This window comes from Bordetella tumbae (assembly GCF_965139195.1).
In the GTDB taxonomy this organism is placed as follows: domain Bacteria; phylum Pseudomonadota; class Gammaproteobacteria; order Burkholderiales; family Burkholderiaceae_B; genus Bordetella_A; species Bordetella_A tumbae.
The window spans coordinates 1-113,287 of sequence record NZ_CBCSJH010000011.1 but is presented as its reverse complement, the minus strand read 5'-3'; the positions used below and the strand labels follow the sequence as shown (position 1 = coordinate 113,287).

The 113,287-nt window shown below is 59.8% G+C and carries 109 protein-coding genes (1 of these 109 cut by a window edge); 78 read left to right on the top strand and 31 right to left on the bottom strand.

Going from position 1 to position 113,287, the window contains the following annotated elements; all coding sequences use genetic code 11:
- Positions 1–626, top strand: the 3' portion of a protein-coding gene (locus ACNA0J_RS14275; protein WP_415819544.1) for an LLM class flavin-dependent oxidoreductase. Its footprint begins 757 nt before the window's first position; 626 of the gene's 1,383 nt are visible here — the last part of the coding sequence; the start codon falls outside the window, past its left edge; the stop codon is at positions 624–626.
- Positions 627–659: 33 nt separating this feature from the next.
- Here the strand turns inward: ACNA0J_RS14275 and ACNA0J_RS14270 are convergent, their stop codons facing one another.
- The 5 genes from ACNA0J_RS14270 to ompA form a co-directional block, all read right to left on the bottom strand.
- Positions 660–3,284 (bottom strand): hypothetical protein, encoded by a 2,625-nt coding sequence (locus ACNA0J_RS14270; RefSeq protein ID WP_415819543.1) that lies wholly within the window; start codon positions 3,282–3,284, stop codon positions 660–662.
- Positions 3,285–3,442: 158 nt separating this feature from the next.
- Positions 3,443–4,624 carry an MFS transporter gene (locus ACNA0J_RS14265; RefSeq protein WP_415819541.1) on the bottom strand — a complete coding sequence of 394 codons (1,182 nt, stop codon included), beginning with the start codon at positions 4,622–4,624 and terminating at the stop codon, positions 3,443–3,445.
- A 221-nt stretch (positions 4,625–4,845) separates the two neighbouring features.
- Positions 4,846–5,520, bottom strand: a complete 675-nt coding sequence (locus ACNA0J_RS14260; RefSeq protein WP_415819539.1) for an HAD-IA family hydrolase — start codon at positions 5,518–5,520, stop codon at positions 4,846–4,848.
- Complete coding sequence (gene ubiG / locus ACNA0J_RS14255) at positions 5,517–6,242, bottom strand: bifunctional 2-polyprenyl-6-hydroxyphenol methylase/3-demethylubiquinol 3-O-methyltransferase UbiG (RefSeq protein WP_415819538.1); 726 nt, start codon at positions 6,240–6,242, stop codon at positions 5,517–5,519. The genes ACNA0J_RS14260 and ubiG overlap by 4 nt, the downstream gene beginning before the upstream one ends.
- Positions 6,243–6,333: 91 nt before the next feature.
- Positions 6,334–6,918 carry an outer membrane protein OmpA gene (ompA, locus tag ACNA0J_RS14250; protein ID WP_415819536.1) on the bottom strand — a complete coding sequence of 195 codons (585 nt, stop codon included), beginning with the start codon at positions 6,916–6,918 and terminating at the stop codon, positions 6,334–6,336.
- A gap of 379 nt (positions 6,919–7,297) precedes the next feature.
- On the opposite strand from ompA, the gene gyrA reads away from it, so the two are divergent.
- From gyrA to cysM, 15 genes are all read left to right on the top strand, one after another.
- Positions 7,298–9,955 (top strand): DNA gyrase subunit A, encoded by a 2,658-nt coding sequence (gene gyrA, locus ACNA0J_RS14245; RefSeq protein WP_415819534.1) that lies wholly within the window; start codon positions 7,298–7,300, stop codon positions 9,953–9,955.
- Entirely contained in the window at positions 9,952–11,085 is a 1,134-nt protein-coding gene (gene serC, locus ACNA0J_RS14240; protein WP_415819533.1) for a 3-phosphoserine/phosphohydroxythreonine transaminase, read from the top strand. Before gyrA ends, serC begins: the two co-directional genes overlap by 4 nt.
- Entirely contained in the window at positions 11,078–12,163 is a 1,086-nt protein-coding gene (pheA, locus tag ACNA0J_RS14235; RefSeq protein ID WP_415819532.1) for a prephenate dehydratase, read from the top strand. Before serC ends, pheA begins: the two co-directional genes overlap by 8 nt.
- 120 nt (positions 12,164–12,283) lie before the next feature.
- A complete protein-coding gene (hisC, locus tag ACNA0J_RS14230) occupies positions 12,284–13,405 on the top strand; it encodes a histidinol-phosphate transaminase (RefSeq protein WP_415819531.1) in 1,122 nt (373 codons plus the stop codon).
- On the top strand, positions 13,402–14,307 hold the full coding sequence (locus ACNA0J_RS14225; RefSeq protein WP_415819530.1) for a prephenate dehydrogenase: 906 nt from the start codon (positions 13,402–13,404) through the stop codon (positions 14,305–14,307). The genes hisC and ACNA0J_RS14225 overlap by 4 nt, the downstream gene beginning before the upstream one ends.
- A gap of 3 nt (positions 14,308–14,310) precedes the next feature.
- The gene (gene aroA / locus ACNA0J_RS14220) at positions 14,311–15,645 is read left to right on the top strand and encodes a 3-phosphoshikimate 1-carboxyvinyltransferase (protein ID WP_415819529.1); all 1,335 of its coding nucleotides are present in this window, start codon (positions 14,311–14,313) and stop codon (positions 15,643–15,645) included.
- 1 nt (position 15,646) lies between these two features.
- Complete coding sequence (gene cmk, locus ACNA0J_RS14215; RefSeq protein ID WP_415819528.1) at positions 15,647–16,339, top strand: (d)CMP kinase; 693 nt, start codon at positions 15,647–15,649, stop codon at positions 16,337–16,339.
- Between the two features lie 154 nt (positions 16,340–16,493).
- Positions 16,494–18,206, top strand: coding sequence for a 30S ribosomal protein S1 (rpsA, locus tag ACNA0J_RS14210; protein WP_415806376.1), 1,713 nt, complete (start codon positions 16,494–16,496; stop codon positions 18,204–18,206).
- Positions 18,207–18,208: 2 nt separating this feature from the next.
- Positions 18,209–18,568, top strand: coding sequence for an integration host factor subunit beta (locus ACNA0J_RS14205; RefSeq protein ID WP_094820404.1), 360 nt, complete (start codon positions 18,209–18,211; stop codon positions 18,566–18,568).
- Positions 18,569–18,819: 251 nt separating this feature from the next.
- Positions 18,820–19,134: a LapA family protein gene (locus ACNA0J_RS14200; protein WP_094820405.1), complete on the top strand. Its 315-nt coding sequence runs from the start codon at positions 18,820–18,822 to the stop codon at positions 19,132–19,134.
- Between the two features lie 39 nt (positions 19,135–19,173).
- Positions 19,174–20,403, top strand: coding sequence for a lipopolysaccharide assembly protein LapB (gene lapB / locus ACNA0J_RS14195; RefSeq protein WP_415819527.1), 1,230 nt, complete (start codon positions 19,174–19,176; stop codon positions 20,401–20,403).
- A complete protein-coding gene (gene rfaE1, locus ACNA0J_RS14190) occupies positions 20,400–21,341 on the top strand; it encodes a D-glycero-beta-D-manno-heptose-7-phosphate kinase (RefSeq protein ID WP_415819526.1) in 942 nt (313 codons plus the stop codon). The genes lapB and rfaE1 overlap by 4 nt, the downstream gene beginning before the upstream one ends.
- On the top strand, positions 21,338–22,330 hold the full coding sequence (gene rfaD, locus ACNA0J_RS14185) for an ADP-glyceromanno-heptose 6-epimerase (protein WP_415819525.1): 993 nt from the start codon (positions 21,338–21,340) through the stop codon (positions 22,328–22,330). The genes rfaE1 and rfaD overlap by 4 nt, the downstream gene beginning before the upstream one ends.
- Positions 22,331–22,456: 126 nt before the next feature.
- Entirely contained in the window at positions 22,457–22,942 is a 486-nt protein-coding gene (locus ACNA0J_RS14180; protein WP_415819524.1) for a ComEA family DNA-binding protein, read from the top strand.
- Positions 22,943–23,006: 64 nt separating this feature from the next.
- Complete coding sequence (gene cysM, locus ACNA0J_RS14175; protein WP_415819523.1) at positions 23,007–23,930, top strand: cysteine synthase CysM; 924 nt, start codon at positions 23,007–23,009, stop codon at positions 23,928–23,930.
- Between the two features lie 18 nt (positions 23,931–23,948).
- Here cysM and mltB read toward each other — a convergent pair whose 3' ends face one another.
- Positions 23,949–25,085, bottom strand: a complete 1,137-nt coding sequence (mltB, locus tag ACNA0J_RS14170) for a lytic murein transglycosylase B (RefSeq protein WP_415819522.1) — start codon at positions 25,083–25,085, stop codon at positions 23,949–23,951.
- A gap of 10 nt (positions 25,086–25,095) precedes the next feature.
- Between mltB and ACNA0J_RS14165 the strand changes: the two genes are divergently transcribed.
- The 3 genes from ACNA0J_RS14165 to ACNA0J_RS14155 all read left to right on the top strand — a co-directional run bounded on the left by ACNA0J_RS14165 (position 25,096) and on the right by ACNA0J_RS14155 (position 27,771).
- Entirely contained in the window at positions 25,096–26,019 is a 924-nt protein-coding gene (locus tag ACNA0J_RS14165; RefSeq protein ID WP_415819582.1) for a histone deacetylase family protein, read from the top strand.
- Positions 26,020–26,090: 71 nt separating this feature from the next.
- Positions 26,091–26,840, top strand: coding sequence for an electron transfer flavoprotein subunit beta/FixA family protein (locus tag ACNA0J_RS14160; RefSeq protein WP_415819521.1), 750 nt, complete (start codon positions 26,091–26,093; stop codon positions 26,838–26,840).
- Position 26,841: 1 nt separating this feature from the next.
- Positions 26,842–27,771, top strand: coding sequence for an electron transfer flavoprotein subunit alpha/FixB family protein (locus tag ACNA0J_RS14155; protein ID WP_415819519.1), 930 nt, complete (start codon positions 26,842–26,844; stop codon positions 27,769–27,771).
- Positions 27,772–27,884: 113 nt separating this feature from the next.
- Here ACNA0J_RS14155 and ACNA0J_RS14150 read toward each other — a convergent pair whose 3' ends face one another.
- A complete protein-coding gene (locus tag ACNA0J_RS14150) occupies positions 27,885–28,652 on the bottom strand; it encodes an SDR family NAD(P)-dependent oxidoreductase (RefSeq protein ID WP_415819518.1) in 768 nt (255 codons plus the stop codon).
- Positions 28,653–28,655: 3 nt separating this feature from the next.
- Positions 28,656–29,459 carry an NADPH-dependent F420 reductase gene (locus ACNA0J_RS14145; RefSeq protein WP_415819517.1) on the bottom strand — a complete coding sequence of 268 codons (804 nt, stop codon included), beginning with the start codon at positions 29,457–29,459 and terminating at the stop codon, positions 28,656–28,658.
- A gap of 129 nt (positions 29,460–29,588) precedes the next feature.
- Between ACNA0J_RS14145 and ACNA0J_RS14140 the strand changes: the two genes are divergently transcribed.
- The 12 genes from ACNA0J_RS14140 (at position 29,589) to ACNA0J_RS14085 (ending at position 42,364) form a co-directional block, all read left to right on the top strand.
- Positions 29,589–30,524, top strand: a complete 936-nt coding sequence (locus ACNA0J_RS14140; protein ID WP_415819515.1) for a LysR family transcriptional regulator — start codon at positions 29,589–29,591, stop codon at positions 30,522–30,524.
- Between the two features lie 48 nt (positions 30,525–30,572).
- The gene (locus ACNA0J_RS14135) at positions 30,573–32,399 is read left to right on the top strand and encodes an acyl-CoA dehydrogenase (protein ID WP_415819514.1); all 1,827 of its coding nucleotides are present in this window, start codon (positions 30,573–30,575) and stop codon (positions 32,397–32,399) included.
- A gap of 125 nt (positions 32,400–32,524) precedes the next feature.
- The gene (locus tag ACNA0J_RS14130; RefSeq protein WP_415819513.1) at positions 32,525–33,166 is read left to right on the top strand and encodes a peroxiredoxin; all 642 of its coding nucleotides are present in this window, start codon (positions 32,525–32,527) and stop codon (positions 33,164–33,166) included.
- Positions 33,167–33,381: 215 nt separating this feature from the next.
- Complete coding sequence (locus tag ACNA0J_RS14125) at positions 33,382–34,407, top strand: sulfate ABC transporter substrate-binding protein (RefSeq protein WP_415819512.1); 1,026 nt, start codon at positions 33,382–33,384, stop codon at positions 34,405–34,407.
- A 21-nt stretch (positions 34,408–34,428) separates the two neighbouring features.
- Positions 34,429–35,313, top strand: coding sequence for a sulfate ABC transporter permease subunit CysT (cysT, locus tag ACNA0J_RS14120; protein ID WP_415819511.1), 885 nt, complete (start codon positions 34,429–34,431; stop codon positions 35,311–35,313).
- On the top strand, positions 35,310–36,218 hold the full coding sequence (gene cysW, locus ACNA0J_RS14115) for a sulfate ABC transporter permease subunit CysW (RefSeq protein WP_415819510.1): 909 nt from the start codon (positions 35,310–35,312) through the stop codon (positions 36,216–36,218). Before cysT ends, cysW begins: the two co-directional genes overlap by 4 nt.
- 13 nt (positions 36,219–36,231) lie before the next feature.
- Positions 36,232–37,293 (top strand): sulfate/molybdate ABC transporter ATP-binding protein, encoded by a 1,062-nt coding sequence (locus ACNA0J_RS14110; protein WP_415819509.1) that lies wholly within the window; start codon positions 36,232–36,234, stop codon positions 37,291–37,293.
- Between the two features lie 2 nt (positions 37,294–37,295).
- Entirely contained in the window at positions 37,296–38,048 is a 753-nt protein-coding gene (locus ACNA0J_RS14105) for a phosphoadenylyl-sulfate reductase (protein ID WP_415819508.1), read from the top strand.
- 10 nt (positions 38,049–38,058) lie between these two features.
- Positions 38,059–38,967, top strand: coding sequence for a sulfate adenylyltransferase subunit CysD (gene cysD / locus ACNA0J_RS14100; RefSeq protein WP_094820423.1), 909 nt, complete (start codon positions 38,059–38,061; stop codon positions 38,965–38,967).
- Between the two features lie 20 nt (positions 38,968–38,987).
- Positions 38,988–40,289, top strand: coding sequence for a sulfate adenylyltransferase subunit 1 (locus ACNA0J_RS14095; protein ID WP_415819506.1), 1,302 nt, complete (start codon positions 38,988–38,990; stop codon positions 40,287–40,289).
- 314 nt (positions 40,290–40,603) lie between these two features.
- A complete protein-coding gene (locus ACNA0J_RS14090; protein ID WP_415819505.1) occupies positions 40,604–41,863 on the top strand; it encodes a PA0069 family radical SAM protein in 1,260 nt (419 codons plus the stop codon).
- Positions 41,864–41,875: 12 nt separating this feature from the next.
- The gene (locus ACNA0J_RS14085) at positions 41,876–42,364 is read left to right on the top strand and encodes a hypothetical protein (RefSeq protein ID WP_415819504.1); all 489 of its coding nucleotides are present in this window, start codon (positions 41,876–41,878) and stop codon (positions 42,362–42,364) included.
- A 95-nt stretch (positions 42,365–42,459) separates the two neighbouring features.
- Here ACNA0J_RS14085 and ACNA0J_RS14080 read toward each other — a convergent pair whose 3' ends face one another.
- Positions 42,460–43,332 carry an EamA family transporter gene (locus ACNA0J_RS14080; RefSeq protein WP_415819503.1) on the bottom strand — a complete coding sequence of 291 codons (873 nt, stop codon included), beginning with the start codon at positions 43,330–43,332 and terminating at the stop codon, positions 42,460–42,462.
- Positions 43,333–43,595: 263 nt separating this feature from the next.
- On the opposite strand from ACNA0J_RS14080, the gene rplS reads away from it, so the two are divergent.
- Together rplS and ACNA0J_RS14070 are read left to right on the top strand one after the other, a co-directional pair.
- Positions 43,596–43,976 (top strand): 50S ribosomal protein L19, encoded by a 381-nt coding sequence (gene rplS, locus ACNA0J_RS14075; RefSeq protein WP_415819502.1) that lies wholly within the window; start codon positions 43,596–43,598, stop codon positions 43,974–43,976.
- 106 nt (positions 43,977–44,082) lie between these two features.
- On the top strand, positions 44,083–44,832 hold the full coding sequence (locus ACNA0J_RS14070) for a CoA pyrophosphatase (protein ID WP_415819501.1): 750 nt from the start codon (positions 44,083–44,085) through the stop codon (positions 44,830–44,832).
- A gap of 26 nt (positions 44,833–44,858) precedes the next feature.
- On the opposite strand, the gene rsgA is transcribed toward ACNA0J_RS14070, so the two are convergent.
- Positions 44,859–45,770, bottom strand: a complete 912-nt coding sequence (rsgA, locus tag ACNA0J_RS14065; RefSeq protein WP_415819500.1) for a ribosome small subunit-dependent GTPase A — start codon at positions 45,768–45,770, stop codon at positions 44,859–44,861.
- Positions 45,767–47,026, bottom strand: a complete 1,260-nt coding sequence (locus ACNA0J_RS14060; protein ID WP_415819499.1) for a M48 family metallopeptidase — start codon at positions 47,024–47,026, stop codon at positions 45,767–45,769. The genes rsgA and ACNA0J_RS14060 overlap by 4 nt, the downstream gene beginning before the upstream one ends.
- A 49-nt stretch (positions 47,027–47,075) precedes the next feature.
- Between ACNA0J_RS14060 and orn the strand changes: the two genes are divergently transcribed.
- Entirely contained in the window at positions 47,076–47,621 is a 546-nt protein-coding gene (orn, locus tag ACNA0J_RS14055) for an oligoribonuclease (RefSeq protein WP_415819498.1), read from the top strand.
- A gap of 584 nt (positions 47,622–48,205) precedes the next feature.
- Here orn and paaX read toward each other — a convergent pair.
- Positions 48,206–49,138: a phenylacetic acid degradation operon negative regulatory protein PaaX gene (gene paaX / locus ACNA0J_RS14050; RefSeq protein WP_415819497.1), complete on the bottom strand. Its 933-nt coding sequence runs from the start codon at positions 49,136–49,138 to the stop codon at positions 48,206–48,208.
- A 168-nt stretch (positions 49,139–49,306) separates the two neighbouring features.
- Here paaX and paaA point away from each other — a divergent pair, with 168 nt between their 5' ends.
- The 9 genes from paaA to paaK all read left to right on the top strand — a co-directional run bounded on the left by paaA (position 49,307) and on the right by paaK (position 57,636).
- Entirely contained in the window at positions 49,307–50,296 is a 990-nt protein-coding gene (paaA, locus tag ACNA0J_RS14045) for a 1,2-phenylacetyl-CoA epoxidase subunit PaaA (protein ID WP_415819496.1), read from the top strand.
- Positions 50,297–50,509: 213 nt separating this feature from the next.
- On the top strand, positions 50,510–50,794 hold the full coding sequence (gene paaB / locus ACNA0J_RS14040; protein ID WP_415819494.1) for a 1,2-phenylacetyl-CoA epoxidase subunit PaaB: 285 nt from the start codon (positions 50,510–50,512) through the stop codon (positions 50,792–50,794).
- 11 nt (positions 50,795–50,805) lie between these two features.
- A complete protein-coding gene (paaC, locus tag ACNA0J_RS14035; protein ID WP_415819493.1) occupies positions 50,806–51,570 on the top strand; it encodes a 1,2-phenylacetyl-CoA epoxidase subunit PaaC in 765 nt (254 codons plus the stop codon).
- Between the two features lie 32 nt (positions 51,571–51,602).
- Complete coding sequence (gene paaD / locus ACNA0J_RS14030) at positions 51,603–52,073, top strand: 1,2-phenylacetyl-CoA epoxidase subunit PaaD (protein ID WP_415819492.1); 471 nt, start codon at positions 51,603–51,605, stop codon at positions 52,071–52,073.
- A gap of 18 nt (positions 52,074–52,091) precedes the next feature.
- A complete protein-coding gene (gene paaE / locus ACNA0J_RS14025; protein WP_415819491.1) occupies positions 52,092–53,180 on the top strand; it encodes a 1,2-phenylacetyl-CoA epoxidase subunit PaaE in 1,089 nt (362 codons plus the stop codon).
- A 26-nt stretch (positions 53,181–53,206) separates the two neighbouring features.
- On the top strand, positions 53,207–54,871 hold the full coding sequence (paaN, locus tag ACNA0J_RS14020) for a phenylacetic acid degradation protein PaaN (protein WP_415819490.1): 1,665 nt from the start codon (positions 53,207–53,209) through the stop codon (positions 54,869–54,871).
- A gap of 14 nt (positions 54,872–54,885) precedes the next feature.
- Positions 54,886–55,674: a 2-(1,2-epoxy-1,2-dihydrophenyl)acetyl-CoA isomerase PaaG gene (gene paaG, locus ACNA0J_RS14015; RefSeq protein WP_415819489.1), complete on the top strand. Its 789-nt coding sequence runs from the start codon at positions 54,886–54,888 to the stop codon at positions 55,672–55,674.
- 61 nt (positions 55,675–55,735) lie between these two features.
- Entirely contained in the window at positions 55,736–56,227 is a 492-nt protein-coding gene (paaI, locus tag ACNA0J_RS14010) for a hydroxyphenylacetyl-CoA thioesterase PaaI (RefSeq protein ID WP_415819488.1), read from the top strand.
- Positions 56,228–56,322: 95 nt separating this feature from the next.
- The gene (gene paaK, locus ACNA0J_RS14005) at positions 56,323–57,636 is read left to right on the top strand and encodes a phenylacetate--CoA ligase PaaK (RefSeq protein WP_415819487.1); all 1,314 of its coding nucleotides are present in this window, start codon (positions 56,323–56,325) and stop codon (positions 57,634–57,636) included.
- A gap of 111 nt (positions 57,637–57,747) precedes the next feature.
- Here the strand turns inward: paaK and ACNA0J_RS14000 are convergent, their stop codons facing one another.
- From ACNA0J_RS14000 to ACNA0J_RS13990, 3 genes are read right to left on the bottom strand one after another with little or no spacing between them, the layout of a single operon-like run.
- Positions 57,748–58,785: an ABC transporter substrate-binding protein gene (locus ACNA0J_RS14000; RefSeq protein WP_415819486.1), complete on the bottom strand. Its 1,038-nt coding sequence runs from the start codon at positions 58,783–58,785 to the stop codon at positions 57,748–57,750.
- A 35-nt stretch (positions 58,786–58,820) separates the two neighbouring features.
- Complete coding sequence (locus tag ACNA0J_RS13995) at positions 58,821–59,546, bottom strand: ABC transporter ATP-binding protein (protein WP_415819484.1); 726 nt, start codon at positions 59,544–59,546, stop codon at positions 58,821–58,823.
- A gap of 4 nt (positions 59,547–59,550) precedes the next feature.
- The gene (locus tag ACNA0J_RS13990) at positions 59,551–60,417 is read right to left on the bottom strand and encodes an ABC transporter permease (RefSeq protein ID WP_415819483.1); all 867 of its coding nucleotides are present in this window, start codon (positions 60,415–60,417) and stop codon (positions 59,551–59,553) included.
- A 243-nt stretch (positions 60,418–60,660) separates the two neighbouring features.
- Between ACNA0J_RS13990 and ACNA0J_RS13985 the strand changes: the two genes are divergently transcribed.
- Positions 60,661–61,980, top strand: a complete 1,320-nt coding sequence (locus tag ACNA0J_RS13985; protein ID WP_415819482.1) for an LLM class flavin-dependent oxidoreductase — start codon at positions 60,661–60,663, stop codon at positions 61,978–61,980.
- 28 nt (positions 61,981–62,008) lie between these two features.
- Here ACNA0J_RS13985 and ACNA0J_RS13980 read toward each other — a convergent pair whose 3' ends face one another.
- From ACNA0J_RS13980 to ACNA0J_RS13970, 3 genes are read right to left on the bottom strand one after another with little or no spacing between them, the layout of a single operon-like run.
- On the bottom strand, positions 62,009–63,652 hold the full coding sequence (locus ACNA0J_RS13980; RefSeq protein ID WP_415819481.1) for a rhodanese-like domain-containing protein: 1,644 nt from the start codon (positions 63,650–63,652) through the stop codon (positions 62,009–62,011).
- Between the two features lie 29 nt (positions 63,653–63,681).
- On the bottom strand, positions 63,682–64,878 hold the full coding sequence (locus tag ACNA0J_RS13975; protein WP_415819480.1) for an acyl-CoA dehydrogenase family protein: 1,197 nt from the start codon (positions 64,876–64,878) through the stop codon (positions 63,682–63,684).
- 37 nt (positions 64,879–64,915) lie between these two features.
- A complete protein-coding gene (locus ACNA0J_RS13970; protein WP_415819479.1) occupies positions 64,916–65,200 on the bottom strand; it encodes a hypothetical protein in 285 nt (94 codons plus the stop codon).
- Between the two features lie 280 nt (positions 65,201–65,480).
- On the opposite strand from ACNA0J_RS13970, the gene ACNA0J_RS13965 reads away from it, so the two are divergent.
- The 8 genes from ACNA0J_RS13965 to ACNA0J_RS13930 are packed head-to-tail and all read left to right on the top strand — an operon-like array spanning position 65,481 to position 74,100.
- The gene (locus ACNA0J_RS13965) at positions 65,481–66,230 is read left to right on the top strand and encodes an SDR family NAD(P)-dependent oxidoreductase (RefSeq protein WP_415819478.1); all 750 of its coding nucleotides are present in this window, start codon (positions 65,481–65,483) and stop codon (positions 66,228–66,230) included.
- Positions 66,231–66,242: 12 nt separating this feature from the next.
- Positions 66,243–67,322 carry an ABC transporter ATP-binding protein gene (locus tag ACNA0J_RS13960; protein ID WP_415819476.1) on the top strand — a complete coding sequence of 360 codons (1,080 nt, stop codon included), beginning with the start codon at positions 66,243–66,245 and terminating at the stop codon, positions 67,320–67,322.
- Complete coding sequence (locus tag ACNA0J_RS13955; RefSeq protein WP_415819475.1) at positions 67,319–68,218, top strand: ABC transporter permease; 900 nt, start codon at positions 67,319–67,321, stop codon at positions 68,216–68,218. Before ACNA0J_RS13960 ends, ACNA0J_RS13955 begins: the two co-directional genes overlap by 4 nt.
- On the top strand, positions 68,218–69,039 hold the full coding sequence (locus ACNA0J_RS13950; protein WP_415819474.1) for an ABC transporter permease: 822 nt from the start codon (positions 68,218–68,220) through the stop codon (positions 69,037–69,039). The genes ACNA0J_RS13955 and ACNA0J_RS13950 overlap by 1 nt, the downstream gene beginning before the upstream one ends.
- Positions 69,040–69,076: 37 nt before the next feature.
- Positions 69,077–70,144 (top strand): extracellular solute-binding protein, encoded by a 1,068-nt coding sequence (locus ACNA0J_RS13945; protein WP_415819473.1) that lies wholly within the window; start codon positions 69,077–69,079, stop codon positions 70,142–70,144.
- Positions 70,141–71,508 carry an LLM class flavin-dependent oxidoreductase gene (locus tag ACNA0J_RS13940; protein WP_415819472.1) on the top strand — a complete coding sequence of 456 codons (1,368 nt, stop codon included), beginning with the start codon at positions 70,141–70,143 and terminating at the stop codon, positions 71,506–71,508. Before ACNA0J_RS13945 ends, ACNA0J_RS13940 begins: the two co-directional genes overlap by 4 nt.
- Before the next feature lie 32 nt (positions 71,509–71,540).
- Positions 71,541–72,758 carry an acyl-CoA dehydrogenase family protein gene (locus ACNA0J_RS13935; RefSeq protein ID WP_415819471.1) on the top strand — a complete coding sequence of 406 codons (1,218 nt, stop codon included), beginning with the start codon at positions 71,541–71,543 and terminating at the stop codon, positions 72,756–72,758.
- Positions 72,759–72,774: 16 nt separating this feature from the next.
- Positions 72,775–74,100, top strand: coding sequence for an NtaA/DmoA family FMN-dependent monooxygenase (locus tag ACNA0J_RS13930; RefSeq protein WP_415819470.1), 1,326 nt, complete (start codon positions 72,775–72,777; stop codon positions 74,098–74,100).
- A 20-nt stretch (positions 74,101–74,120) separates the two neighbouring features.
- On the opposite strand, the gene ACNA0J_RS13925 is transcribed toward ACNA0J_RS13930, so the two are convergent.
- A complete protein-coding gene (locus ACNA0J_RS13925) occupies positions 74,121–75,161 on the bottom strand; it encodes a Bug family tripartite tricarboxylate transporter substrate binding protein (RefSeq protein WP_415819469.1) in 1,041 nt (346 codons plus the stop codon).
- 41 nt (positions 75,162–75,202) lie between these two features.
- Positions 75,203–76,432 (bottom strand): CaiB/BaiF CoA transferase family protein, encoded by a 1,230-nt coding sequence (locus ACNA0J_RS13920; RefSeq protein WP_415819468.1) that lies wholly within the window; start codon positions 76,430–76,432, stop codon positions 75,203–75,205.
- A gap of 172 nt (positions 76,433–76,604) precedes the next feature.
- On the opposite strand from ACNA0J_RS13920, the gene ACNA0J_RS13915 reads away from it, so the two are divergent.
- The 15 genes from ACNA0J_RS13915 (at position 76,605) to ACNA0J_RS13845 (ending at position 91,094) form a co-directional block, all read left to right on the top strand.
- Complete coding sequence (locus ACNA0J_RS13915) at positions 76,605–77,816, top strand: ABC transporter substrate-binding protein (RefSeq protein ID WP_415819467.1); 1,212 nt, start codon at positions 76,605–76,607, stop codon at positions 77,814–77,816.
- Positions 77,817–77,826: 10 nt separating this feature from the next.
- Positions 77,827–78,675 carry an HTD2 family dehydratase gene (locus tag ACNA0J_RS13910; protein ID WP_415819465.1) on the top strand — a complete coding sequence of 283 codons (849 nt, stop codon included), beginning with the start codon at positions 77,827–77,829 and terminating at the stop codon, positions 78,673–78,675.
- A gap of 90 nt (positions 78,676–78,765) precedes the next feature.
- Positions 78,766–79,509: an SDR family NAD(P)-dependent oxidoreductase gene (locus ACNA0J_RS13905; RefSeq protein ID WP_415819464.1), complete on the top strand. Its 744-nt coding sequence runs from the start codon at positions 78,766–78,768 to the stop codon at positions 79,507–79,509.
- Positions 79,510–79,525: 16 nt separating this feature from the next.
- Complete coding sequence (locus tag ACNA0J_RS13900; RefSeq protein WP_415819462.1) at positions 79,526–80,524, top strand: NAD(P)-dependent oxidoreductase; 999 nt, start codon at positions 79,526–79,528, stop codon at positions 80,522–80,524.
- Entirely contained in the window at positions 80,517–81,395 is an 879-nt protein-coding gene (locus ACNA0J_RS13895) for a branched-chain amino acid ABC transporter permease (protein WP_415819461.1), read from the top strand. Before ACNA0J_RS13900 ends, ACNA0J_RS13895 begins: the two co-directional genes overlap by 8 nt.
- Positions 81,388–82,383, top strand: a complete 996-nt coding sequence (locus tag ACNA0J_RS13890; RefSeq protein ID WP_415819459.1) for a branched-chain amino acid ABC transporter permease — start codon at positions 81,388–81,390, stop codon at positions 82,381–82,383. Before ACNA0J_RS13895 ends, ACNA0J_RS13890 begins: the two co-directional genes overlap by 8 nt.
- The gene (locus ACNA0J_RS13885; RefSeq protein WP_415819458.1) at positions 82,380–83,165 is read left to right on the top strand and encodes an ABC transporter ATP-binding protein; all 786 of its coding nucleotides are present in this window, start codon (positions 82,380–82,382) and stop codon (positions 83,163–83,165) included. The genes ACNA0J_RS13890 and ACNA0J_RS13885 overlap by 4 nt, the downstream gene beginning before the upstream one ends.
- Positions 83,158–83,946: an ABC transporter ATP-binding protein gene (locus tag ACNA0J_RS13880; protein WP_415819456.1), complete on the top strand. Its 789-nt coding sequence runs from the start codon at positions 83,158–83,160 to the stop codon at positions 83,944–83,946. The genes ACNA0J_RS13885 and ACNA0J_RS13880 overlap by 8 nt, the downstream gene beginning before the upstream one ends.
- A 59-nt stretch (positions 83,947–84,005) precedes the next feature.
- On the top strand, positions 84,006–84,926 hold the full coding sequence (locus tag ACNA0J_RS13875; RefSeq protein WP_415819455.1) for an SMP-30/gluconolactonase/LRE family protein: 921 nt from the start codon (positions 84,006–84,008) through the stop codon (positions 84,924–84,926).
- 48 nt (positions 84,927–84,974) lie between these two features.
- Positions 84,975–85,997, top strand: coding sequence for a Bug family tripartite tricarboxylate transporter substrate binding protein (locus ACNA0J_RS13870; RefSeq protein WP_415819454.1), 1,023 nt, complete (start codon positions 84,975–84,977; stop codon positions 85,995–85,997).
- 97 nt (positions 85,998–86,094) lie between these two features.
- Positions 86,095–87,309: an FAS1-like dehydratase domain-containing protein gene (locus tag ACNA0J_RS13865; RefSeq protein WP_415819453.1), complete on the top strand. Its 1,215-nt coding sequence runs from the start codon at positions 86,095–86,097 to the stop codon at positions 87,307–87,309.
- A gap of 35 nt (positions 87,310–87,344) precedes the next feature.
- Entirely contained in the window at positions 87,345–88,511 is a 1,167-nt protein-coding gene (locus tag ACNA0J_RS13860) for a CoA transferase (RefSeq protein WP_415819451.1), read from the top strand.
- A complete protein-coding gene (locus ACNA0J_RS13855; protein ID WP_415819450.1) occupies positions 88,508–89,707 on the top strand; it encodes a CaiB/BaiF CoA transferase family protein in 1,200 nt (399 codons plus the stop codon). Before ACNA0J_RS13860 ends, ACNA0J_RS13855 begins: the two co-directional genes overlap by 4 nt.
- A gap of 43 nt (positions 89,708–89,750) precedes the next feature.
- Positions 89,751–90,332, top strand: a complete 582-nt coding sequence (locus tag ACNA0J_RS13850) for a cysteine hydrolase family protein (RefSeq protein ID WP_415819449.1) — start codon at positions 89,751–89,753, stop codon at positions 90,330–90,332.
- A gap of 114 nt (positions 90,333–90,446) precedes the next feature.
- Positions 90,447–91,094, top strand: a complete 648-nt coding sequence (locus ACNA0J_RS13845; RefSeq protein ID WP_415819448.1) for a GntR family transcriptional regulator — start codon at positions 90,447–90,449, stop codon at positions 91,092–91,094.
- Between the two features lie 15 nt (positions 91,095–91,109).
- On the opposite strand, the gene ACNA0J_RS13840 is transcribed toward ACNA0J_RS13845, so the two are convergent.
- From ACNA0J_RS13840 to ACNA0J_RS13815, 6 genes are all read right to left on the bottom strand, one after another.
- Positions 91,110–91,511, bottom strand: coding sequence for a type II toxin-antitoxin system VapC family toxin (locus tag ACNA0J_RS13840; RefSeq protein ID WP_415819581.1), 402 nt, complete (start codon positions 91,509–91,511; stop codon positions 91,110–91,112).
- A gap of 8 nt (positions 91,512–91,519) precedes the next feature.
- Positions 91,520–91,750 carry a type II toxin-antitoxin system VapB family antitoxin gene (gene vapB / locus ACNA0J_RS13835; RefSeq protein WP_415819447.1) on the bottom strand — a complete coding sequence of 77 codons (231 nt, stop codon included), beginning with the start codon at positions 91,748–91,750 and terminating at the stop codon, positions 91,520–91,522.
- Between the two features lie 88 nt (positions 91,751–91,838).
- Positions 91,839–92,588, bottom strand: a complete 750-nt coding sequence (locus tag ACNA0J_RS13830; RefSeq protein ID WP_415819446.1) for a GntR family transcriptional regulator — start codon at positions 92,586–92,588, stop codon at positions 91,839–91,841.
- The gene (locus ACNA0J_RS13825; protein WP_415819445.1) at positions 92,581–93,813 is read right to left on the bottom strand and encodes an amidase; all 1,233 of its coding nucleotides are present in this window, start codon (positions 93,811–93,813) and stop codon (positions 92,581–92,583) included. Before ACNA0J_RS13825 ends, ACNA0J_RS13830 begins: the two co-directional genes overlap by 8 nt.
- Positions 93,810–94,763: a polysaccharide deacetylase family protein gene (locus ACNA0J_RS13820; protein ID WP_415819444.1), complete on the bottom strand. Its 954-nt coding sequence runs from the start codon at positions 94,761–94,763 to the stop codon at positions 93,810–93,812. The genes ACNA0J_RS13825 and ACNA0J_RS13820 overlap by 4 nt, the downstream gene beginning before the upstream one ends.
- Before the next feature lie 18 nt (positions 94,764–94,781).
- On the bottom strand, positions 94,782–95,216 hold the full coding sequence (locus ACNA0J_RS13815) for a nuclear transport factor 2-like protein (protein WP_415819443.1): 435 nt from the start codon (positions 95,214–95,216) through the stop codon (positions 94,782–94,784).
- A 278-nt stretch (positions 95,217–95,494) separates the two neighbouring features.
- Between ACNA0J_RS13815 and ACNA0J_RS13810 the strand changes: the two genes are divergently transcribed.
- The 8 genes from ACNA0J_RS13810 (at position 95,495) to ACNA0J_RS13775 (ending at position 105,122) form a co-directional block, all read left to right on the top strand.
- Positions 95,495–96,679 (top strand): ABC transporter substrate-binding protein, encoded by a 1,185-nt coding sequence (locus ACNA0J_RS13810; protein WP_415819442.1) that lies wholly within the window; start codon positions 95,495–95,497, stop codon positions 96,677–96,679.
- A 21-nt stretch (positions 96,680–96,700) separates the two neighbouring features.
- Positions 96,701–97,579, top strand: coding sequence for a branched-chain amino acid ABC transporter permease (locus ACNA0J_RS13805; protein WP_415819441.1), 879 nt, complete (start codon positions 96,701–96,703; stop codon positions 97,577–97,579).
- On the top strand, positions 97,576–100,197 hold the full coding sequence (locus ACNA0J_RS13800) for a branched-chain amino acid ABC transporter ATP-binding protein/permease (RefSeq protein WP_415819440.1): 2,622 nt from the start codon (positions 97,576–97,578) through the stop codon (positions 100,195–100,197). The genes ACNA0J_RS13805 and ACNA0J_RS13800 overlap by 4 nt, the downstream gene beginning before the upstream one ends.
- Before the next feature lie 424 nt (positions 100,198–100,621).
- The gene (locus ACNA0J_RS13795) at positions 100,622–100,924 is read left to right on the top strand and encodes a type II toxin-antitoxin system RelE/ParE family toxin (RefSeq protein ID WP_415819439.1); all 303 of its coding nucleotides are present in this window, start codon (positions 100,622–100,624) and stop codon (positions 100,922–100,924) included.
- Positions 100,925–101,046: 122 nt separating this feature from the next.
- Complete coding sequence (locus ACNA0J_RS13790; RefSeq protein WP_415819438.1) at positions 101,047–102,225, top strand: CaiB/BaiF CoA transferase family protein; 1,179 nt, start codon at positions 101,047–101,049, stop codon at positions 102,223–102,225.
- Between the two features lie 39 nt (positions 102,226–102,264).
- Positions 102,265–103,038 (top strand): FadR/GntR family transcriptional regulator, encoded by a 774-nt coding sequence (locus tag ACNA0J_RS13785; RefSeq protein WP_415819437.1) that lies wholly within the window; start codon positions 102,265–102,267, stop codon positions 103,036–103,038.
- An 81-nt stretch (positions 103,039–103,119) separates the two neighbouring features.
- Complete coding sequence (locus ACNA0J_RS13780; protein WP_415819436.1) at positions 103,120–103,935, top strand: enoyl-CoA hydratase; 816 nt, start codon at positions 103,120–103,122, stop codon at positions 103,933–103,935.
- A 197-nt stretch (positions 103,936–104,132) separates the two neighbouring features.
- Positions 104,133–105,122: a Bug family tripartite tricarboxylate transporter substrate binding protein gene (locus ACNA0J_RS13775; RefSeq protein WP_415819435.1), complete on the top strand. Its 990-nt coding sequence runs from the start codon at positions 104,133–104,135 to the stop codon at positions 105,120–105,122.
- Between the two features lie 106 nt (positions 105,123–105,228).
- Here the strand turns inward: ACNA0J_RS13775 and ACNA0J_RS13770 are convergent, their stop codons facing one another.
- From ACNA0J_RS13770 to ACNA0J_RS13750, 5 genes are all read right to left on the bottom strand, one after another.
- The gene (locus ACNA0J_RS13770; RefSeq protein ID WP_415819434.1) at positions 105,229–105,786 is read right to left on the bottom strand and encodes a phosphatase PAP2 family protein; all 558 of its coding nucleotides are present in this window, start codon (positions 105,784–105,786) and stop codon (positions 105,229–105,231) included.
- A gap of 101 nt (positions 105,787–105,887) precedes the next feature.
- Positions 105,888–106,289, bottom strand: coding sequence for a hypothetical protein (locus tag ACNA0J_RS13765; protein ID WP_415819433.1), 402 nt, complete (start codon positions 106,287–106,289; stop codon positions 105,888–105,890).
- Positions 106,290–106,311: 22 nt separating this feature from the next.
- A complete protein-coding gene (locus ACNA0J_RS13760) occupies positions 106,312–107,589 on the bottom strand; it encodes a TRAP transporter large permease (protein WP_415819432.1) in 1,278 nt (425 codons plus the stop codon).
- A gap of 44 nt (positions 107,590–107,633) precedes the next feature.
- Positions 107,634–108,134 (bottom strand): TRAP transporter small permease, encoded by a 501-nt coding sequence (locus tag ACNA0J_RS13755; protein ID WP_415819431.1) that lies wholly within the window; start codon positions 108,132–108,134, stop codon positions 107,634–107,636.
- 93 nt (positions 108,135–108,227) lie between these two features.
- A complete protein-coding gene (locus tag ACNA0J_RS13750) occupies positions 108,228–109,205 on the bottom strand; it encodes a TRAP transporter substrate-binding protein (RefSeq protein ID WP_415819430.1) in 978 nt (325 codons plus the stop codon).
- A gap of 308 nt (positions 109,206–109,513) precedes the next feature.
- Here ACNA0J_RS13750 and ACNA0J_RS13745 point away from each other — a divergent pair, with 308 nt between their 5' ends.
- From ACNA0J_RS13745 to ACNA0J_RS13735, 3 genes are all read left to right on the top strand, one after another.
- The gene (locus tag ACNA0J_RS13745) at positions 109,514–111,973 is read left to right on the top strand and encodes an ABC transporter permease (protein ID WP_415819580.1); all 2,460 of its coding nucleotides are present in this window, start codon (positions 109,514–109,516) and stop codon (positions 111,971–111,973) included.
- A 106-nt stretch (positions 111,974–112,079) separates the two neighbouring features.
- Positions 112,080–112,505 (top strand): group II truncated hemoglobin, encoded by a 426-nt coding sequence (locus tag ACNA0J_RS13740; protein ID WP_415819429.1) that lies wholly within the window; start codon positions 112,080–112,082, stop codon positions 112,503–112,505.
- 61 nt (positions 112,506–112,566) lie between these two features.
- Positions 112,567–113,229 (top strand): 3-deoxy-D-manno-octulosonic acid kinase, encoded by a 663-nt coding sequence (locus tag ACNA0J_RS13735; protein ID WP_415819579.1) that lies wholly within the window; start codon positions 112,567–112,569, stop codon positions 113,227–113,229.
- Positions 113,230–113,287 lie beyond the last annotated feature (58 nt).

Sequence of the window (113,287 nt, the reverse complement as noted above, 5' to 3'; positions counted from 1 at the left end):
CACCCGAAGCCGCGCGCGAGGCGTCTCGCAAGTTGCGGCAGGCGGCCGTGAATGCCGGGCGCCGCCCCGATGACATCAAGATCTACGCGGGCCTGGCTGTCGTGGCCGGTCATACCGAAACCGAGGCGCAGGACAAATACGCCGAATATCTATCGCACGCGAGTTCCGAGGGAGGCCTGGCGCATTTCGCCGCGAGCACCGGCGTGGATTTTGCCAAATACAGTCTGGACGAGCCCATCCCATATGCCGCGGGTAATGCAATGCAATCCGCTGCCCAGGCCGCGCAGCAACAGGGCTGGACCACGCGACGCAAGCTGCAGGAACAATTCGCGCTGGGCAGCCGTTATCAGACCATTGTCGGCAATGCCACTCAGGTCGCCGACGAAATGGAGCGCTGGATCGATGTGGGCGAGATAGACGGTTTTAACCTGACACGCATTGTCGTGCCGGAAACGTGGGAAGACTTTGCCAATATCGTTGTGCCCGAATTGCAAAACCGGGGGCGTTATCGCACGCGCTACGAGCAGGCTACGCTAAGGCAGCAATTGTTTGGCAGAGGGGATCGTTTGCCCACCAATCATATTGGTGCGAGCGTAAGGCATGCTGTCCGGCTGCCAGAGCCTTGACCCAGGCCCAGGCAGCATGCCTCAAATGTCGGCCTACTGCGCTAAGTCATACTGCCACTGCAAAGGTTCGTCATTTTCATACCAATCCCCTTTGCTCCAATATAGCTTGCTGCCGGTCGGCGATAGACCCATCACGCCCAGATAGCCCGGAATGGCCAACTGATGCCAGGTGCGGCCGCCATCCCGCGTGTAGAAATGTGCATCGGTGTCGATCTCGGCGCGGCTCTTTGAGAAAGGGATGAGCAGCCGGGGCACGATCGTGTCGCCCCATTCGCTCACCACTTGATAGTCGCCGTTATTCCAGAAATACCGCGCTGACGTGCGATTTTCGGCGAGCCATCCCGGCAGCAGCGACGGCGTTCTCTGACGCTCGACCCATTCGCCGGTTTGCGTATCGAGCTTGGCCAGCCATTCTCCGTCTTTGTCCTGCAGGATGGCGTAGGTGCGGCCATCGTGCGAGGTCGACAAATGCTCCACGCGCAATTCCGGGTGGCGTGTGACCTTGGTGATCTGCCATTCACCTGAGGGGGCCGGGCGCGAAAGCTCTGCGTGCGTCATCAGCATGGTGCGGTGCTGGGCATTGCCGACGGAATACCACATGAATTCTGATGCCCACACATAGGCGCGCGTGTCACTGACCTGAACGACAAAGCGCTCTTGATCCATGTCCCGGCGCGAAGAAAAATCGCCATTGGGTTGCCCGGTCATTTCCCGCAGATAGGAGACTGGCGCAATCAAAGGCTCGGGACTATAGACGACGGTCGAGGTTTGTCCCTGATCGGAGGAGTAGAACAAGGCAGTCGGTCTGGTCTCATTGCCGTTGGCATCGCGACGGGTGGGCGCAGGTTCTGGGCGACCCCAGATCCCGGCGGGCTCGTCCTCGCTCGGGGGTTCTTTGCCCCAGGCCCAGACGTGCTGGTCCGAGGAAAAGGTAGGCTTGATACTCCAGGCGAGCCGATCGACCTCGGTCATGAAACCCGATTCCAGCCAGGTCCAGGTGGCGCCATGATCTGTGGATCGGAAAATGGCGGTTTGTTCGCTTTCGGTCAACGAGGGGGATGATGACCTAGGCCGGTCTATACCGGTGAATAGGAACAGCGTGCCGGATTCGGGCGATACCATCAAGCAGGTGACATCAGGCACCGTGGCAACCATTTTGAATGTGCCGTCATCCTGCAGTAGCGACAGCGTGGTCAACATGGAGCGAGAGCTAAACAGGTTGAAACGACGTTGCGAGGCAGCTTCGTCCTTGCCCAGGATGAGTTCGCTCAGATCCGGGACACCCGGAGGGATGTAAGACGGGGAGCCCGAGGACTCTTCGTTTCGTCCAACCAGCCACGTTCCGTGCCGGGTTTCGACGACGCCGGTGCACCATTGCTCCATGGAGCGCCAGCGGGCGTCGCCGAGCTTGCCGGTGACGGCCGTGCCTGGCGTGCCTCCCGCAGCACCCATGTTGGTACTTGCGAGGGTCCACCCTACGTAGAGGGGAATGCTGGCGCAAGCCATCAGGATGACCAACAGGCCTGTCCAGCGCCGTGGCGATTGACGCAACCTGCCGCTGGCCAGGCACAGCAGCAACATCGCCACGAGGTTGAGGACAATGGCGAACGTCAGGCCGGCCTCGGGATTGCGGCTGAGCTGGCGCGGCAATGATTCGATGAGCCCCGGGTTGAGCCACATCCAGATCCACACCAGCGCCAATATCAGGAAACTGGTCAACAGGTATGCGATAACCCCGGACAGCAGCGGCTTGATGACGAGTGCGAAGAGGCTCGGCCGGGTGATGGTCAGACGGCGTACATAGATCGACGCTGCCAACAGGCATATCAGGCTGGCGAATACAATCTGGCTCAGCGATAGCGGCAGGCTCAGTCCGTTGAGCACATCCAGGGGCAACTGCGTATCCGACAGTTGAGCAGCCCATGGCCAGAGTCCGATGTAGGTGAGCAGAACCAGGACAAAATGCAGCCCCAGGCATCCCAGTAAAAAGGATGCAAGGGCGATGCTTTTTTGCAGTGGTACCGCCATGTTGGCCGGATGATTCCCATCCACGATAGCTGGGTCGTGTGTTGTGCCGACGGGCTTTTTGGCAAGCAGGAAATGCAGCCAGACGGGCACCCAGGCCCACAGGGGCATTGTGGCGTAGAGGAGGCTGGTGATAGTCCTGTTCGCTTGCAACAGGATGGGCGGCATCAGCTCGAACCAGTCGCCGCCTTTCGCCTGCAGAGTTTGCAGTTCTTCGACCCAGAGGTGCTGAAAGTGTCCGAGTATTTGCAAACGGACAACATAGGACCAGATCAGCGTGGCCAGGACCAGGATGATCCATCGAGCTTTGTTGCTCGGACGCTCTGCTGTCCATGGGCGCCGACGGATGAGCCAGGCACTGAACAGAAACACCAGCAGGCATTCGATCATCAAGACCGGCACTAAGGCGAGCGCGTGCTGAAACCCGAGAGGAAGGTTCAGTATCTGCAGCGGCACGACCGGATAGAGGTGGCGCAGCCAGGCGCTATGCGTTTGCACCAGCGACTGTATGGTCGCCTCGGGCAGCAGGTAAAAGATAAAGAACAGCAGCTCCGGCAGACCGCGTATCAGCAGATAAATCAGCGTGATTTTCAGCGCATAGCGTTTGAACCGGGGGGAGTTGTCTCCAGACATATTCGGCTTGTTAGGTGTTGTCGACGACGCATTATTACCTACAAGCGCTTGGTGAATAGGGTGGGCTGTTCTTTAATCGAACCGCCGAAGGAATCCTGCCGGGAGCTTTCGCGTGTGATAGAGGCTCATGAGGGAGCCTCTATCACACGGGTCTTTGCTCACGCATTCGCACAGGAAGCCTGCAGCGAGCGCTGCGCGCGTTGCTTGCTCGAGACGGCCAGGGCTGCTCCCAGTCCCATGGCGGCCAGCACAATCACGGCGGCCGTTGCACCCAGCCAGACCAATCCATAGTGGTCGATGATGTAACCTCCCACGATCGCGCCGATGCCGATGCCGGTATTGGCCCCGGAAATGTTCAAGGAAGCGGCAAATGCCGGCGCATCTGGTGCGGACTTCATGACGCGCACATGGCATACCGTAAAGAGCGCTGCCTGGGCGACGCCCCACAAGCCTAACGCGAGAGCGAGCAACCCGGGCGAACGCATGACGGGACCCAGCACGATCAGGCCTGCGGTCATCAAGCCAGCAAACAACAGCGTGGCACCAAGGGCGCTGCGATCGGCCAATCTGCCACCGACCAGGTTGCCGATGAGCCCGATGCCGCCAAATGCCATCATGGTCCAGCCCACCCATTGGCCGTTGAAGCCGGCCAAACGTTCCAACATGTCGGCCAGATAGGTGTAGGCGGTAAACATGCCGGTGAAGATCAGCAGCGACAGCATGACGTGCCCGATGACGTGCGGGTCACGCAGAATGCTTAATTGCGTGCGTAGTTTGACTTGTTGCGTCTGCTGGGGCGGGCGAGGAAAGAAAACCCACAGCATCAGTGCTTTGGCGAATGCCACGACGGCCAGTACGCCAAAGGCGGTGCGCCAGCCAAACCCGTCAGAAATCAGCACGCCGATAGGAATGCCAAACACCGTGGCAGCGACGATGCCGAATCCCACCATCGAGATGGCTCGGCCCGCACGAGCGGGGCCGGCCAACTCAATCGCGGTCGCACTGGCCAGCGACCAAAACACCGGCAAAGCCAAGGCCGGCACGAAACGCGCTAAAGCCATGATGCCGATATTGGGAGCTAACGCGGCGACCGTATTGGATAGGCCAAACAACACCAGCGTTCCGATAAAGAGCCGTTTGCGATTCATGTTGCTCAGCAGCGCGGTGAGAAATGGGCCGGCGGCGGCAATCGTAAAGGCAAACAGGGTGACAAGCAGCCCGGCTTGGGACACGGTGACATTCAGATCGCGCGCGAGCGGGGGGAGCAACCCCACGATCAGAAACTCTGTCGTGAGGATGGTGAACCCCGCAGTGGAAAGCAACAAAATAGGTAGCAGCATGATTTGATGTGTCGCGCTGGTGAGGCGCGGCAGAATAGGGTGTCGGCAGGCCTGGTGGAAAAACAGAACTGCCGCCGTCTACGGCAAGCGCAGGCGGCGGATTTATCCGCAATTCAGGGATAACCCGTACTTTAATAGGGCTGAGTGAAGGGATAAAGACTAAAGACTCGGCATGACTGTTTGTTCAAGATGAACAATCATGCCGAGATCGATCGCTGTTGTCAGCGCAGGCCGCGGGGCAGCAGGGGCTCGATGGCATCCCAGAGGTCGGCGGGGGTGTTGGCGGTGGCTTCGGCCGACCAGCTGATGACGTTTTCGTCCTGTCCTAAATAACCATAGGCCGCGGCGACGGCGGGCATGCCCGCCGCATGGGCTGCTTGGACGTCACGCAAATCATCGCCCACATAGACGCATCGGTCAACCGCGTACCCGGCCTCCCGGGCGGCATGTTGCAGCGGCAGGGGGTGGGGCTTGGAGTGCTCGGTGGTGTCGCCGCATACCAAGACGGCGCTGTCCTGGGTCAGACCGAGAAATTCGACGATGGGCAGCGTCAGGTGGGTGACTTTGTTGGTGACAATGCCCCAGGCGTGCCCGCGTTCGCGAATCCCATGGAGCAATTCGGCGATGCCCGGGAACAGCCGGCTGTGTACCGTAGAGTTGGACGCGTAATCTTCGAGAAACTGTAGCCGTGTGGATTCGTACTCTGGATGGTCCGGCAGCATGCTCAACGCCACGCGCAGCAGTCCGCGCGCGCCTTGCGAGGCGACGGGGCGCAGCGTTTCGTAGGGCAGGGCCTCCAAGCCGCGGCGAGTGCGTTGACGATTGGCGGCAGCGGCCAGATCGGGGGCCGTGTCGGCCAGCGTGCCGTCGAAATCAAACAGAATCAGTGCGCTCATTTGCGGGTGGCCATCAGATAATTCACAGAGGTGTCGCCCGACAGGCGGTATACCTTGGTAATGGGGTTGTATTCCATGCCGCGCATGCTGGTGAGCTCCAGGCCGGCTTGGCGAGCTGAGGCCGCCAATTCACTGGGTTTGATGAACTGGTCGTGGCTATGGGTGCCGCGCGGCAGCAGGTTCAGGACGTACTCTGCCCCGAGGATGGCAAACAGGAAGGATTTCGCGTTGCGGTTCAGTGTGGAAAAAAACACCCAGCCGCCGGGTTTGACCAGAGCGGCGCAGGCGCGGACGACGGAGCCGGGATCCGGCACGTGTTCCAGCATTTCCATGCAGGTGACCACATCATAGTGACCGGGTTGTTCGGTGGCCAAGTCCTCGACTGGGACGGCGCGATATTCCACTTTGATGCCGGACTCCAGGCCATGCAAACGGGCAATTTTGAGAGAGCGTTCGGCGAGATCGATGCCGGTGACCGTGGCGCCCGTGGCGGCCATGCTCTCGGACAGAATGCCACCGCCACACCCGACGTCCAGCACGGTTTTCCCGGCCAGGCTGCCCGCGCACTCTTGAATCCAGTCCAGGCGCAGGGGGTTGATGGCATGCAGCGGCTTGAATTCGCTTTCGGGATCCCACCAGCGCGCGGCCAAGGCGGCGAATTTGTCTAATTCGGTTTGGTCAGCGTTGACGCCGGGGCGAGTCGAGGTAGCGGATTCAGTCATGAGCGGCAGGCAGTGCGGCGTGTGAAGACACGCCGTAATGAAAAAAGGGCCTCGCAAGCGAGGCCCCTCATTGTAGCGGCTAGCGCATCAATTACTGATTGCGGCTACCGACAATTTCAACTTCTACGCGACGGTTCTGGGCACGGCCTTCACGCGTCTTGTTCGAAGCGACGGGCTGCAGTTCGCCCTTGCCTTCGGTGTAGATGCGGTTCGGGTCGATGCCACGGCTAACCAAGTAAGCCTTGACCGAAGCAGCACGGCGCTCGGACAGACCTTGGTTGTACTTCTCGGTACCGATCGAGTCGGTGTGACCGACAGCGATGATGGTCTCGAGATTGATGCCTTGAGCTTGCTGGGCAACTTGATCCAGCAACTGACGGCCTTCCGGCTTCAGGGTGGACTTGTCGAAGTCGAAGAACGTGTCAGCGTTGAACACGACCTTGGTGGCCGCAGGCACGGGTTTGGCGGGCGCCTGAGCGACCGGTACGCCATCGCAGCCCGGGATGCCGGTGGCCGGCGTCCAGAATGCATCGCGCCAGCACAGTTCATTCGTGCCGTTCATCCACACGTCGCCGAACGGATTGCGCCAGTTGTCCACGGTTTGCGCGGAAGCAGCACTGGCAGCCGTAACGGCGGCGAAGGCGAGCGCCAGAGCGAATTTGGAGGGTTTGTTCATGTTTCTCCTCGTTGAGCTTGAAGCTGGATAAGTGACTCGCAGCGAATCCCCGCCGCATATCAGGAAACGGGGTCAGTATAGCAATGCTCGGAAAAGGTTCAAAGAATCGCTACTGAGTCTCCTGCGTGCTGGAAACAATCTTAAGGCATTTGATGATCTTTGGCTCCCCTGGAAGACGGCATTGGCACTCGATATGAGCTTTTATTTCTTGTGGGGAGGTAGGGATGTTGGTTTTTGGCAACAAGGTGGCCTGTAAGGCCGTCGATGGGCGTGGGCCGGAGGCTCCGAATTGGGCTCAGGGGAGTCCAAGGGAATCGGATGATAGAATTTCCTGTTTACCCAGCCCGGGTTTCTCTCACACGATTCAGTCGCTATATATATGGATTCCTTCGCCAAGGAGACGCTTCCGGTTTCGCTGGAAGAAGAGATGCGCCGCAGTTACCTTGATTACGCCATGAGCGTGATCGTAGGGCGTGCGCTCCCAGATGTGCGCGACGGCCTCAAGCCCGTGCACCGACGCGTGCTCTACGCGATGCATGAACTCAACAACGATTGGAACCGCGCCTATAAAAAGTCCGCGCGTATCGTTGGTGACGTTATTGGTAAATATCACCCGCACGGTGACCAGTCGGTCTACGACACCATTGTGCGTATGGCGCAGGATTTTTCCATGCGCTATATGCTGGTTGATGGACAAGGTAACTTTGGTTCGATCGACGGCGACAGCGCCGCGGCCATGCGTTACACCGAGGTCCGTCTGGCCAAGATCGCCCACGAGTTGCTGGCCGATATCGACCAGGAAACCGTGGATTTTGGTCCCAACTACGATGGTAGCGAGCAAGAGCCGCTGCTGTTGCCTTCGCGCTTGCCTAACCTGCTGGTCAACGGCAGCTCGGGGATCGCGGTGGGGATGGCCACCAATATTCCGCCGCACAACCTGCAAGAGGTGGTCGACGGCTGCTTGTATTGCCTGCGCAATCCCACATGTTCGATCGACGAGTTGATCGAAATCATTCCCGCGCCCGACTTCCCGACCGGCGGCATCATCTACGGTATGGCGGGGGTCCGCGAGGGCTATCGCACGGGCCGTGGCCGTGTGGTCATGCGCGCCAAGACGCACTTCGAGGACATGGAAAAGGGTAATCGTCAGGCCATCGTGGTCGACGCCATTCCCTACCAGGTCAACAAAAAGACGTTGCAGGAGCGTATCGCCGAGCTCGTCAACGAGAAAAAGATCGAGGGTATTTCAGATATCCGCGATGAGTCCGATAAAGACGGCATGCGTCTGGTCATCGAACTCAAGCGCGGCGAGGTGCCCGAGGTCATTCTCAATAATCTGTACAAGAACACGCAGTTGCAGGACACCTTTGGGATGAACCTGGTGGCGCTGGTCGACGGCCAGCCGCGCTTGCTCAACCTGAAGCAACTGATCAGTTATTTCCTGCAGCATCGCCGCGAGGTAGTGACACGCCGTACCGTGTTCCAGCTGCGCAAGGCCCGCGAACGCGGCCACGTGCTCGAGGGCTTGGCGGTCGCGCTGGCCAATATTGATGATTTCATTGCCATCATCAAGGCCGCGCCGACGCCGCCGGTCGCGCGTCAGGAGCTGATGTCGCGTTCGTGGGATTCGTCGCTCGTGCGCGAGATGCTGTCGCGTGCCGATCATGATGCGACAGGCGGCCGTGCGGCATTCCGCCCGGACGACCTGCACGAAAGCCTCGGTCTGCAGGGCGACGGTCTGTACCGCCTGAGCGATACGCAGGCTCAGGAAATCCTGAACATGCGTCTGCAACGCTTGACCGGCCTGGAGCAGGACAAGATCGTTGGCGAGTACAAGGACGTCATGGCGACGATCGCCGATTTGCTCGATATTCTGGCCAAGCCTGAGCGCATTACCTCCATCATTAGTGAGGAGCTCCAAGCGATCAAGGCCGAGTTCTCGACTGGCGCCAAGGACACGCGCCGCTCGGATATCGAAATGAATGCGACCGAGCTCGATACCGAGGACCTGATTACACCCACTGATATGGTGGTGACGTTGTCGCATGCCGGCTATATCAAGAGCCAGCCCCTGTCCGAGTACCGTTCGCAAAAACGCGGCGGGCGCGGCAAGCAGGCGACGGCGATGAAGGAAAACGACTGGATCGACCAGCTCTTCATCGCAAATACGCACGATTACCTGCTGTGCTTCTCTGATCGCGGCCGGGTGTACTGGCTCAAGGTCTGGGAGGTTCCGCAGGGCACGCGCAACTCGCGCGGCAAGCCCATCGTCAATATGTTCCCCTTGGTCGACGGCGAAAAGATCACCGTTGTGCTGCCCGTGAAGGAATTCAGCGAAGACCGGTTCGTCTTCATGGCGACTTCGCGCGGTACGGTCAAGAAAACGCCGTTGTCGGATTTCTCCAATCCGCGCAAGGCGGGCATCATCGCCGTGGGATTGGACGACGGCGATTACCTGATCGGCGCTGACCTGACCGACGGCAAGCATGATGTGATGTTGTTCTCGGATGCCGGCAAGGCCGTGCGTTTCGATGAAAACGATGTCCGTCCGATGGGCCGCAACGCCCGCGGTGTGCGAGGAATGACGCTGGAAGACAACCAGACAGTGATTGCGCTGCTGGTTGCCGGCGACGAGTCGCAAAGCGTGCTGACCGCCACCGAAAATGGCTACGGCAAGCGGACCTCGATTACGGAGTACACGCGCCATGGCCGCGGCACCAAGGGCATGATCGCCATCCAGACCTCCTCGCGTAATGGCAAGGTTGTCGGTGCCGTGCTGGTCATGCCGTCTGACGAAATCATGTTGATTACGACTGGCGGTGTGTTGGTGCGTACCCGCGTGGGCGAGATCCGCGAGATGGGCCGTGCGACGCAGGGCGTCACGTTGATCAGCGTCGATGACGGCAGCAGCCTGTCGGGCGTGCGCCGCGTGGTCGAAAGCGATGCGGATGACGTCGATGGCGAAGACTCCGAGGCACTGGACGCCGATGGCGATGCCGATGCTTCATCCGAACCGACTGAACCTACGGAGCAATGATGGCTCGTCCCTGGAACTTTTCGGCGGGCCCGTCGGCCTTGCCTGAAGTGGTGTTGCAGCAGGTCGCTGCCGAGATGCTGGACTGGAACGGCAGCGGCATGTCCGTGATGGAAATGAGCCATCGCGGCAAGCATTTCGTGCAGATCTGCGACACCGCGGAATCCGATTTGCGCGAGTTGTTGGGCGTGCCGGCGGATTATGCCGTGATGTTCATGCAGGGCGGCGGCTTGGGCGAGAACGCTATCGTGCCCATGAACTTGATCGGCCGCCGCGGCTACGCTGCAGCGGATTTTGTGCTGACCGGACATTGGTCTACCCGCTCGCATAAAGAGGCAGGGCGTTACGGTGATGCGCAGGTTGCTGCGACCAGCGGCGTCGCGACGCAGATCGACGGACGTGAACAGGCGCCCTGGACCTGGGTGCCGCCGGTTGAAACATGGAACATTCGCCCCGAGGCTGCCTATCTGCACCTGTGCAGCAACGAAACCATTCATGGCGTCGAGTTCCTGGATTGGCCGGACATGGCTGCGCTAGGTGCGCCGGACGTGCCCTTGGTGGTAGATGCCTCGTCGCATTTCCTGTCGCGTCCGCTGGACGTGACCCGCACGGGCTTGATGTTTGCCGGTGCACAGAAAAATGCCGGCCCCGCCGGGGTCACCATGGTGGTGGCGCGTCGCGATCTGATTGGCAAGTCCTTGCCGATTTGCCCCTCGGCGTTTGATTACGCCAACGTGGCGGCGGAGCATTCGCGCTACAACACGCCGCCGGCCTTTGCGATCTATGTGGCGGGTCTGGTGTTCAAGTGGATAAAGGCTCAGGGCGGGGTAGCCGCCATCGAGGCCGTCAACTGCGCCAAGGCCGAGCTGCTGTACGGCTATCTGGACGGCACGTCGTTTTACCGCAATCCGGTGCACGTACCGGTGCGTTCGCGCATGAATGTGCCGTTCGTATTGCGTGACGAGTCGCTGAATGACGCCTTCTTGCAAGGGGCCGAGGCTGCCGGGCTGACGCAACTCAAGGGTCACAAGAGCGTGGGCGGCATGCGTGCCTCTATTTACAACGCGATGCCGCTAGAGGGTGTGCAGGCGTTGGTGGATTACTTGAAAGAGTTCGAACGCCGTTATGGATGATTCATTGCAGGCCCAGCTCAAGCCACTGCGCGAGCGTATCGATTCGATCGATGCACAGATCCTCGAGCTGCTGTCGCAGCGCGCCCGTGCGGCGCTGGACGTGGGCGAGGTCAAGCACGCGGCATCGGCAGACGGCCCCGTGCTGCGCCCGGAGCGCGAGGCCGAGGTCATTCGCCGTTTGCAGCAGCTCAATCGTGGCCCATTTCCTCGAGACGCCGTGGCATCGGTGTGGACGGAAATCATTTCAGCCTGCCGTGGGTTGGAACGGGGTATGACGGTGGCCTATCTGGGCCCGCGAGGTTCGTTTTCCGAGCAGGCGGCATTCGAGCATTTTGGCCGTTCGGTGCAGCCCCTGCCGTGTCCATCGTTCGACGAGGTGTTCCGTGCCGTCGAGGCTGGACAGGCGGATGTAGGCATGGTGCCGGTAGAAAATTCCACAGAAGGCGCGGTCAATCGCAGCCTGGATTTGCTGTTGAGCACCTCGCTGAAAATCCTCGGTGAGCGTTCGCTGGATATCCGTCACTGCTTGATGACGCAATCGGGCACCATGGAGGGCATCACCGCCGTGGCCGCGCATCCGCAAGCCTTGGCTCAATGCCAAGGATGGTTGAGCCGCAATTATCCGGGTCTGGAGCGCGTGGCTGAATCGAGCAATTCCGAGGCGGCGCGGGTGGCCAGCACCAACCCCACGATTGCGGCGATTGCCGGTGAAACGGCAGCCCCCGCCTGGAATCTGCAGATCGTGGAGGCGGGTATTCAGGATGATCCGAATAACCGTACTCGCTTTCTGGCCGTGGGCGATATGCAGCCGCTGCCCAGCGGAAAGGATAAAACCAGTTTGATCCTGGCGGTGCCCAATCGTGCCGGCGCGGTCTATGACATGCTGGCGCCGATGGCGGCCAATGGTGTGTCGATGACGCGTTTCGAGTCGCGTCCTGCACGGACAGGGCAGTGGGAATATTATTTTTACGTTGACGTGCTGGGCCATCGCGATGATCCGCAGGTGGCGCGCGCGTTGGCAGATTTGCAGTCGCAGGTGGCGTTCCTCAAGGTCTTGGGATCGTATCCGGCGCAGTGATCGTAAAGGCCCGGCGTGTCCGCGCCAGGCCTGTTGCGGTTTTCTGTTGTTACTCATCATTGATTTTGCCGCAGTGCCGCTGCGGTTTCGCAGTCACTTTATTACGTCTCGCGCATACTCATGACTACCGCAATCAAGTCGTTGACCGCTCCTGCTCACGTCAGCGCTATCGCACCCTACCAGGCGGGCAAGCCCATCGAAGAACTCGCTCGCGAGTTTGGTTTGGATCCGGCGAGCATCATCAAGTTGGCATCGAATGAAAACCCGCTGGGCATGCCGGCATCGGCGCGCGAGGCCTTGGTTGCCGCGACCAACTCCTTGGCACGCTATCCGGATCCCAATGGTTTTGATCTGAAGGCGGCTTTGGCCAAGCGCTATGACGTTCCCCCAAGCTGGATCACGCTCGGCAACGGTTCGAACGATATTCTGGAAATTGCCGCACTGGCGCTGCTGGAACCCGGGACGTCAGCGGTGTACGCTCAGCATGCTTTTACGGTGTACCGCTTGGCCACGCAGGCCCGTGGCGCACGGCATATTCAGGTCCCGGCGCGTGATTACGGCCATGATCTGGACGCCATGTTTGCGGCGATCGCTGATGACACCCGTCTGGTGTTCATCGCTAATCCCAACAATCCCACCGGGACGTTTGTGCCAGGCGCGGAAATTGCAGCCTTTCTCGAGCGCGTGCATGCGGCTCACGGCGACCGTGTGACGGTGGTGCTGGATGAGGCTTATAACGAATATCTGGATCCCGAGCTCCGTTTCGATAGCGTGGCGTTGGTCCGTCAATATTCCAATTTGATTGTGTCCCGCACGTTCTCCAAAGCGTATGGTTTGGCGGGATTGCGTGTAGGCTTTGCTGTCGCACAACCGGTATTGACCGATTTGCTGAATCGCGTTCGCCAGCCGTTTAACGTGAACACGCTGGCCCAGGCGGCTGCGATTGCAGCACTGGCCGACAAAGACTATCTAGAGCGTTCCTATGCCTTGAACAAGGCGGGCAAGCAGCAGTTGAGCGAGGCCTTTGATGGTCTGTCGCTACGCTACGTGCCCAGCTACGGCAATTTTGTGTTGGTCCAGGTGGGTGATGCCGCGCGTATCAATCTCGAGTTGCTCAAGCGTGGTGTGATTGTGCGCCCGGTCGCCGGTGACGGTTTGCCTGAATGGCTGCGCGTCACCATTGGCTTGCCTGAAGAAAACCAGCGTTTCATCGCGGCATTGACGGAAATTCTGGCGGCATGACGCGCGAGACTTCTGCGTCCGTTGCACAGGGGGCCGATGGCCCCCTGATTCCTGTATTGGCCGTCATTGGCGTGGGGCTGATCGGCGGTTCTGCGGCGCTGGCGTTGCGTCGTGCTGGGCAGGTGGGCCAGGTGCTGGGAGTGGGGCGCAATGCGCAATCGCTGGCGCAAGCACAAGCGTTAGGGTTGATCGACGCAGTGGCTACGCCGGAACAGGCGGCAGCGCAGGCGGATGTCATTTTGCTATCGACACCGGTAGGCGGCCTCGCGGCGATGTTGGCGCAGTTGCGTCCGCATTTGGGCCCGGATACCTTGCTGACGGATGCCGGCAGCACCAAAGTCGAAGTCGTGCAAGCCGCACGCGTGGCGTTGGGCGATCGTATTGGCCAATTTGTTCCGGGCCATCCGATTGCCGGCGCAGAGCGCAGCGGTCCCTCGGCGGCGGATGCCGGGTTATACCGGGATCGCACCGTGATTTTGACGCCTGAGCCGGAAAACGCGCCGGCGGCGATTGCACACGTGCGTGACCTGTGGCGAGCGTGCGGAGCGCGCGTGCTCGAGATGGACGCCGAATCGCATGATCGTGTGCTGGGATCGGTCAGCCACATGCCGCATTTGTTGGCGGCTGCTTATATGGCGCAGGTTGCCAACGCTGATGACGCTGCGTTGCGCTTGTCCCTGGCGGGGTCGGGTTTTCGTGATTTCACCCGTATTGCCGCGGGTTCGCCTGAGATGTGGCGCGATATTTTTCTCTCCAATCGCGACGCGTTACGTACCGAGTTGACGGCCGTCCGAGGAGTGTTGGACCAGATGGAGCGCGCCATGGCGGACGGCGATGGCGCGGCTCTCGAGGAAATGCTGTTGCAGGCCGCTCAGGCGCGCCGCAATTGGCGCAAGGAGTAGTTCATGGCCGGACAGCCATTTCTTGATTTGCCCCGCGCTCGGCAGGCGCGTGGCCAACTGGCCTTGCCAGGTTCTAAAAGTATTTCCAATCGTGTACTGCTGTTGGCGGCGCTGGCCGCCGGGCGTACGGATATCTCGGGGCTGCTGGACTCGGACGATACGCGCGTGATGTTGAATGCGCTGCGACAGCTCGGTATGGAAGTCACGGATACCGGGTCGGGCAGCGTGACCGTTTCTGGCGCAGGCCGTTTTCCGGTGAAGCAGGCGGATCTGTTCCTGGGCAATGCAGGCACGGCGTTTCGTCCGTTGACCGCTGCGTTGGCCTTGATGGGTGGGCAGTATCGTTTGTCGGGCGTGCCGCGTATGCACGAGCGGCCGATCGGCGATCTGGTCAATGCGTTGCGGCAATGGGGCGCCGAGATCAACTACGCGGGCCAGGAGGGATATCCTCCGTTGGAAATCAGCGCAGGCATGATTCGTGCCGGGGCTCCTGCCCGCGTGCAGGGGGCTGTGTCCAGTCAGTTTCTGACCGCGCTGCTCTTGGCTGCGCCTGTGCTGGCTCAGGAAAGTGATCAGCCAGTCGTCATCGAGGTGATCGGCGACCTGATTTCCAAGCCCTATATTGAAATCACCTTGAATTTGATGGCGCGTTATGGCGTGCAGGTGCGTCGCGACGGCTGGCAGCGATTCACGATCGAGGCTGGTGCGGCCTATCGCAGCCCGGGCGCCATTGCGGTCGAGGGAGACGCCTCGTCGGCATCGTATTTTCTGGCCCTGGGGGCGATCGGTGGCGGCCCGTTGCGGGTGACCGGGGTGGGCGCGAATAGTATCCAGGGGGATGTCGCCTTTGCGCAGACCTTGGCCGAGATGGGCGCGCAGATTGAGTACGGGCCTGATTGGATCGAGTCGCGCGGTATTCGCGTGGACCGGGGCGAGCGGCTGAAAGCCTTCGATGCCGATTTCAATTTGATTCCGGATGCTGCCATGACGGCGGCCGCCTTGGCATTGTTCGCCGACGGACCGTGCCGGTTGCGTAATATTGGCAGTTGGCGGGTCAAGGAAACCGACCGTATTCATGCCATGCACACTGAGCTGACCAAATTGGGTGCGGTGGTGACCTCCGGGCCGGACTGGCTCCAGGTGACGCCTCCTGCCGAGGATGGATGGCGTGATGCGCATATCGGCACCTGGGACGATCACCGCATGGCGATGTGTTTTTCGCTGGCGGCCTTTGGGCCGGCCGCGGTGCGCATCCTGGATCCCGGCTGTGTGAGCAAGACTTTCCCTGATTACTTTGATGTGTATGCCGGACTGGTGTCCGGTGATGGTGCAAATTGATATGACGACAGACTCGGATATGCCAGTGGGGAATCCCGCTGCGCAGGCCCCCGTGATTGCCATCGATGGGCCGACGGCTTCGGGTAAGGGGACCATCGCCCATCGCGTGGCGCGCGCGCTGGGGTGGGCCATCCTGGATAGTGGGGCTTTGTACCGCCTCACTGCGTTGGCAGCCCTGAATCGCGGGCTGCCTGCCGAGGACGAGGCGGGCGTGGCAGAGGTGGCCCGAGGGCTGGATGTCTGCTTTGAGGGCGACCGGATCCTGCTCGAGGGCAGTGATGTGAGCGAGGCTATTCGCCAGGAACAAGTCGGTAATTTCGCCTCGCGTATCGCGGCCTATCCTGCCGTGCGACAGGCTCTGCTCGAGCGTCAGCGCGCGTTTCGCGTGGCCCCAGGCCTGGTGGCCGATGGCCGGGATATGGGGACGGTGGTGTTTCCGGATGCGGCACTGAAGGTATTTCTGGTGGCCGACGTCGAGGCTCGTGCGCAAAGGCGTTGTAAGCAGTTGATCGAAAAGGGAATTTCTGCTAATCTTAACGACCTTCTGCGCGATATGCGCGAACGTGATGCGCGCGATATGCAGCGCAGCGTGGCGCCTCTCGTGCCGGCCGCTGATGCACATGTGCTCGACTCGTCGGCTTTGACGATCGAGCAGACTGTACAGGCAGTGCTCGGTTTTTGGCAGCAGGCTTAACAGTTTTTGGTTTTCCGTCCCTGGTGGCGGCTCGTAGCTGACAGGCATGTGCCTGGGGCATATGGGCTCTGCCGGGTTCATTCACTCCACTGTCGCGGGCAATCCGCTTCGGTGTGTTTTTAATGGCCATTTTGGCCCAATGGATTTCAACTCAATGTCTTCCGTTTCCACTCCCGCCACCGGCAGCGAAAGCTTCGCCGACCTCTTCGCAGAAAGCCTCAAAAGCCAGGACATGAAGTCCGGCGAAGTCATCAGCGCTGAAGTCGTGCGCGTTGATCACAACTTCGTCGTCGTCAATGCCGGCCTGAAGTCCGAAGCGCTGATCCCCCTGGAAGAGTTCCTGAACGACCAGGGCGAGCTCGAAGTGCAACCTGGCGATTTCGTCTCGGTGGCTATCGATTCCCTGGAAAACGGCTACGGCGACACCATCCTGTCGCGTGACCGCGCCAAGCGCCTGTCGGCCTGGCTGCAATTGGAACAAGCCCTCGAAAACGGCGAATTGGTCACCGGCACCATCACCGGCAAGGTCAAGGGCGGCCTGACCGTCATGACCAACGGCATCCGTGCATTCTTGCCCGGCTCGCTGGTTGATCTGCGTCCCGTCAAGGACACCACCCCGTACGAAGGCAAGACCCTCGAATTCAAAGTCATCAAGCTCGATCGCAAGCGTAACAACGTCGTGTTGTCGCGCCGCCAAGTGCTGGAAGCCAGCATGGGCGAAGAGCGCCAGAAACTGCTCGAAACCCTGCACGAAGGTGCAGTGGTCAAGGGCGTGGTCAAGAACATCACCGACTACGGTGCGTTCGTTGACCTGGGCGGCATCGACGGCCTGTTGCACATCACCGACATGGCATGGCGCCGCGTGCGTCACCCCTCCGAGGTCCTGCAAGTGGGCCAGGAAGTCGAAGCCAAGGTCCTCAAGTTCGACCAGGAAAAGAGCCGCGTCTCGCTGGGCGTCAAGCAACTGGGCGAAGACCCGTGGGTGGGCCTGGCCCGTCGTTACCCGCAAGGCACCCGTCTGTTCGGCAAGGTGACCAACCTGACCGACTACGGTGCGTTCGTCGAAGTCGAAGCCGGCATCGAAGGCCTGGTGCACGTCTCCGAAATGGACTGGACCAACAAGAACGTCGATCCGCGCAAGGTCGTGACCCTGGGCGAAGAAGTCGAAGTCATGGTCCTGGAAATCGACGAAGACCGTCGTCGTATCTCCCTGGGCATGAAGCAATGCCGTCAAAACCCGTGGGAAGAGTTCGCCACCAACTTCAAGCGTGGTGACAAGGTCCGCGGCGCCATCAAGTCGATCACCGACTTCGGCGTGTTCGTGGGTCTGCCCGGCGGTATCGATGGCCTGGTTCACCTGTCCGACCTGTCGTGGGCCGAGACCGGCGAAGAAGCCGTTCGCAACTTCAAGAAGGGCGACGAACTCGAAGCCGTCGTTCTGGGTATCGACACCGACAAGGAACGCATCTCGCTGGGTATCAAGCAGTTGGAAGGCGACCCCTTCAACAACTTCGTTGCTACCTACGACAAGGGCGCTGTGGTGCCTGGCGTGGTCAAGTCGGTCGAGCCCAAGGGTGCTGTCGTGACCCTGTCGGTCGACGTCGAAGGCTACCTGCGTGCTTCCGAAATCTCGGTTGGCCGTGTCGAAGACGCGACCACCGTGCTCAAGGAAGGCCAGAACGTCGAAGCCATGATCGTCAACGTCGATCGCAAGACGCGTTCGATCCAATTGTCGATCAAGGCTCGCGACAACGCCGAGACGGCCGATACCCTGCATCGTATGTCCGAAGCCAGCGCTTCCTCGGGTACGACCAACCTGGGCGCGTTGCTCAAGGCCAAGCTGGATCAACAGCGTAACGACGGCTAATAGTGACCAAGTCGGAGCTGATCGCCGCATTGGCGGCCCGCTATCCCCAGCTGGCCGCCCGCGACACCGATTACGCGGTCAAGACCATGCTCGACGCAATGGCTCAGGCGCTCGCCTCGGGCCAACGTATCGAGATCCGTGGATTTGGCAGCTTTTCGTTGTCGCAGCGCTCACCCCGCATCGGACGCAATCCCAAGTCCGGCGAGCAGGTGCTGGTGCCTGGTAAACAGGTACCGCACTTCAAAGCCGGCAAGGAATTGCGCGAGCGGGTTGATCAAGTGACTGACAATGCAGACGCATCATCGTCCGAGGGTATTTCGGACGATCCTATGCCTACATTGCTTGGCATGCACGTCATGTAGTGTGGTCAGGTGCGCAGCCATGTCATGTGCCAGGCTGTCCCGATAGATATACCGAGCCCCTTGAATGTCTTGCGGCATTCAAGGGGCTTTGGCATTCTAGGGGGACTTACTGAACGTTTCAGGGCTGGGCTGGGTCCAGTCTGCCGTCGCGGAGCGAGGAAATTGTGCTGGTCTGGCGTTCACCTGGGTTGTACGGACCGCGCCCGCTTCCGCTTACAATTGAAAGTCTTGAATTTTGTGGAGCATGCGCCATGCGTTACCTTATCTGGGCACTGCGATTGCTCGTCTTTATTGCGGTGCTGATGTTCGCCCTGAAGAACACCGGGCCGGTTGCGGTAAATTTCTATGCCGACTATGTGGTGCAGGATGTACCGCTCATCGTCGTGATGCTGGTGACTTTTGTCGTGGGTACGGTGTTTGGTTTGTTGCTGACCGTGCCGGCGGCGATGCGCCGTCGTCGCGAAGCACTACGCTTGCGTCGCGAGCTTGAGCGTTTACAGGCAGCGGCCAACGGAACAACACCCGAAATCGCGCCCGAGGCGATTGCCCCCATGTCGCCGCTGTAAGCAGCGTCCTTTTCTCTATCCTGCTACAGAGCTCGCCGCGTGGACTTCGAACCTTGGTGGTTAATTTTTGTACCAGTGCTGTTTGCACTGGGGTGGTTGGCAGCGCGTTTCGATTTTCGGCAGATGCTGCGCGAAACGCGGACCTTGCCGGACTCTTATTTCAAGGGTCTGAATTTCCTGCTCAACGAGCAGCCGGATCGAGCCATCGACGCCTTTGTCGAGGTCGCCAAGCTCGATCCCGAAACGACAGAATTGCACTTTGCCCTGGGCAGCCTGTTTCGTCGCCGAGGCGAAATGGAGCGTGCCATTCGGGTGCACCAGAGCCTGTTGAGCCGTTCCGATCTGCCTGAGGCCGAGCGCGAGCACGCGCAGCACGAGTTGGCGCATGATTTCCTCAAGGCCGGCATGCTGGACCGTGCGGAAAGCGCCTTTGAACAACTGAAAGACACGCGTTATGCGTTGCCTGCACTGCGGTCGTTGATTCGCATCTACGAATCCGAGCACGATTGGCCGCGGGCGATCGAGGCAGTCAAGACCTTGCAAGGCCTGGTTGACGAGCCTGTGCCGCAGATCGTGCACTATTACTGCGAGCAGGCCCAAATGGCCCTGGCGGCCAAGCCCTTTGACGCCGATGCTGCGCACACCGCCTTGGATGCGGCGGATCACGCCGCCAAACAAGCCGGGCAGGGCGAATCCGCAACCAAGGCAGCCAAGGTCCGCACGGCGATGCTGCGCGCCCGGTTGGCTCAACTCGAGGGTGACCTCAAGCGCGAGCGCATGTATCTGGAGTCCATCCTGGCCGATGCGCCCGAGTTCGCTGGCCAAGTCGCCGAGCAGCTCTTGGCCAATTACCGCAATGCAGGGCAGGCGGCCGAGGGGCTGGATGTGCTGCAAAAGCAGTATGCCCGTTATGCCTCGCTGGATTTGTTCAACGTGGTCTTTCGCGAGTTGCGAGTGCAGCAGGGTGCGGCACCAGCCTGGGCCTTCGCGCGGGGGGCGCTGCGGCACCATCCCTCGCTACTGGGGCTGGATCGCTTGCTGGAGGCGGAGCTCAGCAGCACCGACGGCAGCCAGCAAGACCAAGAACAAGGGCCTGTGCGGGGTGCAGATCTGAGTCTATTGCGCAGTCTGATTCACAAACATACTCAGCGGCTGGATCGCTACGCCTGCCGTACTTGCGGCTTTCAGGCGCGACGCTATTATTGGCAGTGTCCGGGGTGCAATGGGTGGGAGACCTATGCACCACGGCGTTTGGAAGAACTTGAATGAACGCATTCCCCACCGAAGCGATGACGCGCAGCCGTGTGCTGGTCGTGGGCGACGTCATGCTGGACCGTTATTGGTTTGGCGAAGTCGATCGCATTTCTCCTGAGGCTCCGGTTCCCGTGGTGCGGGTCGCCCGGCGCGAAGACCGTCTAGGTGGTGCAGCCAACGTGGCGCGCAACGTGGTCGCGCTGGGCGGACAGGCAACCTTGGTGGGCATCGTCGGAAACGACGAGGCCGGAGACAGCATCACCCGCCTGTCGACGCAGGCTGGGGTCAATGCGGACCTGGCTGCCGACGCGGAAAATCCGACGACCCTCAAGATGCGGGTTCTGGGACGGCAGCAGCAATTGTTGCGCGTCGATTTCGAACAGCATCCTGCGAATGCGACGCTGGACGATATGGACGCGCGCGTGGCCCGCCATCTCGCGCATCATGATGTGCTGGTACTGTCGGACTACGCCAAAGGCGCTCTCGATCGGGTCGAGGCGCTGATTGCATTGGCGCGTGGGGCTGGTGTTCCTGTGTTGGTGGATCCCAAGGGGGACGATTACACGCGTTATCGTGGGGCGACTCTGGTCACGCCCAATCGAGCCGAAATGCAGCAGGCGGTAGGGCGCTGGACGACCGAGTCGCAACTGACCGAACGCGCGCAGCGATTGCGCGAAGATCTTGATCTGGAAGCCTTGCTGGTGACGCGTTCCGAGCAGGGCATGACACTTTTTACCGCGGCAGGCCGCGAACATGTCGACGCCCAGGCACACGAGGTGTTTGACGTGTCTGGCGCAGGCGATACCGTGCTGGCTACCTTGGCGGCGATGCGCGCGATTGGCCAGCCCTGGGAACAAGCCATGGCGTGGGCTAACCGTGCCGGCGGCATCGTCGTCGGCAAACTGGGGACGTCCGTCGTCACCGCCGCAGAACTCGCAGGAGCATCCTCATGATCGTCGTTACAGGCGCCGCCGGCTTCATCGGCAACAATCTCGTACGTGGCCTGAATCGGCGCGGTATTACGGACATTATCGCGGTCGATGACCTGACCGAAGGCGACAAATTCCTGAATCTGGTGGACCTGCAGATTGCAGACTATCTGGATAAAGACGAGTTTCGCCGTCGTGTACTCGCAGGTTCATTGCCGCCCTTGCAGGCCGTCTTGCACCAGGGGGCGTGCTCGGACACCACCGAGCGCAACGGGCGGTACATGATGGATAACAACTACCGCGTGACGCTGGAGCTGTTTGAATACTGCCAGGCTCAGCGCGTGCCGTTCCTGTATGCGTCTTCGGCGGCGGTTTATGGCGGCTCATCGGTATATGTCGAGGATCCGGCCAACGAACGGCCGTTGAATGTCTACGGTTACTCCAAGCTGTTGTTCGACCAAGTGCTGCGCACGCGCATGCATTCGTTGACTGCGCAGGTCGTGGGCCTGCGTTATTTCAACGTCTACGGTCCGCATGAACAGCACAAAGGCCGCATGGCGTCGGTGGCTTTTCACAATATGAATCAATTCCTGGCCGAGGGGCATGTCCGTTTGTTCGCGGGCTGGGATGGCTACGAAGACGGTGGCCAGAGCCGTGATTTCATCTCGGTCGATGACGTCGTCGCGGTCAATCTGCATTTTCTGGATCATCCTGAAACGTCGGGGATCTTTAATTGCGGGACTGGCCGTGCACAGCCGTTCAATGACGTGGCGGCTGCAGTCGTCAATGCCCTGCGCGCCGAGCGCGCAGAGGCGCCTTTGCCATTGGAAAAACTGGTCGAGCAGGGATTGCTGCACTATATCCCGTTCCCCGAGGATCTCAAGGGCCGCTACCAAAGCTACACGCGAGCGGATGCGACGCAGTTGCGTGCCGCGGGCTTTACGGCACCGATGCGGGATGTGCAGACCGGTGTGGCCGAGTACGTGAAATATTGGCGCGCACGTCAGGCGTAGCCTTTCCTTGTACGTAGTTTCCGAGGGTGATTTTTTCGTTCACTCTCGGACTTTTCAGAGCAGGCGATAGGCATCATGAGTGGGCTGGCGGACGATTCGTCCTGCCGTTTGATACGGAGCCTGACCATGAATCCTTTTTTGCATGAGCCCGTTGCCGTGTGCACGGAGCCCCTTTCTTATTTCGCCGTGCGGCGTCCAGCACGATGGCCGTTCACGGGACGTACTCGTCTTGGCGCTGACGGCATGCGGGTGGCGCAACGCCGCTTGGCACGTGCGGTTGGCCGCGTTGCGATCGCCAGTGGGTTGGCGCTGATGGCGATGCCTGTCCATGCCTTGGACGCGAACTCGGCGACTGTCGAGCAACTCGAAGCGATCAATGGCGTAGGGCCTCGTACCGCCAAAATCATCGTCCAGGAGCGCGACCGTGCCGGTCCTTTCGACTCGTTGGAGGACCTTTCTGATCGCGTACGGGGTATCGGGCGTAAACGATTGGGACGTTTGCGTGCCGCGGGCTTGACGGTCGGTGCAGGCGTGACGGTGTTCGGCCCCAATTCGATTGCGATGCCGCAGTTTGCGCCGTCGCTGCCGCAGGCGACGCCAGGTGCGCCATAGGGTGTCCCTGGCGGCGTCGCGGCTTTAGCCCCGCAGTCAGGAATCCGGCGGTATGATCGATTGCATGGCTACTTTCTCATATCCCACAATCGCACAAACCGTCGGCAATACGCCGTTGGTCCGTTTGCAGCGTATCCCCAGCGCGGCGGCTCAGTCACGGGGCAACGTCGTCCTGGCCAAACTGGAAGGCAACAATCCCGCAGGCTCGGTCAAAGACCGCCCGGCGCTTTCGATGATTTTGCGCGCCGAAGAGCGCGGTGAAATCAAGCCGGGCGATACGCTGATCGAGGCGACCAGCGGCAATACGGGTATTGCGCTGGCGATGACAGCTGCGATGCGTGGTTATCGCATGGTGTTGATCATGCCGGACAATTTGTCGGTGGAGCGTCGCGCGGCCATGGCCGCCTACGGTGCAGAACTGATTTTGACTCCTGCCAGCAAGGGCGGGATGGAATATGCCCGCGACCTGGCCATGTCCATGCAGGACGAGGGCAAAGGCAAGGTCCTCGATCAGTTTGCCAATCCCGATAATCCCCGCGCCCACATCGAGGGTACGGGCCCTGAAATCTGGAGCCAGACCGAAGGGCGTGTGACGCACTTTGTCAGCGCGATGGGCACCACCGGCACCATCATGGGCGTGTCGACCTACCTGAAATCCCAGAATCCCGACGTGCAAGTCGTAGGCGCACAGCCTGCCGAGGGTTCTCAGATTCCGGGTATTCGCAAATGGCCCGAGGCCTACATGCCCGCGATTTTCGATCGCAATCTGGTCGATGCGTATGAGTCCATCGAGCAGTCCGAGGCGGAAACCATGGCGCGCCGGCTAGCCGCCGAAGAAGGCATTTTCGGTGGCATTTCGTCGGCAGGCGCCCTGGTGGCTGCGTTACGCGTGTCTGAGCGTGTCGAGAACGCCACGATTGTGTTCATCGTCTGTGACCGCGGCGACCGGTATCTGTCTACGGGCGTATTTAACGAGAAGTCCGCCTGACCGCGTTGTCGTTGCGTCTCAGCGCCCCATGCGTGTTTCCAGTTCAGCCGCCAGGTCGGCGACGGCCGTGGCATAGAAATAGCTGCGGTTGTACTGGGTCAGCGCAAAAAAGTTAGGCGTTGCTGTCCGGTACTGCACCGTACCGCGGGCTTCTTCGACCAGGTCTACGACGCCGAGGGGGCGATCCTGCCAGCTTTCGGTGCTGGCTCCTGCCGCCACCCGGGCGCCGGCGGCCTGCAGGCTGCGCCAGGTTTGCGTGGGCGTGAGCCCGCCTGTAGCCAGGGCGGATGGGTCCGCCGGTAACAACACGGGGGCAAAAACGGGCAGTCCGCGTAGCCATCCGTGCTCGACCAGGAAATTGCCGACCGACATGACAGCGTCGTTCACGCTGCTGTTCAACCTGATATGACCATCGCCATCGCCGTCAACGGCGTAGCGCATGATGCTGCCAGGCATGAACTGCGGCATACCGATCGCCCCGGCGTATGAGCCTTTGGCATTCATATCGAGCTTGTCCTGTAGAGACAAGGTAATGAAATCGGCCAGCTGCCCGCGGAACATCTCGGCCCGTTCGGGTTTGTTCGGGTCGGGGTAATCAAAGGCCAGCGTGGTGAGCGCATCCAGGACACTGAAGCTGCCCATGTTGCGGCTGTACAGCGTTTCCACGCCGATGATGGATACGATGATCGAGGCTGGTACGCCATAGCGTTGCGCCGCCTGATTCAGCAATGCCTGGTTTTCCTGCCAGAATTCCACGCCCCATTTAATGCGTTTGGGCTCGACAAAACGGGCGCGATAGGTATTCCAGCTGCGCCATATCTTGCGTCCAGGCGGAGACGGGGCGATCAAGCGTGCCACCGTCGCGTTGTAGCGAGCCTCGGTCAAGGCCTGCTCGATAGGCTCAAGGGGCAAGTTACGTTCGGCTGCCAGGCGTTTGGCAAAGGCCTGGACTTCGGGCCGCAGCGTTCCTCTTGGTGTGAGGGCTGCAGGCGGCTCACCCGTCGGCTGGGCGGGGCCTATGCGCGTAGGCGTGACGCCAACGGGTGCCTTAGAGGGAGTTTGGGCCTGGGATGAGCCCGAGGGTGCGGTATTTGCACAACCCGCCAATACCATGAATACCGTGCCGATTTGCACGAACCGCCGACAGATGAACATAATCTTCCTTATGGAGACCATGTATCTTACCCATCCGCTGTGCAAACTGCATGAAATGGGCAGTTGGCACCCCGAATGCCCAGAGAGGCTGGATGCTATTGCCGACCAATTATTGGCCAGCGGATTAGCACCATTTCTGCTGGAGCAGCAAGCCCCTGCGGCGACGCGCGAGGCGATTTTGCACGTGCATTCCAAGGATCATCTGGATGGCTTGCGGGCGCGCTCTCCCGCCGAGGGCTATAGCGCGATCGATCCCGACACGTTGATGAACCCGTACACCTACGAGGCGGCACTGCATGCTGCCGGGGCGGGCATTGCGGCGGTGGATGCGGTGATGCAAGGCCAAGCGGCTAATGCTTTTTGTGCCGTGCGTCCACCGGGACATCATGCACGGCCCGATGCAGCTATGGGCTTTTGCTTTCTGAACAATATCGCGATTGCGGCGCAGCACGCCATGCACACATACGGTGTACAGCGGCTGGCCATCATTGATTTCGACGTGCATCACGGCAATGGCACTGAGGAGATGTTTGCGGGTGACGAACGGGTGTTGATGTGCAGCTTTTTCCAGCACCCGTTTTTTCCCCATAGCGGCGCCGAGAGTCCCGCCGCCAATATGGTCAATGTTCCGGTTCCTGCCTATACTGGGGGCGCGGCCATACGTGAGTTGGTGCAGGACGCCTGGTTGCCTCGCCTGGAGGTACATGCGCCCGAGTTGATTTTGGTCTCCGCGGGGTTTGATGCCCACCGCGAGGACGATATGGGCCAGATGGCGCTGGTCGAAGCCGATTACAGTTGGATGACCGAGCAGATCATGCAGGTGGCTGATCGTCATGCGCACGGCCGCATCGTCAGCATGCTGGAGGGCGGTTACAACTTGTCAGCGCTGGCGCGCAGCGTGGTCGCTCATCTACGGGCTCTCACAAAGTTGTAGAATCAACGAATTGTGCAATGCGGGACCGGCCCAAGGCCGGTCTATTATTCTTAAGCTTAGGAGGCTGCTGGATGAAGGTGCTGGTACCTGTAAAGCGCGTTGTTGACTATAACGTCAAGGTGCGCGTGAAATCGGATCAAACGGGCGTGGATATCGCGAACGTGAAGATGTCCATGAACCCCTTTGACGAAATCGCCGTCGAAGAAGCCACGCGCCTGAAGGAAAAGGGCGGTGCCACCGAGGTGATCGCCGTTTCTTGCGGCGTTGCACAGTGCCAGGAAACCCTGCGCACGGCAATGGCCATCGGCGCCGACCGCGGCATCCTGGTACAGACCGACGCTGAACTCCAGCCGCTGGCCGTGGCCAAGCTGCTCAAGGGCCTGGTCGAAAAAGAACAACCGCAGCTGGTCATCCTGGGCAAGCAAGCCATTGACGACGATGCCAACCAGACTGGCCAGATGCTGGCCGCGTTGCTGGACTGGCCGCAAGCCACTTTCGCCAGCAAGGTCGAAGTCGCGGGCGACAGCGTCACGGTGACCCGCGAAGTCGACGGTGGTCTGGAAACGATCAAACTGTCGCTGCCGGCCATCATCACGACCGACCTGCGCCTGAACGAGCCGCGTTACGTCACGCTGCCCAACATCATGAAGGCCAAGAAAAAACAGCTGGACACCGTCACCCCCGAGGAGCTGGGCGTGGATGCGGCGCCTCGCCTGAAGACCTTGAAAGTCACCGAGCCACCCGCCCGCAAGGCCGGTATCAAGGTGGCCGACGTGGCCGCGTTGGTCGACAAACTCAAGAACGAAGCGAAGGTGCTCTAAGATGACGACGCTGGTTATTGCCGAACACGACAACGCCCAACTAAAGGGCGCCACCCTGAACACCATCGCTGCCGCAGCCAAGCTGGGCGGTGATGTCCACGTGCTGGTCGCCGGCAGCAATGCGAAAGCCGTTGCTGACCAGGCTGCACAGGCTGCCGGTGTGGCTAAAGTCCTGCTGGCCGATGCGCCGCAACTGGCCGAAGGCCTGGCGGAAAACCTGGCTGCGCAAGTCCTGGCCGTGGCGTCGAACTACAGCCACATTTTGTTCCCGGCCACCGCCTCGGGCAAGAACGTCGCTCCGCGCGTGGCTGCAAAGCTCGACGTGGCACAGATCTCCGACATCATCGGTGTCGAGTCTGCCGATACCTTCCAACGCCCGATTTACGCTGGTAACGCCATCGCTACCGTGCAATCGAGCGACGCCGTGAAGGTCATCACCGTCCGTACGACAGGTTTCGACGCGGTTGCCGCCACCGGTGGTTCGGTCGCCGTGGAAACCATCGAAGCCGTTACCGATTCGGGCAAGTCCTCGTTCGTCGGCCGCGAAGTCGCCAAGAGCGACCGTCCTGAGTTGGCCGGCGCACGCGTGGTCGTCTCGGGTGGCCGTGGTCTGGGCAGTGCTGAAAACTTCAAGATCCTCGATCCGCTGGCCGACAAGCTGGGCGCCGCGCTGGGTGCCTCGCGTGCCGCGGTGGACGCAGGCTACGCGCCCAACGATTGGCAGGTCGGCCAGACCGGCAAGATCGTGGCGCCGCAGCTGTACGTGGCCGTCGGTATCTCGGGCGCCATCCAGCATTTGGCTGGCATGAAAGACTCCAAGGTCATCGTGGCCATCAACAAAGACCCCGAGGCGCCGATCTTCGGCGTGGCCGATTACGGCCTGGTGGGTGATTTGTTCACCGTCGTTCCCGAGCTGGCCAGCGCCCTGTAAATAGAATCATCACAGTGCGCTAAACGGGCGTGCAGAGCAGGAATTTCCTGCTCTGCACGCCCGTTTTGTTTTTTATCTTGGCGCGGTGTGAGGCTCTACTCCTCTCGCCGGGGTCAGAGCTTATATCCGCCGCTTGCCTCGATGACCTGAGCAGTCACCCACCGGCCTTCGTCGGAAGCCAGAAACGCCACCACTGCTGCGATGTCCGAGGTCTCTCCGAATCGTTCCAGCGCGGTGTCGGCTTCAATCATTTTCACCATGTCCGCATTCTCGCGGATGGCGGCGTTCATGTCGGTTCTTATCCAGCCCGGCGCGACGGCGTTTACCGTGATCCCGCGCGGCCCTAATTCCATCGCGAGCGTGTGGGTCAGGTTGTTGATGGCCGCCTTGGCCATAGAGTAGATGGGAACCGCCTGTAGTGGCCTCGCCCCGGCCGCGGATGAAATGTTGATGATACGTCCGCCGTCGGCAAGCCGGTTCAGCGCGGCCTGAACGATAAAAAACGGCGCACGGGCATGGACTGCGAACATGGTGTTCCAATTGTCGGGTGTCGCGTCTGCGAGGCCGCCCCATCCCGAATTGCCGGCATTGTTGACCACGATGTCGAGCGCTGTGCTGCCCTTTCTGTTGGCGAGTTCGCTGTCGAGCTGTTCGAATAGCGCCGGGATAGCCTCGGCGTTGACCAGGTCCGCTTGAAGCGCGAATGCGCTGCCGCCAGCTCTCTCGATGGCCATTACCGCATCCTTGGCGCCCGCTCGATTCTGACTGTAGGTCATGGCGACGGTCGCACCATCCGCCGCGAGCCGCTCGGCAATTGCCCGTCCAATGCCTCGTGAACCGCCCGTTACCAGCGCCGTCTTATTGGCTAGTGTTTTCAGCATGGGTTACCTCTGGACGGTATCGGCACTGGCGAGCTCAAGGAACAGGGCGACATGGATCGGCGGGAGCCCCTGCAACGTTCCTCCGATCGGTGACGGACGCTCCGTCTTGTCGATCAGTTGCTGTGCGGCGGTGGGGGAGATGGGCTGGCCCGGGCGCAGATAGGCCTGTTTCGCCTCATTTTCTGTCAACCCCTGCGCAATGTCGGGGACATAGGGCCAGAAATAGATCGGTGTGTTGGGTTCGATGCGCCAACTGTCGGCTAGCGAACCAGTGTCGACGACGTCATAGCCGACTGCCTGAATAAAACGCGTGACGGCTTGCTTGGCAGCAGTATCGTCGCCGGCGATGGGCAGGGTGGTTCGTTCGACGTGGCCTTTTGGCCGGGCGCTGTACTGCATATGGTGCCAGCCGAGGTTGTGAACCCCTTTGACCACTTTGGCGCCCTCCAGATGCTGTTGCACCAGTTCGCTTGACGTCAGATCCCCATTGTCGAGATCGGCCCTGCGGAAGTCTCCCATACCGGGATAGTAGTTGGTCTGGTCGAGGACGACTTTCCCTGCGAGCTTGTTGGCTGGCAGAGTCTCGAACGTCGCCAATGGAATCGCGAGCGAGACGATATCCGCGGCCGCAATGGCTTCTTCAACCGTTCCTGCGCGCGCCAGCGGGCCAAGCGCCTGGACCAGGTCTGAGAGCGATTCAGGACCCCGAGAATTGCTGAGTACGACCTGATATCCCGCCGAGACGGCCAGATGGGCGACGGCTTTGCCTACGAGGCCCGAACCGATGATGCCGAGTGTTTGAGTCATCTATGTGTCCTTTCGTTGAGAGAGCGGCGGAAACCCGCCGCCAGATTCCGTGTGACGTTTTGCATAGACCGCACTGTAAAATCGGCCATGGAATTGATAAATGGGGCTAAAAGCTACACACTGTTGTCCATGAATACATCAATCGATCTCCCCGAGATGAGAGCCTTTGTGGCGGTTGTGACCGATGGCTCCTTTACGACGGCAGCAGAGCGCCTTGGCACCGACAAGGCGCGCGTGAGCCGAATCGTTCGGCGTATGGAAGAAAAACTCGGCGCACGGCTCCTCACCCGTTCGACACGCCGCCTCAGCGTGACTGAAATCGGGCGCGATTATTTCGAGCGCGCCATGTGCATCCTGACCGCTGCGGAGGCGGCGGAGGCTGCGGTGGCACAGCAATCCAGAGAGCCCAAAGGCCTGCTCAGAGTCACAGCGGGCTCTGAGTTCGGTACGATGGTCGTCGATGGATGGATTGCAGCGTTCCTGCGGCTGGCACCGAACGTCACGGTAGAGGCGGAATATACGAACCGCCTGGTCGACATCATTCACGAAGGGATCGATGTCGCGATTCGCGTCGGTGCGCTACCGGATTCAGGGCTCTCCGCGCGCAAGCTCGGTGAAGTGGTCTACGGGCTGTATGCTGCCCCTGATTATCTGAGACGAGGGCCGATGCTGTCCGCAGTCAACGATCTGACACATCACGACCTGATCATGAAGACCTCGCGCGGCCGTCCGAATTGGATGCTGGTAAACGGACCTGATACGGAAACCGTCACAGCAGCGCCCCGCGTCGCGGTAAACAGTACGATCGCTGCAAGAAATCTGGCGCTTGCAGGGCTTGGAATCGCGCAGTTGCCTCGTTTCATGGCCGAGCCCCATGTGGGCAATGGCACGTTATCCTGCGTGCTTCCTGGCTGGGCAGAGGTCCCTGCTCCTGTTCACGCTGTATTTGCATCGAGCCGTTATATGGATCCCAAAGTGCGCAGCTTCGTGGATCTCAGTTTGAGCGCGTTCAACGACAGCGAGGCCATTCACGGCTTGCCGACAAGGCAGGCGTCAAAGGTTTAAGATTGAACAAGTGCCGCACAGCAACTGCCAACTGATTTTGGAGACACAATGCCCTACGTCACCCCATTGCAGGATTTCCGCTTTGCTCTCAAGGACTTGGCTGGCCTGGATGAGATTCTGCGGTTGCCGGGTTTTGAGGAAGTCACCCCCGATCTCGTGGACGCGATCCTGGATGAAAATGCCCGTTTTGCCGAGCAGGCCATTGCGCCATTGAATGTAGCCGGCGATACGCAGCCCCCTCAGTGGAACGACGGGCAGGTGACGACGACGCCGGGCTTTAAACAAGGATTCGCCGATTACGCGGCTAGTGGTTGGCAAGGCTTGCAGCATCCGCCGCAATGGGGCGGGCAGGGGCTGCCGAAATTGGTCGCGGCGGCACCTTGCGAGAATCTCCAGGCGGCCAATCTGGCCTTTTCCTTATGTCCCATGCTGACCGATGGCGTGATCGAGGCATTGCTGACCGTAGGCTCTGAGGCGCAGCGTCAAGCCTACGTGCCTAATCTGATTGCGGGCAAATGGACGGGGACCATGAACCTGACCGAGCCGCAGGCCGGTTCAGACCTGGCTCAGGTGGCGACCCGTGCGGTGCCTCAGGCTGATGGGACGTATCGCCTGAGTGGCCAGAAAATTTTCATTACCTACGGCGATCATGATCTGGCGGAGAACATCATTCATCTGGTGTTGGCCCGAACACCCGATGCACCTGCTGGTGTCAAAGGTATTTCCTTATTCATCGTGCCGAAATTCCTGGTCAATCAGGACGGCAGCCTGGGGGCGCGCAATGATGTGTGGTGCGCATCGCTGGAGCACAAGCTCGGCATTCATGGCAGTCCGACGGCCATTCTGCTCTACGGCTCAGGCAAGGGCGAGGCGGGCGAAGGCGCAGTGGGCTATCTGGTAGGCGAGCTCAATCGTGGCCTGGAATACATGTTCATCATGATGAATGCCGCACGTTTTGGCGTGGGGCAGCAGGGCATTGGGATATCGGAGCGGGCCTATCAACACGCATTGACCTATGCGCGCGAGCGGGTGCAGGGGCGTGCCATCGAAGGCTCCTCCGGGCCGGTGGCGATTGTCCATCACCCCGACGTGCAACGTATGTTGCTGACCATGCGGGGCCTGACCGAGGCCGCCAGGGCAGTGTCCTTTGTGGCGGCTGCGGCGCATGATAAGGGGACGCATCATCCCGATGCTGGGGTGCGAGCAAGAAATCGCGCGTTTTACGAATATCTGGTTCCGGTTGTGAAAGGATTTTCCACCGAGTCCGCCGTCGAGGTGGCATCGTTGGGGGTCCAGGTCCATGGGGGCATGGGTTTCATCGAAGAAACCGGCGCTGCCCAGTATTACCGCGACGCACGTATTCTGCCGATCTACGAAGGCACCACGGCAATTCAGGCCAACGACCTGGTGAGCCGCAAGACCCTGCGCGACGGGGGAGCGACGGCCTATGCGTGCATTGCCGCGATGAAAGACACTTTGCAGACCTTGCATACCGCCGCCGCGCGTGCCGAGCCCGACGACCGGGCCGGGTTGAATTTGCTGCGCGACAATCTGGATCTGGCGATCCAGGGTTATGACGCTGCGGTCACTTTCATCCTGGAGCAGGCGCAATCCAATGTGCGGGCGATCTACGCGGCGAGTGTGCCCTATTTGATGCTGGCCGGCATTGTGCATGGCGGGTGGCAAATGGCGCGCGCGGCGCTCGTGTGTCAGCGCCAGTTGGCCGAGGGGACGACGGACCCGTTTTATCGCAGCAAGCTTTCTACGGCGTTGTTCTATGGCGCACAGATCTTGCCACGTGCGCTGGCGCTGTCGGCATCGGTTCGTGCGGGAGGCGTGGCCAATCGCTGCGGAGCACAGTCCGATATTGCATGAAGTTATTAAACATATGCAACAAACGTATTTCCAGTGATACGGATTTGATGTAAGAATCTTCGGGTATGACTCTCGCAGTCGCTGATCATACTGATCAGCGACGCTAACTGCCACGGAGACCTTCCATGACCCAACTTCGTCTGGGCGACACCGCCCCGGATTTCGAGCAAAACACGTCCACCGGCCCGATCCGTTTTCATGAGTATTTGGGGGATAGCTGGGGCGTACTGTTTTCGCACCCGGCTGACTTCACGCCGGTTTGCACGACCGAACTCGGCTACACGGCCAAGCTGGCCGATGACTTTGCCAAGCGCAACGTGAAAGTGCTGGCCTTGTCGGTTGACGGGGTGGACTCGCACAACCAGTGGATCAACGATATCAACGAGACGCAATCCACGACGGTGAATTTCCCCATCATCGCGGACGACGATCGCAAAGTCGCCGAGCTGTATGACATGATTCACCCCAATGCCAGCGCTACGGCAACCGTGCGTTCGGTGTTCATCATTGATCCGGCCAAGAAGATCCGTTTGACCATTACCTATCCGGCCAGCACGGGGCGTAATTTCAACGAAATTCTGCGCGTGATCGATTCGCTGCAGTTGACCGATAGTCATAGCGTGGCGACGCCGGTCAACTGGCAAGACGGCGATGACGTCATCATCGTGCCGTCCCTGAAGGACGAGGCCGTGATCAAAGAGAAATTCCCGAAAGGCTACAAAGCGGTGCGCCCGTACCTGCGTATTACGCCTCAACCGAATAAGTAAATAACCAGGATGCAGATCGGCGCAACGCGTGCCGATCTGCATCAGGTGCCGCTTGCGCGCGCTCGCCTTCAGGCAGCGCNCGCTTTTTTGTTGTCGCTGCGACGGACATGCATTCTTTATTTCCAATAGCGATGAGCAATCAAAAAATGATTCTTTCCGTTTAGTTCGGCGACGCTGCACACTTGCATCCACTGTCTACAGATTCGGGTGCAAACATGCTGTATAAGAAAAAATTCTGGGCTGCATTGGCGACGGTGGCTGCGGCCTTCGTCGTGGGTTTGCCGGCTCATGCGCAAGAGAAGCAAACGTTGTTGAACGTGTCCTATGATCCTACGCGTGAGTTGTACCGTGCTGTGGATGAGGCATTCGCCAAGCAATATCAAGAAAAAGCCGGTGTGGCCCTGACCATTCGTCAATCGCACGGAGGTTCAGGTAAACAAGCACGCTCGGTCATCGACGGCCTGGACGCTGATGTAGTGACATTGGCGCTGGCGTATGACATCGACGCCATTGCCGACAAGGGCCTGTTGCCCAAAGACTGGCAAGCCCGCTTGCCGTTGAACAGCTCGCCTTACACCTCGACCATCGTTTTCCTCGTCCGCAAGGGCAACCCGAAGCAAATCCATGATTGGAATGATCTGGTCAAGGATGGCATTGAAGTCATCACGCCGAATCCGAAAACCTCGGGCGGCGCGCGCTGGAACTACCTGGCGGCCTGGGCCTATGCGCTAGAGAACAACGGCGGTGACGAAAGCAAGGCCAAGGCCTTTATCAGCGACTTGTTCAAACACGTGCCTGTGTTGGATACCGGCGCTCGCGGTGCGACGACCACGTTTGTCGAACGCGGTGTCGGGGACGTATTGCTGGCGTGGGAAAACGAAGCGTTCTTGGCCCAAGAGGAATTGGGTCCGGACAAGTTCGATATCGTCGTGCCTTCGCTGTCCATCTTGGCTGAACCGCCCGTCGCAGTCGTCGACAAGAACGTCGATCGCAAGGGCACGCGTGCCGCTGCACAAGCCTACCTGGAGTTTTTGTACACGCCAGAGGCCCAGGAAATCATTGCGCGTAATTTCTATCGTCCGACCGACAAGAACGTGGCCGAAAAGTACAGCAAGCAGTTCCCCAAAGTGAAGCTGGTGACGATTGACGATGCCATCTTCGGCGGTTGGAAAAAGGCGCAGTCCACGCACTTTAGCGATGGTGGGGTCTTTGACCAGATTTATCTGCCTAACGGTAAATAAGCCAGAGGGCGGGATGCAATCATGACTTCAGCCATGACCACGGCTGCGGGGGCGAAAGCCCCCGTTGGCCGGCAACGGAAACGACCCGGCGTCCTGCCGGGTTTTGGGCTTTCCATGGGCTTTACCGTGGTGTACCTGAGCCTGCTGGTATTGCTGCCTCTGGTGGTCCTGCCGCTCAAGAGCGCCAGTCTGGGATGGGAGGGGTTTTGGCGCGTGGTCACCACGCCGCAGGCACTGTATTCGTATCAGCTGACATTTGGTGCGGCGCTCATCGCTGCGTTGGTGAATCTGGTGTTCGGCATGGTGGTGGCGTGGGTGTTGGTGCGCTATCAGTTTCCAGGCAAGAAAATCCTGGATGCAATGGTGGATCTGCCGTTTGCGTTGCCCACGGCTGTCGCGGGGATTGCGCTGACGGCGCTCTATACCAAGACAGGTTGGCTGGGCGCGCCGCTGGAAAATTGGTTTGGCTTGAAAGTGGCGTTCTCTCCGATCGGCATTGTGGTGGCATTGGTGTTCATCGGCATTCCATTTGTCGTGCGTACCGTGCAGCCGGTGCTGGAGGACATTGAGCGTGAAATCGAAGAGGCCGCTGCCAGCCTGGGCGCCAACCGGTGGGAAACAGTGCGGCGCGTCTTGCTGCCCACCATTGTGCCTGCGTTGTTGACCGGTTTTGCCTTGGCATTTGCACGGGCAATCGGCGAATACGGCTCCGTCGTGTTCATTGCGGGTAATCGGCCAATGGTGACTGAGATTACTCCCTTGCTGATCATGTCGAAGCTGGAGCAGTTCGATTATGTCGGCGCTGCCGCGATCGCCACAGTGATGCTCGCCATCTCATTCGTCTTGCTGTTGTTCATTAACTTGTTGCAAGGTTGGCAAGCCCGACGTGGCAGGAGGTTTGCATGAGTTCTGCCGTGACGGATCGTCCCAATCACCTCACAGAGCCGCGCTGGGTGCGCGGACTGTTGCTCGGGGTCGCGCTGGCATTTTTGACACTGTTCTTGCTGTTGCCTCTGGTCACGGTGTTCGTCGAGGCCTTCAAGAAAGGCTGGGCGCTTTATCTCGCAGCGATCACCGAGCCCGATGCCTGGAGTGCAATTCAGTTGACGCTGTGGGTGGCGGCCATCTCGCTGGTGGTGAACCTGGTTTTCGGTGTGGCTGCGGCCTGGGCGATCGCAAAGTTCGAATTCCGCGGCAAACAGTTGTTGATCACCTTGATCGATTTGCCGTTTTCCGTGTCGCCGGTCGTCGCAGGGCTGGTATTCGTCGTGTTGTTTGGTTCGCAAAGCTGGATGTGGCCCTTTCTGGAGGATCACAACTTGAAGATCGTCTATGCCGTGCCTGGCGTGGTGTTGGCGACCTTGTTCGTGACCTTTCCCTTTATCGCCCGTGAGTTGATTCCGCTGATGCAGGCGCAGGGCAGCGAAGAGGAACAGGCAGCGTTGACATTGGGCGCAAGCGGCTGGCAGATATTCTGGCGTGTGACGTTGCCCAATATCAAATGGGGCCTGCTCTACGGTGCGATCCTGTGTAACGCCCGTGCGATGGGAGAGTTCGGAGCGGTATCTGTGGTGTCGGGCCATATACGCGGGATGACCAATACGCTGACGCTGCACGTCGAGATTCTGTACGGTGAGTATCAGTTTGCGGCCTCGTTTGCCGTGGCGTCGCTATTGGCGTTGCTGGCCCTGGTGACGCTGGTGATCAAAAACGTGGTCGAGTGGCGTAGCGCACGGCCCGATAGTGTCGATCAACCGATGGAGGCTCGCGCAGCCGCACCGGTTGCGGCGCCTCAGCCGACAACGGCATGATGGAGTTCCTGGCATGAGTATTGAAGTCAAAAATCTTTCGCGTCGCTTTGGTGATTTTCGTGCCCTGGACGACGTCTCTCTGCATATCGAAACCGGTGAGTTGGTAGCGTTGCTAGGCCCTTCCGGTTGCGGGAAAACGACCCTGCTGCGCATTATTGCGGGCTTGGAAACTGCCGACACAGGAAGTGTCCTGTTTGCTGGGGAGGATGCTACAGACGTGGACGTGCGCCATCGTCAGGTCGGCTTTGTGTTCCAGCACTATGCGCTCTTTAAGCACATGACTGTGTTTGAGAACGTGGCGTTCGGTCTGCGGGTCAAGCGTCGCGCACAGCGCCCCAGTGAAACGCAGATCCGTCAGAAAGTGCACGAGTTGTTGAACCTGGTGCAGTTGGATTGGCTGGCGGATCGTTATCCGGCGCAGTTATCAGGTGGGCAGCGCCAGCGTATCGCGCTGGCTCGTGCATTGGCCGTCGAGCCGCGGGTGTTGTTGCTGGACGAACCCTTTGGTGCGTTGGATGCCAAGGTGCGCAAGGAACTGCGCCGCTGGCTGCGCCGTCTGCATGACGAGTTGCATGTGGCAAGCGTGTTCGTCACGCACGACCAGGAAGAGGCCCTGGAAGTCGCGGACCGTGTGGTGTTGATGAATGCCGGCCGCATCGAGCAGGTAGGCACGCCGCGCGAAGTCTGGGAGCACCCGGCCACACCATTCGTGTATGGGTTCTTGGGCGACGTCAATCAGTTGGCCGGTCATGCGACCAATGGCGTCTGGCATGCACATGGCGTCGAGCTGCCAGCCCCCGATCTGGCCAAGGCCCATCAGCAGCAGGCGATTGCCTATGTGCGTCCGCACGAGATTGATCTCGCGCGTGACAACGGTTTGGGGCAGGGGATTCCCGTGCGCCTGAACCATGTGTATTTAGCTGGCCCGAGCGCCTATCTGGAACTGGAACGTCAGGATATCCAGGCCACGATCGAAGCTCAGGTGCCGGAGCAACTCTATCGTGAACTTGAACTGAAGGAAGGTGAAAGCTTGCTGGCGCGACCGCGCCGTGCTCGAGTTTTTGCCGCGGCATAACTATGACAGTCATTGATTCCGCACTAGACCCGGCCGTGGCCATGCGTTGGCAGGCGTTGCAAGAACGTCTGGCCGAAATTGCCCGGCAGTATCCCGACGCCGCGCTGGCATCGTCACTGGCGGCCGAGGATATGTTGTTGACGCACGCTATCTACGATGGCGGCTTTCCGTTAGAGGTATTTACCTTGGACACTGGCCGTCTGCATGCAGAAACGCTAGGCATGATCGACGCCGTGCGCGAGCGCTACGGCCGTGAGTTGACGATCTATTGCCCCGATGCCGAGGCGGTGGATCAGTATGTGAAAACGCACGGAGCCCATGCTTTCTATGAAAGTGTGGACCTGCGCAAGTCCTGTTGCCAGATCCGCAAGGTCGATCCCTTGAAGCGCGCTCTGGCAGGCCGTGGCGCCTGGATCACAGGGCAGCGCCGTGCTCAGGCCGCCACGCGCGGCGAGCTGCCGGAGGCCGAGCAAGACCCCGTGTTCGGCCTGTACAAATACAACCCCCTGGCCGCCTGGAGCGAAGAAGACGTGTGGCATGTCATTCGCGCTCTGGACATCCCCTACAACCCGTTGCATGACCAAGGCTATCCCTCGATCGGCTGTGAGCCTTGCACGCGCGCCATTCGCCCGGGCGAGGACGTGCGGGCGGGACGGTGGTGGTGGGAATCATCCGACTCGAAAGAGTGCGGCCTTCATGCGGGCAACCGAGTGATCTCGGTCGTCGCGGCACAAGAAAAATCGACTTCTGTATAAAAGGAAAATCATGTCTGTCGTTCTCAATCGCAGCCATCTCGATTGGCTGGAATCCGAAGCGATTTACATCCTGCGCGAAGTGGCGGCCGAATGCGCCAAACCCGTGTTGCTGTTCTCCGGGGGCAAGGATTCGGTCGTGCTGTTGCGGCTCGCGGAAAAAGCCTTCCGCCCGGGCCGGTTTCCGTTTCCGCTGATGCATATCGACACGGGCCATAATTTTGACGAAGTGATTGCATTTCGCGATCAACGTGCCGCCGAGCTGGGTGAGACCCTGATCGTGCGCAGCGTTGAGGACTCCATTCGCCGCGGCAGTGTGGTGTTGCGACGCGAGACCGACTCACGCAACGCCGCACAAGCAGTCACGCTGCTGGAGTCGATCGAAGAGTTCGGCTTTGATGCATGTATCGGCGGCGCACGTCGCGACGAAGAAAAGGCGCGTGCGAAAGAGCGTATTTTTTCGTTCCGCGATGAGTTCGGTCAATGGGACCCCAAGGCTCAGCGCCCCGAGTTGTGGAATCTCTTCAACACCCGTGTGCACAAGGGCGAAAACATGCGGGTGTTTCCGATTTCGAACTGGACCGAATTGGATGTGTGGCAATACATCCAGCGCGAACAGTTGGCGCTGCCGTCGATCTACTACAGCCATCAACGCGACGTCGTGCGCCGCAAGGGCCTGCTCGTGCCCGTGACGCCGCTGACGCCGCCGCAGGACGGCGAGCAAGTCGAAAACCTGGCCGTGCGATTTCGCACGGTGGGCGATATCTCTTGCACGTGCCCCGTGGCGTCTGATGCTGCCGATCCCTTGGCCATTATTGCCGAGACAGCTGTGACCGATATTACCGAGCGCGGTGCGACGCGCATGGATGACCAGACTTCCGAGGCCTCGATGGAGCGCCGCAAGAAAGAAGGCTATTTCTGAACTGATTACCGGACTTCGACATGAATGCTGTGAATGACTCTTTTTTGCCGGACACCGACAATGGTGTTCTGCGTCTGATTACGGCCGGCTCGGTAGATGACGGTAAATCGACCTTGATCGGGCGTTTGCTGTATGACAGCAAGGGCGTGTTTGCCGATCAGCTGGATGCGATCTCCCGCGCTAAATACAAGCGCGTGGCGGGTGACGGGATTGATTTCTCGTTGTTGACTGACGGCCTGGAGGCCGAACGTGAGCAGGGAATTACGATCGATGTGGCCTACCGCTATTTCTCGACCCCGCTGCGCAAGTTCATCGTGGCCGATGCCCCGGGGCACGAGCAGTACACACGCAATATGGTGACCGGCGCATCGACCGCCGATGCCGCGATCATCCTGATCGACGCGACGCGGGCTGCCGATGGCCAACTGCTGACGCAGACCAAGCGCCATAGCACCATTGCTCATTTGCTCGGCATTCGCCATATCGTGGTGGCGGTCAACAAGATGGATCTGGTTGACTGGGATCAAGCGGTATTCGAACGCATCCGTGATGCGTATGCGGAGCTCGCGCGCCGCCTGAATATCGCGCACTATCACGTGCTGCCGTTGTCAGCGCTCGAAGGCGACAACGTCGTCAATCGTTCGGATAAAACGCCGTGGTATGACGGCCCGCCGCTGTTGAGTCTGCTGGAACAGCTGGGTGGCACCGATAGCGAAGCAGCCGTGCGTCCATTGCGGTTTCCCGTCCAATGGGTGTCGCGTCATGGTGGCGATAGTGCAGAGGATTTTCGTGGTTATGCCGGCCGTATCGCCAGTGGCGAATTGCGTCCCGGCGATGACGTGGTGATTCAGCCGTCCGGCGTTGCCGCGCGTGTGAAAGAGGTTCTGGCATTCGATCGCGCTGTAGACGTCGCGGTTGCCGGTGATTCCGTCACTGTCGTGCTGGATCGCGATGTGGATGTGTCGCGCGGCGATGTGTTGTCGCATGCTGCAGCCCCCGCGCGCGTGGGGCGTGAGTTCGAGGCGGAGTTGTGCTGGTTGGATACGCAAGCCTTGAATCCCGCTCGCAAGTATTTGCTCAAGCATGGCACGCGTCTGACGTCGGCCAAGATTCGCGGCGTGTTGACGCATCGTGATATTCACGAGTTGCAAGAAGTCGAAAACCACAGCGGCACCTTGAACATGAATGAGATTGGCCGTGTGTCGTTTGCGACGCGTGAAGCATTAGCGGTCGATCGTTATACCGATGCGCCGGCAACGGGAGCATTCATTCTGATCGACGAGGCAACACATCAAACTGCAGCTGCAGGCATGCTGCGTTAAGTCGTCGCCTGTCTTCGAGCGAGTCAGAATTCATCACACACTGCTCGTGAGTTCGATTCGAACTGGCGTCGCTGTCTGAATGCCCAGGCCGTGATTCTTGTTGGGACGAAAATGAGCCTCATTGGCCGCCGCCCGTAGGGGAGGCGGCCTGTTGTTTTTAGGCTAAACCCAATATCCATGCGGGTTTCCGGCCGATTTCCAAAGTATGAAATCGATTCTTCAGACGGCGGGCCCGTCTTGGGGTAAAGTGAGATTTCGCTCGATGAGGGCATTTGGGGCTTGCTGAAAGTACTGGTTTTTTGTACAGTACTTTCATGGAACGCACCAATCACGTTTTTCCCGCCGGTTCTGGGTCCCCGGCTGCCGCCCCCGCCGCCTTGCGCGGCCGGGGAGCGGTTACTAATGTTCGGCATCGATTCGAACAGACCGAGCGTGAGCCCGCCGATGACGGCTGGTCCAGTGGTCAGGTGGCGGCTTCCCAGGACGATGTCTCTGATGCCGATATCGCCGGTGGTTACATTCCCATCGTTGCCGAATCGACACTCAAGACCACAGTGACGTCCGAACAGGCGCGCAAGCTCCTGTCACGTAACGATTCTCCCGATATTCCCTTTGATGTAGCCGTGAACCCCTATCGTGGGTGCGAGCATGGCTGCGTTTATTGTTACGCCCGGCCGACTCACGCCTACCTGGGGTATTCCCCCGGGCTGGATTTCGAGACGCGCCTGATCGCCAAGGCCAATGCCGTCGATGTGTTGCGAACCGAGCTGTCGCGCCCGGGATATCGCGTCTCGCCGATCAATATCGGCTCGGCGACGGATGTATATCAGCCCATCGAGCGCGAATGGCAATTGACGCGCGGTGTGCTCGAGCTTTTGCTGCAAACGCGGCATCCCGCCACGATCGTCACCAAAAACGCCCTGATTGAACGTGATCTGGATCTGTTACAGCCCTTGGCAGAACAACGGTTGATTACGGTGTACGTCAGCGTCACGACCCTGGATACAGAGATGGCGCGCACCCTCGAGCCGCGTGCGTCTGCCCCTTGGAGACGCATTCAGGCCGTGCGCACCCTGGCCAACGCCGGGGTGCCTGTGGGTGTGCTGGTGGCGCCCATTATTCCGTTTATCAACGACGAGTCTCTCGAACGCATCTTGCAGGACGCACGCCAGGCAGGCGCCTGCTATGCCAGCTATACCGTGCTGCGCTTGCCCTGGGAGGTCAAGGCCGTTTTCCAGGAATGGCTGGAGGCCCATTTCCCCGATCGCGCGCAACGCGTGCTGCACCGCATCGAGGATATGCGCAATGGCCGACGCAACGACCCTCAATTTGGCACGCGTATGCGCGGCACGGGCCTGTGGGCCAATTTGCTGCGCCAGCGTTTCAACTTGGCCGTACGCAAACTGGGGTTGAATACCACTCGTCCCCAGTTGGTCACGCATTTGTTCCAAGCGCCCAGGGCGGTCAGCCCGGCGTCCTCTGTCTCGGCTGCTTCGGTAGCAGGGCAGGGTTCATCCCGGCAATCGAAATCCTCGTCGCCGCTTTCGTCTTCACCGCAGTTAGCGCTGTTCTAACCGGAGCCTTTCATGTCCACTGCCACGCTTGCTTCCGATACCGTTGTTTCTTTGCCTTCGCGGCTGCCGACCTGGGTGCCACGCATTTTGGCGCGAGCCGCGGTCGGCGTGCTGCGTCAGCCCGCCAAATGGCCTTTTTCTTCTGGTTTGTCTCAGGGGCGTCATCGCGCCTTGGCGCCAGCTGCGCAATCGGATGTCATCGGTTCTTCCGCCGTTGCCCAGCCGATAGACGCACCGGCCGTTGATGTTCAGCCAGTCGTTCAGCCGACGCCAGCTGCTCGGATTTCTCAGCCGATCGTGAGTGCTGCTCAGGCCCAAATGTCCGCCGCTGCACTCCCGATGGATACGATGGCCGCGCACAGCCAGTCCATGGGGACGGCCAGCCGAGCCTTGAGCCAGGGCGTGACCATGCGCCAAATGGTGGGCGATGTCTTGCTGGTCGCGATGTGGGGAGCGTTGATTCCGGGGTTGATGTGGCTGGGGGCGGCCGCTGGGTTTTGAGCTTTCCCGCGCTGAGGGTGAGTGGGCCCTATACGGCAGTTTTCCCTAAGGCGTCCAGACCTCATCTGCGCAGCAGCGGCTGTTCGGAAACGCTTCTAACTAGACCCGAGCAGGATAACGCCCGCCAGAATGGCCAAGCATCCCAGTAGCCGTCCGACGCCGACTTTTTCCCTCAGGAGAAACATGCCGGCGAGGGTGCCCAGCATCATCGACATTTCCCGGGCAGGGGCGACCAGGCTTAACGGTGCGCCGTTGCGCAGGGCATAGAGCACCAGGATATAGCCCAGCGGCGACAGCAGACCGACGGCCCATGCGAGGCGCCAATATCCCCGCATGGCTTGCCAATTTTCCGCACGGCGCTTCATGACGTGTGGCGCCATCATGACGGTACGCGTGGCACACGTGAACCAGTCAAAGAGCACCGGCATGATTAACAGCACCTTGACGCCATAGGCGTCTACGACGGTATACGTCGCGATGAACAGGCCGATGACGATGCCCCAGCGCACCCCCAGCCATGCCTGAGGCTGGCGGAATAACGACAGTTTGCCTTGCGTAGCAATCAGCAGCACGCCGCCGACGACGCACAGCATACCGATGATCCCCGTTGTCGTTGCGGGCTCACCCAGTAGTAAAAAGGCGCCGGTGGTAGACAAGAGCGGGCCCGTGCCGCGGGCAATGGGATATACCACCGACAGATCCGCGACCTGATAGCCGCGTTGCAGACAGAGGCTGTAACCCAGATGCAGGGCGCTGGACGCCAGGATGCACACAATGACGGGCCAGCTCCAGACCATCCCTTCGTGCAGCAGGATCCATATCACCCAGGGGGCGTATAACAGGGTGGCGCATAGCCCATAGGCAAAGACAAATACTGGCCCCACCATCGCGGCCCGCTTGGCCAACAGATTCCACGAGGCGTGGGCCATGGCCGCCAAAACGACCAATATCAGGGACGCGTAAGACATGGGTGCGGCAGTTGCTATATATGACAGAAATATGACATTTAGATGTGCAAGGGTACTGCTAAAACCGCCTAAAAAGGGGACGGTGTTGCACGAGGCGTGGGATTTCCACCCGCGTGCGGGCGGTATGTACGTAAAGTGTTGATTTGATGTAGAATGCTGGGTTTACCACAAACCTCATCCTCTGCTTGCGTACAGCAAAGGTCCCGGCCCTGGTCGGCGCCCCATGCAAAAACAGCGCAAGGCACGATGATCTCGGAGTTCTCATGAACCTCATCGCTATCCTGGAACAGGAAGAAATCAAGCGCCTGACCGGCGACAAGACCGTACCCGAATTCGCCCCTGGCGATACCGTCGTGGTCAGCGTCAACGTCGTTGAAGGCACTCGCAAACGTGTGCAGGCCTACGAAGGAGTCGTGATTGCCAAGCGCAACCGCGGCCTGAATTCGTCCTTCATCGTGCGCAAGATCTCGTCCGGCGAAGCCGTCGAGCGTACGTTCCAACTGTATTCCCCGCAAATCGCCGGCATCGAAGTCAAGCGCCGCGGTGATGTGCGTCGTGCCAAGCTGTACTACCTGCGCAGCCGCTCGGGCAAGTCGGCTCGTATCAAAGAAAAGCTGGTCATCAAGCAAGCCAAATCGGCTTGATTGGTCTCGGTGTGATGCCCGCTCAGGCAGGATCACACCGCGCTTCCCGGCGATCCGGGTTAAAAAGGCACCTATCAAGGTGCCTTTTTTAACGCTTGTAGCAGGTATGCCCGACCCTTCGTCTCGTCCCCGCCGGCCTCCCGCCGTCATGCAATTCGATCCCGCCGCTCAGCCCTGGCAGCCCGCTGATGCCGGTCTGACCGCTATCGCGCCCGATCTGCTCGTGCCTCAACGATTGCGTGGGGTGCTGAGCCACGCAGGACCGTGGCCCCAGGATCCGCTAGGTTCGACCGAATACCGCCACCCCGGACGCGAGGGTACGCCAGTATTGGCAGCGGTCTTGATCCCCATGGTTGTTCATCCCGAAGGGGTGAGCATCATGCTGACGCAACGTACGGCACACTTGTACGATCATGCCGGCCAGATCAGTTTTCCGGGCGGGCGTGTGGAAACGACGGATGCGTCGCCCATCGCGACGGCGTTACGCGAGGCCGAAGAAGAAACCGGCCTGTCTGCCGAGTATGTCGACGTGCTGGGTTCGATGCCCGCTTATTTGACGTCGACGGGGTTTTCCATCACCCCGGTGTTGTCGCTGGTGCGCCCGGGTTTCACGCTGAAGCCCGATGTCTTCGAAGTCGCCGAGATATTCGAGGTACCTCTGACTTTCTTGACGAACCCCGCCAATCACCGCCTCTATCGAGGGCCATTGCCCGATGGACGCGAAAGGCTGTATTACGCCATGCCCTGGCATCAGTACTTTATTTGGGGGGCCACGGCGGGCATGTTGCGCAACCTGTATCACATGCTGCGCCATGGGTTGACGGCTGACATGGGTGGGGCGTCATTCGGGCGGTGACCATGCAAGTCCCTTTCCCAATCAGGTCAATAGCGCTGCTGTGCGGCCTCGCTTTCTTCGAGGATGCGCCGATACAGCGCATAACGCCCTGCATCGATCTCCCCTGCCTGTAGTGCCGCCACGACGCCGCAGCCCGGCTCGTGCCGGTGCGTGCAGTTATAAAAACGGCAACGTTCAATATGCGCGGTGAATTCCGGGAATCCTCGCAAGATATCGTCGCCCGACAGGTGCTGTAAACCGAACGCTTGAAATCCCGGAGAATCAATCAAATCGCCGCCCGGCGCAGGCAAGTGATACAGGCGCGTACTCGTGGTCGTGTGTCGACCCATGTCCAACGCTGACGAGTATTCTCGCGTCGCCGCGTCGGCATCAGGCACCAGTGCATTAAGAAGCGTCGATTTGCCCATGCCGCTTTGGCCCAGCAGCAGCGTGGTTTTGCCGGCCAGCTTTTCCGCCAGTGCGGCATGTACTGAGGGCCGGTCATGAGCGCTGAGTTCGATGATGGGAACGCCTAAGGCACGCACGGACGCCAGGCGTGCGCGGGCCGCGGTGACACCGGTTTCCAGATCGACTTTGTTCAGAATGATCAGCGGCTCGATCCCGGCGCTCCACGCGCCCGCCAAGGCTCGCCCCGCCAGATCGTCTGAAAAGGTCGGTTCGACTGCGACCACGATCAGCAATTGGTCGACATTCGCCGCAAACTGCTTGGAACGCATTTCGTCCGAGCGGAATAGCAGATTGCTGCGCGGCAAAATGGCATCGATTGCCCCCTCGTCACGCCCTTGAGGGGCGACGCGTACCCTATCGCCTACGGCTGCGCCCGCTTTTTTCCCACGAGGAAAGCAATGGCGCTCCGATCCGTCGGGGAATTCCACCACATAGTGGCGGCCGTGTGCCGCAATAATGCGGCCTTCTAATGGCTGGCTGCTGGCGCTCATGCGTGCTGCGTCAGGTGGCGGATGCGCACGGCGGCGGGCGGGTGGCTATCGTAAAAGGCAGAGTGCACAGGGTCGGGAGTCAGAGTGGCGGCGTTGTCATCGTACAGTTTGACGAGCGCCGAGACGAGTTGTTCGGATGAGCTTTGGGTGGCGGCGTAACGGTCGGCCTCGAACTCGTCACGGCGAGAGTACCAACTGGCGACCGGGGTCAACATAAAGGTAAACACGGGTATTACCAAGAAAAACAGCAATAGTGCCATCGCATCATTGCGGCCATTCAGGCGTGGCAATACGCCCAACCCCTCGTAGAACCAGGGTTGTTGCGCCAACCAGCCCAGTACTGCAAAAAACAGCAGGGCGGCGCCCAGGCTCAGCACAATACGTTTGACGATGTGGCGTTTGGCAAAATGCCCCAGCTCATGCGCCAGCACAGCCTCGATCTCGTCCGCATTCAGGCGCGCCAGCAGCGTGTCGAAAAATACAATGCGGCGCGATTTGCCAAAGCCCGTGAAATACGCATTGCCATGCGCCGAGCGGCGCGAGCCGTCCATGACAAACAGGCCATTGAGCGCGAAACCGCAGCGCTGGGCCAGCTGTTTGATCCGGTTCGCCAGATCAGGGTCGGATAGCGGCGTGAATTTATTGAACAGCGGTGCAATGAAGGTCGGGAAAATGAACAGCAACAGGAGGTTGAATGCTGTCCATAAGCCCCACGCCCATAGCCACCATAGGCTGCCGGCACTCGCCATCAACCACAGAATGGCCGCTGCCAGAGGGGCGCCCAATATCAGCGACACCAGTATCCCTTTGACCAAATCCGAGGCAAACAGCCCTGGAGTCATGCGGTTAAAGCCAAAACGGGCCTCGAGTTTGAACTGACGCCACAAGGTAAAAGGCAAACCCAGCACCCCCAGCAGTAGCGCGACGCTGCCTAATAACATCAGTTGACGCAGCAGGTCGTTCGAGGTGAGCTGGGCCACTGCCAGATCGATGGCCTGCAGGCCGCCCACCAACGTCAGGGCTACCAGAATGGCCGCGTCGTACACTCGTTCCAGCATCCCCAGCCGCACGCGCGCTGCCGTGTAGTCCGCGGCACGCTGGTGGCTCGCCAGGCCGATACGTGGCGAAAACTCAGGGGGGACCAGGTCTCGGTGGCTGGCGACATGGCGGATCTGGCGCATGGCCAGCCATTGGCGCACACAGAGATCGGCAACCAGAAAGGCGACAAACAGCAGGGTCAGAGTGGTCAGTGGCACGGAATTGGCGTTACGTATGAGAAAATGTGGTGTTTTATAGGCAAATTATATGGCTGCGAACGAAAATCGCCTGGTCTGGCTCGATATGGAGATGACCGGGCTCGACCCTAGCAAAGAACGCATCATCGAAGTGGCCGTGGTGGTCACCGAACCGGACCTGACTGTTGTGGCCGAAGGTCCCGTGCTGGTCGTGCACCAGCCCGACAGTCTGCTGGATGCCATGGACAGCTGGAACAAGTCCACGCACGGTAAAAGCGGCCTGATCGACAAGGTCAAGGCATCCACCCTGAGCGAGGCTCAAGCCGAGCAAATGCTGCTGGATTTCCTGTCTCAGCATGTGCCTGCCGGGAAATCACCGCTGTGCGGCAATACCATCAGCCAGGATCGCCGCTTCATGTACGCCTACATGCCCAACCTGGAGCGTTTTTTCCACTACCGCAATCTGGATGTCAGCACCTTGAAAGAGCTGGCCCGCCGGTGGGTGCCTGCGGTGTACAAGGGCTTTGAAAAGAAAAGCAGGCACGAGGCGCTGGCGGATATTTACGAGTCCATCGACGAGTTGAAGTATTACCGTGAGCATTTCCTGAAGGTGTAGTGGTTCGAGCGTGTAGTGGTTCTTTAGGCGCCGGCGTTCGCCGTGTAAAAGGGGCACCGGCCCTATCGCACGGACTCGCCCCATNAGCAGGGGGCTCGGTCCGCTGCGCGGACTAAATCCGTGCTCNACGGGCCGGTGCCCCTTTTACACGGCAAACGCCGGCTCGCGCTGTCTTCACATTACGGGTGATTCCACCGTGACGGGTATTGAGGGTGGTGACATGGCATCTGATTGAACGGTCGTTGCTTGCCATGCATACAGGCCCCGACCATGGTGAAATGCGTCACCCCTCGGACGATCATGGTGTGCCGCAAATCATGTTAGCACCCAGGCCAACAACAGCCAGCAACGACGGCCTGCCACTACTGTGAGTTCCTGCCGGGTGCCGGGAAGCCTCGCCGGGCCGTTGAGCGCGGATTTAGCCTCGCGCAGCGAGGCCGAGCCCCCTGCTCATGGGGCGAGTCCGCGCGATAGGCCCGGCGAGGCTTCCCGGCACCCGGCAGGAACGTCTAAATAGAGACACCGATTGCACGCCCGAGACACCGCTTGCCAGCACAACCCGCAACCCATCCACCATCGCTCGCCTAGACAGCTGGCCCCCCAAACCTCGCATACACCTCATCCGACAACGGCGTATACCGCTCGTTATCCTTGCCCGCCACAGCATCGAGATACTGTTCCGAAGCATCGAACAATTTCCAGTAGATCCTGCCGCATAGCTCCCGCGCGGCGTGGCCAGGCCATTGCTCGGGCAACATGGGCACCGGCAATTGCGGGTCGTGCAAGACAATGCGCCGCCACGTATGCAGCAGCAGCATCCGTGCAGCAAAGGCGTCGGCAGGCTCGGCGGGCTCGTTCAGCAGTTTGTCCAGCGGGCCCAGCTGATCGGAAAAGTGACGGTATTGCTCAGCCAACGCGTCCAGATTCCAGCATTGGGGGGCCAGGCTCGCGATAGGAAGCCCGCCTGCGCCAGCGAGGTCACGCCCCGCCAGAACGAGCGCCTTGTCGGGAATGCCGAGTTTTTCCAGGATTTCATGCGCCGTATGAGCGTCCGCCTGGGGGTGGGCGAACAGCCCTGGCGCAATCATGGCAAAGCCCTCCCACGTCAATTCGCGGCGCAGTTCGAGGCGTTCGGACAGGGCGTTGTTGCCCAGGCGGGGTAGGGCGACGAGGGTCCAGTCTCCATCCCATTGTGCGGACGGGCCGTCGTAGATGCGTTGCGAGGCGTGGGCGGTGCGGCGGCGGCCGAGTTCGGATAGCTGATACAGGCTGCGCCGTCCATGGCGCTCGGCCTGCAGCCAGCCTTGGGCTACCAGCCGGAATACGCTGGTGCGCAGCAAACGCTCGTTGATGCCCAGGGGTTCGAGCAGCTCGATGATGCCTCCCAGCCAGATGGCGCCGCCGTGGCATGCCAAGGCATCGCCCAGCAAGCTGACGCACAGCGATTTGGCACGGGGCGGGTCGTCTTTGAGCAGTCGGGCGACGTAGCGGCCGAGGGAAGAAGGGGTGTTTGCCATCGAAATCCAGGCCGGATATCAGAATGCTGGACATGATACACATTTTTAATGTGATACAAGAATTTCTTTGACAATTGATTTTGTGTATTAAATAATCGTCTTTAGCTGAGTCAGATAAACGATCGGTGCGAGCGCCTGCAGGCGCATGCGACCGTACAGGAGACGAACATGTATGCACAGCTAGTCGAAACCGGCGTCAAGCAGGTCCGCAATGTGGATGAACTTTCCGGTCCCGAGCAGGCCTTTCAACGCCGTGTCGATGAAGGCGTGCGCATCGAGCCCCAGGACTGGATGCCCGAGGCCTATCGCAAAACACTGATTCGGCAGATTTCGCAGCATGCACATTCCGAAATCGTCGGCATGCTGCCCGAGGGCAACTGGATCACACGCGCGCCATCGCTCAAGCGCAAGGCCATCTTGTTGGCCAAGGTGCAGGACGAGGCGGGGCATGGTCTGTATCTGTACAGCGCTGCCGAGACGCTGGGCGTATCGCGCGATGAGCTGGTCGACGATCTGCTGACGGGGCGCGCCAAGTACTCCAGCATTTTCAATTACCCCACTTTGTCGTGGGCCGATATCGGCATGATCGGCTGGCTGGTGGATGGCTCGGCCATCATCAATCAGATTCCGCTGTGCCGCTGCTCGTACGGCCCTTACGCACGTGCCATGGTGCGCGTCTGTAAGGAGGAGTCGTTTCATCAGCGGCAAGGCTATGACCTGCTGATTCAAATGTGCTTGCATGGCACGCCAGAGCAAAAAGCGATGTGTCAGGATGCCCTGAATCGCTGGTGGTGGCCGGCGCTGATGATGTTTGGTCCGTCTGACGCGGATTCGCCGAACAGCGCGCAATCGATGGCCTGGAAGATCAAGCTGTTTTCCAATGATGAGCTGCGTCAGAAAATGGTGGACCAGACTGTGCCCCAGGCCGAGTATCTGGGGCTGACGGTGCCCGATCCCGATCTGAAATGGGACGCCGAGCGCGGTCATTACGATTTTGGCGAGATCGATTGGAGCGAGTTTTATGCGGTCATCAAGGGTCATGGGCCCTGCAATCGCGAACGCCTGGCCGCCCGTCAAAAGGCCCATGAAGCGGGCGCCTGGGTGCGCGATGGCTTGGTGGCCTATGCCGAAAAGCAGGCGCAGCGCAAGGCAGCGTGACCGTAGCAACAGATAGACCGTCATGAATACGCAGGTTGTCGATGCGCGTGAAATGGCCCTAGGTCAGCGTTCGACGAGGTACGTGGCGGGCAGTGCGCGGCAACGCGATGCAGCAGTGAACGGGGATTCCCTTCACGAACATCACGCCGCTTGTCGGTAGCGGAATGATTTCAGGGCGGATGACGTGCCGCCCAATACTAAAGGACAGGCATCATGAGCAAGGAATGGCCGCTGTGGGAGGTCTTTATCCGCAGCCAGCACGGTCTGGCGCACAAGCATGTAGGCAGTTTGCATGCCTCGGATGCGGAGATGGCCATCAATCATGCACGCGACGTTTACACCCGTCGTAACGAAGGCCTCAGTATTTGGGTGGTGCGCGCGGCCGATATCGTGGCGAGCAGTCCGGCCGATAAAGAGCCGTTGTTCGATCCGGCCAACAACAAAGTCTATCGGCATCCCACGTTTTTCCCGATGCCCGACGAAATCAAGCACATGTGAGAGACGCGAGCATGGACAAGCCCTTTTTTGAGTATTTGCTGCGTCTGGGCGATACCACGTTGATCCTGTCGCAACGCCTGTCCGAGTGGTGCGGCCATGGGCCTGCACTGGAAGAGGACCTGGCGTTGACCAACACCGCGCTGGATTTGCTGGGGCAGTCGCGCATGTGGTTGACGCTGGCCGGCGAGATCGAGGGTGCGGGGCGCGACGAGGATGCGTTGGCCTATTTGCGTCATGCGCATGAGTTCCGGAATCTGATTCTGGTCGAACGGCCCAATGGACATTATGGTGACACGCTGGCACGCCAATTTTTCTTTGACGTGTGGCATTACTTTCTGCTGCAGCGCCTGACGCAGTCGACTGACGAGCGCGTGGTGGCTATCGCGGCAAAGTCGCTGAAAGAAGTCACCTATCACGTGCGCCGCTCGTCGGATCTGGTGGTGCGTCTAGGGGATGGCTCCGAGACCAGCCACACCAAGATGCAAGAGGCCATCGACGACGCATGGCGTTATACGGGTGAGCTGTTCGTTGACGATGACATCGATCACGACATGGTTGAACGCGGGATTTCCTGTGAGTTGGGCACGCTGCGTGGCCCCTGGCTGGCGCATGTGCGCGAGGTGTTGGCCGAGGCCACGTTGACGATGCCGGCCGAGGATGACGCTGGCCACCTGGCCTACCAAGGAGGGCGTCAAGGCCGTCATACCGAGGCGTTGAGCTACGTGCTGGCGGAAATGCAGTCGCTGCCCCGCGCGCATCCGGGAGCCGTCTGGTGAACGGCGTTGCGACCGCGTCGCCGAGCCAGGTCATGACCTGGCTCGAAGGCGTGCCCGATCCGGAGATCCCGGTATTGTCGGTGGTGGATCTGGGCGTGATACGCGAGGTGGCATGGGAAAACGGCACGTGCGTGGTCACCATTACACCTACGTATTCCGGTTGCCCCGCGATGCGGGAAATCTCGGAGGATATCCAACGGACGTTGGCGGATCACGGTGTCGCCGCGGTGCGCATACAGACGAGATTGTCCCCTGCCTGGACTACCGATTGGATGAGCGAACGTGGCCGGGCGGCGCTCAAGGGTTATGGCATCGCGGCGCCGGCTGAGCGTGCCATTGACGTATCCGGCATCAGCCGGCGCGCCGCCGGGCCGTTGATCGTGTGCCCGCACTGCGGCTCGTCGCAAACGCGACTGATCAGTCATTTCGGCTCGACCTCGTGCAAGGCGCTGTATCGCTGCAACGCGTGCCGCGAGCCGTTCGATTATTTCAAAACACACTGAACAGGGCCGGAGTACGCCATGAGTCAGAATTCTTTTCATTCTCTGCGGGTCTCTTCCGTGGCACGCAATACGCGCGATGCCGTGGTGGTGACGTTCGATTTGCCGCAGGCGCTGCAATCGCAGTTTGAGTTTCGTCCGGGACAGTATCTGACGCTGCGCACGGAGCTCGAGGGCGAAGAGCTGCGCCGTTCTTATTCGATTTGTTCGGCCCCGGGCGACGGTGTGTTGCGCGTCGCGATTAAAAAGGTCGATGACGGCGCATTCTCCAGCTGGGCCAATCACGCGTTGCAGGCTGGCCAGATGCTCGAGGTCATGCCGCCTGCCGGTAATTTCACGGTGGATTTTTCGCCAGAGCATCAGCGCCATTATGTCGCTTTTGCCGTGGGCAGTGGCATCACGCCGGTGTTTTCCTTGGTGAAAACCGCGCTGTCGACTGAGCCGCATAGCCGATTTACCTTGTTCTTTGGCAATCGTGCCTCATCGTCGGTGTTGTTCCGCGAGGAAATCGAGGACCTGAAAAACCTGTACATGGACAGGTTTTCCCTGGTCTACATCATGAGCCGCGAGAGCCAGGACATCGAGTTGTTCAATGGCCGGCTCGATGGCGACAAAGTCGACCAGCTTTTGTCCGCATGGATGCCTGCCGCCGATATTGATTATGCTTTTGTCTGTGGTCCGCAGACCATGATCGAGAGCGTGGTGCAGCATCTGCAGGATCGCGGCGTACCGAAATCTCAGATCAAATTCGAGCTGTTCGGCGCGCCGCGCGGACCACGAGCGTTGCGTACAGGCCGTGATACGCCCGCTGCCCCCGGAAAAGGGCAGTGCGAGGTCACGGTGGTGCAAGACGGCCACAGCCGCAGTTTTGTCATTCAGAAAAATAAAGACAGCGTCCTGGACTCGGCGCTGGAGCAGGGCATCGAATTGCCGTATTCCTGCAAAGGCGGAGTATGTTCGACGTGCCGCTGCAAGGTTATCGAAGGCGAGGTCGATATGGACGCGAATTTCGCGCTCGAGGATTATGAAGTCGCGCGCGGCTTTGTGCTGAGCTGCCAGAGCTTTCCTGTCAGTGACCGCCTCGTATTGGATTTTGATCAAGAAACTTGAATAACGCATTTATCCGGAGACCGCACGTGTCATTAGAATTTTTCGAGCGCCATCAGCCTGTGCTAGAGCGTGCCTTGGCCGCCGCTGCCGATCGTGGTTATTGGAGTCCGTTCGCCGAGTCGCCCAGTCCGCGCAATTATGGTGAGACTGCCAACGAGGATGGGCGCGCCGCTTTCGAAGCTTTGCGTGGCAAGCCTTTTCCGTTGGAACTGAAGGGGGCCGACGGGGCGGTGGGCGGCGAGCAATCGCCTTATGGTTTCGCCTTGGATATTACGTATCCGCGTGTGCCGCCGGCCGTGCTGGTACAGTCCGCCGCTCAAGCGTTCGAATCCTGGCGCCGTGCCGGGCCACGCACCTGGGTCGGGGTATCGCTGGAAATCCTGGCGCGGGTGAACCGGCGCAGTTTCGAGATCGCGCACGCGGTGCAGCACACCACGGGCCAGGGTTTTATGATGGCTTTTCAGGCGGGCGGTCCGCATGCACAGGACCGAGGCCTCGAGGCCGTGGCCTATGCCTGGCAGGAAATGGCGCGTATTCCCGATGTGGCGTTGTGGGAAAAACCCCAGGGCAAGAACGATCCCATCAAGATGGAAAAGCGTTTCACGGTAGTACCCCGTGGTACGGCGCTGGTGATCGGCTGCTCGACCTTTCCGACCTGGAACGGCTATCCGGGGTTGTTTGCCAGTCTGGCTACGGGCAACGTCGTGATCGTCAAGCCGCATCCCGGCGCCATTCTGCCGCTGGCGATCACGGTGCAGGTGGCGCGCGAGGTCCTGGCCGAGGCAGGCTTTGATCCCAATGTGGTGCAACTGGCCGCGCATGCCGCAGGCGACGATACCGCACAGCAATTGGCTCAGGATCCCTCCGTCAAGCTTATCGACTTTACCGGCAGCAGCGCCAACGGTAATTGGCTGGAGCAAAACGCTCGCCAAGCCCAGGTGTATACCGAGAAAGCAGGCGTCAACCAGATCATCATCGATTCGGCCGAGGACCTGAAAGGCGTGGTGCGCAACCTGGCTTTTTCGCTGGCCTTGTATTCGGGGCAGATGTGCACGGCGCCGCAAAATATCTACGTACCTCGCGATGGTATTAACACGGCAGAGGGGCACGTCAGTTTCGACGACGTCGCGGCCGCACTGGGAACGGCCGTAGGCAAGCTTTGCGCCGATCCTGCCAAGGCTGTGGAACTGACGGGGGCGATTCAGAACGAAGGCATCGTCCAACGCATCGAACAGGCACGCGCATTGGGCCTGCCCGTCGTGGTCGACAGTCAGTCGCTGACGCATCCTCAATTTGAAAACGCGCGGGTGCATACTCCGTTGGTGCTGCGTACCGATGCCAGCAATCCTGACATCAGCAAAGAATGGTTCGGGCCGATTGCTTTCGTTGTGGCGACGGACTCGACTGCACACAGTATTGAGCTGGCTCGCGATAGCGTGATCCAGCACGGCGCGCTGTCCTTTGGCGCCTACACGACAGACGACGACGTCGCGGCGCAGATCCAGGATGCGGCAGAGGTATCGGGTGTGGCGCTGTCGTTGAATCTGACGGGCGGCGTGTTCGTGAACCAGACCGCCGCCTTCAGCGATTTTCATGGCACAGGTGCCAACCCGGCGGCCAATGCGGCGTTGTCGGATTCGGCCTTTGTGTCCAACCGTTTTCGCGTTGTGCAGACGCGCCGTCACGTCTAACAGGAGCGGATTCCATGACCTATCAGAGCATTCTGTTCGATCTGTCTGGCGGCATCGCGCGTCTGACGCTGAATCGTCCCGACAAACTCAACAGCTTCACGGCTGCCATGCACGGCGAGGTGGCCGATGCACTGACCCGAGTCGAAAACGAGGGTGCACGTGTGTTGGTCCTGACGGGGGCGGGACGCGGGTTCTGCGCTGGCCAGGATCTGAGCGAGCGCCAGATGGCTGCCGACGGCATTCCTCCTGATCTGGGCGAGACGGTAGAGAAGTTCTACGCACCGCTGGTACGCCGTTTGAATGCGCTGCCTTCGCCCGTGGTCGTGGGCGTCAATGGTGTTGCGGCGGGGGCAGGGGCCAATCTAGCCTTTGCTGGCGACATCGTGATCGCCAAGGAGTCCGCCAGCTTCATCCAGTCGTTCTGCCGTCTCGGCTTGATCCCGGATACCGGCGGCACGTATGTGTTGCCTCGTCTGGTAGGACGTGCGCGCGCCATGGGATTGGCGATGTTGGGCGACAAGCTCACCGCTCGCCAGGCCCAGGACTGGGGCCTGATCTGGCAATGCGTGCCGGATACCGAATTCGAGGTGACATTGGACAAGCTGGCCACGCATTTTGCGTCGGCCCCGACACGCGGGCTGGCCAGCACGAAACAAGCCTTGCAAGTGAGTTTGCAAAATGATCTCTCGACGCAGTTGAACCTGGAGCGTGACTTGATGCGCGAGCTGGGGCGCAGTGCCGACTATGCCGAAGGCGTAGCCGCATTCATGGCCAAGCGCGAGCCGCAATTCAAAGGGCAGTGATTGCCGACGGCCCGGAAAGACCGGGGCTCCTATTTCATAGCAACCTAGATACGCTACTGACATGCACACTGGACTGACAACCTCTCCGGCATCGAATCAGGATCTTGATGTCCCTACCGATCCTCATGCGTTGGCGCAAGCGGTCGGAGACACGATGTACGCGGCTGATGCGGCGAGCCAGGGCCTGGGCATGCAGGTCGTCGAGATTGCGCCCGGCTATGCGCGACTGACGATGCCGGTCCGCCCAGACATGCTCAATGGCCATCAGACGTGTCATGGGGGCTTTTTGTTTTCCTTGGCGGACAGCGCCTTTGCTTTTTCATGCAACTCGCGCAATGTCAGTACAGTGGCCTCCGGCTGCACGATTGATTTTCTCGCGCCTGGATTTGCCGGAGACGTGTTGACGGCCGTGGCGCAAGAACGCTCGCTGGCCGGACGCACCGGGGTCTATGACGTCACCATCACGAATCAGGACGGCAAGCAACTGGCCCTGTTTCGCGGGCGTTCCTATCGCATCAAAGGCCAGATCGTGGGCGCCCCGCCAGAGCGTTGACGGTCATTCATACCCGGGTATTGCGGCCTCGCCATACTTGTTGATTACGTTGATAAAGCGGCGAGAAGCCGTACAGTATTTCAGGAGACAGCACCATGTCCAATACCGTGAGCAAGCCCGGACTGGATCCCATCGAACACGCGAGCCGCGACGAAATCGAGGCCCTACAGCTGCAGCGCCTGCAGTGGACGGTGACCCATGCCTATCAGAATGTGCCGCACTATAAACAGGCGTTCGATGCGGCAGGCGTGCATCCCGATGATCTGAAGCATCTGTCGGATATCGCCAAGTTTCCCTTTACGACCAAGAAAGATCTGCGCGACAACTATCCCTTTGGTCTGTTTGCCGTGCCGCGTGAAAGGGTGTCGCGCGTGCACGCGTCCAGCGGCACGACGGGCAAGCCCACGGTGGTGGGTTATACCGCGCAAGACCTGGATAATTGGGCCAATCTGGTGGCACGCTCGATTCGTGCGGCCGGCGGTAAAGCGGGCGATATCGTGCACGTGGCCTATGGCTATGGGCTATTCACTGGCGGGCTCGGGGCGCATTATGGAGCCGAGCGGCTAGGTTGCACGGTAATCCCCATGTCGGGCGGCCAAACCGAAAAGCAAGTGCAACTGATCAATGATTTCCGGCCGGACATCATCATGGTCACGCCTTCGTATTTCTGCAATATCCTCGAGGAACAACGCCGTCAGGGGATTGACCCGCGTCAGAGCTCGCTGCGTATCGGCATCTTTGGCGCCGAGCCCTGGACGGGGCAGATGCGCCAGGATATCGAAACCGAGGCGGCGATCGATGCTGTGGATATTTATGGATTGTCGGAAGTCATGGGGCCAGGCGTCGCCAGCGAATGCGTGGAAACCAAGGACGGTCCCGTGGTGTGGGAGGACCATTTCTACGCCGAGATCATCAATCCCGACACCGGTGAGCCCGTGGCCGATGGGGAGTCTGGCGAGTTGGTGTTCACGTCGCTGACCAAAGAAGCCATGCCCATCATCCGCTATCGAACCCGCGATCTGACGCGTCTGCTGCCGCCTACATCGCGCAGTATGCGCCGTATCGGCAAAATCACGGGCCGAAGCGACGACATGCTGATCGTACGTGGGGTAAACCTGTTTCCCACGCAGGTGGAGGAACAAGTCCTGAAGATCGCGCAACTGGCACCGCATTATCAGTTGGTGCTGACGCGCAGCGGACACCTCGACGAATTAGAGATCCTGACCGAGGTGCGTGACGAGTTTGCGAATTTGGCTGAGGCGGAGCGTGAGGCGCTAGGCAAGCAACTGCAGCATGCCGTCAAGTCGTACATAGGCGTGACCGCTCGGGTTCGCGTCGCAGAGTGCGGTTTTGTCGAGCGTACACTGACAGGTAAAGCGCGACGGGTGATTGATAAGCGGCCGCGTTGATTGATCCAGGCACTCTCGCGGAAACGGACCATGCCTTGAAAAACAAACCCTCCGGGGGGGCTGTCCCGGAGGGTTTTTCTTTAGTGTGAAAGCGAAGCTGCCGTTCGCTGTTCAAGGCTTGGCAGGGACGGGCCAAATCGCTTTTTGTGCCTGGTTGAACGTCGTATCGTATTCGACGGCGACGTTGACCTGTTTACGTATGGCTTTCCCTTCGTGCAGGATATCGGCGATCTTTTGTTCCTGAGCGATGAGCTCCGGCGTGAAGGCAATGAAACTGCCGCTGCGAATCTGGTATTCGAAGGCCGCTCGTTCGTCGGATATCTTCAGCTTATCTTTCAGCACTGCCAGGACTTCGTCACGATGTGCCTCGTGCCAGGGCCAGTAACCCGACAGTTTTCCGAAAAAGTCCTGCAGTGCGGCGGTTTTGGTCGGATCTTTCAGGACCGATGAGGTCGCCGTCCAGACCCCGAGCGCCGGAATGGCCGTCTCGCGGTCAGTCAATAGAATGTGGCCAGCCCCGGAGCGAATCGTGCTGAGCACCGGCGCCAGGCCTCCTGCATACACTTCGACTTGCCCCGAATTGAACGCCGCGGCCGAGGTGGCGCCGTCATTGAACTTGATGGGTTCGATGTCTTTCTCGGTCAGGCCGGCTTGCACCAGCGTAGCCAGATACTGGGCATGGTTATAGCCACCGTAGTTATAGCCGACTTTGTGTCCTTTGATTTGCTGTGGGCTGGTGATCTTGGTGTCACTGCGCACCGCTGTGATGAGCGGCGGAAAATCTTTCGAATACGCATTACGCCAGCCGGCTACGATACGCAGAGGAATCGTGTCGGCAGTCCATTCCGTGCGGGCATTGGCCTGTTCGATCGTCAGCGACGTGTCTCCCATGTGACCCAGATCGACGCGTCCCGCATAGAGCGCGGATAGATTCGCCGCAGGCCCGGTCAATAATACCCAATCCACCTTATAAGGTGAGCCGTTGAGGACGCCGGATTTCTCGACTAGCGCAGGAAATGCGGGGTCCTGATAGGCCACGGTCAGCGTCGTGCCCTGCAGCGCTGGCGCAGCCTGGGCGATAGTCGGTGGAGATACGGAGACGGCGGTAACGGCGACGGCCGCCGCTTGCAGGAGGGTGTTGAGGCGCATTCAGATGTGTGATTCGAGTGAAGAGGATGGGAGGATCAGTGCATGCCGCGCGAGAACTGCTGCAGGAGTTCTCGCTTGAGGGTGTTGAACGCTGCTGAGGTCGTATCCCGTTCGCGCGGCAGGTCGACACGGGTTTCATGCTGGATACGTCCTTTGGACAGGATGATGATGCGATCGGCAAGAATCAGGGCTTCGTCCAGGTCATGCGTGACAATCACGACGCCCAGCGTATATTTGGCCCACAGCTGCAGGACCAGGCTCTGCGCGCCGCGCCGTGTGAAGGCATCCAGTGCGCTGAATGGTTCGTCCAAAAGCAGCAGCTCAGGCTGGCGATACAAGGCTCTCGCGACGGCGACACGCTGCGCTTGGCCTCCGGAGAGGCTGCGTGGCCAACTATCGAGCTTTTCCTCCAGCCCCACATCGCGCAGGGCCGCTTTGGCGTGCCCGCGCGCACCACGTCGGCTCGACTCGTCCAGCAGCACATTTTTCCATACGCGTTGAGCCTGGATCAGCCGTGCATCCTGAAAGACCACACTGGTCGTGCCTTTTACGTGGGCCTGGCCACCGTTTGTCGACTCCAGACCGGCGAGGATGCGCAGCAGTGTGGTCTTTCCGGTGCCGGACGGGCCCACCAGCGCCACGAACTCGCCTTTGCGCACTTCGAAATCCACCCCATTCAATACGGTGTTTTCGCCATATTGTTTGGTGACGTTGGATAGCTGTGCCACGGTATGTGGCACGGCATGATTCCCGGTAGCCATCGGTCTATCTCCAGCTCAAGACGCGCTGTTCAATGTGGCGCAGCAAGGCATCGACGAGAATGCCCAGAACGGCGTACACCAAAATGCCCGCGAGAATGATGTCGGTGCGTTGAAATTGATTGGCGTTGTTGAGGATGAAGCCGATGCCGGCACTGGCATTGATCTGCTCTGCCGCGACGAGCGCAAGCAGCGCGGCGGCCGCGGCGTAGCGTGTGCCGACCAGGATGCCCGGCAAGGCCATGGGCAATACAATCAGGCGGATATAGTGCTGCCTCGATAAATGAAATGCCTGGCCTAATTCGCTCAGTTTGGGATCGATGCCGCGGATGGCGTGATAGACACTCAAGTACATGGGGGTAATCGACGCGCCGACGATCAGCGCGATTTTCGAGGTCTCACCGATGCCGAACCAGACGACAAAGATGGGCACGAGTGCGATGAACGGAATCGTCCTCAGCATTTGCAGCAAGGCGTCATAGCCGCGCTCCGCGCTGCGGGAGAGGCCTGCAGCCAGTCCTAGCAGCAGACCCGCGCCGCCGCCAATCAGCAGTCCCAGCCCAGCACGCCAGAGTGAGATGTGCAGGGCAGCCTGCAGATCGCCGGACTGCCATAGTTCACCGTAGGCCTGCAATACCGCTGCCGGAGAGGGCAACACGAAATCGTTGACCCAACCGAGAGAGGATACGGCTTGCCAGGTAATCACCAGCAATAGCGGGACCAATAGCCGCCATACGGTTTCTGGTATGGCAACGCGCCTGGCGCGCCCTGGGTCAACGGCGTCGCGAGAGCCTATTGCCGTTGGTGAAATTAACGTCGTTGTGCCATCCGTGCCGATGGACTCGGCGGAGATGATCGATTCCTTGGCAAGCATTTGCCACCCGTGGTGATATAGCGTGATCGAATGAGTCAGTATAGAAACGGCATCGTGTCAAACGAACCAATAAGTTTTAATTTCTACATAGCTCAATTGACTTAACGTGCATTGATGCCACGGGCTCGTCTATCTGCGTGCTTACGACAACCGGTGCTACGCAAATCGCGAATGGATATTAGACCAATGGGTCGTGTTCTCGCATACTCGTGAGCTTGTTTTCTTATTGGATTTTCGTGACTCATGACAGCGAAACGTCAACTACACCTGAACACGAATGTGACCGCGCTGGGCCGTCATCCCGCGGGTTGGCGGCTGCTGAATCAACCTAATGCCATTGTTGATCTGCGGTTTTACCAACAGATTGCGAATGTGGCCGAACGCGGAAAACTCGATGCGTTGTTCCTGTCTGACGCGGTGGCACTAAAAGGACACGCGAGAGGGCCATCGCAGGCGCTGGAGCCCACCGTGCTGCTTACGGCGTTGGCCGCTCACACGACACATCTGGGGTTGATCGCCACGGCGTCCAGTACGTATAACGATCCGTTCAATCTCGCACGCCGCTTCAGCAGTGTGGATCATCTGACGGGAGGACGTGTCGCCTTGAATGTCGTGACGACCTATGATGCGGCGGCGGCAGCGAATTTCAGTCTATCGCGTGTTCCGGACAAGGCCGAGCGTTACGCGCGTGCCCGCGAATTTGTCGATGTGCTGGCTAAGCTCTGGGATAGCTGGGAGGACGGCGCGTTGTTGGCGGATCAGGATACAGGGCGCTACGCCGACCCCGACCGTGTGCATGCTATTCACCATCGTGGAACCTATTTTCAAGTGGATGGGCCATTGAACCTGCCCCGCAGCCCGCAGGGGCGGCCGGTATTGATACAAGCGGGTTCTTCGGAAGGCGGGCGTGAGCTGGCGGCCGCAACGGCAGACGCTGTGTTTACGGCGCAAACGACAGTGGAGGGCGGCCAACGCTTCTATGCGGACATCAAGGGCCGGGCTCGCGCGTTGGGACGCAATCCTGAACACATTCATATCCTGCCGGGGCTGTTCCCCGTCATCGGCGGTACCGAAGCGCAAGCCCGCGCGCGTAAAGCAGAGATGGATGAATTGATCGATTGGGAGGCTGCGCTTGCTGGCTTTGCTCAGGTATTGGGGGTGGACGCCGATGATCTGCCGTTGGACCGACCATTACCTTACGAGAAGATAGCCAAGGTAGCGCGTGGAGATCAGTCGCAGGGTTTTGTGGACGCAACGTTGCAACTGGCGCGCGCTGATAATCTGACGGTCAGGGAGTTGCTGGACAGAAATCCCGGCGCGCATCGCATTGTGATCGGGACACCCGAGCAAGTCGCCGATACGATAGAAACCTGGTTTCTGCAGCGTGCCGCCGATGGGTTCAACTTGAATGCCGATGTGTTCCCGAGCGGCCTGGAGGCGGTGGTGGATCATGTCATCCCCATTTTGCAGCGGCGCGGACTCTTTCGACGCGATTACGAGGGTACGACATTGCGGGATCATTTCGCCTTGCCGCGGCCCGCGAGTCAGTACGCCGAGGCGTAAGCCTCGGCATGTTCGGGTGAGCCCCGGTTCAGGCTGGGGCGTGCAAGGATCCCTTCAGGTCTATGCCCGTACGGGGCTCGCGCTCCAGCTGGGTGACGAGCCCCAGCTCCCAATCCAGATAAGTGTTGAAGTTGCGATCCCGTTCCTCGATCGTATCGAACACGTATGGGTTGTACCAGGCATCGTCTCGCCCGGTCAGCAAGCGTTCACGGCCTTGGCCCGAGGCAAGCCCAGCCTGATGCCAGGCGGCTGTGCCGCCTTGCAGCGGCCGCGCTGGCACCCCTTGTGCGACCAGGGCCTGCGCGACGGCACGAGCCCATGTGCCGTCTGTCGAGGCCAGTACGACAGGGGTATTGGCCGGCAGGCTTGCCAGATGAGCCTGCAGGCCATGCGGCGCGATAAAGCGCGCGCCGGCAATATGGCGGCGGGCATAGGCGACGCTGTTTTCAATCTCGATGACTTCAGGATTGGCATGCTTCTGCAACTCGGCCAATTCGGTGGGCGTGATCCACTCGGGAGACTCCGAGTACGCCTGCAGCACCCGTTGTGTTTCAGGACCGATTTCCAGGGCGTGCTGTGTTTCGGCATGGACGGCATAAACATGCACGTGGTAGCCGCCCAATTGGGCCAGCCACGCCGCGGTCGTTTGGGCGCGTACGCCATCCCAGTCCGCCAGCACGATATGTGCGCCGCGCGTGGCAGCGTATTCGTCTGTCGCTTGCACCAGTTGGCCGCCGGGGGCCCATCGCCAGCCGGGTAAATGCCCTGCCAGGTATTCTTGTTTGTCGCGGACATCGAAGCGGTACACGGTCACGCCCTGGCGTTCCAGCGCCTGCAATGCCTCGCCATCCAGTTGCGTCACGCCGGCCCGTTGCGCCATATCGCGTGCGCGCTGCCGTGCGACGTCCAGAGAGTGACCACGCGGTGTCGGTGCGGGCTGCACGCGGCCATTGGCCAGGGTTTCTCCTTCGATCAGCCACGCCATTGTGCCGTTTCGCAGCGATACGACGCGATTGGGCAGGCCTGCGTTGATGAGGGTCTGCGCTCCGACGATACTGCGTGTGCGGCCCGCGCAATTCACGACGATGAGTGTCTCGGGATCGGGGGCAACCTCGCCAATACGATAGACCAACTCAGCGCCAGGCAGGCTGTGCGCGCCGGGGATGCTGAACGCCTCGAATTCCTCGCTCGTGCGGCTGTCGACCACGACCAGATTGTCGCCTCGCGATAGGCGTTGCTTGAGTTCGCTGGCATCGATGTGAGGCGTGCCCAACTCGTGTTCCAGCAGTTCGCCAAATGCTTTGCTCAGTACATTGGTGCCGCTGTAGAGTTCGAAGCCAGCGGCCTTCCAGCTCGTGATGCCGCCTTGCAGGATATGGATACTGCTATATCCCAGGATGGTCAGCTTGAGCGCAGCTTGAGTGGATTCGCTGCCATCCGCATCGATCAGCACGATACGTGTGTGGCGGCGCGGGACCAGACTGTCAATATCCAGCTCCAGCCGCCAATAAGGTGCCGAGGCCGCCAGCAGCAGGTGTTCGCGGGCATAGATGCCTTGCGGGCGTACGTCCAAGACCGCGAGCTCGTTGCCGTCGTGCAGGATGTCTTGCAAGGCTTGTGCGGTGATAGTCTCGAACGAGACGAGTGGTGTCGAAGAGGATGGCAGAGTCATGATAGATCCAGAAACAGGAAAAAGGGCTATCAAAAATAGGACAGCGACGGTAACGGCGTGCCATGTACGAGCTTGCGTCCGATGGCCAGTGCCTTGTATGCAATCGGGTTATGCGCCGTGACGGTGCGCAGATTGCGCCAATGACGGTCCAAGCGGTTGCCGCGCCGGATGGCGGAGGCGCCCGCGACCTCGAACAGCTCGCCCGCGGCCCTCAGGGCCAATTCGTCGATGACCACCTTGGTGCGAGCAGTGCTCTCGGCGGCCCGTTCGAATAGCTGGGCATCGGGGTTGCCCGTGGCCGCGCTGTCGAATGCCTGGCCTAGCCATTGAGCGGCCTCGAGGACGCCGACTCGAGCCAGATGTGCCGCGCTGGCGAGTCGCCCGATGACGGTTTGCGGCAGGGGATCATCCGCCGGAACAGGCTCTACTGCATGATAGAAATTACGTTCCCTGGCTTTGAGCAGGACGACCGCGTCATCGACTATGCGCTGCAGGATTCCGGCCACCACAGCGGAGAGATATAACTGCGGGAACGTCGCGAAGTACGGCAGTTTGGTGCCCTGGGTATCATCGACGATGTCGTTTTGGTCGACGGCGACATTGGTGTAGGTTGTACTGCCGCTGCCGGTGAATTCCTGGCCAAACCCGTCCCAGTCATCGGCCACGTCGACGCCTTGACGCGATGCCGGAACCACGACTTTGGTGGATTTTCCTTCGGTGTTGACTGCATAGACGTACAGATAGTCGGCGTAGAGATTTCCTGTGCTGTAGAACTTGCGGCCGCTCAGGCGCAGTCCGTCGGGCGTGGCGGTCACCGCCGTGTCGTATTTCAGGTTGCCGACGTTCTGCTTGCCCAGTTCCGTCGCGGAGGTGCCAAACGTTTCGCCCTTCGCAACGCGGCCCAGATAGTCCTCAAAGACGGGGATACGCGAGCGGTCAATGAGAAATGTCTCGGTGACGTTGAGGTGATTGCGCAGCGAGTGGGCGACACTGGAGTCGGCGCGAGCCAGCACTATGACAAAATCAAAAAGCTGAGGCAGGGAAACGCCGCCGCCACCCTCATCGCGCCGCAGGCGCAGAGCGCCGACGCGAGCTTGCTTGAGCCTCTTGAGGGTTTGCGTGACCGCGGGGGTGTCTCGATCAGGCGTGGCTTCTTGCTCGGCTACCCACGGTAGCAGGGCGAGTAGATCGGACAGCTCGATGGGGGGCAGGGATGAGGCAGACACGATGGTTGAGGCTCCAGAGAAAAAAGAATGACGAGAATCAGGCGTCCTGTTGTTCCGTTACGCCGAGCCGCTTGAGCAGATGCTCGCGCAACTGAGCAAAATCGGATTGTGTCGTTCGGCGCGGCCGCTCCAGATCAATAGGCAGATCCTCGCCGACACGTCCGTGCTCCAGAACGAGCACGCGATCGGCGAGCAACAGGGCTTCATCTACGTCGTGCGTCACCAGCAGAATCGTCGCGGCATGGCGTTGCCATAGGCGGGCGATCAATCTCTGCATTTGCAGCCGCGTCAGAGCGTCCAGTGCCGCGAAGGGCTCATCCAAGAGCAGCAGCTCCGGATCGCGAACGAGGGCGCGTGCTAGCGCGGAGCGGATGAACGAGAGGGAGTCATGTGAGGATATTCCACGTTCAATGAATAAGACCGGAAATACTAATCACAAGTTGGCGTCGCGATAACGACGGATGTCTTATTTGAAAATAGGTAGGAAGGATAGAAGCTATATGCAAACAAGGAAAACTTGGTTGGTGTGAACGTATGGGCTCGATAGGATGGTCGACTTTCGTCCGGTGCGACGAGACAACTGAGATCGTGGAAATCGAGCGATGGCAGCACATACTGGGAAAGTCATTTGGGTCACTGGGGCGTCGGGCGCGCTGGGCGGCGCGATAGCGCGGCACCTTGCCACCGAAGGCGCAACGGTGATCGCGAGTTCGCGCTCAGTGCGCGCGGAGGATTTCGTTGAGTCGGCTGGTATTCGTCTACTCGCACTGGATGTGAAGAACACCAGCGCTGTGCAGGCCGCCGCGGATCATATCGTTTCGACCTACGGCCGATTGGACGGCGTGGTTGTCAGCACTAATGTGGGCGCATTCGGCGACTTTCTCGAATTGAGCGACGATGCCTGGTATGCCGTGCTGGAAGCAAAGCTATTGGGAAGCGTACGCGTCGTCCGAGCGGCCTTGCCTGTGTTGATCAAACAAGGAAAGGGCGCGGTCGTCGTGATTAGCGGGCGTGGAGGTATTGATCCTCCACCACAGCATTTTCCAGGCTCCAGTGTGAATGCGGCCCTGGATCTGCTGGTTCAAGGCCTGGGCCGTCGCTATGGCCGTCATGGCGTACGGACCAACGCTATTGCGCCTGGCCCAATTCGCTCTCCGCGTTATCAGGCGCTAGAGGACGCGGAACCCGGTGATGGCAAGGGTAAAAACCAGTATGCCTCCGTTGCATTGGGTGCGCCGGGCGAACCTTTGGATGTCGCACATGCAGCCTCATACCTATTGTCTGATGCGGCAGCGTTCGTCAATGGATCGACCCTCGCGCTTGATGGCGGCGGTCCGGGCTATCAACTTTGAGCCTCCAGGATCATGGCAAGCGTCGAGCTCCAGAGTGTTGTAAAGAACTACGGTGGCGCGCCGGTGGTGAATCAGGTCTCACTGTCGGTGCAAGACGGCGAGTTCTTGACCTTGCTGGGCCCGAGCGGCTGCGGGAAAACGACATGTTTGCGCATGGTGGCGGGGTTCATTGCGCCGGACTCAGGAGTGGTGCGTATTGCAGGACAGGATGTGACGAGCGTGCCAGCCTACCGGCGCAACACGGGCATGGTGTTTCAGCAATATGCCTTGTTTCCTCATCTTTCCGTCGCGCAGAACCTGGCATTCGGACTGCAGCTGCGCAAGGTCAATCGACACGATATTCGGCGGCGCGTAGAGGATGCGTTGGAGCGCATTCGATTGCCTGGCTACGGGAATCGTTATCCCGATCAATTGTCGGGAGGTCAGAAACAGCGGGTCGCTCTGGCACGGGCGTTGATATTCAGCCCCCGCGTGCTGTTGCTGGATGAGCCTTTGGGGGCACTGGATCAGAAGCTGCGCGAAGAGTTGCAACAGGAGATCAAGCGTATTCAGAAAGAGGTGGGCATTACCACGATCTTTGTGACGCACGATCAAAACGAGGCGTTGAGCCTGTCGGACCGTGTCGTCGTCATGCGGCAAGGCGGCATTGTGCAGATAGGCGCGCCCAAGACGCTATACGATCGGCCTGCCGATCGTTACGTGGCGAGCTTTATTGGCAAGATCAATCTGTTATCCGTGCGTGCGAAGCAGGATCCAGAAAGGGGCGGGTGGCTTGTGGGGCGCCCCGGCGGAACCTATCAATGGCGAGTGGAGTTCGATGCGGGGCGTCGCCCAGAGCGGGAAGAACCGTTGCTGCTGGCGTTGCGTCCGGAGCGTATTCAGCTGGGTGCAGAGCTGCCCAATCGGATTCGCGGCCAGGTGGAGCAAGTCACTTACGCGGGAGATGGCTGGCTGGTGGACGTGCGGGCCGAAGATGACGTACGCATCGTAGCCAAGGTCAACAATCGGGTGATACCGGTGTCGGGCGAGGCGGTCACGCTGAGCTGGAGTCATGAGGACGCGTTGCTGTTGCCTGACGAGGCAACGGCATGAGCCAAGACGCTGTATTGCGTGTGTCGGAGACCTCATCGGTCTGCATCGGCAGGCGCGAGGCCGCGTTGTCCCGCGTCGGGGCGTTGGCTGTGCCGGGTTCGATTTTTCTGGCCTTGTTTTTTCTGGCGCCGCTTTGCTACCTGCTGGCGCTGTCCCTGCATCCCGGGGGCAGCATGGGCAGGGTGGGTCCTGAATGGAGCCTGGTGAATTACCAGCGTTTTCTCACCGATACCTATTATCTGGGGATCCTTTGGGATACCGGGCTGTTCGGTGCATCGACAGCCTTGATCTGTGCGGTGATGGCTTTTCCATTCAGCTATAAGCTGGCTCGCATGCGGGGGCCATGGCGCACGCCCTTGCTGTTCATCACGGTATTGCCATTGTTGATCAGTGCTGTGATCCGGAATCTCGGATGGATACCCGTGCTCAGCGAGCGAGGTGTGCTGAATCAGATTCTGCAGGCGGCGGGGCTGCGAGCGGAGCCTGTCGAATGGATATACAACTACACCGGTGCGCTCATCGGGATGGTGCATGTCGAGTTGCCGTTCATGGTGTTGATGTTGATGGCGGTCATACGGAAAATCGATCCTGCGTTGGAAGAGGCCGCCATCAATCTGGGCGCGGCGCCGTGGCAGGTGTTCTTGAAAGTGATTCTGCCCTTGAGTCGTCCAGGACTGGTGGCGGGAACCTTGATGGTTTTCATGGCGTCCATCAGCGCATTGGTGACGCCCGCCATACTTGGCGGCAAGCGGGTTATGTTGATGGCGCTGTACATTGATCAGCAGATGCGCGGACTGCTGAATTATCCCGTCGGGGCCACCGCGGCGATCTTGACGATGGTAGCTGCGTCGGTGGCGATGTTGCTCGCTCTGAAACTAGGCCGGAGCCGAGTGTGATGAACACAACGATGTCGTCGCGTGTTCAGCGGGCGTTATTGCGAGCCGCCATTTGGGCCGTGCCGTTGTTTCTGGTTTTGCCGTTCCTGGGGATCGTCAGCGCCTCGTTTTCGCGCAGCGGTGCCTTGGCTTTTCCGCCGAGTGACTGGACCTTGCATTGGTATCAGTCCATTCCAGATCCCTATTTTGACGCGCTGCGCTATAGCTTGTCCTTGGGCGCCTGGACAACCGCGCTGGTGACAGTGCTGGGTGTGCCCTTGTCGTTGGCATTGGTGCGTGGCCGCTTGCCGGGAAGTTCGATTATCAACACCTTGTGTATCGCGCCACTGGGTGTTCCCACCATCGTGATTGCCGTGGCGGGATTCAAGTTTTCCATGTGGGTCGCCGACAGCTGGGGTTACAGCTTGAATGGCAACAGCGCCGGCATCGTGTTGATGCAGTCGGTGTTTACCTTGCCGTTACTGGTGCGTTCGGTCATTGCCGCTTTTGCACACTATGACAACACGCTGGATGAGGCAGCCCAGAATCTGGGCGCGACGCCGTGGCAGGTGTTCTGGCGAGTGACGGTACCGTTGATCGTGCCGGGCGTTATCGCCGGCATGCTGTTCGCGTTCGTCTTGTCGTTCGATGACGTCGTGGTGGCCTGGTTCATGGGAGACCCCGGCACCCCTACATTGCCTGTCAAGTTGTTCACGGCCATGGAAGTCGAATTCGACAACGCGATCACCGCACTCAGTACCCTGATCGTGGCGGCCTGGGCCGTTCTTTTACTGCTGTTGAACCGATTCTTTCAACTAGAGCGAGTACTGGTGCGAGACTAAGCGCTGCGCTCTCGAAACCTGTTCCGGAGATGCTATTTTGAAATGGTTGCAAGTGTTTTCCGCCACGGTCTTGACCTTGGCTGGAGCTATCGCGGCGGCGCAGCCGGCGCCGGACGGAAATATCGTGTTGCGCGTATCGTCGTGGGGAGGAAAATCCACCCAGACGCAAATCAAATACGCCGGCGACATTTTTACGAACAAGACTGGCGTGAAGGTGCAGTTCATCGACGGGGCTTCCATCGATCATCTAGCCAAGCTGGTGGCGGCGCGTGGACGAAATGTACCCTATGACGTCGTGCTGCTCGATGGCGATGTACGTGCCCAGGCTATCCAGGCAGGGGTATTGGAGAAGTTCGACTATGACAAGGTGCCCAATGCGCGTCTGGCCTTCGACGAGGCCAAGGGTGTGGATGGCTATAGTCCGGATTTCGATTTTGTGTCTGCGATCTTTGTCTACAACGCGGACAAGTATCAAGAAGCAGGGATACCGGCCCCAGTCTCCTGGAAAGACTTGTGGGATAAGCGGCTGGCGGGCCATGTCGCCTTGCCCGATTTGGCCAATGGCGCTGGCCGCGCGTTGCTGATTCAGACTTCACGGCTGCTCGGAGGCGACGAAAGCGATTTGAGCAAGGCCGTGGAAGAAGTCGCGCGTGTGGGCGCGCGCAGTTATTGGTCCACCTCGCAACAAGCCGAGCAATTGATCAAGTCAGGCGATATCTGGCTGACCGTGATCGCGGACGGCCGGGCCTATTCTCTGCAGGACGTGTACAAACCCGCTCGTGCCGTGCGTCCAAAGGAAGGGTCGATTGCCTATGCGTCGACGGCAGATATCGTGAAAGGGACGCCGCATCCGGAATTGGCGGCTCAGTTCTTGAATGAAATCTATGGCCCCTTGTATCAACTGGGCAACGCCGTGGATTTCAACTACGGGCCGACCAATCGTTTGCTCACCCCTGTCATCGATGCGGACAAGTCGTTGGCTGCCAAGCTGATTTACACGTCCGAGCAAGCCAAGACGCTGTATCACCCCAATTGGGATAAATACTGGGCGGCGCACGAACGCGCTCAGGATCTGTGGAACCGCACCATTACGTCTCGCAAATGAGCAAGCACATACGCCTGAACGCTTTTCATATGAACGCGCCGTCCCATTCGTGGGCGGGGTTTTGGCGGCATCCCCGCGATCGTTCCGTGGATCACAATCGCCTGGACTACTGGGTAGACCTGGCCGTGACGGCCGAGCGCGGTTTGTTTGATGGTGTGTTTTTGGCCGATGTGTTCGGGATCTACGACATCTATGGTGGAGATGCCGGGGCGACGTTGCACGAAGGCTCGCAATCTCCTTCGCACGACCCAATATTGACGGTTCCTGCGATGGCCCATGCGACAACGCATATCGGCTTTGGTGTTACCGCAAATCTGACTTACGAGCATCCTTATCAGTTTGCGCGCCGTTTTTCTACGTTGGACCACTTGACTCAGGGCCGGGCCGGCTGGAATGTCGTGACCGGATATTTGGATAGCGCCGCGCGTGGAATGGGCCTCGCGAAAGCCCGCGAGCATGATGAGCGTTATGCCGCGGGCGAGGATTTCCTGCAGGCTGCCTACAAGCTGTGGGAGGGGAGTTGGAGCGGCTCGGCCGTGATTCGGGACCGCCGTCCCCGTGGCGCTTATATCGACCCTGCGCAGGTGAGAAAGGTCGTTCATGAGGGGCCGTATTATCGCGTGGAGGGCTTCAATCTGGCTGAGCCTTCACCGCAACGCACGCCCTTGTTGTATCAGGCGGGCGCCTCGGGTCGAGGTAAGGCCTTTGCTGGTACGCATGCCGAGTGCGTGTTCCTGGAGGGGCAAACGCCCGCGATTGTGGCGCAGGCGGCACGCGATATTCGTCAGCATGCCGTGGACGCGGGCCGCCGGGCCGACGATGTCCTGCTGTATTTGGGCGCGACCGTCCTGGTGGCGCCCACCTCAGCCGAGGCCCGGGCGCTGCAAGAGGAATACGCGCGTTATGTGGATCCCGTCGGGCAGCTGGTCTTGGTATCGGGCTGGACCGGCATCGATTTTTCCAGGCTCGATCCCGATGAGCCGCTGCAGTTCGTCAAAAGCAATGCGCTGCAATCGACGGTCGAGAATCTGACCAAGCGTGCAGGCCGGCCGATTACGCCACGTGATATGGCGCGCTTTGATCAGATTGGCGGGCGCGGGCCCTTTATCGTGGGCAGCCCCGTCGAGGTCGCGGATCAATTGATTGAGTGGGTCGATCAGACGGGCGTGGACGGCTTCAATCTGCGACGCCTGGTCGTGCCAGAGAGCTTGACCTCATTTGTTGATCTGGTCGTGCCTGAATTGCAGAGCCGTGGCCGCTATGCGACGCAGTATGCGCCAGGAACGCTGCGTGAAAAACTTTTCCCGGGACGCGGACCGCACTTGCCGGCATCGCATCCTGGCGCACGCTATCGCTACGCTTGAGTTCGTACTGACTTCATTGGAAACGGAGACCTATGTCTGCCCCGAAATCCGACACCGCGTTGTCGTTGCGTCAATCCCTGGATACGGTGGCCTCCCGGCTGGCCGAGCGATCTGCCGCCGTCGATGCCGAGGCACGCTTCCCCTCTGAAAACATGGCGGCGCTGCATCGCAGCGGACTTTTGCAAGTGGGACTGTCCCGTCAGCGAGGCGGCGCGGGATTGGGCCGCGAAACGTCGTTTGCCGATTTCTTTGAGGTGGTGACGGGGTTGGCGAGAGCGTGCAGCAATACGGCACAGTTGTTCACTGTACAAAATGGGGCGCTCTATACGTTAGAACAGTTGGCGAGCGATGCGCTGCTGGATGAGATCGCCAGCGCGGTGCAGCGGCGAGGGGCGTCGTTCTGCTTTGTGGGTGCGGAGCCAGACGAGCGTTTTACGCATGACAACAAGCGTGTCAACGTCAAATCCATCGCGACGCCGCTTCCGGATGGACAATGGCACATCACGGCGGAAAAGGCCTTTGCCACGGGATCGGTGGGTTGCCAGTATGCGCTGTTTCAGTGCGCGACGGTTACCGAGGACGATGGGCGACCCCCGGAATCCGTGCTGGTGGTATTGCCGCGCAATCATCCCGCCGTGGAGATCCAGGATACCTGGAATGGCGTAGGTCAGCGTGCTACGGCCAGTGGCCGCTTGCGCGTTGCGCCTGGCAATGTGTCTGCCCATTGGGTCGTGGGCAATCCCGCCAGCGCACCGCATGGTGCGCTCTTTGCTCCGTTATACCAATTAGGTTTTGCGGCCATTCTCGCCGGCATCGGCGAAGCTGCGCTGGACGACACGCTGAAATTCGTACACGGCACGCTCAAGCCTACGCATGGCTATCAGCGGCCGGCCGATGAGCCTGCCATACAAGCGCATGTGGGTGACATACGCATCGCGTTGTCGGCGAGCCGGGCCTTGATTCGCGAGGCGGCCCGGGGCATGGATGCGTATCTGCGGCAGGAGGCAGACATCTCCGATGTGTTGGTGGCTGTCTATCAGGCCAAAGTCCATGCGAGTGCGAGTTCCCTGGAGGCTGGCTCGCGTCTGTTTCAGGTGGGTGGAGCACGCTCCGCCACGCGTGATTGGGCGTTCGATCGTCATTGGCGCAATGCCCGCACTCTGACGCTGCATGATTCCGTGGACAAGCAAAAGGGGATTGTGGCGCGGCATGTGCTGGGCATCGAACGGCCCAACGTCTCTACGCGTTGATGCAGAAGGGATAGTCATGCTGCTGGCGTATTTTCTTTCGCATTCGGCGTCTCCTCATACGGTGGGGCAATGGCGTCTGCCCCGGTCGTTTCAGGGCTTGCGCTACGATCGTCCTGAGTATTGGGAGCATGTGGCTCGCACAGCGGAGCGCGGCGGGATCGATACGATTTTTTTGTCGGATTCCTATTCGATTTACGAGACCTATCGCGGCAGCAGCGATGACACGTTGCGCTATGCGGTGCAGTGCCCACGCCATGATCCATTGCCATTGATTCCCATCATGGCGCGCGTGACGCAGCATGTGGGCTTTATCGCGACGCTGAGTACGGCATTCTTGCCGCCGTTCTGGACAGCCAGGATGTTTGCCACCCTGGATCATTTGACCGAGGGCCGGGTGGGATGGAACCTTGTGACGACCGCTGGCGAGCTGGAGGCGAGGCAGTTCGGACAGACGCTCGACGAGCATGACCAACGCTATACGCGGGCCGAGGAATACCTGGCACTGTGCCGCACGCTGTGGGATAGCTGGGCGCCAGATGCCATCATTGCTGATCGGGTACAAGGCGTTTTTGCCGATCCGCAAAAGGTCGCGCCGATTGACTTTCAGGGCGAGTACTTTTCCAGCAAAGGGCGCTTTACCGTTCCGCATTCTCCGCAAGGGCATCCGTTGATCGCTCAGGCGGGGTCATCGCCGGCGGGATCGGCGTTCGCCGGGCGTCACGCGGATCTGGTGTTTGGCTTGCGCCACTCGACCCAGGGCATGAGAGAGTTCCAGACTCGAGTGCATGAAGCCGCGCGGCAAGCGAACCGCCGTCCCGAGGATGTCCGCATCCTGTGGGGGATTGTGCCGATCGTGGGAGAGACACGTGCAGAGGCACTGCGTAAGCAGCAGGCGATTCGCGACAACGTCACCGTGAAGGCGGGGCTGACGATGCTGTCGGCGTTCTTGAATATTGATCTTTCGCGTTTTGATCCGGATTCACCATTTCCTGATATTGGCGAGACCAGTGGTATACGCGGTCATTTGTCCGTGATTACCGAGGATTTTCCGCGAGAGACACCTCTCGCGGAGATTGCACGCCATTTTGCAGCGGGCCAAGGTCCGCATATTGTCGGGACAGCGGTGGACATTGCGGACCAGTTGCAGCAGTTGCTGCAAGAAGGCGGTGGTGACGGCTTTATTTGTATCAGCCACACCTTGCCGGGCTGCATGGACGAGTTTTCAGATCTCGTCATTCCCGAGTTGCGGCGTCGAGGACTGCGGCCGCCGGGGTACGATCATCGTACGCTGCGCGAAAGGGTGAGAGCTGGCGCTGGTCGCGCAGCGGCGCGAGATCAATAGCGGGTCGCGCTGAGTAGTTGTCAGAGCGATATGTTGGCCTTGCCGGCGACCTCTCGCCAGCGTTTCAGATCCGCTTGCAGTTCCGTGGCGAATTCGTCGGGCCGATCCAGCACTGGCTGCACGCCGCGTGTGATCATGCTTTCTGTCGCGGCCTTGCTTCCCATGCCGTTGCGCATGGCTTTATACAATGCTTCCGTGATTTGCGGGCTGAGTTTTGCCGGGCCGAATACGCCGAACCATGTCGTGGTGTGAAACCCAGGTACGCCTGCTTCTTGTGCTGTGGGAATCGACGGCGCGTTGCTGGCCCGTTCAGTGCTGGTGACGGCCAGCGCACGGACCTGTCCGCTTTGGATATAGGGTAATGACGAGGGCAAGGTGTCGAAGTAGGCATCGACTCTGCCGCCTATCAGGTCGGTGATGACTTGGGCGCTACCCTTATAGGGTACGTGTTGAAAGTTTGTGACGCCAGCCGATTGCAGAAACATTTCCGCCGCCAGATGGGTGATGTTGCCGACGCCCGCTGATCCGTAGATGATTGGCTTCTTGCTGTCCTTGGCATATTGCAGGAAATCCGCCAGAGATTTGACCGGTAGTTTCGGATTCACGACAAGCACTAGAGGGGTGTAGCCAATCTGAGTGATCGGCGTGAAGTCCTTGATTGCGTCGTAGGGCAGCGATGGCGTCAGTGCAGGGCTGATGGCCTGCGATGCGGTCACGCCTAGCAGCAAGGTGTAGCCATCGGCAGCGCTGCGTGCGACTTCGGATGCCGCGATGGTGCCGTTCGCGCCGGGCTTGTTGTCGACGACCACGCTGGTGCGCAGCGTTTCTCCCAGCTGTTGCGCGACCTGTCTGGCGACAAAATCCGCGCCGCCGCCTGGAGGGAATCCCACGATCAGCCGAATGGGCTTATTGGGAAAGTCCGCCGCTTCGGCGGTCTGTGGGGCCGCTGCTGTCAATAAGATCATCGAGGCTGCGCAGGCGGTGACACCGCTCATGATGCGCGAAACGATGGGTGTGGCGAGGGGCCGTTTTGTCCCTCTGACAAAGGTGAATCTATGCATTGTTGTCTCCGTTATAGATGAGAACGGCTCCACCTGCCCGTTCAAGCTTCTTTGCGTACTGGCGCCCATGCAAAGTCGCCAGAGTGAACCGCGGCGATCGCGCCGCTGGCGAGGAGTGCGTCGCATTGTCCGGATGTCAGTCCGGCTGTGCGCAGCACTTCTACGGTGTGCTCGCCCAACTCCGCGGGCGGCAAGAGGGGAGCATCTGCTTCGGCGGCATGCAGACGCGGAAATTCCGGAACGTCGAAGTCCAGCCCGCGATACCGCACTTGGCGCAACTTGCCTGGCTGGTGGGCTTGGGGGGCTTCCAGGACGCGTTCCAGAGGCAACACCTCGGTGCAGCCGACGCCGCCCGCTTTCAGCCGTGCAACGGCCTCGTCAAAGGGATATGCCGCGATGGCTTCTTTGACGATGTCTTCGACCTGTTCGCGCGCTTTTTTTCGATCGCGCAGGTGATAAAGGCTGGCGTCGTCCGCCTGCGGCAGTCCCATCGCCTGGCAGAATTTCAGCCAATGTCCATCGGTGAGTATCAGCAAGTACAGCCAGCGCTCATCTGCAGTCCGATAGGCACCATAGCCAGGCATGCTGAACTCGCCATGCGGCTCGCGCTCCGGCCGTCCGAGCAATTGCGTTTTGAGCTGTACGCCCACCAGATCGCGAGAGGCCACATGCAGGCCGGTTTCGTACAGGCCGACTTCGACATGATCGCCTTTATCGTGCTTTTGCTGCTGAATCAACGACGACAAAATGCCGATGACCGCATACGCACCGGCAAACTGATCGTGGTACGACGGCCCGAGCCGGCTAGGGCGGCCGTTGATCCGGTTACCCTCCATGACGCCGGTAGAGGCTTCGGCCACCGGGTTCGATGCCAGGTCGTTTTCCTGTGGGCCCGCGGCGTAGCCACGGATATGGCAATAAATCAGTTTGGGATTGATTGCCGCGCAGTCATCGCGTGAGAGCCGCAGCTTGCGCGCCGCGTTCGGCGCCAGGTTATGCACCAGCACATCGGCCGTCTGCAGCAGCTTGCAGAATGCGTCATAGCCGGCCGGGCTGGCGAGATCGATGCAGACGCTTTTTTTGCCATGGCTATAGGCGATGAAGGTTCCGCTGGGGCCGCCTCGCACCAGACTGCGAGTGGGATCTCCGCGCGGCGGTTCGACCTTGATGACGTCCGCACCCAGTTGCGAAAGGATGTGTGCTGCAAACGGCGCCGCCAGCATGGTTCCCAATTCAATGATGCGGTAACCGGTGAGGGTAGGGGTAGTCATCGAGCGTCTCCTGCCTGTTGTTTGATAAAGAATGCATTCTATATTTTTAAAAAGACGGGATTTTGATTAATTTCATTAGGGAAAGTACGTATTTTTTGGGTTTAATTAAAATATAGAATGCATTCTTAGTCGTGCAGCAGATAACGACCGATCCAAAAAACGGAGACAAAACATGCACAGACGGACTTTTCTTTCTGGTTGTGCGGCAGCGGCCACCATTGCCTTGCCGGGCTGGGCGCGAGCACAACAGAGCGCGGTTGGTATCGATGCTGCATCCAAGACGGTGACGGTGGGCGCGTTCACGCCGGTGACCGGGCCCGTGCCTTTCTATGCGATCTTGACGCGAGCGGCCGAAGCCTGCTTCAAGCATGTCAACGATACGAATGCCTTGGACGGATGGAAGATCAAGTTCGTCACTTATGACGACGGCTATGAACCCGCGCGCAGTGTCGCGGTAACGCGGCGCCTGGTCGAGGAGGACAAGATCTTTGCGTTGGCAGCGCCGGTGGGCACGGCGCAATCAGTCGCGGTGATTCCTTATGCCAAGGAGGTCGGGTTACCGATGATCGGGCCGATCGGTGGGGCAACCGCCTTGTTTTCCGATCGCCTGGTCTTCCCGCTATTACCGGATTATGGATGGTCTGCTGCGTCCAATCTGGACTATGCCATCAATGGGCTCAAAGCCAGTCGTGTGGCGCTACTGTGGGAAAACGATGAACTGGGGCGATCGGCAAAACGGGGTTTTGATCTTTTGATCCAGGCTCGACAACTGCAACCTGCCGAGTCGATTCCATTTGAGGTTCGCAGTACGGATTTCACTCCTCATGTCCGTCGCATTGCGAATGCCAAGGCGGAAGTCGTGATTCTGTTTGGTTCAAATGCGAACTTGGCCGCGGCATTAAAGACAGCGGACCGCCTGGGACTGAAAGCCAAATGGATGGCGCCATTTTTTACAGCGGATCCGACCACGTACAAATTGGCCGGCAAGCTGTTGGACAGAACGTATTTTTCATCATGGCTGATGCCAGTCGATGCGGATGACGCGGCCATTAAAGCCTATCGCGACACAGTCGCCAAGCTCTATCCCAACGATCCCATTGGTGTGTTTGGCCTCAATGGCTGGAGTAACGCTTCGTTGTTTGTCGAAGGATTTCGCATGCTGTTGGCCAGCGGTAAACCGTTGGCACGCGAAAACCTCGTCGACGTGATGGAAACGATGACGAACCGTGCCGTGGGCGGCGCGCGTGAAGTGACCTTCAAGGCAGGGGACCATCGCGGCGCGCGCCAAGAGGGGATCATCCAGGCACAGAATGGTGGTGGGTTCAAGTTGGTGCGCGGATTTGAGCCCTATCCTGCAGCCGTTTTTGACGCAAAACTATCGTAGGGGAATGGGTGTGAGCGAGCAGTATGCAGCATGGGTGGGCCGCGAGGAATCGCGTGCAGAGCAGGTGAACGCGAATGCGGTAGCGGCAATGGCCGCGACCTTGGATTGGGAAACGGCGCCTGCCGAGGGGGACGCTTTGCCACCAGGCTGGCAGTGGCTGTTTTTCAATGGCGCGGTCCGCCGCCGTGGGCTGGGAACGGATGGTCATCCCCAGCGGGGCGGTTTTTTGCCGCCGATTGAATTGCCGCGCCGCATGTGGGCCGGCAGTCGCATTCGTTATGTCAAAGACTTGCCCATCGGGGCGCAGGCAACTCGGCACAGCCGCATCCTGAAAGTCGAAAACAAAGTGGGCAAGCGCGGATCGCTCTGGTTTGTGACGGTGCAGCACACGACTGTATGCCAACAGCAGGATTGCCTCGTGGAGGAACAGGATATTGTGTACCGCGAGGCGACGCCCGTGACGACGGCACCGGCTGAGGCTGCGAAGCCGCCGCGTTACGAAGGGCGCGCGCAATGGGGCCGTGAGGTGCAGCCTGATACCACCCTGCTGTTTCGTTATTCGGCATTGACTTTCAATGGTCATCGTATTCACTACGACCAGACCTATGCCCGCCACGAAGAAGGTTATCCGGATCTCGTCGTACATGGCCCCTTGACGGCGACGTTATTGCAGCAATTTGCCCTGGAGCACGGTGGCGAACGCCAATTGGCGAGCTTTGACTTTCGTGGTGTCAGCCCGTTGTTTGTAGCTCGTCCGTTTCAGTTGGAAGGCCGCGAGGCAGATGACGGCAGTGTGGACTTGTGGGCGCGCGGTCCGGAAGGCGAGTTGGCCATGTCGGCCAAGGCCACCTATCGCTGATTACGCTGACGATATGCGCGGGGGCAGTGTGATTCGCAATGCGCTATATCCAGTCCACTATTGAACAATACATTCAGGAGACAAAAGACAATGGCACAACATTTAAGCGGCCCTGCGGACTTGCAGGGACAAGTCGCTTTCATTACCGGCGGTGCGGGTTCAATGGGACGCGCCATTGCGAATGCGTTCAAGCAGGCGGGGGCAAGGGTCATCGCCACGGATCGCGCCGAACACGCAGATATTGGGCCCGAGATTGACTATCGCCAATACGATGTGACCTCTCGCGCGCAAACGGACACTGTGATCGACGGAGTGCTCAACGACTATGGCAAGATCGATATTCTCGTGCTCTGCGCAGGCATTATTGCGCGGACGACATTGGCCGACAGCACGGATGACGAGTGGGATGCATTAATGTCGGTCAATGTTCGTGGGGTAGTCAATCCGGCGCGAAAACTGTTTCCTTTGATGTGTGAGCAAGGTTTCGGAAAAATCTTGGCTGCGGGTTCGATTGCCGCGAAGAATGGCGGTGTCGCATCGGGTCCCGCCTATGTCGCCTCGAAGTCGGCAGTGCACGGCATGATGCGATGGATAGCCAAAGCCGGTGCACCCCACGGTGTGTACGCCAATACCTTGGCGCCGGGACCCGTCGAGACGGCGATGTGGGCCAGTATCACCAAAGACGGGGCTCCCGCGGCGAATGCGACGGTGCCCTTGGGCCGTTATGGCAATCCAGACGATATTGCCCAGGCGGCGCTGTTCCTGTGTTCGCCGGCATCCAACTGGATTACTGGTACCTCGCTGGATATCAGCGGCGGTATGTGGATGGCCTGACCGCCGGAGACGCATCATGGCAAACGCGCAAGCAACCTTGGGATTTATCGGGCTGGGAGTGATGGGCGGTCCGATGTGCAGAAATGTCGCGAGCAAGCACGCTGGCGATGTGATTGCCTTCGATATGAATGCCGACGCATTCTCGGCCCTGGAGGGCACCCGTGCGCGCCAGGCGGCGAGCGTGGCAGAGGTCGCGGATCAGGCTGATGTGGTGTTCTTGTCTTTGCCGGGCGGGCCACAAGTGGAGCGCGTCTGCCTCGGAGAGCAAGGACTGGTGCGAGGAAAACACCGGCCTGACGCGATTGTCGATCTCAGCACGACAACGGTCGCCTCGGCGCGTGCCGTGGCCGTTCAGCTGAAAAATCTGGGTGTGGCCTTCGCAGATGCACCTGTCGCGCGTACACGCGAGGCCGCCCAGCGTGGCGAACTCAGCATCATGGTAGGCGCTGACACGGATCTGTATGCGCGTATCGAGCCGTGGCTGCATTACATGGGGTCGGATGTCACACATTGCGGCGATGTGGGATGCGGCCAGGTCGTGAAGCTCATCAACAACGCATTGGTGTTCGAGAACACGATGGCGTTAGCGGAAATGATGGTGCTGGGCGAACGTGCAGGCGTACAGCCAGAGGTGCTGTTGGATGCGGTGTCCAAGGGATCTGGCGATAGTTTCGTGCTGCGTAATCATGGACGCCGCGCCATGCTGCCACGAACGTTTCCGGAGAAATCCTTCCCGCCTGAGTATGTCTTGAAGGATCTGTCATACGTCTCGGAACTGGCGGCGCAAATGGCGGTGACAGCTCGGGTGACGGAGTTGGCTCAGCGCTATTACACCGCGACGGCGAAGGCAGGCTACAGCGGGCGATACTTTCCGGCTGTGATTGAGATCATCGATCAAGGTATCGAGATCAATGACAGTGAGGGGAGCGCGGCAAGCGCGCAAGAAAAGACGGAACCACACAGCCAGGTTAAGGACACGGTGGCGTCTCTATCAGAGGGGCGCCGTCATGGATGACGTCATCGGCCTGGTATGGGCGGGGATGATCAGCGGATGCCTGTATGCGATGGGGGCGATAGGCATCGTGCTGATCTATAAAAGCTCGAACGTCGTGAATTTTGCGCATGGCAATCTGGCCGGCCTGGCGGCATTTCTGGTGTTCGGTTTTACGGCTGGCATCTTTTCCAACATGGCGTGGGGCGCTGCCGTGGTGTTGACGTTTGCCATCATGATTGCGGTCATGGCGGTTAGCTATTTTCTGATCGCGCCTCTGGTATTCAAATCGGATCTGACCAGCACGATCGCGACGCTCGGGGTTGGACTGATCGCTCAAGGGGCGACGCAACTGTTGTTCGGTTCTAACGTGGTATCCCTGGATTTGCCCTTGCCCGATTGGCGGGCAGAGTTGGGGCCTATCCTCGTGACCGCCTACGACATGGCCGTGCTGGTGACGACGGCGTTGGCGATAGGGCTGCTATATGTGCTGATCGAACGCACGCGTATCGGTATTGCTTTTCGTGCGGTGTCGGCCCATCCATTCGCCAGCCGCGTGTGTGGCCTGAGCCTGCGGCGCGTACATCTGTTTTCCTGGGTTGTGGCGGGGTTATTAGGGTTGGTGGCGGCATTGTTGATTGTGCCTACCACGTTCTTGTCGTCGACCAGTGTGGCCTCGTTCATGCTGCAGGCCTTCGCGGCGGCGGTGGTCGGCGGGTTCAACAGCCTGCCGGGCGCCGTGCTGGGCGGCATCTTCATCGGTGTGATCATGAATCTGCTGTCGTTCTATGTGGCGGCCGAGTTCAACAATACGTACTTGTTGTTGACGATCCTGATTGTGCTGAACGTATTCCCCAAAGGCATTCTTGCCGTGCGTGGAGGTGTTCGTGTCTAGTGTGATGATGTCGGTGAACGATCCGGCCGGCAAGCTCGGCCATCAGGGGAATGCCACGGTATCCCAACGGTTGGGCGCCAGCGTGGGTATTGCAGGGGTGTTGGTGCTGCTGCTGTTGCCTATCGCGGTGGGCGGATATTGGACCTATACCGTGGGATTGTGTTTTGCCAATGCCATTGCGGTTATTTCGGTAGGGTTTCTGGTGCGCTATGGGGGCGAGGTCTCGATCGGGCATGGTGTATTTGTGGCAGCTGGCGCCTACGCCGTCGCGTTGTTGGAAAAGTACGCTGGCGTATCGCTGCTGATGAGCCTGCCGGTGGCGGCATTGGCAGGGGCGGTGCTGGGCATGATCTTCGCTTTTCCCTCGCGTCACTTGTCAGGAATTTATTTGGCCGTCGCGACCATGGCGCTGGCGCTGGCCTTGCCTGAAGTCCTGTTGCATTTTTCGTCGGTGACAGGGGGCTACGAAGGTCTGTACGTCAAGCTCGATGCGTTGCCTGGCATGACTAAAGAAATGCAGCGGTATTATTTGCCGCTGGCTGGGTTGGTGGCGGTTGTCATGCTATTGCGTCAGTTTCGGCGCTCGCGCCAGGCCAAGGCATTGTTGCTGATTCGTACTTCCGCCCATGCTGCCGAGTCGTTCGGCGTGCGCCGAAGCTGGGCACGCTTGAGTTGCATGGCGCTTAGCGGCGCTATCGCAGCAATTGGCGGGGCCATGCTGTCGTTCAGCTCCTCCACGGTATCGCCCAATAGCTTCACGTTGTGGACGTCGATTTTTCTGCTGGTGGGTTCGGTGGTGAGCCTGTATTCGCTGTCTATCGTGGGCGGTGTGATAGGCGGTGCATTTTTGACCTTGATGCCTTTGCTGCTGGCTGGCGCCGGCGACTGGGTGCCCATTCTGTATGGGGCGGCGTTATTGACTGTTGTGCTGGGTTTCAACGCTTTACCGGCATCCGTGCGGGCGAGGCTCCAAGGAGGACAGGCATGACGGTCGACGTGTTGGGGCGGACACCGCTGATAGTTGACGATCTGTCGTTGTCTTTTGGTGGCATACAGGTCCTGCAGCATGTGGGTGTGCGATTGTTGCCGGGGGAAATTACCGGTCTGATCGGGCCGAACGGTGCCGGTAAAACGAGTTTTTTCAATTGTCTGACCGGCTTGTATTGCCCGCAGCAAGGCAGCATTCTGTTGGGTGGCGAGCACCTGGAAAAAATGGCCCCTACTGAGCGTGCGGCGCGGGGATTTTCGCGCAGTTTTCAGCATGTCGCCTTGTGTCCAGAGCTGAGCGTGGTCGAGAACGTGATGATCGGCCTGGACCGTGAGGCGAGCGTAGGGTGGCTGGACGCTTTTCTGCCGTTGCCGAAAGGGAAAAAAGAAAATGCCCTCCACCGCGAGCGCGCCTTGTCGGCATTGGATCGTTTGGGGGTATCGCAGGTCGCCGATGTGATGCCTGCCGAACTGCCACCGGGCGTGTTGCGACTGGCCGAAATTGCGCGCGCTATTGCTGGCCACCCGCGCGTGTTGCTGCTGGATGAGCCCGCGGCGGGGTTGAATTCCGTAGAAACGGCGGATTTGGCTGCCGCCTTGAAAAAGTTGCGGGCTCCCGGGCTGGTGTTGGTAGTGGTCGAACACGATATGGATTTGATCATGGAGGTATGCGACACCATCCATGTGCTGAACGTAGGGACCTTGCTCGCCTCGGGCAATCCAGAGCAGATCCGCAGTAATCGCGATGTGGTGCGCGTATACCTGGGAGACGAGGATGACTGATGTCACAGCGGATCTGCTGCGGGTCGATGGCTTGACGGTGCGTTATGGCGCGGGCCCCGTGTTGCATGGGATTCGCTTTGCGATGACGGACTCTAAGGTCGCTGCGCTGCTAGGGGCAAATGGAGCGGGAAAGTCCAGCACCTTGCGGGCGATCGCAGGCCTGGAGCCGGCGCAGGGCGCGATCCTGTTTCGGGGGCGGGATATAACTCGCCTGAGCGCTGCACAGCGATTTCGCCTGGGTATCGTGTACGTGCCGGAGGGCCGCGCGATCGTGTCGGATCTGACGGTCCAGGAAAACCTGAGGCTGGGTTCGTATTTTGTCGATGCGCGCACTCGCGCACAGCGCGAGCAGATGGTCATGGATTTCTTTCCCGAGATCGCCAATCGGCGACGGGCGGCGGCAGGATTATTGAGCGGTGGCGAACAACAGATGCTGGCCATCGGGCGCGGCCTGATGTCAGGGCCGCAGTTGTTGCTGCTGGACGAGCCTTCGCTGGGTTTGGCACCGTTGCTGGTGGCACGCGTGTATGAGCGCTTGGCGAGGATTCAAGAGGAACAGAGTCTTTGTGCGCTGTTGGTCGAGCAGAGCTTTCATGCGGCCGCCAAACTGGCGTCCCATGCCTGGGTGCTGCGCCATGGCCATATTGTGGGCGAGTTGGATGAGGCTGCGATGCGTAGCCGCGAGGGGCGGCAACAGGCCATCGATGCGTATCTCGGTTCGCGCAGTCAGTCGTCGACGTCACCTGCCGGATCGTCTGGCGGGAGCGCTATGGCCACGTGAGTCACCAGACGGTTACGTCTCTAGCTATATGCCGTCACGATAATGAACAAGGACACAGTATGCAGTCTCTAAAACTACAGGGCGAGATCATCGCATCTGGATTGCAGTTTCCCGAGGGGCCGGTCGCGTTGACGGATGGAAGCGTATTGGTCGTGGAGATCGCGGGAGGACGCCTGCTGCGTGTGTCGCCCGATAGACGGGTGAGCGTCGTGGCCAAGCTGGGTGGTGGTCCCAATGGCGCGGCGCTAGGGCCCGACGGGCAGTGCTATATCTGCAATAACGGCGGCTTCAGTTGGCGTACGGATGATGGATTTACGCGGCCGACAGGTCCGTCAGAGGACTACGCGGGCGGCAGTATTCAACGTGTTGATGTTGAGACGGGGGCGGTGACGACGTTGTATACGCATTGCGATGGCGTGCCCCTGCATGGGCCGAACGATATCGTGTTCGATACACAGGGCGGATTCTGGTTCACCGATTTCGGCAAGACGTTCGAAGACCGCATTCTGCGTGGCGCGGTGTATTACGCCCGTATCGATGGCAGTGCGATTAGACGGGTAGCACATCCTGTGTTGACGCCAAATGGCATCGGCTTGTCGCCCGATGGCCAGACCCTGTATGTGTCAGAGACAGAGACGAGTCGGCTGTGGTCCTACGCGGTCGAGGCGCCCGGTGTATTGACCCAAGAGCCTTGGCCGTCGCCTTGCGGGGGACGCTTGGTGCATGGACTGCCGGGATATCAGCGGTTCGATTCGTTGGCAGTGGAGCAGGGGGGCAATATTTGCGTGGCCACCTTGGTGCGTGGAGGCATCAGTGTATTCAGTCCTGCTGGCCAGTGGCTGGAGTTCCACGAGGCGCCCGAGGGGTATTGCACCAACATCTGTTTTGGCGGTGCCGATTTGCGTACCGCCTATATCACGCTGTCGGGCTATGGGCAGCTATTGGCGGTGCCCTGGCCGCGGGCGGGCCTGGCTCTGTAAATGCGGACGGCATAAACATAAATCGTGTGTACCGGTCATGGAGACAGTATGAAAACAACAGGCGAATTACGCTCGAGCAGGCGGAGATTCTTGCGCACGGGTGCGGCGTGGGGAGTGTCAGCTGGCTTGGCGGGGCTGGGACTGCCGGCACGTGCACTGCCGGTGTCTGCCGCTTCGTGGCCGGATAAACCGATACGCATCGTGGTTCCCTATGCTGCCGGGCAGGGTGCTGATTTGTTGACACGTCTCTTGGCTCAGGAACTCGGCAAGACACTGACGCAACCCATCATCATCGAGAATCGTGCCGGTGCGGGCGGAAATATAGGCACAGCCAGCGCGGCGCGATCGAATGCAGACGGCTACACGTTTCTGTTGGGTACGAACGCCACCAATGCGGCAAATGAGTTTCTCTATAGCAGCCTGGGTTATGACCCTGCCGCCGATTTTGTGGGCGTCGCGATGATCGGGCTGCTGCCTATGGTGTTGTGCACGTCGGCGGCGGACTTGCCTGCTAATGGCATTGCTACGCTGATTGACCGTGCCCGTGCCCAGCCCGACACGCTCAATGTGGGATTACCCAGCACGACGGCACAGGTCGTGTGCGCCGAGTTTGAAAAATCAGCGCAGGCGCCGCTATTTGCCGTGAAATACAAGGCCTCCGGTCAGGCATTGACCGACACCATGGGCGGCCAGATTCCGCTGGTGATCGATACGGTGACAGCGGCCCGGCCCTATGTGTTGAGCGGAAAGTTACGCGCGCTGGGGATTTCGTCGCTGCATCCCAGCGAGATGTTGCCGGGCGTGAAATCCATTGCGGAGCAGGGTGTGACAGGCTTCGACGTGGTGGCATGGGATGCCTTGTTTGCACCGCGTGGGACACCGGCGGCCATCGTGGCTCGTGTTGGCGAACTGATTCAGCGCGTGCAACAGCAACCGGCGACGCGCGACCGCATGATGGACATAGGCGTAGAGCCATTGGTGATGGGCCCCTCTCAACTGGATACGTTCGTGCAGAACGAGCGGACCAAGTGGGGCGGGATTATCAAAGCCGCCGGCATCCGCATCGAATAATTTCCTATATCAAAAGTGAGTTTCGCCATTGAGGCGGAACTGTGATTATTCAAAGAATGCATTCTGCATTTTATTGATTTAGCCAAGGAGCTGACCTATGAGTACCGTTTTGAATATCGCCCAGTCCGACGTAGGCAATGCGCCAGCCGAAGGCCGCATCACTGATGAAGCCGTCGCCGCGGCGCGCGCCATGATCGGCCTGCATTTGCGGCCTGAGGGGCCATATCTGCAGGATGCGACGCCCGACACGCTGCGCAATTGGTGCAATGGCATAGGCGATTTGAATCCCTTGTACCGCGATGTCGGCTATGCCAGCAGTACGCGTTATGGTTCGCTGCTTGGCCACCCCATGTTTCCCATGGCGTTTGGCTGGCTGGGCCGGACCCGGTGGGGATTGCCGGGCGTTCACGGTTTTTATGCCGGCAACGATTGGGAGCTGTTCCGGCATGTGCGTCCGAATGACCGCATCACTGCTATCGAGCGCGTCGTTGGCGTGGAGGAAAAAGAAAGCAAGTTCTCGGGCCGTCTGGTGCTGCAGTATGTCGAGGCCAGCTATTACAACCAACGCGGCGAATTGATCGCCCGGGCGTTGGGGACTTGCACACGCCACGAACGTAAAGCGGCGCGCGATACGGGTAAGTACAAAGAGATCGTCCAGCATGAGTACACCGACGAAGAGCGTGATCGCATTGACGAAATGGTGCTGAACGAGCCCAAACAGATCCGTGGCGCCAACGTACGCTATTGGGAGGACGTTGAGGTCGGCGAAGAGCTGCCGACGATTGCGCGCGGTCCCTTGTCGTTGATGGACACGATGGGGTTCCTGGTGGGATGCGGCCGCGGCCATACGCACGGCGTGGTATTGCAGGCGGCGGTGAAGCATCCAGGCCATTTCTTTCGCAATCCGGAGGCGGGCGGCGGCGTCGAATACACCGGTATTGGCCACCATCGTGAGTCGGTGGCTAAGGAAGTCGGCGTTCCTGGCACCTATGACTATGGCCCACAGCGTTCATCATGGATGTGCTCGCTCGTGACGAACTGGATGGGCGATGCCGGGGTGTTAAAGCGTGTCCGTACGGAGATGCGGCGCTTCAACATCATGGGAGACACCACGTTCTGCAAAGGAAAGGTCATACACAAATACGTGAAGGACCAGGTGGGCTTGGTGGATATCGAATTGGCTGCGGAAAACCAACGCGGCGAGTTGACCACGCCGGGATTGGCTACGGTCGCGTTGCCGTCGCGCGATGTGCGGCTGCCTGCCTTTATCGACGGCTCAGGCGTTGATCTGGAGCTGCCGGTCACTCGTTGATGTACTTGCGTTCCTATCTCTGTGAGACAGTATCTATGCAGCCATATTCTTCGTCCCGATCTGACACGTTGCCACTGAGTGGTTGCCGTGTCGTGGAGTGTTCGTCTTCTGTCGCCGCCGCCTACGCCGCCAGGTTGTTGGCGGCCATGGGCGCGCACGTTGTCATGTTGGAACCACCTGCGGGGTCGCCTTTACGTCAGGCCGCGCCGCGATTAGCGGGTACGAAAGAGAGTGCGTTGTTTGCCTACCTGGCAGTGGGCAAGCACAGCCTGGTCTGCGATCTGTCCACAGAGGAGGGGCAAGCGCTATTGTCGCGCGAGTTGGATCAAGCCGATGTTTTCATCGAGGATAGCGCGGTGCGTGATCGCGCAGGCCGTGGCCTGGAGCCGCAATCGCTCAATCAGCGATTCCCGTCGCTAGTGCATGTCAGTGTCCTCCCTTTTGGCGCAACGGGGGCCAAGGCGGATTGGGATGGCGTGGAATTGAACTTGATCCACGCTGGCGGAGAGGGGTATTTGCTGCCCAATGGTTTATCACATGAGTTGTTCCCCGATAGGCCGCCGTTAAAGATCTATGGCCATTTTGGTGCTTATCAGGGGGGAGCGATGGCGGCATTCTGCGCGCTATCGGCATGGTGGGCCGTGCCACAGAGAGGTGGACAGTATGTCGACGTGTCGGTGCAGGATGCCGTGCTGGCTGTCGGGGCGTTTGCCTTGCAACGATTGGGAGATGGCTCGTTGGAGCATCGCACTACGCGCAGTTTTCGCTATGGTGGCGTATTCGAGACACGGGATGGTTATGTTGAACTGCTGACATTGGAGGACAGGCAATGGCTGTCGCTGGTGCAGTTGTTGGGCAATCCAGAATGGGCCGGCGATGAGGCGCTGCGCGACCCGTTGGAGCGCAGCCGGCGCGGTCGTGAAATCAATGCGCATATACGTGCGTGGATGTCTATGCATCATGCCGACGACATCGTCATGCGGGCTCAGGAATTGGGGGTGCCTATTGCCAAGTATCGGACACCGAATGAAGTGATGGCGGGAGACCAGGAGCGGTCACGTGGGCTGTTTGCCCCAGCGGTGCTGGAAAGCGGCAAGCAGACCGATATTCTGGTGGCGCCCTTTCAGTTCAGGCGCTCGCCGCTGCCAGGCGGTGGTTGCGTGCCGGCGTTGAATGAAATGGCTGGGGAGGAAATGGTATGACTCTCGCAAATGCTCCACTGGCGGGCGTGCGCATTGCCGATTTCACCATTCACGCTGCAGGCCCGTTCTGTACGCATCTGTTGTCTCAGTTGGGTGCTGAGTGCATCAAAATAGAAAGCCGTACGCGCCCAGATGCTTTTCGCAAGCCGCACGCTGTTTATGGACGCATGTCGGCGGCGACGTTCGATCAGGTGTCCGCAAACAAGTTATCGGTGCGGCTGAATCTAAAACAACCCGAAGCTGTTGCCCTGGCCAAGCGCCTGGTGGCGGCATCGGATATTGCCGCGGAGAGCTTTCGTCCGGGAGTGATGGCGCGTTTGGGATTGGGGTTTGACGATTTATTGGCGGTCAAATCTGATCTGATTCTGCTGTCGTTGTCGTCTTGCGGTCAGAGCGGTCCCGACTCGCATTTTGCGGGGTATGCACCGTTGTTTGGTGCTTGGGGCGGTCTGGGGTGGATGAGCGGCTATAGCGATGGCCCGCCTATGGAAATGCGCCATGTGATGGATCACGCCGCCGGTGTGCACGCGGCGCTGGCTGTTGTCGCCGCGTTGAATCAACGGCGTCGCACCGGCCAAGCCCAGCATGTCGATCTGGCGGCGCGAGAGGTTGCCGCGGCCATGATAGGGGACGCGCTTGTGATGGCGTCCCAAGGTGAGACTCCTGCGCGCCCGGGTAACGGCGATGCCGGTATGGCGCCGCATGGGGTATATGCGACGGCGGACCCTGACCGCTGGTTGACCGTGGCGGTACGCACGGATGCGGAGTGGCGAACACTGGCGGCGCAGTTGGGGCCGGAGGCCGACGACCCTCGCTATGCCACAATGGCTCTGCGAGTGCGCTACCGCGATGAATTGGATGGATTGCTGACACGATGGCTGTCATCTCGCGATGCGGAGCAGACCGCCAGGCAATTGCAGGACGGCGGCCTGTGTGCGCATGTGTCCTGGAATATGCAGGACATTGCTGCCGATCCGCATTTGCGTGCCCGTGGTGTGGTGACCGAGGTGAGCGCACCCGATATCCCCGCCCGCCTGGCGGTAGGCGCGCCGGCGCGATTCAGTCGCACGGATGAGGTGGGCATACGACGGCTGACGCCGGCATTGGGACAGGACGAGGACTATGTGTTCGGCGAGCTGTTGGGATTGAGCCGGACACAGCGCGCGGATCTGGAGTCTCGCGAGATCATTCTGTGATATCCCGTGTGGATAGACCATCAAACAAATCAAGGAGCCGTAGATGAAAGAGGCTATTTACCTGGTGCTGGATATGGAAAATGATCTGGTCCACGCTGATGGGCCAAACGGCAAGGCGGCCTATGGAGAGCAGGTGCGCGGCCGCCGTATCCTGGAAAACACGCGCCGCGCCTTGGACAAGGCGCGCGCTGCAGGGGTAGATATAGGCTTTGTCCGTGTAGGCTTTTCTCCTGACTACCGCGAATGCCCGCCGAATTCCCCGATATTCTCGGGCGCGCGCAAGGCCGGAATCTTCAAGCTCGGGCATTGGGGAACCGAGGTTCATCCCGATCTGGGCAAGCAAGACAGCGATTTCGATATCGTCAAGCATCGCGTCAGTCCGTTCTATGCGACTAATTTGGAAGCCATTTTGCGGGCGCGCGGGATCAAACGGATCTATTGCTCCGGTATCTCGACCAATGCTGTGGTGCAGGCCGCCGTGCGGGAAGGGCATGATCGCGACTACGAGATCGTGGTGTTGGAAGACTGCTGCTGCGGGACATCGGCTGAGGAGCATGAAAATGCAATAAAAGGCTTGCAACGGTTCTGCCGGATCACGACTTCCGACGTCGTCGTGTTCGAGTGAGGTTTTACCCGGGTACCGTGTAAGCCTGGTCTAAACGTATAAAATGCATTAAATACGGAGTGTCAAAACTCGAGACAGATTTTCCGGCCGCGCACGGCCGCTTCGGGCTATTAGATGGAATATCGAACAAAAGAAGAACAGGTCGCGGATTATCTCCGCGAGCGCATTATTTCCGGCGTCTATCCGCGCGGCTCGCGTCTGAAACAGGCCGAGATTGCCGAGCAACTGAAGTTGAGCATCACGCCCGTGCGCGAGGCGCTGAAGCTGCTGGTGGCCGAGGGCTATATCAGTGGCGATTCCTATCGTGGCGCCCGTGTCGTGCCGTTCGATGCGGCGGCGTCGGCGGAAATCCTGCAGTTACGCTTGGTGCTCGAGTCGCAATTGGTTCGAGGCGCCATTGAAAAAATCACCACCGACGATATCGCCGAGCTGCGCGCATTGGCCGCGCAGTTTGCGGAAACGTTCGCGGCGGGCGATCGGGCCACCGCGCGGGGCGTGAATTACCGTTTTCACCGCCGTCTGTATGACATTGCACAGATGCCGCAGACGTTGCATTTTGTGCAGATTCTGTGGGCGCGCTATCCCTTTGACCTGATCAATTCGGTGTCAGGACGTGGCAAAGAGGCCGTGCACGAACACGACGAGATCCTGCAGGCCTTTGCCGCCGGCGACGCGTCGGCCGCCATGCTGGCCATGCGTAAACATATTGAGTCTGGCTGGACGGTGTTGAAGGCGATCAGCGAAGAGCAAGCGCGGGAGTAGCAGAGGGCAGGCTTGTCAGTGCACCCAATCTTCGTAAGTAAGGCCAGAGACACGGCCGAACTCACGGACATTATTTGTGATGAGAGTGCACCGCGCCGCGATTGCATGACCTGCAATCGCGGTGTCGTTTTCGCCAATGAGTAGACCGGATTGCGTGAGTTGCTGCTTTACCTCGATGGTCGCGTCCACAGCGCGTTGATCCCACGGCAGTACTGCATCCAATCGTCTGACAAATTCATCAACTAATGTTTTGTGTCGAGGAGAGGCTTTTTTGCCGATCTGCCCGTAGCGCATCTCAGCATAGGTGATCGCAGAAATAACGATCTGGTTGTTTCTTCCAACCTCTGCTGCCAATCGTTGCAACACACATGCCGGACGTTCTCTCATAATGAATGAGCATATGCAGGTGTCCAACATAAAGGTCGTCACAGTGTGAACCTGCCTTCATCGTTGACGACGGCCGGACGCTCTTGTAGAAAGTCCTGATCCGCGGCGGGCAGCTCGGCCAGGGATAGCCAGCTCGGACGCACTGGACGCAAGGTGATCACGTCTCCATTTCGGGTGATCTCTAATTCGCCCACACCTTCGTAGGCCATATCGTTAGGAAGACGGATAGCTTGGTTTTTACCGTTCTTGAAAATCGAAACAGTTCGCATGGCTGGTCCTTTGCATATGCTAGGCATATGTTATTTTGCCAGTTATGCATGGCATATGCAAGGCATATGTGACAAAAAGGTCACTGCGTCAACCTAACCCCAACATATCCGCCAGGCTCAATTCCGTCTGCTCTTCGTCCAGGTGGATATGGGATTCCAGTTCTCGCAGATGGTGGTCCATCTCTTGGACCGCCTGGGCAATCTTGCCCTGTTCCAAGTACTCGACAACCCGGGCGTGCTCGTCATGCTCGCAGGTGGCATTGCCGGGCGGTTGAAAGATCGCGACGACGAGGGCGCAGCGTGAGATGACCTCCATCAGATAGCGTGCCAATAGCGGGTTGCGTGAAAGCTCGCCGAGTTTCAGGTGAAATGCGCTGGCCAGGCGCGCCCATTCTGTCTGCGGCGCGTGATGCATGGCGCGGTGTTCGTCGCGCAGTTGGCGGCGCAATGCGGCGTAATCGGCACGCGTGGCGGATTGGGCGACCAAGGGCAGGATCGCTGCCTCGAGCGCCCGGCGTGCTTCGAAGAGCTTGCCTATTTCTTCGCGCGTGGGCATGGCGACGATGGCCCCGCGATTGGGGCGCAGCTCGACGACGTGGTCGTGGGCCAGGCGTTGCAACGCTTTTTGTACGATGCTGCGGCCCACGCCGAATAATTCGCATAAGGCCGCCTCGGGGAGCTTGGTGCCGGGCCGCAGGCGCTGGCTCATGACGCCACTGACCACGGATTGGTAGATGCGTGTCTCGGTGTCGTCGAGGGTGTCCAGGTTCGGCGCAGGCAGTGCCGCGGGCCGTACCCTGGGACGGCCTCGTGTAGGAGGGCTGCGGTCTTCAGGCATCGCGCGTACCTAATGCGGAAAGTTGTTGCCCGGCAGCGATGGCCAGGCGGATCAGTGCCAGATCGCTACCTGCAGGGCCCAGCAGCGAGATGCCCGCAGGCAAACCGTCCTCGCCGATAAAAGGAATGTTGACTTGCGGCAGTCCGGCCAGGCCAGCGATCGACGTGATGCGAAAGGTGTTGGCGCGGATGGCATCCACGGTCGCTGGATCGGCGGTGAGGGAAATCGCGGCGCTGGAGGCCGAGGGCAGAATGGCGATGCGATCCGCGCCCAGCAAGGTGCGAATCTGTTCGCGCAGGCCGGCTTGCCGCGATTGCGCCGTGGCCGCGGCCTCTGCGCTGACGTTTGCTGCCGCCTGCCAGCGCCCCTCGATGGCGGCGCCGAAGGTGGGGCGGGCGGTGGTTATCCAATCCTTGTGGGTTTGCCACGCATCGTAGGCCGACACGGTGACATAGGTCTGCCGCCAGATTTCCAACTCGGTGTCCGAGGTGGGAGCATGACTGATGGGCAGGCCAAAGTGGCCTTGCAGGGTATCAGTGACTTTGTCGATCAAGGGGGCAAAGGCGGCGTCGGCCTGTGCGCAGGCGTCGGTGAGTACGACGGCGCCACGCCACGCGATATCGTTTGAACCAGGCATCAGGACATCGCCAACGCGCAGGAAAACCTCGGCACGGCTGGCGAGCCACGTCATCGTGTCAAACAGTGGCGATAGCGGGACGACGCGCTCTGCGCTGAGCAAGCCATGTGTCGTGCGCAGTCCCCAGAGGCCACAATAACTGCCTGGCACGCGAGTGGAGCCTCCTGTGTCGGTCCCCAGTGCAAAATCAACTAGTCCCGCTCCGACGGCGGAGGCTGAACCGCTGGACGATCCGCCGGGGACGCGGTCGGGGGCGCGCGTATTGAGTGGCGTGCCATAGTGGACGTTTTCGCCTTGAATGCTGTAGGCCAGCTCGTCGGTCAGCGTTTTGCCGTGCAAGGTCGCGCCAGCGGTCAGCAACTGCGTGATCAGCGGACTATGCGCAGTGGCGGGTCCATGGGTGTCCAACCATGAAGGGTTGCCTGCGCCAGTACGGTGGCCTGCCACGTCGAACAGGTCTTTGGCAGCGAAACTCAAGCCGTTCAAGAGGCCGCTGCCGGTAGGTGCGAGGCTGAATCGGCCGTGCGGTACCCACGCGCCTACGGTGTCGTCGAAAGGTAGCGTGGTAGCGTTTGAGGATGAGTTCATGCTGCAGATTCCTGAGTGAGTGTATCGACGTGGGCGCAAATAGCACCGGGTGTGGTGAACCACACCTCGCCGCGATCGCGATGATGGGCAATGTGCGCCAGCGCGCGGCGCAGGTGCCGCAAGCGGTACGGTTGCCCGACGAGATAAGGATGCAAGGCTATGCCCATCACCAAGGGTTGCCGTTGCGATTGTTCAAGCATTTCATCGAAGTTGTCGATGATCAGTTGCGCGAAGTCTTTGCCATCCATGTGACGCGCGACGATCATGGGGATGTCGTTGACTTCTTGGGGATAGGGTACGGACCATAGCGATGATCCGCCGCGCGTGCGTAGCTGTGTGGGTTGATCGTCGTGGCACCAGTTCAGCGTATAGCGATAGCCTGTCTCGGCCAGCAGGTCTGGCGTCAGATGAGACTCGGCGATCCATGGGGATAACCATCCGCCGGGACGTACACCGGCAACCCGTTCAAAGCGCTCAGCGCAATGGCTCAGCAGCGCGCGCTCGGCGGCCTCTGTGTAGGTGCCCTGTTGTTCGGCATTGGTGTGCCCATGCGCGATCATTTCGTCGCCGCGGGCGACGCAGGCGTGGATGAGCTCGGGGCAGTGGTCGAGGATCGCGGTATTGGCAACGATGCCGGCGGGCAGGTCGAAACTGTCGAAAAGATCGAGGCAGCGCCAGGCGCCGACGCGATTACCGTATTCGCGCCAGGTGTAGTTCAGGACATCGGGCTCGTTGAAACTGGCGCCCAGTTTTGCGCCCATGCCGCTGCCAAAGGCAAAGTGTTCCAGGTTGAATCCCAGATAGACGGCGAGCCTGGCACCGCGTGGCCATGAATAGTCCTGACGGCGGTGAATCGGCGAATAATCGAACCGATGGTGGCTGGGCAACAAGCCGAATGTGCTGTCCGTATGTGATGTGTGGTCGGGAGGGGCGAAATCAATGGCCGGCATGGTTGAGTATCCTGCGATTCAAAGTGTGGCCAATCCTGCCCGGACCAGCATCCATTCCGCACTGTCGTTCCAGACGTCCATTTCCGTGATCAGGCCGTTGCGCACGACGTAGCGGTCGACATAACGGTTGCCTTCGAATGGTGTGCCGTCCAACCATTCTCCATATAGCGTGCCACGGTTGTAGACCACGGCATGGTCTGCGGTGGCTCCTGCGATCACGTCCGTGGATTCAAAACTTTTTTTCACCCAGGCATAGCGTGCCTTGTTAAATGCGGTGCATTCCGATGGGTCGCGCATCTCGCGGCCGCCTGTGAAGCGAATACGCAGATCGTCGCTGACGTATCGGCGAGCGCCTTCGGGGTCGGGTTTCATCAGTGTGATCAGGTAGGTATCGACCAAGGCGCCGGGATCATTCGCGTCGTGAGCGGTGTGCTGTTGTGGTGCGTCGTGCATCGTTTTCTCCCATTTGATGCGCCAATTCGGTGCATAAGAACTGCAATCGTGATGGGCTCAGAGAGGCCGGCATGTCGTGCTTCAACCTATTCTGACCGCATGATTTCCAAAGATTGTCGGCAATAACTCCATATGGATTGCCGACAAAAACTCATACGGAAATAAGCAAACAGCGTGCCAGGATGGTGGCAGAAAAAAACAATTGGCATGGCTTTTGCTTGAGTGCAGGGCAGGGCCACTTCAGCGCCTTTGACTACCACCACTTTCGGGAGCAATCCATGTCTCGCTTTTCTCGCCGCACATTTGTCTGCACGACTATCGCCCTGTTTTGTGCGGGGTTGGGGGCCGGCGCGCAGGCTGCCGAGCCGATCAAGATTGGTTTGATCACTGCGTTGTCCGGGCAGTCAGCGTTGGCGGGGGAGGCCATCACTCGTGGAATGCAGGTCGCCATCGACGAGATCAATGCAAAAGGCGGTTTGCTGGACGGCCGCAAGCTGGAGCTGGTGCGCCGTGATGATGAAGCCAATCCTGCCAAGGGCGTGGTCGCTGCACGCGAGTTGATCTACAAGGAAAAAGTCGCTGCGATTTTTGGCGGTCTGGATACGCCGGTATCCATGGCGATCGTGCCGTTGGTCAATCAAGCCAAAATGCCCTTTATCGGCCCATGGGCCGCAGGCACGCCGATCACCAAGAACGGCGCGAATCCTAACTACGTATTCCGTGTTTCCGCGGTTGACGAGGTCGTCGATGTCGCGATGGTGGACTATGCGCAAAAGACTTTCAACGCCTCGAAGTTCGGTCTGATCATGGTGAACAATCCGTGGGGCGAGTCGAATGAAAGAGGGCTGGTTGCGGCCTTGGCGGCCAAAGGCATCAAGCCTGTCGGCAGCGAGAAATTCGAGGGCAACGACGTCGATGTCGTGCCGCAATTGACGCGGTTGAAAGCCGCGGGCGCCGATGCGTTGTTCCTCGTGGGTAACGTCGGTCCCTCCGCACAGGTTGTGAAATCGTTGGATCGCATGGGGTGGAAAGTGCCCGTGGTGTCGCACTGGGGACCTGCCGGCGGCCGGTTTACCGAGCTCGCTGGCCCCAATGCCAAGGAAGTGCATTTCGTGCAGACGTATAGCTTCTTTGGCAAGCAATCGCCGGTCGGCGAAAAGGTCATCACGGCGCTGAAAGCCAAGTACTCCAACATCAAGGGACCTGAAGACATCACACCGGCCGTGGGCGTTGCGAATGCCTATGACGCGATGCAGTTGACGGCATTGGCGATTCAAAAGGCGGGTTCCACCGACGGCAATGCGATTCGCGAGGGTTTTTACAAGATCGACAACTACGACGGCTTGATCAAGCAATACAAGCAGCCGTTCTCGCCCGAGGTGCATGACGCATTGACCGCACAGGACTACGTCTGGGCGCAGTTCATTGATAACCGCATCTTGCCCGTCGGGCTGGCGAAATAACGTAATCGGTCGGAGCCTTTAATGCAGTTACTAGCGGCGCTAATCAGTGGACTGGGCCTGGGCAGCATGTATGGCCTGATGGCACTGGGCTTTCATGTGACCCATTCTGTTTCGGGTACGGTCAATTTTGCGCAGGGCAGCTCAATGATGTTGGGCGCTGTGCTGTGCTTTACCTTTGCCCAGACGCTGGGATGGGGAATGGGGCCTGCCATTGTGTTGGCGTTGCTGTGCTGCGCGTTGTATGGCTTGCTGGTGGAGTTCCTGGCGGTGAGACCGTTTGCCTCTCGTGGGTCCAACGCCTGGCTGATGTCTACGGTGGCGTTGGGCATTGTGCTGGACAACGTGGTGATGCATACCTTTGGCAAGGAGCCTCGCAGTTTGCCTTCGCCTCTGGCGGTGTCGCCGATCGAGGTGTCGGGTCTGGGATTGGGTGTTTATCCGCTGCAGCTGTTGATCCCGTTGATAGGCTTTGCGCTGGCGGCCGCGCTGCATGTGGTGGCGCGGCGTACCCGTTGGGGTACGGCGTTGCTGGCCGTGGTGCAGAACCGTGACGCGGCGCGTTTGATGGGCATTCCCATAAAACGCGCGGTGGCGGCGGCCTTTGCGGTGTCGACCGTGTTCGCCGGTATCGCGGGCATCTTGATCGCGCCTTTGTTCAACGTGAATGCCGATATGGGCACGCTGTTTGGCCTGAAGGCATTTGCCGTGGCGATCCTCGGAGGTATCTCCAGCGCATGGGGCGTGATGTTTGCCGGTTTGATTTTTGGTATTGCCGAAGCCATGGTCACGGTCACGCTAGGGTCCGGCTACACGCAGATTATTACGTTCGCATTGGTGATCGTGGTGTTGGCCGTCAGGCCCAATGGTTTGTTTGGACGGGCAGAGGTCAAGAAGGTATGAAGCTCAAATCTCTTGCAGCAGGAGCGGTGCTTGTCGCCGTGGCATTGGCGCTCGCGTTCACGCTCAATAGCTATTACGTCTTTGTGCTGGCCAATATCGCGTTGATTGCGATCGTCGGGATTGGCCTGAATGTGTTGTTGGGACTGACAGGACAGGTGTCTTTCGGGCATGTGGGGTTCTATGCCATAGGCGCCTACACCGTCGCGATTTTGACGACCAAGGCGGGTTGGAGTTTCTGGCCTGCTTGGGGGGCGGGTACCTTGATCGCGGCAGCGCTGGGCGCGGTATTGGCATTGCCCGCGTTGCGGGTAAAGGGACCGTACCTGGCGATGATCACGATCGCGTTCAGCTTCATCGTGCAGCACGCGATTGTGGAGATGCCCGATCTGACCGGTGGGCAGAACGGCATCATGGGCATCATGCCGCCGCAATTGGTCGCGAGTTGGGGGCCTGAGCAAACCGTGACGGTGTTGGCGGTGTTGGCGGCCGCGGTGTTGATGATTGGCTATGCCTTGCTGTCGCGTGGGACGTGGGGCGCGGCGATGCGCGCCGTGAACGATAGCGAGACCGCTGCGCAATCCATTGGACTGAATCCCTTGGTGGTCAAAACGGTGGCGTTCACCTTGTCGGCGGCGACGGCTGGATTGGCGGGCGGGTTGTTTGCGCCATTGTCCAGCTTCGTGACGGCGGAAACGTTCAGCTTCATGCAATCGATTCTGTTCGTGCTGGTGGTGATCGTGGGTGGCGCGGGGACGATTGTTGGTCCTATTGTGGGGGCCTTGATTGTCGGGATGTTGCCCGAGTTGCTCGCATCGTTGGAGAGTTATCGGTTGCTGTTCTTTGGCGCGCTGTTGTTGTTGGTGTTGTGGGTCGCGCCCGAGGGACTGGTGGGGTTGTGGCGTCAGGTGATTGCAAAGGTTCAGGGCGTGGCGCGTGTGGGTGGTGTCAGCGAGTTGGCTGACGGCGAGTCTGCTGCTGGCACGATGACAACGGCCCAGGTTGCGCCTGAGACGACTGCTGCTATCGGGACGCCCATAAATGCTGCCGCTGCTTCAGCCTCTGGGCATCGTGCCGGGGTCTCGACACCTGTTGATGCGGGCACGCTGGCGCTGCCACAACGCGAACGCGCGTCGTTGGCCGCAGATGGGCTCGGTATCACCTTTGGCGGCGTGCGCGCCGTCAGCGAGTTATCGATGCGTGTCCCTGTCGGCGCCGTGACAAGCCTGATCGGTCCTAACGGTGCGGGTAAAACAACGGCATTGAACATGCTCAGCGGGTTCTATCGGCCCTCGACCGGCAAAGTGACGTTGGGGAGCAAATCGTTGGCGGGTTTATCCGCATTCCGTATCGCGCGTGCCGGTATAGCGCGTACGTATCAAACGTCTCAATTGTTTGGCACGCTCAGCGTCGAGGATAACGTTGCCTTGGCGATGAGCCGCGGCCGTCTGGGTGGCTTGTTTGCATCGGGACGGTATCGCAGCGAGGCGGTGCGCCAGCAGGCGAGGGCGTTGCTGGCATTTTGCGGCTATGAGGGATCGCCTGCGATCAATGCGGCGGGCTTGGCGCACGTGGATCGCCGTTTGGTGGAAATTGCCCGTGCATTGGCCACGGATCCCGATGCGTTGCTGTTGGACGAGCCTGCGGCAGGACTGTCTCGCGAAGACAAAGATCGTCTGGCAACGCTGTTGCGACGTATCGCGGATGCGGGCATAGGCGTCGCCTTGGTCGAACACGACATGACGTTGGTGATGTCGATCTCGGATCAGCTGGTGGTGCTGGACGCAGGGCGCCGTCTGGCGGTGGGGACGCCATCCGAGGTGCAGAACGATCCGGCGGTCAAGCAAGCCTATCTGGGCGAGTCGCTCGAGGTGGGTTCCAAGGGATCAAGCGCGACACGAACACCTGGCGCGGAGCTGCTGGGCGTCGATGCGCTGGTGGCGGGCTATGGCGCCGAGCCCGTATTGCATGGCATCAGCCTGCAAGTACGTGCAGGAGAAATGGTCGCGCTGTTGGGCGCCAATGGCGCAGGCAAATCGACGTTGATGCGTACATTGGCCGGCCTGCACAGCAGCCAGTCGGGGGCAATGCATATCGATGGCCATCAACTGGAGGGCCGCGCTGCAGAGGATATCGTGGGCCTGGGGTTGGTGCTCGTTCCCGAAGGCCGTCAGGTTTTCCCCGAGCTGTCCGTACTGGACAACATCAGATTGGGAGCGTTTCTGGATCAGACGGATCGCGAGGCGCGTGTGGAAAGCATGCTGCAGCGATTTCCGCGATTGCGCGAGCGCTTGCATCAGCGCGCGGGCCTGTTGTCTGGTGGTGAACAGCAGATGCTGGCTGTGGCGCGCGGCTTGATGAGCCGTCCGCGTGTGCTGTTGCTGGATGAGCCCTCGCTGGGCTTGGCGCCTAAAGTCATTGCCGAGCTGTTTGCCGCGTTGGATCGTCTGCGTGACGAGAACATGACGATCTTGCTGGTGGATCAGATGGCAGGGTTGGCATTGGCCTTGGCCGATCGTGCCTATGTCATGGAAGGAGGGCATGTCGTGGCGCAAGGCACGGCAGCGGAGATTGCAGCTAATGACGAATTGGCAGAGGCTTATCTCGGCGGGCATGGGTAACGAGCGTGCTTATCGATTGAGTTGCCTGTGAGTGACAAGGGCTGAACCGCGTTACTTACGCGTGAGTCGGTATTCGCATAAGCGTGACGAATTGATCATTCATGCGCGAGACAGGCCATTCGGTTTGTGTGAGAATTTCTTCGGAGTCTTGGCGTTCGCTTTTGATCTGGCACGCTTGACTCCAGTCTTCTCGAACCGAGTAATATATGCACATGTCAGCGCGGAACATCAAATCTGTCGAGCTCGCCGATGGCCCCATGGCTACGGACGCTCCTCCTGAAAGCCCCTGTTCCCGGGGCGAAGAGGATCGGCGCGTCTATGATTTAGTGGCGAGAGGCATGAATAGCGGCCAGCCTATTCCCGTTGACGCGTCATATTTCATTGGCTTGCGCGCCCGTTTCCCGTCCAAACAGCCTGATTGATCTTGCTGCAGGTTGTCATTCAGCCGGACGCCTCGGCTGAGATTGAGGCTGCCGTAGATTATTACGCCTGGAAAGTTTCCGAGGCACTGGCAGAGCAATTTGTCACTGAGTTCCAAGCGGCGTGCGCTATCTTGGCCAGACGCCCGGGCATGGGTTCTTTACGCTTTGCGCATTTGCTGGAAGGCAGGCAACTGCGTACTTGGTCGTTGCGCCGTTTTCCCTATCGGTTGTTTTATGTGGTTGAGGCGGACATGCTCAATATCTTGGGGGTCGAGCATCAGCGACGTGACACGATGCCGACTTGAGATGACAACCGCTTGCTGAGGGCCAGAAAGGTGGCATAGCAATCGAGGGTTTTCCATGATGTAAATTGGCCATCAAGGTAAGTAGGATGTCCAACATCCTACAAATATATTGAGACAGCTCCATGATTTTTGCACCCCTCGATCGCTTCACCGTACTCGATCTGTCGCGCGTCCGTTCGGGGCCGACTGCCGTCCGGCAGTTTGCGGATTGGGGGGCGAATGTCATCAAGATCGAAGAGCCTAGCGAGGTCAAGGACGACAAGCCGGGTGGCGCCGCCAAGTTCAGCGACTATCAGAACACGCATCGCAACAAACGCAGTTTGACCTTGAACCTGAAGCATCCCGAGGGCAAGGCCATTTTCATGGACCTGGTCAAGCGCGCCGATGTGCTGGTGGAAAACTACCGGCCCTCGGTCAAGCGCAAGCTCGGGATTGATTATGCGTCGCTGCGCGAGATCAATCCGGGACTGGTCTACGCCAGTATTTCGGGCTTTGGCCAGGATGGTCCCTATGCAGACCGTCCCGGGTTGGATCAGATTGCCCAGGGGCTCAGCGGCCTGATGTCGGTGACAGGTGAGGCGGGACGCGGTCCCATGCGGGCAGGGATTCCCGTGGCCGATTTGAGCGCGGGCCTGTTTGCGGCGATTGGCATCATGATGGCCTTGCTGGATCGTGAACGGTCGGGGCAGGGCCGATGGGTGCAGACCTCGCTATTGCAGGCTCAGGTCTGGATGATGGATTTCCAGGCGACGCGCTGGTTGATCGATGGTGAGGTGCCTGGGCAATCAGGCAATGATCATCCCACCAGCGCGCCCACCGGCGTCTATCCCACGGCGGATGGCTATATCAACATCGCGGCCATGGGGTCCAGCATGTTTGCGCGATTGTGCGATGTGCTGGGCATGCCGGAAATGAATGCGGACCCGCGTTTTGCGTCGGCGGGACTGCGAGTGGAAAACCGGGCGGACCTGAATCGCGAAATCATCGCGCGTACGATGACTGCCAGCAGTGCGCAATGGATCGAGCGCTTGAATGCGGCGGGCGTGCCCTGCGGGCCGATTCTGTCGATGGATGCGGCATTCGAGAATGAGCAGGTACGGCATTTGGCCATGACGCGGCGCGTGCGTCATCCGCAACGCGGGGACATCGACATCATGGCGCCGCCGGTCGTATTCGGTGATGTTGAGATGCCGCCGGTGCATGCCGCGCCGGAAACGGGGGCGCATTCGGACGAGATTCTGCGCGAGCTGGGTCTGGATGCGGCGGCCTGCGAGCGTTTGCGTGCGGCTGGCGTCGTGTGACAACATCCGGTTCTCACACGCTTATTTGCCGGGACTTTCATGGCCAATCCGAAACCGACGACCGGATCAATGTTCGACAACTTGAGCCGGCCTGACAACCTGCCTGACGAGATCGCGCAGCAGATCCGTCAGAAAATCATCAGCCAGGCTTTCGAGCCGGGTCAGCGGTTGCCTACCGAGTTCGAGTTGTCGCAGTTGTTCGGCGTGAGCCGCAACGTGGTGCGCGAGGCGATTGCGCGGTTGAAACTGTCGGGGTATATCGAAACGAAGCGTGGCGTGGGCAGTTTTGTGGCGGCTGAGCCCGGGCCGCACAATTTCGAAATTCTGCCGGCCGATCTATTGCAGGCAGACGCCCTGGAGCATGTGTACCAATTGCGTGTGGAAATCGAAGCGGGCGCGGCGGCATTGGCGGCTCAGCAGCGCACAGAGGCTCAATTGGAGGCATTGCGCCAGGCGCTGTTGCGCGTGGACGCGGCGGGCGAAGACTGGCGTCATGGCGCGGATCGCGCGCTGGATTTTCATATGGCGGTGTGCCAGGCCACCAATAATCCGTATTTCGTCCGCCTGTTGTCGCTGTTTGGCCGCGCGATCGGCGATGCCGTTCGCACGTTGCGCTATAGCAGTGCCGGCACGGACCGCGTGGCCCAGATCGAAGCCGAGCATCATCGCATTTTTGACGCTATCGCCGCGCGCGATAGCGACGCCGCACGCGCCGCGATGCGCGAGCATCTGACCAATGGCATGCAGCGTCGGCATGCCTTGTTGCGAGGCAATGCCTGTGCGACAGAGTCAGAGTCAGCGGGGCGAGGATAGTCCTTTATCGATTTTTGCATTGGTTCATTGGTATGGCTTTGCCACGGCACACGGATTTCACCAGATCAGGATACAAGCATCATGAGCGCTGAACGCATTCTGCAAGACCGCATCACTGAAAATCTCATTGTTGAAAAACGTGGGGCTGCTGGATGGATTACGTTTAATGATCCGGGACGCCACAATGCGGTCTCGTTCGCTATGTGGGATGCCATTCCGCAGGCGTTGCAGGCATTCGCAGAGGATCCGGCCATACGCGTCGTCGTGTTGACCGGGGCCGGTGAACGGGCCTTTGTCAGCGGCGCCAATATTTCGCAGTTCGATACGCTGCGCTCGGGCGAGGACGCGGTGCTGGCGTATGAAAAAGTCGCAGAGACGGCGCAGCTGGCGCTGTACGACTACGACAAACCGACCATTGCGCGCATCAAGGGGTACTGCATCGGCGGCGGGCTGAACATCGCGCTGTGTTGTGACCTGCGCATTGCCTCGGATGACAGTTCATTTGCGATCCCTGCGGGCAAGCTGGGGTTGGGTTATCGAATGACAGCAATACGCAATCTCGTGACGGCGGTGGGGCCGGCGCGTGCGTTGGAGATCTTTCTGACGGCGGCGCGCTACACGGCCAGCGAGGCTCATGCCCGGGGCCTGTTGCATCAAATCGCGCCTGCCGAGGAACTGGATCAGATCGTGCAGGACTACGTATCGCAGATTTCCGCCAATGCGCCACTGACCTTGTTCGCCGGCAAGAAAATGATACGCCAGCTGCAGCAGCTGGGACCAGAGGTCGATACGCAGGCGATGCGCGAGCTGGTCATGGCCTGCTTTGAGAGCAACGATTATCGCGAAGGGCGCAAGGCATTTGCCGAGAAACGGCCGCCGGTGTTTACCGGGACCTGATCACGGCCGCTGAGTCAGCGGCATCAACGTTTCAGCCGAAGTAGAGATTCATGCCGGGCATCTGCCTGGCAGGGACGCGTGCGCTCGCCACGCGCAGAGCCCCCTGTGGGGACATGGAGTGCGAGCGAGTCTGGCATAGAGAACCGGTGCACGGTCGCATGCCGGATGAATTCAATACCAATAATCCGGAGACACGCATGACACGTAATTTCTTCAGAGGGTGTGCGGCGATGGCGTTGACGTTGACGGCGGTCGTGGGCAATGCGCCTGCAGCCTCGGCAGCCTATCCCCAGCAGCCCATACGCATTGTGGTCGGTTATGCCGCGGGCGGCACGACCGATATTCTGGCTCGTGTGTTGGGCGAGCAATTGGGTAAAGAGCTCAAACAATCGATCATCATTGAGAACAAACCCGGCGCGGCGGGAAACATCGCGGCATCGTATGTGCAGGATTCCAAGCCGGATGGCTATACGCTCTTCATGGCTACGGTATCCAGCCACGGGATTAATCCTGCTTTGTACAAACGGACCTTGGGTTATGACCCTATCAACGGATTCGAGCCAGTCGGTATGGTGGCATCGATTCCGTTATTGCTGATTGCCAATCCAAAGCTGCAGATCAAGAGCGTGGACGAGTTGGTCGCTCTGGCGAAATCGAAGCCTGGTCAATTGAATTATTCGTCCAGCGGCAATGGGTCCCCGGTGCATTTGGCGGGCGCGATGTTTGCCCAGCAGGCGCATCTGGATCTGGTGCACGTGCCGTATCGCGGCGGAGCGTTGGCGAATACGGCTGTGATGACGGGTGAGGCGCAGTTCAGTTTTGCAACCCTGCCAGGTGCGATATCGCAGGTCCGTGCGAATAATCTGATGGCGCTAGCCGTCACGACGAGCGAGCGCTCCCCGCAATTGCCCGACGTGCCGGCGTTAGGAGAGCTCGCCGGATTCAAGGGCTACGACATCAACACCTGGAATGCGTTGCTGGCCCCAAAGGGAACGCCACAGGCTGTGATCGATACGCTGAATGCCGCAGTCAATCGGGCGATGTCCTCGCCGTCGTTGCGTCAACACTTTGAAAAAGAGGGGGCTGTGCCGACCCAGAGTACACCGCAGGAGTTGCGTGCCTTCATTCGCAGCGAGTTGGATAAATGGGCAGGCGTGGTGCAGTCGGTGAATATCCGCGTGGATTGAGCCGGACGAGTTGTGGTTATGAGCGCGAAGAGCGTGGAAGATACGTGGCGAAAATCGGGGCCGCGTTTTTCGGAGCCGTCTATGATTTAACGGAGCATAGACGGTTCTATATAGAACGACGACGGCGGATCGACCGTTGTGCCAGCATTCCGACTAAGGCACACAGCGTAGAGACCACGGCGGATCCTGCCATGTCCATCGGCCAATGCAGTCCGGTGTAGACGCGCGCCCAGGCGACAATTGCGCCGAAAGCGGCCAGCACACCGGCTGTTTTCCAGCGGCGGTATAGCGCCATCGATGCTGCAATGGTCCAGATGAATGTGGCGTGCGAGCTCGGCATGGAGTTGTTGGCGGCGTGCTCAACCAAGGCCGGCCCGAATCCCGCCGCAAAAGGACGAGGGTGATAGGCGTATAGCTTGATGATGGATTCGACCAGGCGGGTACAGGCCAGGGCGATGGCGATCGCGATGGCAGGCTGCCAGTCACGCTCGCGCACGATCACTACCACTAGCACGGCAATGGCAAGATAGATGGGCAACTCTGTCATGAGCTTGCCCAGATAGACGCAGAGGTGAGAGGCGTCGGGCGCTGCACGCACAGACTCGAAGAGCCTGATATTCCAGTTTTCGAGCGCAGGGAGTGGATATAGGCCAGTCGTGGTCAAGTTCAGTGTTCGGCGAAAATTTCAGGGCGTCGCCAGTATGCTTGGCCGAGCGTCGAATTTTCGTTGAAGCGGTCTGGACGTTGACCGGCGGGCGGCTCTGGTCAGGTGCTGCCCAGCAAATCGTAGGAGTTCAGCAACTCATATACGATGGCGGGATTTCGATCCAGCCCGCGGCGTATGGCAGCGGGCAGCGTCTGCCGGGTCTTGTTGCACAGTCCGGGCTGGTCGGCGATATCGATTTGCAGGCCTCGTACGGTGCGGACTTCGTTCGGGCCCGGGGCCACTGTCAGAGACAGGCCCAACAATGCGTGCATGCGTTGCTGCATGTGCCGCAGGTCTTCCAGGCTGCTCAGGTTTTCTAGGCGTGCGACCAGTTTTTTTTCTTCTTCGCGGGTGAGCCTCAGAATGCGGATGTCCCCATCCGGCGTGGCGAGCAATCGCTCGCGATCGCAGATACAGGCCCCGGGCGGGCATTCCTGGCGGATGGGGAAAGGGACGTTCATAGCGCCTGAAACGGTACTACATTTACTTTGCGTAGACCAAATCACGCAGCCCCAGCGACAAGCCTGGCCAATAGGTGATCACCATCAAGCAGGCGATCACAACGAGTACGAACGGGATCAGGGGCTTGACGATGCGTTCCAGCGGTAGCTTGGCCACTGCGCAGGCGGCAAACAGATTCACACCAAAGGGCGGGGTAATCATGCCGAGCGCCAGGTTGACCACCATGATGACGCCGAAATGCACGGGTTCGATGCCGAACTGCATAGCCACGGGCAGCAGTAACGGGGCCAGCACGACGACCGAGGCCGACGTCTCGATGAACATCCCGATCACGAACAGGGCGGCATTCACGCCGAGCAGGAAAGCGGTCTTGTCATGAAAGAGCTGTGCTAGCCAAGCACCCAATGCATCGGGCACGCCGGCACGGTTGAGCAGGAAGCTGAAGACCCCCGCGTTGGCGATGATGAACATGATCACCGAGGTCGACACGACTGAGCGGTGCAGGGTCTCGGATAATGCGCGAAAGCTGAGCTTGCCGTAGACGAACTTGCCGACGATGACGGCGTACATCACTGCGACTACAGAGGCCTCGGTGGGGGTAAAGATACCGCCGTAGATGCCGCCCAGGATAATGACCGGCATCAAGAGAGCCAGCCAGGCGCGTTTGAATGCCGGCCATAGCGGCAGCCGGCCTTCGCCGTCACGTTTGCCCAGATTGTTGCGTTTGGCGTAGAGCCAGACATACAGCATCAAGGCGCCGCCGATAAGCAGGCCGGGTACCACGCCTGCAATGAACAGCTCGCCGGTCGAGGTATCGGTGGATACGGCAAACAGAATCATCGGGATCGACGGCGGAATGATGACGCCGAGCTCGGCGGCGCTGGCCTGCAGCGAGGCGGCAAAGGGAGCAGGGTAGCCGTGACGAATCATCGCCGGGATCAGGATCGCGCCTACGGCAAAGGTCGTCGCGACACTGGAGCCCGCTACGGCGGCAAAGATCATGCAGGTCAGCACGCAGGTGCAGGCCAGACCGCCTTGAATGCCGCCGACCACGCTTTTGGCGAACTCGACCATGCGTTCCGAGATGCCGCCGGCCTCCATGAGATTGCCGGCCAGGATAAAGAACGGAACCGCGACGAGGGGATATTTGTCCAGCGCCGCATAGAGTTGTTGCGCGATCACGAGCCACGGTAGCCCAGCGATCGATACGCCGGTGATGCTGGCCAGTCCGATGGCGACTGCTACGGGCACCGAGAGCCCGAAGAAGATCAGCATCGTGAGAATCATTAGTTGGGACATGACAGAAAGCCTGGATGCGATGCGTCTAAAGGAATGAGGAGAAATCAGCCTTGGGCGTCGTTGCGCACCGGGGCGGGCTCATCGGCGCCGAGTATCCATCGCGCCAATACCGCGATTGCGGCGAGCGATGCGCCGACGGGAATAGCCAGGTAAATCCAGGATATCGGGATGTTCAGACTGGGGACGTTTTGAAAACGCACGCGATACGTCATCTGGCCGCCGATCCAGGCGATGAATACCAGGAATGCGACGCAGATGATCGCGATGAGATGTTCCAGCAAACGTTGCTTGCGGCCCTTGAGCAAGTTGTGCAGCAGTTCGACGCTGATCATCGCGCCTTGACGAAAGGCCAGGGCGATGCCCAGCAGCACGGTCCAGATCAGCAGGGCGCGGGTCAGCACCTCGCTCCAGTCTGCCGGTGATTGCAGGATGAAGCGTGCAATGACTTGATAAAAGGCTGCCGCCGCCGAGGCGACGAGCAAAATCTGCGCGATGACCGATACGGTCTTGAACAAGCCGCGTTCGGCGAGACTGAGCATACGCATGGTGAATTCCAAATGCGGACGTGAGAGAGTGAATATCAAATAAGTGAGGCCGGGAAACCATGCAGGCAACCCGGCCGGGCCGAGACAGTCGGCTTACTTCGTATCGCGGATCGCGTCGATCAGCTTTTTGTCGAACTTTTTGTAGTACTCGGGATAAGCGGGTTCGACCGCGGCGGCGAATGCAGTGCGATCGACGTCCGTGGTGACTTGCATGCCTTCCTTGCGCAGTTGTTCGACGCCGGTTTTCTCGATGTTGTCGACGTAGTCGCGCATGGCCTGGGCGGAAAGCTTGCCTGCCTCTTTGAATTTGGCTTTGTCCTCGTCCGACAGGCTGTCATAGACGTTGGGCGACATCAGCACCAGGGCGGGGCCGTAGACGTGGCCGGTCAGTGACAGGTATTTCTGGACTTGCGAGAGCTTGGCCGAGGTGATCACCGACAGCGGGTTTTCCTGTCCATCGATGGTGCCTTGTTGCAAGGCGGTGGCGACCTCGGGCCACGCCATCGGCGTGGGCAGAATGCCAATCGCGCGGAAAGCCGTGATGTGAATGGGGTTTTCCGTGGTGCGGATTTTCAGGCCCTTGGCGTCGGCCGGCGTTTTCACGGGGCGGACGTTGTTGGTCAGGTGGCGGAAACCCTGCTCGCCCCAAGCCAGGGCGACGATGCCGCGGTCGGGGAATTTGGCGAGCATGTCCTGGCCAATCTGGCTGTCCAGGACATTACGGGCGTGTTGCAGGTCACGCAACAGGAACGGAATGTCGAACACGCCGGTTTCCGGCACAAAGTTCAGGGTCGCGCCCGTCGAGACAATGGCGAGGTCGATGGTGCCGATCTGCAGGCCCTCGATGACTTCGCGTTCGCCGCCCAGGGCGCTATTGGCGAATTGCTGGACCTTGTATTTGCCGCCGGTCGAGGCTTCGATGGATTTGGCAAAGGCATCGGCGCCTGCCCCATAGTGGGACGAGGTCGAGAGGGCATAAGCCATTTTCAGCGTATTCTGAGCGGCGGCGGGTAGCGCGGCGGTTACCGCGCAGGCGGCAAAAATCGTGGCGGCAAGCCAAGTCTTGCGCATGGTGTCTTCTCCTAGTTGGGGGAACGAATTCTAATGTTGTCGGTCGCATGTTACGCCCAGCGGGCATGATAGCGGCATTCACCTGACAATCGGCCATTGAAACGGCGATTGGTTACCATTGCGGAATGATGGATTTCCCTGATTCTCCTACTTCTGTGCAGCCGTCGGGGCCTGCGCGCGATACGCAACCGTCTGCGGCGTCGCCGTCGGACCGTCGCGAGACAAACCCGGCGCCAGGCAGCGCTGCGCCACCGCCTCGCGGCGGACGCAGAGGCCGTTTTCTGGCCACGCTGGCACAAGGGGCTCGCATGATGATGCGCGATGCGCGCGCGGGCGAGTTGCGGTTGCTGGTGCTGGCCTTGGTGGTGGCCGTGGCTGCTGTGACCAGTGTGGGGTTCCTGGCGGACCGGGTTGGCCGGGCGTTGGAGCGCGACGCCAGCCAGATGCTGGGGGCAGATCTGCTGCTCGATGCCGACGAGCCCATCTCTGCCGATTTCATCGCGGCCGCGCGCGACCGCGGGCTGGAGGTGTCCCGCACCCTGCAGTTTCCATCAATGGCCAGTGCCGGCGATGGGGCGCAACTGGTATCGCTCAAGGCGGTCGAGCCGGGCTACCCGCTGCGCGGCAGTTTGCGGGTCGCTGATGATCCGTACACCGAGGGGGCGGCGACGCGCGATATCCCCGCGCCGGGTACGGTGTGGGCCGACCCGCAGTTGCTGGCGCTGCTGGGCCTCAATGTCGGGGATACGATCGGCCTGGGCGACAGCCGGTTTCGCGTGGCGCGCGTTATTACTTATGAACCCGACCGGGGAATGCAGTTTGTGAACGTGGCGCCGCGCGTGATGATGCGGTCCGACGATTTGGCTGCGACTGGGCTGGTGACGCTGGGCAGCCGCATTGATTATGCCTTGCTGGCGGCCGGCGAGCCTGACGCGGTGGCGGCGTACTCCACGTGGCTGGGCGAGCATTTGCAGCGAGGGCAGAAGCTGGCCACGCTGGAATCGGGCCGTCCCGAGGTGCAGCGCACCTTGGATCGTGCGCAGCGCTTTTTGTCGCTGGTGGCGCTGCTGGCCGTGTTGATTTCGGCGGTGGCGGTGGCCCTGGCTGCCGGGCGGTTCATGATGCGGCATCGTGACGGGATCGCGGTGATGCGTTGCCTGGGGGCGGTGCAGCGGCAAGTCAGCCAGATGCTGGTGCTGGAGTTCACCCTGGTCGGGCTGGCCGCGTCGGCGGTGGGATGTCTGATCGGGTTCGCAGTCCATCAAGGGCTGGTGCTGGCCCTGGGCAGTCTCATTGATACTCAGTTGCCTGCGCCCTCGGGCGTGCCTGCCTTGCAGGGCCTGGTCACCGGCGTTTTGCTATTGCTGGGATTCGCTTTGCCATCGCTGGCACAGTTGCGTCATGTGCCACCCGCCCGGGTGTTGCGCCGCGACGCCGATACGCTGCGGGCTCGCAGTGTTATTGGGTATGTCTTTGGGGCCGTGGGCTTTGCCCTGTTGATCTGGTGGTTTGCAGGCAATGCGCGCTTAGGCGGGGTGGTCGCAGGCGGCTTTCTGGGGGCGTTCGGAGCGTTTGCGTTGGTCGCTTGGTTGTGTGTGCTGGGGCTGGCGCGGTTGCGCGGTCTGGCCGCAGGGATGCCGGCACTGCGTTTTGCATTGGCAGGAGTGGTGCGCCGCCGTGCCGCGACGATCACCCAGGTTTGTGCGTTGGCTATCGGGCTGATGGCGCTCTTGTTGCTGGCCATGACACGCACGGACCTGGTTGCGGGGTGGCAGCGCACGTTGCCGCCCGATGCGCCGAACCGCTTTCTGATCAATATTCAGCCTGATCAACGCCAGCCGGTGCAGGATTTCCTGACCGCGCATGGCATACAGAAGGCCACGCTATGGCCCATGATTCGCGGCCGTCTGGTTGCCGTTGATGGCAGCCCTGTCGGCCCGGCCGACTATGAGGAGCCTCGGGCCAAACGACTCGTCGATCGCGAATTCAACCTGTCATATGGCGATCAACTGCCTGCCGCCAATCGCATCGAGCAGGGCCGTTGGCTCAATCCTGCGGCGCGCGAGGTATCGTTGGAATCGGGGTTGGCGCAGACGCTGGGTTTATCTGTTGGCGATGTCCTGACCTTTGATATCGCGGGCCAGCAGGTCGATGTCACTGTATCGGGGACGCGCACGGTCGATTGGGACTCGATGCAGGTAAACTTTTTTGCGGTGCTGTCGCCTGCTGCGTTGGAGGGTTTGCCGCAGAGTTGGATTACGTCGTTTCATCTGCCGGCCGACCAGGCCGCGTTGCCGCGTGAACTGTTGCGGCAGTTTCCCAATTTGACAGTTTTCGACGTGGGCTCGATTCTGAATCAACTGCAGTCGGTGCTGGATCAGGTCATCACCGCTGTGCAATTGTTGTTCATCTTTACGTTGATGGCGGGCGTGTTGGTCCTGGCGGCGGCGTTGACGGCGACGCGGGACGAGCGCATCCGCGAGGCTGCCGTGTTGCGGGCGCTAGGGGCGACGCGTAATCAGTTGGCGCGGGCTCAGCGATTGGAGGTATTGGCGGTTGGCGGGCTGGCGGGGTTGTTGGCCGCGGCAGGCGCCAGCACGATTGCTTGGGCGTTATCGACCTATGTTTTCGATTTTCGGATTACGTTGAGCGTCTGGCCGTGGCTGGTCGGTGTGGGTGTCGGTATGCTGGCCGCTTGGGGCGGCGCTGCGCTGGCGTTGCGCGGGGTATTGCGTACGCCGCCTTTGCTGACGTTGCGAGAGGCCTGAGTCGCTGGGTGGCGATGTAGTCGCCTGGCGCGGTGCAAGGTCCAACGCCCTGATCTGATTTGTCGCCGGTGCGATAAGCTGTCGCGCCGGTTTTACGAGAAATGCAATGACTGTTACCCGTGTGCAACCCAAGACCGAGTCGCTGGAAACTTCGGTCACGTTGTTCGAGACCCTGGGCGGCGAACCTGCCATTCGTTCGCTGGTCGATCGTTTTTACGATTTGATGGAAATGGAGGCCGATTTCGCGGTGCTGCGAGGCGTGCATGGCCCCAGCCTGGACTCCGCCCGCGACAAGCTCTTTTTGTTCCTCTGTGGTTATTTTGGCGGCCCTAACTATTACATAGAGCGCTACGGGCATCCGCGTTTGCGAGCCCGCCACTTGCCGTTTTCCATCGGCCGCGTTGAGCGTGACCAGTGGCTGGCCTGCATGGGCCGGGCGATGCAGGACGAGGGAATGTCTCCTGAGTTGGTCGATCGTTTGTTAGAGGCCTTTTACGGCGTTGCCGATTGGATGCGTAACCGTGACGGCTGAGCGTGATCAGGACGCATCGGCGATTCAGAGACTGGCCTGGCAGGATCGGCCTGAGGGGGCCATGCTGTGCGATGTTCGTTTAGGGGTACCCGATCCCCGTCTGCTTGATCCGGCGTTTTATGGCGGTCGTGCCCGTCCGGTGGACGCGGGTGGGCGTCAGGCGGCCTGGTTTGTCGAGGGCGACAGCTGGCAAGGGGTCTTGCGTGGGTACCGCAGAGGCGGACTGGTTGCCAAGGTGAGCCGGGATGCCTATTTCTGGCAGGGTGAGGCTCGCACGCGCAGTTTTCGGGAATATCGGTTGCTGGCGATGATGCGTGAGCGCGGGCTCAGTGTGCCGGCGCCGCTGGCTGCGGCCTATTGGCGCCATGGGTTGACGTATCGGGCTGCGATCATTGTTGAACGGATTCCGGATGTTCGTCCGTTGGCGCATTTGTTGGATGAGCCTGTGTGGGATGCTGTGGCTACAGCGATCGCTGCTATGCACCGGTTGGGGGTGTGGCATGCGGATCTGAACGCTTTCAATATTCTGCTGGATGCTCGGGGGCAGGCCTGGCTGATCGATTTCGATCGCGGTACGGCAGGAGGGGTGTCTGCGCAGCGGCGACGGGCTAATCTGCTGCGGTTGCGGCGGTCGCTGGAGAAGGTGGGCGGTGAGCGTGGGGTTGCTTTGTGGGAGCGGGTGGATCGGGCTTATCGTGAGTGCATGGGGGATAGTGCTGGTTAGATTTGGGGTCTTGGTGTTCTAAAACCGCCGGGGTCTGCCGTGTAAAGGGGATGCCGAC

What these genes read in the sequence shown, in the direction of transcription:
- ACNA0J_RS14270 (WP_415819543.1), bottom strand. Translation starts at nt 3,284, where the DNA reads ATGTCTGGAGACAACTCCCCCCGGTTCAAACGCTATGCGCTGAAAATC.
- ACNA0J_RS14265 (WP_415819541.1), bottom strand. Translation starts at nt 4,624, where the DNA reads ATGCTGCTACCTATTTTGTTGCTTTCCACTGCGGGGTTCACCATCCTC.
- ACNA0J_RS14260 (WP_415819539.1), bottom strand. Translation starts at nt 5,520, where the DNA reads ATGAGCGCACTGATTCTGTTTGATTTCGACGGCACGCTGGCCGACACG.
- ubiG (WP_415819538.1), bottom strand. Translation starts at nt 6,242, where the DNA reads ATGACTGAATCCGCTACCTCGACTCGCCCCGGCGTCAACGCTGACCAA.
- ompA (WP_415819536.1), bottom strand. Translation starts at nt 6,918, where the DNA reads ATGAACAAACCCTCCAAATTCGCTCTGGCGCTCGCCTTCGCCGCCGTT.
- gyrA (WP_415819534.1), top strand. Translation starts at nt 7,298, where the DNA reads ATGGATTCCTTCGCCAAGGAGACGCTTCCGGTTTCGCTGGAAGAAGAG.
- serC (WP_415819533.1), top strand. Translation starts at nt 9,952, where the DNA reads ATGATGGCTCGTCCCTGGAACTTTTCGGCGGGCCCGTCGGCCTTGCCT.
- pheA (WP_415819532.1), top strand. Translation starts at nt 11,078, where the DNA reads ATGGATGATTCATTGCAGGCCCAGCTCAAGCCACTGCGCGAGCGTATC.
- hisC (WP_415819531.1), top strand. Translation starts at nt 12,284, where the DNA reads ATGACTACCGCAATCAAGTCGTTGACCGCTCCTGCTCACGTCAGCGCT.
- ACNA0J_RS14225 (WP_415819530.1), top strand. Translation starts at nt 13,402, where the DNA reads ATGACGCGCGAGACTTCTGCGTCCGTTGCACAGGGGGCCGATGGCCCC.
- aroA (WP_415819529.1), top strand. Translation starts at nt 14,311, where the DNA reads ATGGCCGGACAGCCATTTCTTGATTTGCCCCGCGCTCGGCAGGCGCGT.
- cmk (WP_415819528.1), top strand. Translation starts at nt 15,647, where the DNA reads ATGACGACAGACTCGGATATGCCAGTGGGGAATCCCGCTGCGCAGGCC.
- rpsA (WP_415806376.1), top strand. Translation starts at nt 16,494, where the DNA reads ATGTCTTCCGTTTCCACTCCCGCCACCGGCAGCGAAAGCTTCGCCGAC.
- ACNA0J_RS14200 (WP_094820405.1), top strand. Translation starts at nt 18,820, where the DNA reads ATGCGTTACCTTATCTGGGCACTGCGATTGCTCGTCTTTATTGCGGTG.
- rfaE1 (WP_415819526.1), top strand. Translation starts at nt 20,400, where the DNA reads ATGAACGCATTCCCCACCGAAGCGATGACGCGCAGCCGTGTGCTGGTC.
- rfaD (WP_415819525.1), top strand. Translation starts at nt 21,338, where the DNA reads ATGATCGTCGTTACAGGCGCCGCCGGCTTCATCGGCAACAATCTCGTA.
- ACNA0J_RS14180 (WP_415819524.1), top strand. Translation starts at nt 22,457, where the DNA reads ATGAATCCTTTTTTGCATGAGCCCGTTGCCGTGTGCACGGAGCCCCTT.
- cysM (WP_415819523.1), top strand. Translation starts at nt 23,007, where the DNA reads ATGGCTACTTTCTCATATCCCACAATCGCACAAACCGTCGGCAATACG.
- mltB (WP_415819522.1), bottom strand. Translation starts at nt 25,085, where the DNA reads ATGTTCATCTGTCGGCGGTTCGTGCAAATCGGCACGGTATTCATGGTA.
- ACNA0J_RS14165 (WP_415819582.1), top strand. Translation starts at nt 25,096, where the DNA reads ATGGAGACCATGTATCTTACCCATCCGCTGTGCAAACTGCATGAAATG.
- ACNA0J_RS14160 (WP_415819521.1), top strand. Translation starts at nt 26,091, where the DNA reads ATGAAGGTGCTGGTACCTGTAAAGCGCGTTGTTGACTATAACGTCAAG.
- ACNA0J_RS14155 (WP_415819519.1), top strand. Translation starts at nt 26,842, where the DNA reads ATGACGACGCTGGTTATTGCCGAACACGACAACGCCCAACTAAAGGGC.
- ACNA0J_RS14150 (WP_415819518.1), bottom strand. Translation starts at nt 28,652, where the DNA reads ATGCTGAAAACACTAGCCAATAAGACGGCGCTGGTAACGGGCGGTTCA.
- ACNA0J_RS14145 (WP_415819517.1), bottom strand. Translation starts at nt 29,459, where the DNA reads ATGACTCAAACACTCGGCATCATCGGTTCGGGCCTCGTAGGCAAAGCC.
- ACNA0J_RS14140 (WP_415819515.1), top strand. Translation starts at nt 29,589, where the DNA reads ATGAATACATCAATCGATCTCCCCGAGATGAGAGCCTTTGTGGCGGTT.
- ACNA0J_RS14135 (WP_415819514.1), top strand. Translation starts at nt 30,573, where the DNA reads ATGCCCTACGTCACCCCATTGCAGGATTTCCGCTTTGCTCTCAAGGAC.
- ACNA0J_RS14130 (WP_415819513.1), top strand. Translation starts at nt 32,525, where the DNA reads ATGACCCAACTTCGTCTGGGCGACACCGCCCCGGATTTCGAGCAAAAC.
- ACNA0J_RS14125 (WP_415819512.1), top strand. Translation starts at nt 33,382, where the DNA reads ATGCTGTATAAGAAAAAATTCTGGGCTGCATTGGCGACGGTGGCTGCG.
- cysT (WP_415819511.1), top strand. Translation starts at nt 34,429, where the DNA reads ATGACTTCAGCCATGACCACGGCTGCGGGGGCGAAAGCCCCCGTTGGC.
- cysW (WP_415819510.1), top strand. Translation starts at nt 35,310, where the DNA reads ATGAGTTCTGCCGTGACGGATCGTCCCAATCACCTCACAGAGCCGCGC.
- ACNA0J_RS14110 (WP_415819509.1), top strand. Translation starts at nt 36,232, where the DNA reads ATGAGTATTGAAGTCAAAAATCTTTCGCGTCGCTTTGGTGATTTTCGT.
- ACNA0J_RS14105 (WP_415819508.1), top strand. Translation starts at nt 37,296, where the DNA reads ATGACAGTCATTGATTCCGCACTAGACCCGGCCGTGGCCATGCGTTGG.
- cysD (WP_094820423.1), top strand. Translation starts at nt 38,059, where the DNA reads ATGTCTGTCGTTCTCAATCGCAGCCATCTCGATTGGCTGGAATCCGAA.
- ACNA0J_RS14095 (WP_415819506.1), top strand. Translation starts at nt 38,988, where the DNA reads ATGAATGCTGTGAATGACTCTTTTTTGCCGGACACCGACAATGGTGTT.
- ACNA0J_RS14090 (WP_415819505.1), top strand. Translation starts at nt 40,604, where the DNA reads ATGGAACGCACCAATCACGTTTTTCCCGCCGGTTCTGGGTCCCCGGCT.
- ACNA0J_RS14085 (WP_415819504.1), top strand. Translation starts at nt 41,876, where the DNA reads ATGTCCACTGCCACGCTTGCTTCCGATACCGTTGTTTCTTTGCCTTCG.
- ACNA0J_RS14080 (WP_415819503.1), bottom strand. Translation starts at nt 43,332, where the DNA reads ATGTCTTACGCGTCCCTGATATTGGTCGTTTTGGCGGCCATGGCCCAC.
- rplS (WP_415819502.1), top strand. Translation starts at nt 43,596, where the DNA reads ATGAACCTCATCGCTATCCTGGAACAGGAAGAAATCAAGCGCCTGACC.
- ACNA0J_RS14070 (WP_415819501.1), top strand. Translation starts at nt 44,083, where the DNA reads ATGCCCGACCCTTCGTCTCGTCCCCGCCGGCCTCCCGCCGTCATGCAA.
- rsgA (WP_415819500.1), bottom strand. Translation starts at nt 45,770, where the DNA reads ATGAGCGCCAGCAGCCAGCCATTAGAAGGCCGCATTATTGCGGCACAC.
- orn (WP_415819498.1), top strand. Translation starts at nt 47,076, where the DNA reads ATGGCTGCGAACGAAAATCGCCTGGTCTGGCTCGATATGGAGATGACC.
- paaX (WP_415819497.1), bottom strand. Translation starts at nt 49,138, where the DNA reads ATGGCAAACACCCCTTCTTCCCTCGGCCGCTACGTCGCCCGACTGCTC.
- paaA (WP_415819496.1), top strand. Translation starts at nt 49,307, where the DNA reads ATGTATGCACAGCTAGTCGAAACCGGCGTCAAGCAGGTCCGCAATGTG.
- paaB (WP_415819494.1), top strand. Translation starts at nt 50,510, where the DNA reads ATGAGCAAGGAATGGCCGCTGTGGGAGGTCTTTATCCGCAGCCAGCAC.
- paaC (WP_415819493.1), top strand. Translation starts at nt 50,806, where the DNA reads ATGGACAAGCCCTTTTTTGAGTATTTGCTGCGTCTGGGCGATACCACG.
- paaD (WP_415819492.1), top strand. Translation starts at nt 51,603, where the DNA reads ATGACCTGGCTCGAAGGCGTGCCCGATCCGGAGATCCCGGTATTGTCG.
- paaE (WP_415819491.1), top strand. Translation starts at nt 52,092, where the DNA reads ATGAGTCAGAATTCTTTTCATTCTCTGCGGGTCTCTTCCGTGGCACGC.
- paaG (WP_415819489.1), top strand. Translation starts at nt 54,886, where the DNA reads ATGACCTATCAGAGCATTCTGTTCGATCTGTCTGGCGGCATCGCGCGT.
- paaI (WP_415819488.1), top strand. Translation starts at nt 55,736, where the DNA reads ATGCACACTGGACTGACAACCTCTCCGGCATCGAATCAGGATCTTGAT.
- paaK (WP_415819487.1), top strand. Translation starts at nt 56,323, where the DNA reads ATGTCCAATACCGTGAGCAAGCCCGGACTGGATCCCATCGAACACGCG.
- ACNA0J_RS14000 (WP_415819486.1), bottom strand. Translation starts at nt 58,785, where the DNA reads ATGCGCCTCAACACCCTCCTGCAAGCGGCGGCCGTCGCCGTTACCGCC.
- ACNA0J_RS13995 (WP_415819484.1), bottom strand. Translation starts at nt 59,546, where the DNA reads ATGGCTACCGGGAATCATGCCGTGCCACATACCGTGGCACAGCTATCC.
- ACNA0J_RS13990 (WP_415819483.1), bottom strand. Translation starts at nt 60,417, where the DNA reads ATGCTTGCCAAGGAATCGATCATCTCCGCCGAGTCCATCGGCACGGAT.
- ACNA0J_RS13985 (WP_415819482.1), top strand. Translation starts at nt 60,661, where the DNA reads ATGACAGCGAAACGTCAACTACACCTGAACACGAATGTGACCGCGCTG.
- ACNA0J_RS13980 (WP_415819481.1), bottom strand. Translation starts at nt 63,652, where the DNA reads ATGACTCTGCCATCCTCTTCGACACCACTCGTCTCGTTCGAGACTATC.
- ACNA0J_RS13965 (WP_415819478.1), top strand. Translation starts at nt 65,481, where the DNA reads ATGGCAGCACATACTGGGAAAGTCATTTGGGTCACTGGGGCGTCGGGC.
- ACNA0J_RS13960 (WP_415819476.1), top strand. Translation starts at nt 66,243, where the DNA reads ATGGCAAGCGTCGAGCTCCAGAGTGTTGTAAAGAACTACGGTGGCGCG.
- ACNA0J_RS13955 (WP_415819475.1), top strand. Translation starts at nt 67,319, where the DNA reads ATGAGCCAAGACGCTGTATTGCGTGTGTCGGAGACCTCATCGGTCTGC.
- ACNA0J_RS13950 (WP_415819474.1), top strand. Translation starts at nt 68,218, where the DNA reads ATGAACACAACGATGTCGTCGCGTGTTCAGCGGGCGTTATTGCGAGCC.
- ACNA0J_RS13940 (WP_415819472.1), top strand. Translation starts at nt 70,141, where the DNA reads ATGAGCAAGCACATACGCCTGAACGCTTTTCATATGAACGCGCCGTCC.
- ACNA0J_RS13935 (WP_415819471.1), top strand. Translation starts at nt 71,541, where the DNA reads ATGTCTGCCCCGAAATCCGACACCGCGTTGTCGTTGCGTCAATCCCTG.
- ACNA0J_RS13930 (WP_415819470.1), top strand. Translation starts at nt 72,775, where the DNA reads ATGCTGCTGGCGTATTTTCTTTCGCATTCGGCGTCTCCTCATACGGTG.
- ACNA0J_RS13925 (WP_415819469.1), bottom strand. Translation starts at nt 75,161, where the DNA reads ATGCATAGATTCACCTTTGTCAGAGGGACAAAACGGCCCCTCGCCACA.
- ACNA0J_RS13920 (WP_415819468.1), bottom strand. Translation starts at nt 76,432, where the DNA reads ATGACTACCCCTACCCTCACCGGTTACCGCATCATTGAATTGGGAACC.
- ACNA0J_RS13915 (WP_415819467.1), top strand. Translation starts at nt 76,605, where the DNA reads ATGCACAGACGGACTTTTCTTTCTGGTTGTGCGGCAGCGGCCACCATT.
- ACNA0J_RS13905 (WP_415819464.1), top strand. Translation starts at nt 78,766, where the DNA reads ATGGCACAACATTTAAGCGGCCCTGCGGACTTGCAGGGACAAGTCGCT.
- ACNA0J_RS13900 (WP_415819462.1), top strand. Translation starts at nt 79,526, where the DNA reads ATGGCAAACGCGCAAGCAACCTTGGGATTTATCGGGCTGGGAGTGATG.
- ACNA0J_RS13895 (WP_415819461.1), top strand. Translation starts at nt 80,517, where the DNA reads ATGGATGACGTCATCGGCCTGGTATGGGCGGGGATGATCAGCGGATGC.
- ACNA0J_RS13885 (WP_415819458.1), top strand. Translation starts at nt 82,380, where the DNA reads ATGACGGTCGACGTGTTGGGGCGGACACCGCTGATAGTTGACGATCTG.
- ACNA0J_RS13880 (WP_415819456.1), top strand. Translation starts at nt 83,158, where the DNA reads ATGACTGATGTCACAGCGGATCTGCTGCGGGTCGATGGCTTGACGGTG.
- ACNA0J_RS13875 (WP_415819455.1), top strand. Translation starts at nt 84,006, where the DNA reads ATGCAGTCTCTAAAACTACAGGGCGAGATCATCGCATCTGGATTGCAG.
- ACNA0J_RS13870 (WP_415819454.1), top strand. Translation starts at nt 84,975, where the DNA reads ATGAAAACAACAGGCGAATTACGCTCGAGCAGGCGGAGATTCTTGCGC.
- ACNA0J_RS13865 (WP_415819453.1), top strand. Translation starts at nt 86,095, where the DNA reads ATGAGTACCGTTTTGAATATCGCCCAGTCCGACGTAGGCAATGCGCCA.
- ACNA0J_RS13860 (WP_415819451.1), top strand. Translation starts at nt 87,345, where the DNA reads ATGCAGCCATATTCTTCGTCCCGATCTGACACGTTGCCACTGAGTGGT.
- ACNA0J_RS13855 (WP_415819450.1), top strand. Translation starts at nt 88,508, where the DNA reads ATGACTCTCGCAAATGCTCCACTGGCGGGCGTGCGCATTGCCGATTTC.
- ACNA0J_RS13850 (WP_415819449.1), top strand. Translation starts at nt 89,751, where the DNA reads ATGAAAGAGGCTATTTACCTGGTGCTGGATATGGAAAATGATCTGGTC.
- ACNA0J_RS13845 (WP_415819448.1), top strand. Translation starts at nt 90,447, where the DNA reads ATGGAATATCGAACAAAAGAAGAACAGGTCGCGGATTATCTCCGCGAG.
- ACNA0J_RS13840 (WP_415819581.1), bottom strand. Translation starts at nt 91,511, where the DNA reads ATGTTGGACACCTGCATATGCTCATTCATTATGAGAGAACGTCCGGCA.
- vapB (WP_415819447.1), bottom strand. Translation starts at nt 91,750, where the DNA reads ATGCGAACTGTTTCGATTTTCAAGAACGGTAAAAACCAAGCTATCCGT.
- ACNA0J_RS13830 (WP_415819446.1), bottom strand. Translation starts at nt 92,588, where the DNA reads ATGCCTGAAGACCGCAGCCCTCCTACACGAGGCCGTCCCAGGGTACGG.
- ACNA0J_RS13825 (WP_415819445.1), bottom strand. Translation starts at nt 93,813, where the DNA reads ATGAACTCATCCTCAAACGCTACCACGCTACCTTTCGACGACACCGTA.
- ACNA0J_RS13820 (WP_415819444.1), bottom strand. Translation starts at nt 94,763, where the DNA reads ATGCCGGCCATTGATTTCGCCCCTCCCGACCACACATCACATACGGAC.
- ACNA0J_RS13815 (WP_415819443.1), bottom strand. Translation starts at nt 95,216, where the DNA reads ATGCACGACGCACCACAACAGCACACCGCTCACGACGCGAATGATCCC.
- ACNA0J_RS13810 (WP_415819442.1), top strand. Translation starts at nt 95,495, where the DNA reads ATGTCTCGCTTTTCTCGCCGCACATTTGTCTGCACGACTATCGCCCTG.
- ACNA0J_RS13805 (WP_415819441.1), top strand. Translation starts at nt 96,701, where the DNA reads ATGCAGTTACTAGCGGCGCTAATCAGTGGACTGGGCCTGGGCAGCATG.
- ACNA0J_RS13800 (WP_415819440.1), top strand. Translation starts at nt 97,576, where the DNA reads ATGAAGCTCAAATCTCTTGCAGCAGGAGCGGTGCTTGTCGCCGTGGCA.
- ACNA0J_RS13790 (WP_415819438.1), top strand. Translation starts at nt 101,047, where the DNA reads ATGATTTTTGCACCCCTCGATCGCTTCACCGTACTCGATCTGTCGCGC.
- ACNA0J_RS13785 (WP_415819437.1), top strand. Translation starts at nt 102,265, where the DNA reads ATGGCCAATCCGAAACCGACGACCGGATCAATGTTCGACAACTTGAGC.
- ACNA0J_RS13780 (WP_415819436.1), top strand. Translation starts at nt 103,120, where the DNA reads ATGAGCGCTGAACGCATTCTGCAAGACCGCATCACTGAAAATCTCATT.
- ACNA0J_RS13775 (WP_415819435.1), top strand. Translation starts at nt 104,133, where the DNA reads ATGACACGTAATTTCTTCAGAGGGTGTGCGGCGATGGCGTTGACGTTG.
- ACNA0J_RS13765 (WP_415819433.1), bottom strand. Translation starts at nt 106,289, where the DNA reads ATGAACGTCCCTTTCCCCATCCGCCAGGAATGCCCGCCCGGGGCCTGT.
- ACNA0J_RS13760 (WP_415819432.1), bottom strand. Translation starts at nt 107,589, where the DNA reads ATGTCCCAACTAATGATTCTCACGATGCTGATCTTCTTCGGGCTCTCG.
- ACNA0J_RS13755 (WP_415819431.1), bottom strand. Translation starts at nt 108,134, where the DNA reads ATGCGTATGCTCAGTCTCGCCGAACGCGGCTTGTTCAAGACCGTATCG.
- ACNA0J_RS13750 (WP_415819430.1), bottom strand. Translation starts at nt 109,205, where the DNA reads ATGCGCAAGACTTGGCTTGCCGCCACGATTTTTGCCGCCTGCGCGGTA.
- ACNA0J_RS13745 (WP_415819580.1), top strand. Translation starts at nt 109,514, where the DNA reads ATGATGATGCGCGATGCGCGCGCGGGCGAGTTGCGGTTGCTGGTGCTG.
- ACNA0J_RS13740 (WP_415819429.1), top strand. Translation starts at nt 112,080, where the DNA reads ATGACTGTTACCCGTGTGCAACCCAAGACCGAGTCGCTGGAAACTTCG.
- ACNA0J_RS13735 (WP_415819579.1), top strand. Translation starts at nt 112,567, where the DNA reads ATGCTGTGCGATGTTCGTTTAGGGGTACCCGATCCCCGTCTGCTTGAT.